General features: G+C 70.6%; 79 protein-coding genes, 1 rRNA gene and 2 pseudogenes (1 of these 82 cut by a window edge). 56 read left to right on the top strand and 26 right to left on the bottom strand.

What is annotated here, in order from left to right; genetic code table 11:
- The first annotated feature begins 150 nt into the window (after nt 1–150).
- From rrf to ABZV77_RS09075, 10 genes are all read left to right on the top strand, one after another.
- A 5S ribosomal RNA gene (gene rrf / locus ABZV77_RS09120) occupies nt 151–267 on the top strand.
- Nucleotides 268–368: 101 nt separating this feature from the next.
- Nucleotides 369–1,013 (top strand): HAD family hydrolase, encoded by a 645-nt coding sequence (locus ABZV77_RS09115; protein ID WP_356252273.1) that lies wholly within the window; start codon nt 369–371, stop codon nt 1,011–1,013.
- 144 nt (nt 1,014–1,157) lie between these two features.
- Nucleotides 1,158–1,901 (top strand): VC0807 family protein, encoded by a 744-nt coding sequence (locus tag ABZV77_RS09110; protein ID WP_356252270.1) that lies wholly within the window; start codon nt 1,158–1,160, stop codon nt 1,899–1,901.
- A 66-nt stretch (nt 1,902–1,967) separates the two neighbouring features.
- The gene (locus ABZV77_RS09105) at nt 1,968–3,179 is read left to right on the top strand and encodes an MFS transporter (protein ID WP_356252267.1); all 1,212 of its coding nucleotides are present in this window, start codon (nt 1,968–1,970) and stop codon (nt 3,177–3,179) included.
- A complete protein-coding gene (locus ABZV77_RS09100; protein ID WP_356252264.1) occupies nt 3,130–4,305 on the top strand; it encodes an acetoin utilization protein AcuC in 1,176 nt (391 codons plus the stop codon). The genes ABZV77_RS09105 and ABZV77_RS09100 overlap by 50 nt, the downstream gene beginning before the upstream one ends.
- A gap of 128 nt (nt 4,306–4,433) precedes the next feature.
- Entirely contained in the window at nt 4,434–5,249 is an 816-nt protein-coding gene (locus ABZV77_RS09095) for a phosphatase (protein WP_356252261.1), read from the top strand.
- 132 nt (nt 5,250–5,381) lie between these two features.
- On the top strand, nt 5,382–5,591 hold the full coding sequence (locus ABZV77_RS09090; RefSeq protein WP_157869005.1) for a helix-turn-helix domain-containing protein: 210 nt from the start codon (nt 5,382–5,384) through the stop codon (nt 5,589–5,591).
- Nucleotides 5,592–5,739: 148 nt separating this feature from the next.
- Nucleotides 5,740–5,838, top strand: a complete 99-nt coding sequence (locus ABZV77_RS09085; protein ID WP_003948845.1) for an AURKAIP1/COX24 domain-containing protein — start codon at nt 5,740–5,742, stop codon at nt 5,836–5,838.
- Nucleotides 5,839–6,014: 176 nt separating this feature from the next.
- On the top strand, nt 6,015–7,076 hold the full coding sequence (locus tag ABZV77_RS09080) for an NAD-dependent epimerase/dehydratase family protein (protein WP_356252257.1): 1,062 nt from the start codon (nt 6,015–6,017) through the stop codon (nt 7,074–7,076).
- A 14-nt stretch (nt 7,077–7,090) separates the two neighbouring features.
- Nucleotides 7,091–8,155: a lysophospholipid acyltransferase family protein gene (locus ABZV77_RS09075; RefSeq protein WP_356252254.1), complete on the top strand. Its 1,065-nt coding sequence runs from the start codon at nt 7,091–7,093 to the stop codon at nt 8,153–8,155.
- Nucleotides 8,156–8,222: 67 nt separating this feature from the next.
- On the opposite strand, the gene ABZV77_RS09070 is transcribed toward ABZV77_RS09075, so the two are convergent.
- The 3 genes from ABZV77_RS09070 to ABZV77_RS09060 all read right to left on the bottom strand — a co-directional run bounded on the left by ABZV77_RS09070 (nt 8,223) and on the right by ABZV77_RS09060 (nt 11,804).
- Entirely contained in the window at nt 8,223–9,479 is a 1,257-nt protein-coding gene (locus tag ABZV77_RS09070; protein ID WP_356252251.1) for a DUF5667 domain-containing protein, read from the bottom strand.
- Between the two features lie 238 nt (nt 9,480–9,717).
- A complete protein-coding gene (locus tag ABZV77_RS09065) occupies nt 9,718–10,512 on the bottom strand; it encodes an ECF subfamily RNA polymerase sigma factor, BldN family (protein WP_055566626.1) in 795 nt (264 codons plus the stop codon).
- Between the two features lie 338 nt (nt 10,513–10,850).
- On the bottom strand, nt 10,851–11,804 hold the full coding sequence (locus tag ABZV77_RS09060; protein ID WP_356252247.1) for an HAD-IB family hydrolase: 954 nt from the start codon (nt 11,802–11,804) through the stop codon (nt 10,851–10,853).
- A 104-nt stretch (nt 11,805–11,908) separates the two neighbouring features.
- On the opposite strand from ABZV77_RS09060, the gene ABZV77_RS09055 reads away from it, so the two are divergent.
- The 7 genes from ABZV77_RS09055 to ABZV77_RS09025 all read left to right on the top strand — a co-directional run bounded on the left by ABZV77_RS09055 (nt 11,909) and on the right by ABZV77_RS09025 (nt 19,626).
- Nucleotides 11,909–12,184 (top strand): glutaredoxin family protein, encoded by a 276-nt coding sequence (locus ABZV77_RS09055; protein WP_356252244.1) that lies wholly within the window; start codon nt 11,909–11,911, stop codon nt 12,182–12,184.
- A gap of 305 nt (nt 12,185–12,489) precedes the next feature.
- The gene (locus tag ABZV77_RS09050) at nt 12,490–13,245 is read left to right on the top strand and encodes a redox-sensing transcriptional repressor Rex (protein WP_356252241.1); all 756 of its coding nucleotides are present in this window, start codon (nt 12,490–12,492) and stop codon (nt 13,243–13,245) included.
- Nucleotides 13,242–14,804, top strand: a complete 1,563-nt coding sequence (locus tag ABZV77_RS09045) for a glutamyl-tRNA reductase (RefSeq protein WP_356252238.1) — start codon at nt 13,242–13,244, stop codon at nt 14,802–14,804. Before ABZV77_RS09050 ends, ABZV77_RS09045 begins: the two co-directional genes overlap by 4 nt.
- Entirely contained in the window at nt 14,801–15,760 is a 960-nt protein-coding gene (hemC, locus tag ABZV77_RS09040) for a hydroxymethylbilane synthase (RefSeq protein WP_356252235.1), read from the top strand. The genes ABZV77_RS09045 and hemC overlap by 4 nt, the downstream gene beginning before the upstream one ends.
- The gene (locus ABZV77_RS09035) at nt 15,757–17,412 is read left to right on the top strand and encodes a uroporphyrinogen-III synthase (RefSeq protein ID WP_356252232.1); all 1,656 of its coding nucleotides are present in this window, start codon (nt 15,757–15,759) and stop codon (nt 17,410–17,412) included. The genes hemC and ABZV77_RS09035 overlap by 4 nt, the downstream gene beginning before the upstream one ends.
- Nucleotides 17,413–17,565: 153 nt before the next feature.
- Complete coding sequence (gene hemB / locus ABZV77_RS09030) at nt 17,566–18,555, top strand: porphobilinogen synthase (protein WP_356252229.1); 990 nt, start codon at nt 17,566–17,568, stop codon at nt 18,553–18,555.
- Nucleotides 18,556–18,645: 90 nt separating this feature from the next.
- On the top strand, nt 18,646–19,626 hold the full coding sequence (locus ABZV77_RS09025) for a zinc-binding dehydrogenase (RefSeq protein ID WP_356252226.1): 981 nt from the start codon (nt 18,646–18,648) through the stop codon (nt 19,624–19,626).
- Here ABZV77_RS09025 and ABZV77_RS09020 read toward each other — a convergent pair.
- From ABZV77_RS09020 to ABZV77_RS09010, 3 genes are all read right to left on the bottom strand, one after another.
- The gene (locus ABZV77_RS09020) at nt 19,623–20,525 is read right to left on the bottom strand and encodes an NAD(P)-binding domain-containing protein (RefSeq protein WP_356252223.1); all 903 of its coding nucleotides are present in this window, start codon (nt 20,523–20,525) and stop codon (nt 19,623–19,625) included. The two genes, ABZV77_RS09025 and ABZV77_RS09020, sit on opposite strands and share 4 nt — an antisense overlap.
- A gap of 153 nt (nt 20,526–20,678) precedes the next feature.
- A complete protein-coding gene (locus ABZV77_RS09015; RefSeq protein WP_356252220.1) occupies nt 20,679–21,152 on the bottom strand; it encodes a carboxymuconolactone decarboxylase family protein in 474 nt (157 codons plus the stop codon).
- A gap of 101 nt (nt 21,153–21,253) precedes the next feature.
- Complete coding sequence (locus tag ABZV77_RS09010; protein WP_356252217.1) at nt 21,254–21,916, bottom strand: DUF4232 domain-containing protein; 663 nt, start codon at nt 21,914–21,916, stop codon at nt 21,254–21,256.
- A 186-nt stretch (nt 21,917–22,102) separates the two neighbouring features.
- Between ABZV77_RS09010 and ABZV77_RS09005 the strand changes: the two genes are divergently transcribed.
- From ABZV77_RS09005 to ABZV77_RS08995, 3 genes are all read left to right on the top strand, one after another.
- Nucleotides 22,103–23,461 (top strand): helix-turn-helix transcriptional regulator, encoded by a 1,359-nt coding sequence (locus ABZV77_RS09005; RefSeq protein WP_356252214.1) that lies wholly within the window; start codon nt 22,103–22,105, stop codon nt 23,459–23,461.
- A 99-nt stretch (nt 23,462–23,560) separates the two neighbouring features.
- Nucleotides 23,561–24,784: a PLP-dependent aminotransferase family protein gene (locus ABZV77_RS09000; RefSeq protein WP_356252211.1), complete on the top strand. Its 1,224-nt coding sequence runs from the start codon at nt 23,561–23,563 to the stop codon at nt 24,782–24,784.
- Nucleotides 24,785–24,895: 111 nt separating this feature from the next.
- Nucleotides 24,896–25,849: a hypothetical protein gene (locus ABZV77_RS08995; protein WP_356252208.1), complete on the top strand. Its 954-nt coding sequence runs from the start codon at nt 24,896–24,898 to the stop codon at nt 25,847–25,849.
- Nucleotides 25,850–25,873: 24 nt separating this feature from the next.
- Here the strand turns inward: ABZV77_RS08995 and argS are convergent, their stop codons facing one another.
- A complete protein-coding gene (argS, locus tag ABZV77_RS08990) occupies nt 25,874–27,640 on the bottom strand; it encodes an arginine--tRNA ligase (RefSeq protein ID WP_356252205.1) in 1,767 nt (588 codons plus the stop codon).
- 145 nt (nt 27,641–27,785) lie between these two features.
- Here argS and lysS point away from each other — a divergent pair, with 145 nt between their 5' ends.
- Complete coding sequence (gene lysS, locus ABZV77_RS08985; protein ID WP_356252202.1) at nt 27,786–29,546, top strand: lysine--tRNA ligase; 1,761 nt, start codon at nt 27,786–27,788, stop codon at nt 29,544–29,546.
- Between the two features lie 162 nt (nt 29,547–29,708).
- Nucleotides 29,709–29,918, top strand: a complete 210-nt coding sequence (locus ABZV77_RS08980; protein WP_356252199.1) for a hypothetical protein — start codon at nt 29,709–29,711, stop codon at nt 29,916–29,918.
- 34 nt (nt 29,919–29,952) lie between these two features.
- Here ABZV77_RS08980 and ABZV77_RS08975 read toward each other — a convergent pair whose 3' ends face one another.
- The 3 genes from ABZV77_RS08975 to ABZV77_RS08965 all read right to left on the bottom strand — a co-directional run bounded on the left by ABZV77_RS08975 (nt 29,953) and on the right by ABZV77_RS08965 (nt 33,569).
- Entirely contained in the window at nt 29,953–31,335 is a 1,383-nt protein-coding gene (locus ABZV77_RS08975; protein WP_356252196.1) for a DUF2637 domain-containing protein, read from the bottom strand.
- A 220-nt stretch (nt 31,336–31,555) separates the two neighbouring features.
- A complete protein-coding gene (locus ABZV77_RS08970) occupies nt 31,556–32,467 on the bottom strand; it encodes a DUF3558 family protein (RefSeq protein WP_356252193.1) in 912 nt (303 codons plus the stop codon).
- Nucleotides 32,468–32,615: 148 nt separating this feature from the next.
- A complete protein-coding gene (locus tag ABZV77_RS08965; protein ID WP_356252428.1) occupies nt 32,616–33,569 on the bottom strand; it encodes a DUF3558 domain-containing protein in 954 nt (317 codons plus the stop codon).
- A gap of 187 nt (nt 33,570–33,756) precedes the next feature.
- On the opposite strand from ABZV77_RS08965, the gene ABZV77_RS08960 reads away from it, so the two are divergent.
- Nucleotides 33,757–34,950 (top strand): RtcB family protein, encoded by a 1,194-nt coding sequence (locus ABZV77_RS08960; RefSeq protein ID WP_356252190.1) that lies wholly within the window; start codon nt 33,757–33,759, stop codon nt 34,948–34,950.
- 9 nt (nt 34,951–34,959) lie between these two features.
- Here ABZV77_RS08960 and ABZV77_RS08955 read toward each other — a convergent pair whose 3' ends face one another.
- From ABZV77_RS08955 to ABZV77_RS08945, 3 genes are all read right to left on the bottom strand, one after another.
- Nucleotides 34,960–35,169, bottom strand: coding sequence for a hypothetical protein (locus tag ABZV77_RS08955; RefSeq protein ID WP_356252426.1), 210 nt, complete (start codon nt 35,167–35,169; stop codon nt 34,960–34,962).
- 2 nt (nt 35,170–35,171) lie between these two features.
- Nucleotides 35,172–35,939, bottom strand: coding sequence for an SDR family NAD(P)-dependent oxidoreductase (locus ABZV77_RS08950; RefSeq protein ID WP_356252187.1), 768 nt, complete (start codon nt 35,937–35,939; stop codon nt 35,172–35,174).
- A 68-nt stretch (nt 35,940–36,007) separates the two neighbouring features.
- Nucleotides 36,008–36,343 carry a YnfA family protein gene (locus tag ABZV77_RS08945; protein ID WP_356252184.1) on the bottom strand — a complete coding sequence of 112 codons (336 nt, stop codon included), beginning with the start codon at nt 36,341–36,343 and terminating at the stop codon, nt 36,008–36,010.
- Nucleotides 36,344–36,605: 262 nt separating this feature from the next.
- Here ABZV77_RS08945 and ABZV77_RS08940 point away from each other — a divergent pair, with 262 nt between their 5' ends.
- Nucleotides 36,606–36,959 carry a hypothetical protein gene (locus ABZV77_RS08940; RefSeq protein ID WP_356252181.1) on the top strand — a complete coding sequence of 118 codons (354 nt, stop codon included), beginning with the start codon at nt 36,606–36,608 and terminating at the stop codon, nt 36,957–36,959.
- A 107-nt stretch (nt 36,960–37,066) separates the two neighbouring features.
- Nucleotides 37,067–37,579, top strand: coding sequence for a MarR family winged helix-turn-helix transcriptional regulator (locus ABZV77_RS08935; RefSeq protein WP_356252178.1), 513 nt, complete (start codon nt 37,067–37,069; stop codon nt 37,577–37,579).
- Nucleotides 37,580–37,659: 80 nt separating this feature from the next.
- On the opposite strand, the gene ABZV77_RS08930 is transcribed toward ABZV77_RS08935, so the two are convergent.
- Nucleotides 37,660–39,084: an MFS transporter gene (locus tag ABZV77_RS08930; RefSeq protein ID WP_356252175.1), complete on the bottom strand. Its 1,425-nt coding sequence runs from the start codon at nt 39,082–39,084 to the stop codon at nt 37,660–37,662.
- 135 nt (nt 39,085–39,219) lie between these two features.
- On the bottom strand, nt 39,220–39,708 hold the full coding sequence (locus ABZV77_RS08925; RefSeq protein WP_356252172.1) for a GNAT family N-acetyltransferase: 489 nt from the start codon (nt 39,706–39,708) through the stop codon (nt 39,220–39,222).
- 173 nt (nt 39,709–39,881) lie between these two features.
- Here ABZV77_RS08925 and ABZV77_RS08920 point away from each other — a divergent pair, with 173 nt between their 5' ends.
- Nucleotides 39,882–40,988, top strand: coding sequence for an LLM class flavin-dependent oxidoreductase (locus ABZV77_RS08920; protein WP_356252169.1), 1,107 nt, complete (start codon nt 39,882–39,884; stop codon nt 40,986–40,988).
- Nucleotides 40,985–41,605: a CE1759 family FMN reductase gene (locus tag ABZV77_RS08915; protein ID WP_356252166.1), complete on the top strand. Its 621-nt coding sequence runs from the start codon at nt 40,985–40,987 to the stop codon at nt 41,603–41,605. The genes ABZV77_RS08920 and ABZV77_RS08915 overlap by 4 nt, the downstream gene beginning before the upstream one ends.
- 40 nt (nt 41,606–41,645) lie before the next feature.
- Here ABZV77_RS08915 and ABZV77_RS08910 read toward each other — a convergent pair whose 3' ends face one another.
- Entirely contained in the window at nt 41,646–42,263 is a 618-nt protein-coding gene (locus ABZV77_RS08910) for a hypothetical protein (RefSeq protein ID WP_356252163.1), read from the bottom strand.
- Between the two features lie 164 nt (nt 42,264–42,427).
- On the opposite strand from ABZV77_RS08910, the gene hemL reads away from it, so the two are divergent.
- The 10 genes from hemL to ABZV77_RS08860 all read left to right on the top strand — a co-directional run bounded on the left by hemL (nt 42,428) and on the right by ABZV77_RS08860 (nt 52,489).
- A complete protein-coding gene (hemL, locus tag ABZV77_RS08905) occupies nt 42,428–43,753 on the top strand; it encodes a glutamate-1-semialdehyde 2,1-aminomutase (RefSeq protein ID WP_356252160.1) in 1,326 nt (441 codons plus the stop codon).
- Entirely contained in the window at nt 43,750–44,442 is a 693-nt protein-coding gene (locus ABZV77_RS08900) for a histidine phosphatase family protein (RefSeq protein WP_356252157.1), read from the top strand. The genes hemL and ABZV77_RS08900 overlap by 4 nt, the downstream gene beginning before the upstream one ends.
- Before the next feature lie 201 nt (nt 44,443–44,643).
- Nucleotides 44,644–45,864, top strand: a complete 1,221-nt coding sequence (locus ABZV77_RS08895; RefSeq protein WP_356252154.1) for a hypothetical protein — start codon at nt 44,644–44,646, stop codon at nt 45,862–45,864.
- A gap of 87 nt (nt 45,865–45,951) precedes the next feature.
- Entirely contained in the window at nt 45,952–46,587 is a 636-nt protein-coding gene (locus ABZV77_RS08890) for a TlpA disulfide reductase family protein (RefSeq protein ID WP_356252151.1), read from the top strand.
- On the top strand, nt 46,587–47,351 hold the full coding sequence (locus ABZV77_RS08885; RefSeq protein ID WP_356252148.1) for a cytochrome c biogenesis protein CcdA: 765 nt from the start codon (nt 46,587–46,589) through the stop codon (nt 47,349–47,351). The genes ABZV77_RS08890 and ABZV77_RS08885 overlap by 1 nt, the downstream gene beginning before the upstream one ends.
- 3 nt (nt 47,352–47,354) lie before the next feature.
- Nucleotides 47,355–49,130 carry a cytochrome c biogenesis protein ResB gene (locus ABZV77_RS08880; RefSeq protein WP_356252145.1) on the top strand — a complete coding sequence of 592 codons (1,776 nt, stop codon included), beginning with the start codon at nt 47,355–47,357 and terminating at the stop codon, nt 49,128–49,130.
- Nucleotides 49,127–50,224 (top strand): c-type cytochrome biogenesis protein CcsB, encoded by a 1,098-nt coding sequence (gene ccsB / locus ABZV77_RS08875; RefSeq protein WP_356252142.1) that lies wholly within the window; start codon nt 49,127–49,129, stop codon nt 50,222–50,224. Before ABZV77_RS08880 ends, ccsB begins: the two co-directional genes overlap by 4 nt.
- 88 nt (nt 50,225–50,312) lie before the next feature.
- Entirely contained in the window at nt 50,313–50,957 is a 645-nt protein-coding gene (locus tag ABZV77_RS08870; RefSeq protein WP_356252139.1) for an RNA polymerase sigma factor, read from the top strand.
- Entirely contained in the window at nt 50,954–51,877 is a 924-nt protein-coding gene (locus tag ABZV77_RS08865; protein ID WP_356252136.1) for a CU044_5270 family protein, read from the top strand. The genes ABZV77_RS08870 and ABZV77_RS08865 overlap by 4 nt, the downstream gene beginning before the upstream one ends.
- A gap of 99 nt (nt 51,878–51,976) precedes the next feature.
- Nucleotides 51,977–52,489, top strand: coding sequence for an SRPBCC domain-containing protein (locus ABZV77_RS08860; RefSeq protein ID WP_356252133.1), 513 nt, complete (start codon nt 51,977–51,979; stop codon nt 52,487–52,489).
- On the opposite strand, the gene ABZV77_RS08855 is transcribed toward ABZV77_RS08860, so the two are convergent.
- Nucleotides 52,479–53,453, bottom strand: a complete 975-nt coding sequence (locus ABZV77_RS08855) for a zinc-binding dehydrogenase (RefSeq protein WP_356252130.1) — start codon at nt 53,451–53,453, stop codon at nt 52,479–52,481. The genes ABZV77_RS08860 and ABZV77_RS08855 overlap by 11 nt on opposite strands.
- Nucleotides 53,454–53,574: 121 nt before the next feature.
- On the opposite strand from ABZV77_RS08855, the gene ABZV77_RS08850 reads away from it, so the two are divergent.
- Nucleotides 53,575–53,892: a transcriptional regulator gene (locus tag ABZV77_RS08850; protein ID WP_356252127.1), complete on the top strand. Its 318-nt coding sequence runs from the start codon at nt 53,575–53,577 to the stop codon at nt 53,890–53,892.
- Here the strand turns inward: ABZV77_RS08850 and ABZV77_RS08845 are convergent.
- Nucleotides 53,889–54,848 (bottom strand): 2-oxoglutarate and iron-dependent oxygenase domain-containing protein, encoded by a 960-nt coding sequence (locus tag ABZV77_RS08845; RefSeq protein WP_356252124.1) that lies wholly within the window; start codon nt 54,846–54,848, stop codon nt 53,889–53,891. The genes ABZV77_RS08850 and ABZV77_RS08845 overlap by 4 nt on opposite strands.
- Nucleotides 54,849–54,970: 122 nt before the next feature.
- Between ABZV77_RS08845 and ABZV77_RS08840 the strand changes: the two genes are divergently transcribed.
- Nucleotides 54,971–55,936 carry a DMT family transporter gene (locus ABZV77_RS08840; protein ID WP_356252121.1) on the top strand — a complete coding sequence of 322 codons (966 nt, stop codon included), beginning with the start codon at nt 54,971–54,973 and terminating at the stop codon, nt 55,934–55,936.
- Here ABZV77_RS08840 and ABZV77_RS08835 read toward each other — a convergent pair.
- Together ABZV77_RS08835 and ABZV77_RS08830 are read right to left on the bottom strand one after the other, a co-directional pair.
- A pseudogene (locus ABZV77_RS08835) lies at nt 55,839–56,729 on the bottom strand (LysR family transcriptional regulator); the annotation flags it as partial. The gene ABZV77_RS08840 and the pseudogene ABZV77_RS08835 overlap by 98 nt on opposite strands.
- A gap of 6 nt (nt 56,730–56,735) precedes the next feature.
- Nucleotides 56,736–57,053 (bottom strand): PLD nuclease N-terminal domain-containing protein, encoded by a 318-nt coding sequence (locus tag ABZV77_RS08830; RefSeq protein ID WP_356252118.1) that lies wholly within the window; start codon nt 57,051–57,053, stop codon nt 56,736–56,738.
- An 89-nt stretch (nt 57,054–57,142) separates the two neighbouring features.
- On the opposite strand from ABZV77_RS08830, the gene ABZV77_RS08825 reads away from it, so the two are divergent.
- Genes ABZV77_RS08825 through ABZV77_RS08815 form a run of 3 tightly spaced genes read left to right on the top strand, consistent with a single transcriptional unit; the run spans nt 57,143 to nt 60,202 of the window.
- The gene (locus ABZV77_RS08825) at nt 57,143–58,603 is read left to right on the top strand and encodes a menaquinone biosynthesis decarboxylase (protein ID WP_356252115.1); all 1,461 of its coding nucleotides are present in this window, start codon (nt 57,143–57,145) and stop codon (nt 58,601–58,603) included.
- Nucleotides 58,600–59,502 carry a menaquinone biosynthesis prenyltransferase MqnP gene (gene mqnP, locus ABZV77_RS08820; RefSeq protein WP_356252112.1) on the top strand — a complete coding sequence of 301 codons (903 nt, stop codon included), beginning with the start codon at nt 58,600–58,602 and terminating at the stop codon, nt 59,500–59,502. Before ABZV77_RS08825 ends, mqnP begins: the two co-directional genes overlap by 4 nt.
- Before the next feature lie 25 nt (nt 59,503–59,527).
- Nucleotides 59,528–60,202 carry a UbiX family flavin prenyltransferase gene (locus ABZV77_RS08815; RefSeq protein WP_356252108.1) on the top strand — a complete coding sequence of 225 codons (675 nt, stop codon included), beginning with the start codon at nt 59,528–59,530 and terminating at the stop codon, nt 60,200–60,202.
- On the opposite strand, the gene ABZV77_RS08810 is transcribed toward ABZV77_RS08815, so the two are convergent.
- Complete coding sequence (locus ABZV77_RS08810; RefSeq protein WP_356252105.1) at nt 60,199–60,321, bottom strand: hypothetical protein; 123 nt, start codon at nt 60,319–60,321, stop codon at nt 60,199–60,201. The two genes, ABZV77_RS08815 and ABZV77_RS08810, sit on opposite strands and share 4 nt — an antisense overlap.
- A 133-nt stretch (nt 60,322–60,454) precedes the next feature.
- Between ABZV77_RS08810 and ABZV77_RS08805 the strand changes: the two genes are divergently transcribed.
- The 8 genes from ABZV77_RS08805 to ABZV77_RS08770 all read left to right on the top strand — a co-directional run bounded on the left by ABZV77_RS08805 (nt 60,455) and on the right by ABZV77_RS08770 (nt 67,578).
- Nucleotides 60,455–60,910 (top strand): Lrp/AsnC family transcriptional regulator, encoded by a 456-nt coding sequence (locus ABZV77_RS08805; protein WP_030791839.1) that lies wholly within the window; start codon nt 60,455–60,457, stop codon nt 60,908–60,910.
- A gap of 63 nt (nt 60,911–60,973) precedes the next feature.
- Nucleotides 60,974–62,137, top strand: coding sequence for an aminofutalosine synthase MqnE (mqnE, locus tag ABZV77_RS08800; RefSeq protein ID WP_356252102.1), 1,164 nt, complete (start codon nt 60,974–60,976; stop codon nt 62,135–62,137).
- A gap of 13 nt (nt 62,138–62,150) precedes the next feature.
- Complete coding sequence (locus ABZV77_RS08795) at nt 62,151–62,675, top strand: GNAT family N-acetyltransferase (RefSeq protein ID WP_356252099.1); 525 nt, start codon at nt 62,151–62,153, stop codon at nt 62,673–62,675.
- A 106-nt stretch (nt 62,676–62,781) separates the two neighbouring features.
- Nucleotides 62,782–63,117, top strand: coding sequence for a DUF4229 domain-containing protein (locus ABZV77_RS08790; RefSeq protein WP_356252096.1), 336 nt, complete (start codon nt 62,782–62,784; stop codon nt 63,115–63,117).
- 404 nt (nt 63,118–63,521) lie between these two features.
- Entirely contained in the window at nt 63,522–64,901 is a 1,380-nt protein-coding gene (locus tag ABZV77_RS08785) for a dicarboxylate/amino acid:cation symporter (RefSeq protein ID WP_356252093.1), read from the top strand.
- 272 nt (nt 64,902–65,173) lie between these two features.
- A complete protein-coding gene (locus ABZV77_RS08780) occupies nt 65,174–65,947 on the top strand; it encodes a hypothetical protein (protein WP_356252090.1) in 774 nt (257 codons plus the stop codon).
- Between the two features lie 59 nt (nt 65,948–66,006).
- Entirely contained in the window at nt 66,007–66,792 is a 786-nt protein-coding gene (locus tag ABZV77_RS08775) for a hypothetical protein (protein WP_356252087.1), read from the top strand.
- Nucleotides 66,793–66,942: 150 nt separating this feature from the next.
- Nucleotides 66,943–67,578: a TetR/AcrR family transcriptional regulator gene (locus ABZV77_RS08770; protein WP_356252423.1), complete on the top strand. Its 636-nt coding sequence runs from the start codon at nt 66,943–66,945 to the stop codon at nt 67,576–67,578.
- On the opposite strand, the gene ABZV77_RS08765 is transcribed toward ABZV77_RS08770, so the two are convergent.
- Both ABZV77_RS08765 and ABZV77_RS08760 read right to left on the bottom strand, forming a co-directional pair.
- Nucleotides 67,538–68,365: a MaoC/PaaZ C-terminal domain-containing protein gene (locus ABZV77_RS08765; RefSeq protein ID WP_356252084.1), complete on the bottom strand. Its 828-nt coding sequence runs from the start codon at nt 68,363–68,365 to the stop codon at nt 67,538–67,540. The genes ABZV77_RS08770 and ABZV77_RS08765 overlap by 41 nt on opposite strands.
- Nucleotides 68,366–68,583: 218 nt before the next feature.
- On the bottom strand, nt 68,584–69,897 hold the full coding sequence (locus ABZV77_RS08760; protein WP_356252081.1) for a 3-oxoacyl-ACP reductase: 1,314 nt from the start codon (nt 69,895–69,897) through the stop codon (nt 68,584–68,586).
- 72 nt (nt 69,898–69,969) lie between these two features.
- Here ABZV77_RS08760 and ABZV77_RS08755 point away from each other — a divergent pair, with 72 nt between their 5' ends.
- Nucleotides 69,970–71,247, top strand: coding sequence for an acetyl-CoA C-acetyltransferase (locus ABZV77_RS08755; RefSeq protein ID WP_356252078.1), 1,278 nt, complete (start codon nt 69,970–69,972; stop codon nt 71,245–71,247).
- A gap of 157 nt (nt 71,248–71,404) precedes the next feature.
- Complete coding sequence (locus tag ABZV77_RS08750; protein ID WP_356252075.1) at nt 71,405–72,904, top strand: alpha/beta hydrolase; 1,500 nt, start codon at nt 71,405–71,407, stop codon at nt 72,902–72,904.
- A 16-nt stretch (nt 72,905–72,920) separates the two neighbouring features.
- Here ABZV77_RS08750 and ABZV77_RS08745 read toward each other — a convergent pair whose 3' ends face one another.
- Nucleotides 72,921–73,820 (bottom strand): helix-turn-helix transcriptional regulator, encoded by a 900-nt coding sequence (locus tag ABZV77_RS08745; RefSeq protein ID WP_356252072.1) that lies wholly within the window; start codon nt 73,818–73,820, stop codon nt 72,921–72,923.
- Between the two features lie 561 nt (nt 73,821–74,381).
- Between ABZV77_RS08745 and ABZV77_RS08740 the strand changes: the two genes are divergently transcribed.
- The 3 genes and pseudogenes from ABZV77_RS08740 to ABZV77_RS08730 form a co-directional block, all read left to right on the top strand.
- Complete coding sequence (locus ABZV77_RS08740) at nt 74,382–75,839, top strand: MFS transporter (RefSeq protein ID WP_356252070.1); 1,458 nt, start codon at nt 74,382–74,384, stop codon at nt 75,837–75,839.
- Nucleotides 75,840–75,941: 102 nt separating this feature from the next.
- Entirely contained in the window at nt 75,942–76,415 is a 474-nt protein-coding gene (locus ABZV77_RS08735) for a hypothetical protein (RefSeq protein ID WP_356252067.1), read from the top strand.
- Nucleotides 76,412–79,993: pseudogene (locus tag ABZV77_RS08730) on the top strand (HEAT repeat domain-containing protein); the annotation flags it as partial. The gene ABZV77_RS08735 and the pseudogene ABZV77_RS08730, both read left to right, overlap by 4 nt.
- A gap of 151 nt (nt 79,994–80,144) precedes the next feature.
- Here the strand turns inward: ABZV77_RS08730 and ABZV77_RS08725 are convergent.
- Nucleotides 80,145–81,296: a molybdopterin-dependent oxidoreductase gene (locus ABZV77_RS08725; protein ID WP_356252064.1), complete on the bottom strand. Its 1,152-nt coding sequence runs from the start codon at nt 81,294–81,296 to the stop codon at nt 80,145–80,147.
- A gap of 368 nt (nt 81,297–81,664) precedes the next feature.
- Nucleotides 81,665–82,897 (bottom strand): lipase family protein, encoded by a 1,233-nt coding sequence (locus tag ABZV77_RS08720; RefSeq protein WP_356252061.1) that lies wholly within the window; start codon nt 82,895–82,897, stop codon nt 81,665–81,667.
- Nucleotides 82,898–83,095: 198 nt separating this feature from the next.
- Between ABZV77_RS08720 and ABZV77_RS08715 the strand changes: the two genes are divergently transcribed.
- Nucleotides 83,096–83,157 carry the 5' portion of a hypothetical protein gene (locus ABZV77_RS08715; protein WP_356252058.1) on the top strand. Its footprint extends 436 nt past the window's final position, so 62 of the gene's 498 nt are visible here — the first part of the coding sequence; its start codon is at nt 83,096–83,098; its stop codon lies beyond the right edge, outside the window.

Genomic DNA, 83,157 nt, shown 5'->3' with positions numbered 1-83,157 from the left:
AGATCTGGAAGCCCGGTAACGGGTGGAGGTGACTGGTACTAATAGGCCGAGGGCTTGTCCTCAGTTGCTCGCGTCCACTGTGTTGGTTCTGAAACCACGAACAACCGTCGTAGCCATGTGCCACGGCTCCGGTTGACAGTTTCATATTGTTTCGGTGGTCATAGCGTGAGGGAAACGCCCGGTTACATTCCGAACCCGGAAGCTAAGCCTCACAGCGCCGATGGTACTGCAGGGGGGACCCTGTGGGAGAGTAGGACGCCGCCGAACTCATTGTAGAGAAAACCCCCGCACCGTATGGTGCGGGGGTTTTCTGCGTTCCAGACCCTTTCTGCATTCCGGGGGCTTTTGGTAACGCTTAGGGTCGGGACATGCGATACGACCTGGTCATCTTCGACAATGACGGCGTTCTGGTGGACAGCGAGCCGATCTCCAACACGATCCTGGCCGGTTATCTGACCGAGCTCGGGCACCCCACCTCGTACGAGGACTCCCTGCGCGACTACATGGGGGCCGCCATGCACCGCGTACACGATGTGATCCTTGAGCGGAGCGGGCAGCGGCTTCCCGAGGATTTCGACGACGTCTTTCACGGACGGGTGTTCGCTGCCTTCGAGCGGGAGCTGCAGCCCGTGGACGGGGCCGTGGAAGTGCTGGAGAAGCTCGCCGGGGACGGGGTGGCCTACTGTCTGGCCTCTTCCGGGAGCCATGAGCGGATTCGGGTCGGGCATCGGAAGACCGGGCTTGATCAGTGGTTCGGGGAGGGGCTGGTCTTCAGCTCGCAGGATGTCGGGCGGGGCAAGCCGGCGCCCGATCTCTTCCTGCACGCCGCCGAGCGCATGGGAGTGGCGCCCGAGAAGTGCGTCGTGGTGGAGGACAGTCCGCTCGGAGTGCAGGCCGCGGTCGCCGCAGGGATGGATGTCCTCGGGTTCACCGCCATGACGCCCGCCGAGCGGCTCGTGGGGGCCAATGAACTCTTCGGTGATCTGCGGGACTTGGTTGACCTGCTCGTATGACGTCGACCGGGTGGTCGGGCTGACATTTGTCATGGCCAGGTGCGGACGATCGTTTCTGTCGGCGGGTGGGCCCCGGAGGCGAAGCTGAGGTTGTCGCGGAGGAAGTGAAGCCGGACGTACGCAGCCCGACGGAGGAAACCGATCATGAGTCAGCTCGCCACCGACGCCCTCGTAGAGGTCCGCCCCGTCGCCGCCACCACGGCCGAGGCCCCCGACGACGCACGCAAGGCCCGCATCGAGTCCCTGAAGCCGCTGGTGCTGGACGCGCTGGTGCCGACCGCCTCGTACTACCTGCTCAGCAAGGGGTTCGGGATGGGCACCATGGCCGCGCTGGCCTGGAGCAGTGTGGTGCCGGCCGCGCGGACGCTGTGGAGCCTGGTCAAGGAGCGGCGGGTCAACGGGCTCGCGGCGCTCATCCTGACCGCCAACGTCGTCGGGCTGCTGGCGAGCCTCGTCGCCGGGGACCCGCGGCTGATGCTCGCCAAGGACAGCGCCATCACGGCGACCGTGGGGATCGCGATCCTGCTGTCGGTGGTGGCCGGGCGGCCGCTGATGACCGCCGGTCTCAAGCCCTGGGTGACCAAGGGGAACGCGGCGAGGACCGCGGCCTGGGAACGGTTGAGCGCCGAGCGCGGGCGGTTCGCGCGGCTGGAGCGGATGTTCTCGGTCGTATGGGGTCTGGCGCTCTTCGGGGAGGCGCTGCTGCGGGTCGTGGGGGCCTACACGCTGCCCGTCGACACCATGGTGTGGCTGGGCGGGGCGATCGCGGCCGGCACGATCACGCTGACCATGTTCGTCAGTGGCGGCCTGGTCGTCGGGCCGATGGAGAAGATGGTCGAGGCGGACGTGGTGGGTGTGGCTCGTGGGGCGGACGCGTCGGGGCGCTGAAGGCGCCGAAATTGGTTGAGTGATCCATCTACCCACTGGTAGCCGTGGGCCCTACGCTCTGCAGCCATGACCGAAGTGCTGCGGCGCGGCAGGGCCTCGCTGGCGTTCGCCTTCCTGGTGCAGGGAGTGACCTTCGCCCTGCTCGTGACGCGGATCCCGGCGATCCAGGACCGGTACGGGATATCCGACGGGCTGCTGCCCGTCTTCCTCGCGGCGGTGCCGATCCTGGCGGGAGTCGGGAGCGTGGGCACCGAGCAGCTCGTCAAGAAGGTGCCGCCGAGCGCGGTGCTGAGGTGGTCGCAGCCCGCCGTGCTGCTTGCGCTGCTGGGGGTGGGCGCGGGCGACGCGCTGTGGCAGGTCGCCGTGGCGCTCGGGGGGTTCGGGCTGGCGGTGGGTGCGCTCGACGCGTCCATGAACATGCTCGGGGTCAGTCTCCAACGGGCGTACGGGCGCAGCATCATGCTCGGGTTTCACGCCGCGTACAGCCTGGGCGGGATCGTGGGGGCGTCGCTGGCCTGGGCCGGGGCGCACTGGGATCTGTCGCTCTTCGTCTCCTATCTGCCGGTCGTGGCCGTGCTGTTGCCTGCCGCGCTGGTCGGGAGCCGGTGGTACGTCGATGCCGCGAAGGCCGGGAGCGGGAGTGCGGAGGACGGCGGGGGTGCCGTCGTCTTCAAGGTGCTGCTTCCGCTCTGTCTGGTGATGACGTTCGCTTACATCGGCGACTCGACCGTCTCCAACTGGAGTGCCAAGTACCTGCAGGACGTGCTGGGGAGTTCGGAGGAGGTCTCGACCGTCCCCTACAACGTCTACATGGTCATGACGCTGGTGGGGCGCGGGCTCGGGGATCTGGGGGTGCGGCGCTTCGGGGCCGTGGCGGTGGTGCGGGCCGGGTCGGTGGTGGCGGCGCTGGGGTTCGCGGTCGTGGCGGTGGCGCCGGGGGCGTGGGTCGGGATCGCCGGATTCACGGTGCTCGGACTGGGGTTGTGCGTGATTGTTCCGCAGACGTTCGCCGCGGCGGGGAGGCTGTTCCCGGGGGCTTCGGATGCGGCCGTCGCGCGACTGAACATCTTCAACTATGTGGGGTTCCTGATCGGTTCGCCGCTGGTGGGCGGGCTCGGGGACGCCTGGAACTACCGGGGGGCGATGGTCGTTCCCATGGTGTTGGTGCTCTTGACCCTGCTGTACGCCCGTTCCTTCGCCCCAGGACCGGACCGGTACGGTGACGGACATGAGCGGCCGCGCACAGCTGATGTGGGACGAGGCAGTAACGGGCTATGACTTCGGCCCGGGCCACCCGATGGACCCGGTCAGGCTCGGGCTGACCCGAAGCCTGGTCGACGCCTTCGGGCTCGACCGGGAGCTGGACGTGGTCGCGGCCAAGCGTGCCGGTGATTCGACGCTGCGTCTCGTGCACCGCGGGGACTACGTGGACGCGGTGAAGGCCGCCTCCCTCGACCCCGCGTCCGCGCGGGGGGAGTACGGCCTCGGCACGGAGGACGACCCGGCCTTCGCCGGGATGCACGACGCTTCGGCGCTGATCGCCGGTCAGTCCGTCGGCGCGGCCGAGGCCGTGTGGCGCGGGGACGCGCTGCACGCGGTGAACTTCGCGGGCGGGCTGCACCACGCGATGCCCGGGGGCGCCTCCGGGTTCTGTATCTACAACGACGCCGCGCTGGCCATCGCCCGGCTCCTGGAGCTGGGCGCGGAGCGCGTGGCGTACGTGGATGTCGACGTGCACCACGGCGACGGCGTCCAGGCCGCCTTCTGGGAGGACCCGCGGGTCCTCACGATCTCGCTCCACGAACATCCGCGGACGCTGTTCCCGCAGACCGGCTGGCCCGAGGAGACGGGTGCGGACGGCGCCGCGGAGGGGACCGCCGCGAACATCGCGCTGCCCGCAGGGACCGGGGACGCCGGGTGGCTGCGGGCCTTCCACGCCGTGGTGCCCGAGCTGCTCGCCGAGTTCCGGCCGCAGGTCCTCGTGACGCAGCACGGCGCGGACACGCACTTCGAGGATCCGCTGGCGCACCTCGCCGTTTCGCTGGACGCCCAGCGGTCCGTGCAGGTCGCCTGCCACGAGCTGGCCCACGAGTACGCCGACGGGCGATGGGTCTCACTGGGCGGCGGGGGATATGCGGTGGTGGACGTGGTGCCGCGGTCCTGGACGCATCTCGTCGCCATCGCGGCGGGGCGGCCGGTCGAGCCCACGGCGCAGATCCCCGAAGCGTGGCGGCAGGAAGTCTTCGCGCGGACCCGGCAGTTGGCGCCCGGGCGGATGACGGACGGGCGGTGGCCGGTGGAGTGGAAGGGCTGGGAGTCGGGATACGACCCCGCCGACCGGCTCGACCAGGCCGTGCTCGCGGCCCGGCGGGCGGTGTTCCCGCTGCGGGGGCTGCTCGCGTAGCAGTGCCGAGGGGTCCGGGAGGCCGCGGTCCGGCCGATCGGATTGGATTATGCCCGCGTTAGCCCAACTGTGCGTGGTTTCCGGGGTTTTGTGGTCCGGGCGCGCGCGGATGCGCCAGCATCGGCAGCGTGTTGAGCACCGGCGCCCTGCGTGCGCATCTGTTGGCGGCTCGGTTGGCCGGGCCCGTGGCCACCTCACGGGAAGAGAGCCTGCGGAGCTATCGGCTCTTCGCGGCCCGGGACCCGCGGATACTTCTCGGGCTCGACCCCGAATGGAGCTGGGGCTCCGGTGATCTGCTGCGCCTGATGTCTGACAAGTGCGGAGTGTCCGCCGACCCTGGGCACACCTCGGGGACCGACGTCATCGATCCGGAGCGGACACTGGCGGCGCTCGACGCGTTCGCGGAACGGCTCGCGGTCGCGGCCCGGTGGCGGGTCCCCGTGCTCTTCGGGACCGGTCATCCGCACCGGCTGCTCGGGTTCTACGCCGCCTTGGCGGACGCCTTGTCGGCGGCCGGATGCACCGTCCTCACCCCCGCGCAGGGCAACAGTGTCGACATAACGACCCGGTTTGGCCTACGTACGTACAACCTTGACTACGTACAAGGAGTCGCGCTGGTGCGCGAACCCGGCGCGCGTCTCACCGGGAGTGAGACCGGCGCACACACCCACTCACCCCTCCCGGTTCGAGCCGTCCTGGATGCCGCAGCGGAGGCCGGCGGACCGCTTCCAGGGTTGGTCATCGGGGACCACGGATGGGTCTGCGGAGCAGGTCAGCTGGGGTTTGAGGCGATCGGTCTGGCGGATACGGACGATCCGGCGCTATTCGTCGGGGAGGCCGAGGGGCAGGTGTCCGTCGTCGTTCCGCTTGATGACGCTGTGCGGTCTGATTACTACCGACCGCTTACTCGCTATGTACTCAATCGAGCGTGTCTGTCACAGTAGGCGGCCGATGGCTGCTCCTCTTCCCCACTCGCATCATCCGCCCCTAGTCTGGGGAGTGAGCGCGCAGCGACGAAGAGTCACCGGAAGGGGAAGCCGGTGCCCGTCATGTGCGGAAGGTTCAGGTGGGGTGTCATGGCTGCAGACCAGAGGCCGCTGAACGAGGTTCAGTTTCTGACCGTGGCGGAAGTCGCCTCGGTGATGCGAGTGTCCAAGATGACCGTGTACCGGCTGGTGCACAGCGGTCATCTGCCCGCCATCCGGGTCGGAAGGTCCTTCCGGGTTCCGGAGCAGGCGGTTCACGAGTACCTCCGCGAGTCCTATGTGGGGGTCGAAGCAGGTTGAGCGAGGGGTCCCCCGGGGCCCTTCGGGCAGGGGTCATTGCCCCTCGATTACGTCCCTCACGCGGGGACGGGTAGGCTAGGCCGACGTAGGTCGTGTGGGCCCAGTCTGCTGCCCCGCACCGAGTGAAGAGAAGTGAGCGAGGGTAGTCGTGGGCTCTGTTATCAAGAAGCGGCGTAAGCGGATGGCCAAGAAGAAGCACCGCAAGCTGCTGAAGCGCACTCGCGTTCAGCGTCGCAACAAGAAGTAAGCGACCGCTGCAACAGCGTGTTCCGAAGCCCTCCCGTCATCCGACGGGAGGGCTTCGGTGTTTTCGGCCGTCTCTGGGCTCACGGACATCACACCGCAACGTCCACCAGATAGCGTGGTCCGGGACACCGCCGACGGTGGCGCGGCGAGGGGTTTGGGGAAAGGCAGGCGCTGATCTTGGGCAAGGTCGTGCTCGTGACCGGAGTGGCCCGACAGCTGGGCGGACGGTTCGTCCGGCGCATCCAGCGTGACCCCGACGTCGACCGGGTGGTCGCCGTCGACGCGGTCCCACCGGAGCACCATCTGGGCGGCGCCGACTTCGTCAGGGCCGACATCCGGCAGCCCGCCATCGCCAGGGTGCTCGCCGAGCACAGCGTGGACACGGTCGTGCACATGGACGTCACGGCGACCGCGCTCGGCGGCCGCGGGGGCAGGGGCGGCCGGGGCTCGGTCAAGGAGACCAACGTCATCGGCACCATGCAGCTGCTCGGCGCCTGCCAGAAGTCGCCGACGGTCCAGCGGCTCGTGGTGAAGTCGAGCACCAGCGTGTACGGGTCGGCGCCCAAGGACCCCGCGGTCTTCACGGAGACGACGCCGCCCAAATCGCTGCCCAGCGGTGGCTTCGCCAAGGACGCCGTCGAGGTCGAGGGCTATGTACGCGGCTTCGCGCGGCGCCGCCCGGACGTCGCGGTGTGCGTGCTGCGCTTCGCGAACATCCTCGGGCCCGCCGCGGACTCCCCGCTCGCCGAGTACTTCTCGCTGCCGGTCCTGCCGACCGTGTTCGGCTACGACCCGCGCCTGCAGTTCGTCCACGAGGACGACGCGGTCGAGGTGCTGCGGCTCGCCTCGCACGACCCGCAGCGCGGCACGCTCAACAGCGGCACGTTCAACGTCGCGGGCGACGGCCAGCTGCTCCTGTCCCAGTGCTCGCGGCGGCTCGGCCGCCCCACGGTGCCGGTGCTGCTGCCCGCCGTCACCTGGGTCGGCTCGGCGCTGCGCACGGTCGGCATGTCGGACTTCTCGCCCGAGCAGATCAGGCTGCTCACCCACGGCCGGGTCGTGGCCACCCGGCAGATGCGCGAGACACTGGGGTTCAGGCCGAAGTACACGACCGCGGAGACCTTCGCGGACTTCGTACGCAGCCGGGGCCCCGGGCTGCTGCCACCAGGTGCCCTCGCGGGGGCAGTCGACCGGATCGCCGCGCTGCCCCTCGCGGGTGGCCACCAGAGCGCCAACTGAGGAGAGCGTCAACGATGGCGGACGCCAAGGTCATTCCGTTCGACGACGACCGGTCGCGCGGGAGCGCGCAGCGCACCTCGCGCCGCAGGTCCGCGCCCCGGCGCAAGGGCGACCCCGTGGCCGGGGTCAAGGCGCTGCCCGGGCAGCAGGAGGGGCAGCAGCAGGACGTGCAGCAGCTCGCGGAGCCGCAGCCGGCGCCCGCGGGGCCGCAGGGGAAGGTGCCGGAGCCGCGGGGCGGTGGTGGCTGGGACCGGCGCATCGCGGGCGGCCTCTCGTTCCTGCGGCGGCGGCTCACGGGTGAGTACGAGGTCGACGACTTCGGCTACGACGAGGAGCTCACCGACCAGGTCCTGATGTCGATGCTCCGGCCGTTCTACGACAAGTACTTCCGGGTGGAGGTGAAGGGCATCGAGAACATCCCCGCCGACGGCGGGGCGCTGATCGTCGCCAACCACTCCGGGACGCTGCCGCTGGACGGCCTGATGATGCAGGTCGCGGTGCACGACAACCATCCCCAGGGTCGCCATCTGCGGCTGCTCGCCGCCGACCTCGTCTTCATGCTGCCGGTGATCAACGAACTGGCCCGCAAGGCCGGGCACACGCTGGCCTGCGCGGAGGATGCGGAGCGCCTCCTTGAGCGGGGCGAGCTGGTGGGTGTGATGCCGGAGGGCTTCAAGGGCATCGGGAAGCCGTTCAGCGACCGCTACAAGCTGCAGCGGTTCGGCCGCGGCGGCTTCGTCTCGACGGCGTTGCGCACGGGCTCACCGATCGTGCCGTGCTCGATCGTCGGGGCGGAGGAGATCTACCCCATGATCGGCAACGCCAAGACCTTGGCGCGGGTCCTCGGCATCCCGTACTTCCCGGTCACGCCGACGTTCCCGTGGCTCGGTCCGCTGGGTGCGGTGCCGTTGCCGACGAAGTGGACGATCCAGTTCGGTGAGCCGATCCCGACGGACGGGTATCCGCCGGAGGCGGCGGAGGATCCGATGCTGATGTTCAACCTGACGGATCAGGTGCGGGAGCAGATCCAGCATTCGCTGTACAAGCTGCTGGTGCAGCGGCGGTCGGTTTTCTTCTAGGTGCGTGTACGCGGCCGGGGGCGCCCTCCTGGTGAGGAGAGCGCCCCCGACCCCGTACGGGCAGGGACTAGTTCGCGTCCTCGCCCTTGATGCCGAGCTCCGGGAGCTGCAGGCCGGGCAGGAGCGGGGGCAGCGTGACGTCCGGCTTGGCCGGGGAGCTGTGCTGGCCGGGTTTGCTCTTGCCGTCCGAGGGCTGCGGGCTGGTCTCCTTCTCGTCCGGTGGGTCGAGCAGGCCGCCGGTGGCGCCGCCGAGGAGGCCGTCGTCGTGGCGGTCCGACGTGGAGGGCTTCGGCTTGCTGTCGCTGCCCGTCCCGCCGCCGTGCGAGCTGCCGCCGCCCGAGGGATGGGAGGGGCGACCGTCGGAGCCCTCGGAGCCGCTGGGGCTCTGGGACGTCCGGCCGCCTGAGCCGCCCTTCTCCGGCGCGCGGGGCAGCAGGGAGCGCAGCGGGTCGACCTCTTCGTCTATGGCGTCGAAGACGGAGTTCACCTGCTCTCCCACGTCGCCCAGCTGGACGGGGAGGCGGCCCTGGAGGTCGCTCCACGCTTCCCGGTGCGACTGGGAGAACGCGGACAGCGCCTGGATGGGGCCCAGGGAGCCGTCGCGCTCGTACGCCTCGAGGAGCAGGCGGTGGCCTTCCGTGGCGTCGTGCCGCATGCCGGAGAGGGCTCGCCTGACCTCGCCGAGCGACTCGTGGTCCAGGGCGCCGGAGCGGCCCCGCTCCATGAGCCTGCGGGCCTCGTTCAGCCGCGTCGAGGCATGGTCGAGATAGATCTGGCCACGGTCGGTGTCGCCGTTGGCCAGGCCCAGCTTGAAGTCCTCCATGCCGCGCTTGAGGCCGTACAACGAATCGCCGGGCAGGGCGTCGGAGCTGGCCGCGGCCACTCCGCCGAACGCGCCCGCGGCGACGCCGACGGTGAGGCCGCCCGCCGCGATGCCCTTGGACAGACGGGAACGCGGCCGCAACTTCCCCAGGGCACCCGCGCGGTGGGCACCCTTGCGGGACCGCTGCTCGGGCACCGAGGGACTGCCGCCCTCGAGGAACATGGCTTCCATCGCGGCCACGAGCTGGGCGCGCTGGACGACCTTGACCTCGGGGTCCAGGACGGGCTTGGGCAGCGCGTCGAGACCGTCCGTCAGGGCCAGCATGTGGCTCTGTTCGGTCGGTTCGGCGCGGCCGGTGGTTTCGGGGGACTCCACGGATGCGGCCGCTGGCACGGGCGCTGAGTCCTCGGACTGCTCGGCCGCCGGACCCTGGTCGGAATGCTCCTCCAGGGCCTGGGCGAAGGCGTTCGCCCGCCGGTGGGCCGATACGTTCGCGATCACTGGCGGCACCTCCTCTCGTCAAGACGGTCGACTCCCCAGGGGGTCCTGAGGGTTGCATGTCCTGACCATTTCCACACGATCGAGTGAGCGGAGCCAGCCAGGTAGCGACCACAGGGAGCCTGCATCCCGCACAACGAGCGTCGCGGCACTTGGGTTACGGACGAAAGATGATCGGACCGCGACAATTCCGTGGCGCCCATCCACCCGCCACGGAAGGTGAGTTGGGCGCCACGGAGCGCTATCGGACGTCGTCGGGCAGGAGCCGTGCGAGCGTGCGCACCGCGCGGTACTGGAGGGTCTTGATCGCGCCCTCGTTCTTCCCCATGACCCGCGCGGTCTCGGCGACGGAGAGTCCCTGGAGGAAGCGCAGGGTCACGCACTCCTGCTGCTGGGGGTTGAGGCGGCGGACGGCTTCGAGGAGGGCCGCGTTCGAGAGGGACTCCAGGACGGAGTCCTCGGGGCTGCGCTCGACCTCATTGGCGTCGAGCATCTCGCCGGTGGTCACTTCGAGGCGGAATCGGCTTGATTTGAAGTGGTCGGCGACCAGGTTGCGCGCGATCGTGACCAGCCAGGCGCCGAAGTCGCGGCCCTGCCAGGTGAACGTGCCGATGCGGCGGAGGGCGCGCAGAAAGGTCTCACTGGTGAGATCCTCGGCGGTCGCCTTGCCGCCCACGCGGTAGTAGATGTAGCGGTAGACCGTGTCGCTGTACTGGTCGTAGAGGCGTCCGAAGGCGTCGGACTCGCCGGCCTGAGCGCGTTCGACGAGATCCATCATGCGCGCGCTGTCGCTGTCCGCTGCGGGACGGCGAGGGGTGGGGGCCGAGGTGGCGGCAGCGGAGCCGGAACGGGCCCGTCTGCTGACAGCCGCCCCGCTGTTGGCCAGGGCATAGCAGGGCCCGGCGGGTGCGGGGACGGCGAGTGCGGGGACGGCGGGGACGGCGTACGCGGTGGGGACGAAGCCGCGCAAGCGGTCGATGACCGTTGCGCGCAGCGTAGCCAGGCCCGAGGCGTCAACCCCGACGTGTGGGTACACGGGACTCCCAGAGGCAGAGCTTCCATCACGTGCAGTGCGGGACCGTTCACCCGTCGTAGCGACGTGTGGGGTCCCTTATGCGTCTGAGGAGAATAACGCTTCGTACAGGCAGCGCTACACCCAGTTGCTCAAATCATCGATTACGTCGCTTCTGTAACCGATTGACGCCCGTTCAAGCACCGGAGAGTGAGCACTTGTTGATCGAATCAGTTCACATTCCGTGTCGGCCTGAGGCGTGTTGTGGCCGAGTGCTACCGGCGTGACTGGCGGGAGGCGTGGCGGGGTAGGACCGACGGAATGCTCGGGGCGGGGTGCACGGGCAGGGCCGGAACGTGCCTTCAGTGACGACGGCGGTGCAGGGCCACGGCCGCGGCGGCGCCGCCCGCGAGCGCGCCGACACCGGCGGCGGCCGGGATCCCGACCTTCGCGGCCTTGCGGCCCGTGCGGTAGTCCCGCAGCCGCCAGTCCCGCTCGCGTGCGTGCTTGCGCAGCTTGGCGTCGGGGTTGATCGCGTACGGATGCCCGACGAGGGAGAGCATCGGGATGTCGTTGTGCGAGTCGCTGTACGCGGCGCAGCGGCCCAGGTCCAGGCCCTCGGCGGCGGCCAGGGCGCGGACGGCCTCGGCCTTCGCGGGGCCGTGCAGGGGTTCGCCGACGAGCTTGCCGGTGTAGACGCCGCCGATGGACTCGGCGACGGTGCCCAGGGCCCCGGTCAGGCCGAGGCGACGGGTGATCACCGTGGCGATCTCCACCGGGGCCGCCGTGACCAGCCAGACCTTCTGGCCCGCGTCGAGGTGGGCCTGGGCGAGGGCGCGGGTGCCCGGCCAGATGCGCTCGGCCATGTACTCGTCGTAGATCTCCTCGCCGATGGACATCAGCTCGGCGACCCGGTGGCCCTTGACGATGGACAGGGCGCTGTCGCGGGCGTCCTGCATGTGCTCGGGGTCCTCGACGCCCGCGAGCCTGAACCAGGCCTGCTGCCAGGCGAATCGGAACAGTTCCTGGCGCTCGAAGAACTTCCGCTTGTAGAGCCCGCGGCCGAAGTGGAAGATCGCGGCGCCCTGCATCACGGTGTTGTCGAGGTCGAAGAAGGCGGCGGCCTTGTCGTCGCCGACGACGGGGAACTCCGGTTCCTGCGGTCCTTCGTCGGGCGTGGTCTGTGCGGCGAGGGCGTCGAGTTCCTCCAGCTCCTGGGAGGACTTGCGCGCTGCCTCAGCCGAGGCCTCGCCTGCCAACACGCTCCGCGCCGTGGCGGAGCGCCTACGGGGGGTGAGCCATCCGAGAGCGGCCATGTCGTGAGCATAGCCAGTTTGTTCGGAGGTTCCGGAGTCGGGAGGATTCGGGCCTGTGAACTCTCCGTGTCCTTGCGGTTGGGCGACCGGGCGAGAATGGCGGTATGAGCCCGATTTTTCGACGTACGAAGCGGAAACCGCAGGAGCGGCTGGTCACCCTGATCGGGAAGCCGGGGTGTCATTTGTGCGATGACGCACAGTCGGTGATCGAGAAGGTCTGCGGGGAGCTCGGCACTCCCTGGGAGAAGAAGGACATCACCCAGGACGAGGAGCTGCACCGGGCCTACTGGGAACAGATCCCGGTCGTCCTGGTGGACGGGGAGCAGCACACCTTCTGGCGCGTGGACGAGACGCGGCTGCGGCGCGAGCTCGACGGGTAGGGCCGTCCGGCACTGACCGGTCAGTCCAAAGTGCCCGCAAAGTCGATTACGCTTTGGGGCGGTTTTGGTCTCGGGGGCGACGATCGTGAGGAGAGTGTGCGGTTTTGCCCCCATCAAATGAGCGACGATGTCGTCCGTGCGCCGGTTCCACGGTCGTGCGCCAGGAGTGCGTGACCCCGGTCACGTTGGCCGGGCAAATCGGACACCATCTTTGTGCACGCGTTCACAAAGACATAGCCTGCATTCGACGGGGCGGTCTGGGGACGAGTGACCGCCTGCAGCCCCGCTCTACCCGCAGGAGCACCGTGGCAACTGGCCGAACTCACCGACCGGCGACCCGCAGCCGAGGAATTCCCGAGGCCACCGTCGCCAGGCTTCCGCTGTACCTCCGAGCCCTCACCGCACTGTCGGAGCGCTCGGTACCCACGGTCTCCTCCGAGGAGCTCGCGGCCGCCGCGGGGGTCAACTCCGCGAAGCTGCGCAAGGACTTCTCGTATCTGGGCTCCTACGGGACGCGCGGCGTGGGCTACGACGTCGAGTATCTCGTCTACCAGATCTCCCGTGAACTCGGGCTGACCCAGGACTGGCCGGTTGTCATCGTCGGCATCGGTAACCTCGGCGCCGCGCTCGCCAATTACGGCGGGTTCGCCTCGCGCGGGTTCCGGGTCGCCGCGCTGATCGACGCCGATCCCGCGATGGCGGGCACCCCCGTCGCGGGCATGCCGGTGCAGCACACGGACGAGCTCGAAAAGATCATCAGCGACAACGGCGTCTCCATCGGCGTGATCTCGACCCCCGCCGGGGCGGCCCAGCAGGTCTGCGAGCGGCTCGTCGCCGCCGGTGTGACCTCCATCCTGAACTTCGCGCCGACGGTCCTCTCCGTGCCGGAGGGCGTCGACGTGCGCAAGGTCGACCTCTCCATCGAGCTGCAGATCCTCGCCTTCCACGAGCAGCGCAAGGCCGGCGAGGACGCCGCCCACGAGGGCCCCGTCCCGCCCGTCTCCGCCAAGCAGCAGCGCAAGGGACCCGACGGGGACGTCCCCGCCGTGATGCCGGCATGAGTCTCCTGGTCGTGGGGCTGAGTCACCGCAGCGCCCCGGTGAGCGTCCTGGAGCGCGCCGCGCTGTCCGTGGACGCGCAGGCCAAGCTCCTGCAGGACACCCTGGCCGCCGAGCCCGCCGCCGAGGCGGCCGTGCTCGCCACCTGCAACCGCATCGAGCTCTACGCCGACGTGGACAAGTTCCACGCGGGCGTGGCCGAGCTGTCCACGCTGCTCGCGCAGCACAGCGGCGTCGGCCTGGAGGAGCTCACTCCTTATCTCTACGTCCACTACGAGGACCGCGCCGTCCACCACTTCTTCTCGGTGGCGTGCGGGCTCGACTCGATGGTCGTCGGCGAGGGGCAGATCCTCGGGCAGATCAAGGACGCCCTGGCGCGCTCGCAGGAGCTGCACACCGCGGGCAAGCTCCTCAACGACCTCTTCCAGCAGGCCCTGCGGGTCGGCAAGCGCGCGCACTCCGAGACCGGCATCGACCGGGCCGGACAGTCGCTCGTGACCTTCGGTCTCGAACAGCTCGCCGCGGGCGGGTCCGTGGAGACCTGGGCCGAGGGCAAGCGCGCCCTGGTGATCGGCGCGGGCTCGATGTCCTCGCTGGCCGCGGCGACGCTCGCACGCGCCGGTGTCCGGGAGCTCGTCGTCGCCAACCGCACGCTGGAGCGGGCCCGCCGCCTCGCGGAGATCCTCGCGGACTCCGGCACCGAAGCGACCGCGCGCGCCGTCCCCATGGCCGACGTGGCCGACGAACTGACACGTGCCGACGTGGTGGTCTCGTGCACCGGTGCGACCGGTCTGGTCCTGACGGCCGAGGCTGTCGCCGCCGCCGTGGGCCGCACGACCCCGCCGCCCGCCGTGCGCGACACCCTCGCGCCGTCCGCGGACCCGGCCGGGACCGAGGGGACCGACGGGACTGCCGGGGCTGCCGGGACTGCCGGAGGCGACGCCACCGGCTTCGAACAGCACGCCGCATGGCTGGAGAAGGCACAGGGCGAAGGCCCGGCGCCGGTGGCCGCGCGGGACGGCGACGCCCCCGACGGGCGTACGACGTCGCTCGCACTCCTCGACCTCGCCATGCCGCGCGACATCGACGCGGCCGTGCACCGCATCGACGGGGTGCGCCTCGTCGACATCGAGTCGCTCGCCGAGGCGTCCGCGGACGCCCCGATGGCCGACGACGTGGAGAAGGTCCGCGGCATCGTCTCCGACGAGGTCGCCGCCTTCGGCGCCGCCCAGCGGGCCGCGCACATCACGCCGACCGTGGTCGCGCTGCGCACCATGGCCGCCGACGTGGTGGCCGGTGAAATGGCCCGCCTCGAAGGACGTCTGCCGGGCCTGGAGGACAAGCAGCGCGCGGAGATCACGCAGACCGTGCGCCGCGTCGTCGACAAGCTGCTGCACGCGCCGACGGTGCGGATCAAGCAGCTGGCGAGCGAGCCCGGCGGCGCCGGATACGCGGACGCGCTGCGCACGCTCTTCGACCTCGACCCGCAGACGGTCGCGGCGGTCAGCAGGGCTGACCACATGAACAACGAGAACGACGACCCGAATAGAGGCCGGGCATGACGGAGAGGGCTCTCAGGCTCGGGACCAGGCGCAGCAGGCTGGCCATGGCCCAGTCCGGCCAAGTGGCCGAGGCAGTCAAGGAGTTGACGGGGCGTCCCGTCGAGCTGGTGGAGATCACGACGTACGGCGACACCTCGCGCGAGCACCTCGCGCAGATCGGTGGCACCGGCGTCTTCGTCGCCGCGCTGCGCGAGGCGCTGGCCCGCGACGAGGTCGACTTCGCCGTGCACTCGCTCAAGGACCTGCCCACCGCACAGCCCGCCGAGCTCACCCTCGCCGCCGTGCCGGTGCGCGAGGACCCGCGCGACGCCCTGGTGGCGCGCGACGGCCTGACCTTCGCGGAGCTGCCCGACGGCGCCCGCGTGGGCACCGGTTCGCCGCGCCGCATGGCGCAGCTGAACGCCTACGCGCGCAGCCACGGCATGACCATCGAGACCGTGCCGATCCGCGGGAACGTCGACACCCGCATCGGATACGTGCACAAGGGAGAGCTCGACGCCGTCGTGCTCGCCGCCGCCGGACTCAACCGCGTCGGCAGGGCCGACGCGGTGACCGACCTCCTGTCGGTCGACACGATTCTGCCCGCCCCCGGCCAGGGGGCACTGGCGATCGAATGTGCCGCGCACAACGCGTCACTCGCCGCCACGCTCGCCGAGCTCGACGACCCGCACACCCGGGCCGCCGTGACCGCCGAGCGATCCCTGCTCGCCGCCCTGGAAGCCGGCTGCAGCGCCCCCGTGGGCGCGCTGGCCGATTTGCTGGCCGACGGGCAGATTGTCAAGGAGATGCGCCTGCGCGGCGTCGTCGGTACGACCGACGGCTCGTCGCTGGTGCAGCTGTCCACCACCGGTCCCGTGCCCGAGACGGAGACCCAGGCCATGGCGCTGGGCCGCGAACTCGCAGCCGAGATGCTCGCCAAGGGCGCGGCCGGTCTGATGGGGGAGCGAGCACTTTGAGCCCCACCTCGAACCTTCCAGGCCTTCCCGCACACGGGCACGTCACCTTCCTCGGTGCCGGTCCCGGAGATCCGGGACTGCTGACCCTGCGCGCCGTCGAGGCGCTGGCCCGAGCGGATGTGCTGATCGCCGAGCCGGATGTGCTCGACGTCGTCCGCGTGCATGCCAGGGGAGGTGTGGACACACCCCAGCCGACAGCTGACGACACGTCAATGACCGCCGACGCGACGCCGTTCCGAGCTGCCGCCAATCTTGTCATGGAGGCGGCCAAGGGCGGCAGGCGGGTCGTGCGTGCGGTGAGCGGCGACCCGGGTCTCGACACCAACGCGGCCGACGAGATGCTGGCCTGCGCCGCCGCGGGCATCCCCTTCGAAGTGGTGCCCGGCATCGCGGCCGCCGTCGGTGTGCCCGCGTACGCGGGTGTGCCGCTGCGGGACGCACAGGGTGCGGACGTCCGCTTCGTCGACGCCCGTACCGCGTCCGACCGCTGCTGGAGCGAGGTCGGCGCGTCCGACGGGACCGTCGTCGTCTCGACGGCCCTCGACTCGGTGGCCGCGGCCGCCGGTGAGCTGGTGGCCGCGGGCCGCAAGCCCGACACCCCGATGACCGTGACCGTCGCCGGTACGACGACGCGCCAGCGCACCTGGACCGCGACGCTCGGCACCGTCGCGCAGGTGCTCAAGCAGGCGAAGGTGCTGCCCTCGCCCGACGGCGGCCGGCCCGTCATAGCCGTGGTCGGCGAGTGTTCGGCCCCCGCCCAGCGCGACCAGCTGTCGTGGTTCGAGTCGAAGCCGCTCTTCGGGTGGCGCGTCCTCGTGCCGCGCACGAAGGAGCAGGCGGCCTCGCTCTCCGACCAGCTGCGCTCCTACGGCGCCGTGCCGCACGAGGTCCCGACCATCGCGGTCGAGCCGCCGCGCACGCCCCAGCAGATGGAGCGCGCGGTCAAGGGCCTGGTCACCGGCCGGTACGAGTGGATCGCCTTCACCTCGGTCAACGCCGTCAAGGCGGTGCGGGAGAAGTTCGAGGAGTACGGGCTCGACGCGCGTGCCTTCGCCGGGATCAAGGTCGCGGCCGTCGGCGAGCAGACCGCCGCCGCGCTGGTCGCCTTCGGCGTCAAGCCGGACCTGGTGCCGAGCGGTGAGCAGTCGGCCGCCGGTCTCCTGGAGGACTGGCCGCCGTACGACCCGGTCTTCGACCCGATCGACCGGGTGTTCCTGCCGCGGGCGGACATCGCCACGGAGACGCTGGTCGCCGGGCTCATCGACCTCGGGTGGGAGGTCGACGACGTCACCGCCTACCGGACGGTGCGCGCGTCGCCGCCCCCGGCGGACACCCGCGAGGCGATCAAGGGCGGCGGCTTCGACGCGGTCCTCTTCACCTCGTCGTCCACGGTGCGCAACCTCGTCGGCATCGCGGGCAAGCCGCACAACGTGACCGTGATCGCGTGCATCGGTCCCGCCACCGCGAAGACCGCGGAGGAGCACGGGCTTCGGGTGGACGTGATGGCTCCGGAGCCTTCGGTGCACAAGCTCGCCGAGGCGCTGGCGGAGTTCGGTTCCCGGCGGCGGGCCGCGGCCCTGGAGGCGGGCGACCCCGTCACCCGGCCCAGCGAGCGTCGGCCGGGGTCCCGTCGGCGACGTACCGCCCCGTAGGTACCTTTGGGTGGGCGCCTCCCCATTTGGTGCTCTGCACCGGGGGTTGTGCCCACCCGTGCCGCCCTGCGGCACGTCTGCCCACAACGGAAACGGCTGAGCGCACCCTGCGGGACCGTCAGTGGTAGCGGTCGGCAAAAGGTGAGGGTTTCAGTGACCAAGTACGGATCGTTCCCCGGCGCGCGGCCGCGGCGGCTGCGGACCACCCCGGCCATGCGGCGCATGGTCGCCGAGACGCGTCTGCATCCCGCCGATCTGATCCTGCCCGCGTTCGTGCGCGAGGGGATCAGCGACCCCGTGGAGATCGGGGCCATGCCCGGCGTCTTCCAGCACACCCGCGACAGCCTGAAGAAGGCCGCCGTCGAGGCGATGGAGGCCGGGGTCGCCGGGATCATGCTCTTCGGCGTCCCCGAGGAGTCGAAGAAGGACGCCGTCGGCACGGCGGGCACGGACCCGGACGGGATCCTCCAGGTCGCGCTCCGCGACGTGCGCGCCGAGGTCGGCGACGACCTCATCGTCATGTCGGACCTGTGCCTCGACGAGACCACCGACCACGGGCACTGCGGTGTGCTGGACGCTCAGGGCCGGGTCGACAACGACGCGACGCTTGAGCGGTACGCCGAGATGGCGCAGGTGCAGGCCGACGCGGGCGCCCACGTGGTGGGCCCGAGCGGCATGATGGACGGTCAGATCGGGGTCATCCGCGACGCGTTGGACCAGGTCGGCCACGAGGACGTGTCCATCCTCGCGTACACCGTGAAGTATTCGTCGGCCTTCTTCGGCCCGTTCCGCGAGGCCGTCGGCTCGTCGCTCAAGGGCGACCGCAAGACGTACCAGCAGGACCCCGCCAACAGCCGTGAGTCCCTGCGGGAGCTCGCCCTGGACCTGGAGGAGGGCGCCGACATGGTCATGGTCAAGCCCGCGGGTCCCTACCTCGACATCCTGGCGAAGGTCGCCGACGCGGTGGACGTGCCGGTGGCGGCGTACCAGATCAGTGGCGAGTACTCGATGATCGAGGCCGCCGCCGCGCGGGGCTGGATCGACCGGGACGCGGCGATCATGGAGTCCCTGACGGGGATCAGGCGCGCGGGCGCGAACATGATCCTGACGTACTGGGCGACCGAGGTCGCGCGGCAGCTCTGACGCCCTCGCGGGCGGCCCTTGACCTCAACCTTGGTTGAAGTTGGAGGGTGGTGTGCATCGACGTTCTTTCCACGTTCCGAGGAGCACACCATGCGCGCTGTCGTCCTGTACGAGTTCGGTCCCGCCGAGAACCTCCGCAACGAGACCCTGCCCGACCCCGTCGCGGGGCCGGGCCAGGTGCGGATCGCCGTACGGGCGGCGGGAGTTCACTTCGTCGAGACCGTGATGCGGCGGGGTGAGGCGTCCGACATGGCGCCACCCCTGCCCGAACTGCCCGCGGTCTTCGGCGGTGAGGTCGCGGGGACCGTGGAGGCCGTGGGCCCCGGTGTCGACGCCGCGTGGCTCGGGCGTTCCGTGGTGGTCCCGCGCTCGGTCCCCGGCGGGTACGCCGAACTGGCGGTCGCCGAGGTCGCGGAGGTGCACGTCGTCCCCGAAGGACTCGGCTTCGAGGCCGCGGTGACCATGGTGATGACCGGGGCCACCACCATGGGGCTGCTCGGTGTGGCCCGGCTCCGTGCCGACGACGTGGTCCTTGTGACCTCCGCGGCCGGTGGCGTGGGGCGGCTCGTCGTCCAGTACGCACACGCCCTCGGGGCGACGGTGATCGGCGCGGCCGGTGGCCCGGCCAAGGCCGACGCCGTGCGCGCGCTCGGCGCCGACATCGCCGTCGACTACAACCGGCCCGGCTGGGAGCGCGAGGTCGCCGAGCGGCTCGGCGGCGGGCGGCGCGTCACCGCCGTACTCGACGGGGTGAGCGGCGAGAAGGGCGCGGCGGCCTTCGAACTGCTCGCCGACGGCGGACGGTACGTCGTCATCGGCTGGTCGTCGCAGGACGCCTTCGAGCCCGGCCCCGAGGTGCTCGCGGAGCGGGACATCACCTTCACCAACGCGCTGCTGCACCTGATCGAGAACCCCGGCGACGGCCCCGCGCGCGAACGCGAGGCCCTGGAGGCCGCCGCCAAGGGGCAGTTGGTGCCCGACGTCCAGACGTTCCCGCTGGAGCGGGCGGCCGAGGCGCACACCGCCATCGAGCGGCGGGAGACCACCGGGAAGGTGGTGCTGGTGCCCTAGCCCTGCTTGAGCAGGGTCGCCAGGCGGGAGAAGCCGTCGGCGCCGTGGCCCTGCTCGACCGCGCGGTCCAGGAGGTCCTGGAAGGGGTCGAACAGGTCGGTGCGCAGGCCCTGTTCGGCGAACGCGGCGGTGAAGTTGGGGAACGCCTCCCGGTTCATGGCGAGGTTCGAGACGTCCGTGACGTGCTGGCCGGTGGCGAGGCCCTCGGCCATGCCGGAGACGTTGCCGTGCACCATCGCGATCACCCAGTCCGTGAGCAGCGGCGCGAAGTCGCGGGGATCGAGGCCCTCGCTGCCGGTCAGCGCGAAGGCCTGCGCCACGCCCATGGCCATGCCGTACATGCCGGTGAGCAGGGAGAGGTCGTAGAGCGCCGCGAGGCCGGGGTCGGTGCCGACCCACTTGGTGTCGGCGAGCGCGGACAGGGTCTCGCGGTGCGTGGCGAAGGCCGCCTCGTCCGTACCGCTGTAGAGGATGTACGCGCCGGGGGTCGCGATCATCTGCGGGACGGCCATGATGCCGCCGTCGATGTACGTGATGCCGTGCGCCGCCGCCCAGTCGGCCAGCTCCCGTGCCTGGCCCGGTGTGCCGTTGGTGAGGTTGACGACGGTGCGACCCGCGAGGGCCTCGGCCTCCGGCTCCAGGAGGGCGCGTACGTTGTCGTTGGTCGTGAGGCAGACGATGACCGGGCCGCCCGGGCCGCCCGGGCCGCCCGCGGTGACGGCGTCCCGTGCGGTGGCGGCGGGGGTGGCGCCCTGGGCCACCAGCGGGCCGGTCTTCGACTCCGTCCTGTTCCATACGGTCGTCGGGTGCCCCGCCTTGATCAGGGCCGAGGCGAGGGCGGTGCCCATCAGGCCGAGACCGAGGACGGAAACGGGGGAGTGGGCAGGGGTGTTGGGCACGGGGAAGCTCCTTCGAGGCGTCCCGTCGGACCGTTCCTTCGGGTACGTGTTCGATCCTCGTTGGGCTCCGTGGGGCGGACAAGTACCGACTTTTTTGTGCGGTACTCACCAAAAGGTGCGTGAGCCGGTCGGAGCTCCCCGTGCCGGGCCGGGTCAGCCGAACTGGCCGGGCTGGTAGTCGCCCGCGGGCTGCTGCAGGATGACGTTCAGGCGGTTGTAGCTGTTGATCAGGGCGATCAGCATCGTCAGGCCGGTGAGCTGCTCCTCGTCGAAGTGCTTGGCGGCGTTGCCCCAGACCTCGTCCGACACCCCGCCCGCCGCGTCGGCGATGCGGGTGCCCTCCTCCGTCAGCTCCAGGGCGGCACGCTCCGCGTCGGTGAAGACCGTGGCCTCGCGCCACGCGGCGACCAGGTGGAGGCGGGTGCTGTTCTCACCGGCGGCGATCGCTTCCTTGGTGTGCATGTCGAGGCAGAAGCCGCAGCCGTTGATCTGGCTCGCGCGGATCTTCACCAGTTCCTGCGTGGCGGCGGGCAGCCCCGTGTCCGAGACGACCTTGCCGACCGCGGTCAGGTGCTTCATGGCCTTGCCTGCGGACGGGCTTGCGAAGACGTTCAAACGGGCTTCCATGGTGTGCTCCTGTGCCGTTGGCTGGTGGTTCACAGGTAGGACGGACGGACCTCGCGAGATGTGACACCAACGGATGTGACCTGCGTCTCCTGGTCATCGCGTCACCGGATGAGGGCGTCCTGCGGTGACTGCTGCCAGTAGGTGGTGCGCGCCGAGCCGTCCACGTACACACCGCTCGAAGGCAGCTGGACGGCCGCCTCTGGGCCGACGCCGCCGTCCATGGCCCGGTTGGCGAACAGGAGGCCGAGGCGGTGGGCGGTGTGCCCGCCCTCCGCACCGTCCTCCCCGGCGCCGTCCCCGTCCCCGTCTGCGTCGCCGTCCGTCGTCGAAAGCGCCACGCCCGCGTACGCCGACTCGCCGGGCTCCAGGGTGACGACCGCCTGCGGTACGGAGTCCGGGTCGGTGTCGGCGGGGGCCTGGGCGTCGTCGAAGCGGAGATAGGGGGCGTTGTACGCGTCGCACGGCCTGGTGCCGATGTTGGTGGCGGTGATGAGGAGGTGGTGCAGGGGGCGGGAGACCTCGGTGACGGCCACCTCGGTGTTCGCGCCGGTGCAGGGGACCGACTTCCGTGCGGTGCGCCGGTTGGAAGCGGGTTGCGGAACCGTGCTGTGCTTGTCCGTCGCCTGCACGACGAGCGTCGCCGCGCCCTCGTCCCGAGTGCCGGTTCCGCTGGCGCAGCCCGTCAGGGAGAGGGTGCCGAGTGCGATGGCGGTGGCCGCAGAGATACGGACTGCGGCGGTCGTCCGGGAACCGGTGCGGGGCATGGCTGGTCCTTAATGTGTGCCGGAGGCGGCGTGCTTGGATGGCCTGGATGGGCACAGCTTGTGCCGAGACGGGTCCCAGTCGCCACGGGTGCCGGGGAGTTGGGGACGCTGGAATGGTCGCACCGGCTCTGAACTGGGGGAATGATCTCCCCTTGGAACGCGTGAATGGAATGGTGGAGGGTGGAGATGGCGACTCTCGCGGAGCTGCTGCGGGAGCTCAAGGAGCGGTCGGGACTCAGTTATGGAGTGCTGGCCAAGAGGCTCCACATGAGCACGTCGACGTTGCACCGGTACTGCAACGGGGACGCGGTTCCCACCGAGTTCGCTCCAGTGGAGCGGTTCGCCCGCCTCTGCAAGGCGTCGCCGGAGGAACTCGTCGAAGTCCACCGGAGGTGGATCCTGGCGGACGCGACGCGGGGCAAGAAGGCGGATCCGGAACGCGCCGCCCCTGAACCGGAACGCGTCGCCCCGGCCCCGGAACGCCCCGCCCCCGCCGCGGACCAGGCCGCCCCCGAACCGGCACGCTCCGGCGCCGAGCCGGAAAACCCCGACCCCGAAAACCCCGACCCCGAGCCCGAGTTGGTCACCAACCGCCCGCAGGGCACGTTGTCGCGCAGGCGGCGCCCCCTCATCCTCGCGGCCGCCGTCGTCGCCGCGGTCGTCGGGATCGGTTCCGTCGCCCTCGCCATGAACGGCAACGGCGGCGACGGGCACAAGAAGGACACGGGCGCGGCATCCTCGCCCCGCCCCGGCGACTCGCCCGACGACGCCCCCACCGGCAAGGGCAAGGCCAAGAGCGACGACGACAAGAAGAAGGCCGACGGCAAGAAGAAGGACGGCGCCTCCGCGTCGCCCTCCGAGAGCGACGGCCCCGGGTCCAAGGCCTCCCGAGGCCCCGGCAAGGGCCCGGCCTCCGCAGGCGGCAACGGCGGCGGCACCTTCGACGTACCGGTGACGGTGCGCACCAGGCCGTACGCCATGGACGACCCCTGCCTCCAGGACTTCCTCGTCAACCGCAAGGCCTCCGAGGTGCCGGAGCAGCCCGCGGTGCAGGACGCGGCGGGCTGGGTCGGCGACCTAGGCGCCGTCCCTGCGGGCCGACAGCTCATCGAGGTCACCGTGCAGGGCACGGGCGACGAAACCGTCGTCCTGCAGGACATGAACGTCCGGGTGCAGAGCACCAGCGCGCCGCTGGCCTGGAACAACTTCCAGATGGCGACCGGCTGCGGCGGCGACGTCGCCCCCAAGTCCTTCTCCATCGACCTCGACGACGGGTCGCCGCACGTCAAACCCCAGTCGGGCCAGCGCGACTTCCCGTACAAGGTCAGCGAGAACGACCCCGAGGTCTTCTTCATCATCGCCAACACCGATCTGCACGACGTGCGGTGGTACCTGGAGCTGGAGTGGTCCAGCGGCAAGCGGCACGACTCCCTGCGCATCGACGACCAGAGCAAGCCGTTCCGCACCAGCGGCAAGCAGGGGCGCCCCACATACGGCTGGCCGCCCGGCTACGACAAATGGATCAAGCAGCCGCAGAACAGCTGACCCGGTACCTCCGCGTCCGCATCCCGGAATGACGAGTGTGGCCCGCACCTGCGTGCTTAGGGTGCGGGCACAGCCGCCAGAGCCGAAGGAGCCGTCGCCGTGACCGTCACCGAGCCTTCCCCAGCAGCCGCCCCCCTGCCGCCGCTCGCCGCGCGCGCCGCGGCCGTCGGGGGTTCGCCGGTACGGGACATCCTCGCGGTCACCGCGCGGCCCGAGGTCATCAACTTCGCGGGCGGGCTGCCCGCCCCCGGCCTCTTCGACGGCGACGGCATCGCGGCCGCCTTCCGCGCGGTGCTGGCGGAGATGCCCGAGCGCGCCCTGCAGTACTCGACGACCGAGGGCGAGCCCGCCCTGCGTACCGCCATAGCGGCCCGCGCGACCGTCCGCGGACTGCCGACCGACCCCGACGACGTGCTCGTCACCACCGGCTCGCAGCAGGCCCTCTCGCTCCTCGCCACCGCGCTCATCGAGCCCGGCGACACCGTCCTCGTCGAGAACCCCTGCTACCTCGCGGCCCTCCAGGCCTTCGCCTTCGCGGGCGCCCGCGTGGTGCCCGTGCCCTGCGACGAGTCCGGCATCGACCCGGCCGCCCTCGACACCCTCGTCGCCCTGCACCGCCCCAAGCTGCTGTACACCGTCCCCACCTTCCAGAACCCGACCGGACGCACCCTGCCCGCCGACCGGCGCGCGGCGATCGCCCGGGTCGCCCAGCGGCTCGGACTGTGGATCATCGAGGACGACCCGTACGGCGAACTGCGCTTCGAGGGCGAGCGCGCGCCCTGGATCGCCACGTACCCCGGAGCCGAGGACCGGACCGTCCTCCTCTCCAGCTTCTCCAAGGTCATGGCGCCCGGCCTGCGGCTCGGCTGGCTGCGCGCGCCCGCCGCGCTGCTGCGCGCCTGCGCCGTCGCCAAGCAGGCCGCCGACCTGCACACGCCCACCGTCAACCAGCTCGCCGCGGCACGCTACTTGGCCGACCGGGACCTGGACGCGCACGTCGCCCATGTCGCGGGCGTCTACCGCGAGCGGCGGGACGCGATGCTCGCGGGCCTCCCGGACGCCCTCCCCGAAGGGTCCGTCTGGATCCGTCCGGAGGGCGGCATGTTCGTGTGGGCCAGGCTCCCCGAAGGACACGACACGACGGAGCTGCTGCGAACCGTGATCGCGCACCAGGTGGCGTACGTCCCCGGGGCCCCGTTCTTCGCGGGCGAGCCGGACCGGGCGACCCTGCGGATGTGCTTCGTGACGCAGACGCCGGAGGAGATCGCGGAAGGGCTGCGGCGGCTCGGCCGGGCGTTCGCGGTTGCTTCCGGTGAAAGCTGAGCGAACTCGCGTTATTTCGGAGGTAGTTGTCGGTTCCTGCGCCTAGGGTGACCGCTGTTGAGAGTTCATCCGCCTGGGGAGTGCGGATGCTTCACACAGAGGGGATCAACCATGCGCAGTACAGCTCTGCCTGCCAAGCGGCCTGCCAAGAGATTCGGACAGGCCCTCGTCGGCGTCGCGGTGGCCGGCGGCCTGATCGCCGTCGCCGCGCCCGCGCAGGCCGCCGCAGGCGACCCGGTCGCCGTCAGCTCGTACACGTACACGAGCGCCGAGGGCGACTCCATCGGCCAGGGCAAGTCCGGCACGTACAAGGACCCGCAGAGCCCGGTGCGGATCAGCGGCACCGCGGAGTCCCTGACGGTGTCGCTGCCCGACGCGGAGTGGAGCATCGACATCGCGGCGCCCAGGGGTGAAAAGCTGCGCCCCGGTGTCTACCGCGGCGCCGAGCGCGCGGCGTTCCGCACCGGCCGCTCGCCCGGCCTCGACGTCAGCGGCGGCAGCCGCGGCTGCAACGAGGTGTACGGATCGTTCGCGGTCAACCAGATCGAGACGGACGCGGACGGCAACGTCACCCTCCTGGACGCGTCGTTCACCCAGAACTGCGAGAACGCCACGGCCCCCGCACTCAAGGGCGCCGTCAAATTCCACGCCTACCCGCTCTCGTACCGCTTCCAGAGCGACCCCGAGGACTACATCGGCGCCGGACGCACCGTCGGCTACACCGGCTCCACCAGCACTTTCAAGGCGTCCGGCGACGCGTCCCGGGTGCACTACTCGGCCTCCGGCAAGCGCGACGACTGGTCCGCCGACATCGGCGCGCCCAAGGGCCGGACCCTGGAGGTCGGCAAGACCTACCAGGCCAACCGGTTCGGCGACGACGGCCTCGGCGAGCTCGATGTCTACGGCAACGGCCGCGGCTGCAACACCACGTCGGGGGAGTTCAAGGTGACCAAGCTCGCCCTGGACGAAGCCGGTGAACTGAAGGCGTTCGCCGCGACGTTCAAGCAGATCTGCGGCAGTGGTGGCACCGCCGCACTGAACGGCACCATCCACTACTACGCCTGACCCACTGTCAGGACCGCCCGGGCGTCAGAGGCGCTCGGGCGTCCTGATGCCGAGCAGCGCCATGCCCTGGTGCAGCGTCCGCGCCGTGATGTCGCACAGGAAGAGGCGGTTCTCGACCTGGGCCGGGCTTTCGGCCTTCAGGACCGGGCACTGGTCGTAGAACGTCGTGTACAGCGACGCCAGCTGGTACAGGTACGCGGCCAGCTTGTGCGGCGCGTACTCCGCCGTCGCGTCCGCGATCAGCTCGCCGAACGCGTCCAGGTGCAGGCCGAGGGCCCGCTCCGCCGGGGCGAGTTCGAGCTCCGGGTGCGCGGTGGGGCGCGCGCTGTCGCCCGCCCTGCGCAGGATCGACTTGATGCGCGCGTACGCGTACTGGAGGTAGACCGACGTGTCGCCGTTCAGGGAGACCATCTGGTCGAGGTCGAACTTGTAGTCACGGTTCGCCGACGTCGACAGGTCCGCGTACTTCACGGCGCCGATGCCCACGTACCGACCGTTCTCGACGATCTCCTCTTCCGTCAGGCCGATCTTCTCGGCCTTCTCACGGACGACCGCCGTGGCCCGCTCGACGGCCTCGTCGAGGAGGTCCTCCAGCTTGACCGTCTCGCCCTCACGCGTCTTGAACGGCTTGCCGTCCGCGCCGAGCACCGTGCCGTAGCCCATGTTGTGCGCGGTGACGTCGTCGCTCAGCCAGCCCATCCTGCGGGCCGCCTCGAAGACCATCTTGAAGTGCAGCGACTGCCGCACGTCCACGACGTACAGCAACGTCGACGCGTGCAGGTCCAGGACGCGGTCGCGGATCGCGGAGAGGTCGGAGGCCGCGTACCCGAAGCCGCCGTCCGCCTTCTGCACGATCAGCGGGACCGGCTGGTCGTCCTTGCCGCGGATCTCGTCGAAGAAGACGACGAGGGCCCCCTCGGAGCGGACGGCCACGCCCGACTCCTCCAGCAGACGGGCGGTCTCCGGCATCATGTCGTTGTACGCGGACTCGCCGACGATCTCGTCGTCGCGGACCTCCATGTCCAGCTTCTCGAAGACCGAGTAGAAGTAGACCTTCGACTCGTCGACGAAGCGCTGCCACAGGTCGAGCGTCTCCTTGTCGCCGGACTGCAGGGCGACGACCCGCTTGCGGGCCCGCTCCTTGAAGTCCTCGTCCGTGTCGAAGACGGCACGCGACGCCTTGTAGACCCGGTTCAGATTGCTCATCGCCTGCTCGCCGTCGACGTCCGTGGCCGGGGCCAGCTGGTCGGGGTTCTCGATCAGGTACTGGATGAGCATGCCGAACTGGGTGCCCCAGTCGCCGATGTGGTGGCGGCCGATCGTCTTCTCGCCGGTGAAGTCCAGCATGTGGCGCAGCGCGTCGCCGATCACGGCGGAGCGCAGGTGACCGACGTGCATTTCCTTTGCCACGTTCGGCTGCGCGTAGTCGATGACCGTCGTGCCCGCGGCCGGGTTCAGCGGCACGCCGAGCCGGTCGCCGTCGGCGGCGCGCGCCGCGAGCGTCTCCACGATCGCCTGGTCGGTGACCGTGACGTTCAGGAACCCGGGGCCCGACACCTCGACGTCGGCCAGCAGATCGCCCTTGGTGATCCGCTCGACGACCTGGGTGGCCAGCTCGCGCGGGTTGGCCTTGGCCTTCTTCGCGAGCGCCAGGATGCCGTTGGCCTGGAAATCGGCCCTGTCGCTTCGTCGCAGCAGCGGGTCGGCGGAGCCGGCCTCCGGCAGGGCAGCCGAGAGGGCGTCCGCGAGGCGCTGGTGGACGGAGGCGGTGAGGGACGTGACCGAGGCCATGAATGGGTGCCGTTCTGCTCGGGTGCCTGGGCGTGCTGTAGCTACGAAAACCGAGTATCCCACGCGGTGAAAAGCGGTTTTCGCGGTTAGGGGCCGACCTGGGAGAATGGCTCCGTCAAGCCGTACTCACGTAGAGAAGAAAGGCGTGTCGATCGTGGCTCAGAGCACCGATACCACCGACTGGGTCTCCCGCTATGCGGACGAGGTCATCGCCGAGTCGGAGCGTCGTGCCCCGGGCAAACCGGTCGTCGTCGCCTCCGGACTCTCCCCCTCGGGCCCCATCCACCTGGGCAACCTCCGCGAGGTCATGACCCCGCACCTGGTCGCGGACGAGGTCCGCCGCCGTGGGTACGAGGTCCGCCACCTGATCTCCTGGGACGACTACGACCGGTACCGCAAGGTCCCGGCCGGTGTCCCCGGCATCGACGAGTCCTGGGCCGAGCACATCGGCAAGCCGCTGACCTCCGTCCCGGCCCCGGCCGGTTCCGCGTACGCGAACTGGGCCGAGCACTTCAAGGCCGCGATGACCGCGTCCCTGGACGAGCTCGGCGTCGAGTACGACGGGATCAGCCAGACCGAGCAGTACACCTCCGGTGTCTACCGCGAGCAGGTCCTGCACGCGATGAAGCACCGCGGCGACATCGACGCGATCCTCGACCAGTACCGCACCAAGAAGGACCCCGCCAAGGGCGGCAAGGGCGGGAAGCAGCAGCAGAAGCCCGTCGACGAGGCCGAGCTGGAGGCCGCCGAAGGATCGGGCGCGGCCGCCGAGGACGACGGCAGCGGCGGCACCGGCGGGTACTTCCCGTACAAGCCGTACTGCGGGCAGTGCGAGAAGGACCTGACGACCGTCGTCTCCTACGACGACGAGACCACCGAGCTCGTCTACACCTGCACGGCGTGCGGCTTCGGCGAGACCGTCCGGCTCAGCGAGTTCAACCGCGGCAAGCTGGTCTGGAAGGTCGACTGGCCGATGCGCTGGGCGTACGAGGGCGTGATCTTCGAGCCGTCCGGCGTCGACCACTCCTCGCCCGGCTCGTCCTTCGTCGTCGGCGGCCAGATCGTGCGCCAGATCTTCGACGGCGTACAGCCGATCGGCCCCATGTACGCCTTCGTGGGCATCTCCGGCATGGCGAAGATGTCGTCCTCCAAGGGCGGCGTGCCCACCCCGGCCGACGCCCTGAAGATCATGGAGGCGCCGCTCCTGCGCTGGCTGTACGCGCGCCGCAGGCCCAACCAGTCCTTCAAGATCGCCTTCGACCAGGAGATCCAGCGGCTCTACGACGAGTGGGACAAGCTGGAGTCCAAGGTGGCCGACGGCTCGGCGCTGCCCGCGGACGTCGCCGCCCACTCCCGGGCGGTCCGCACGGCAGCGGGTGAGCTGCCGCGCACCCCGCGTCCGCTGCCGTACCGCACGCTGGCCTCCGTCGCCGACATCACCGCGGGCGCCGAGGACCAGACGCTGCGGATCCTGCGCGACCTGGACCCGTCCGACCCGATCACGTCCCTCGACGTGGCCCGTCCGCGCCTCGACCGCGCCGAGAACTGGATCACCACCCAGGTCCCGGCCGAGGCCCGCACCATCGTCCGCGCCGAGCCGGACACGGAACTCCTGTCCTCGCTGGACGACGCGGGCCGCGAGTCGCTGCGGCTGCTCCTGGAGGGCCTCGACTCGCACTGGTCCCTGGACGGCCTCACCCACCTCGTGTACGGCGTGCCGAAGGTGCAGGCGGGCTTCTCCGCGGACGCGACGGCGAAGGAACTGCCCGCGGAGATCAAGGTGGCCCAGCGCTCGTTCTTCGCGCTGCTCTACCGCCTCCTGGTCACCCGGGAGACCGGCCCGCGGCTGCCCACGCTGCTCCTCGCAGTCGGTGCGGACCGGGTGCGCAAGCTCCTGGCGGCCTAGTACCGCAGGGCCCCAGTGCACACGGGCCGGTCCGGGTCGGTTCGCCGGTCAGGACCGGCCCGTGTGCCCGTGTGCCCGTGTGCATGTGTGCATCCTTCGGACTACCGCTGATTCGGCCGGAGGCAGGACGAGACCGGCCGATCCGGGGCCGATGGTGGACGCATGAGAGAAATCATCGGCATCGTCGGTTGGATCGTCGGCATTCAGGGCGCGCTCGGGATCGTCGGACGCATGTTCGGCGACGAGCCTTGGGGCGCACTGAAGATCTGGTGGGACGTGCCCACGCCCCTCTACGCCGCGCTCGCCGTGGTGGGCGCGGCGCTCGCGGCCTATGGAGAGGCCGCCAAGAAGCGCCGGAAGGCACACGCCTGACCCCGGCAGCCATGGAGACGGCTGCGGGAGGCGGCTACGCGATGTGGTCTTCCATGAGCTCGTTGTCCAGGCGGGCCGTGAACCGGTCCATGTAGTTGTTCAGCTCGCGGGACTGGAGGCGCAGCCCGAAGGCCGCCTCCGCGTTCGCCGCGAACGCACCCGGGGTCGGCATGCCCTCTCCCTCTATCGAGTGCCGGAACACCTGGTACAGGTCCTCGTCGGAGGGGGCGGGGGCGTGTGCGGGGCCCGGAGCGGGGGCGGACTCCTGCTGGGGGGTGCCCTCTATGCCGTCGCCGAGCGGGCGGGTGCCGCCTGCGCCGTTCGGCACGGGGAACTGTTCCTGGTGCGGCTGCGGCTGCGGCTGTTGTTCCTGCTGCGCGTACGGCTGCTGCATCTGCTGCGGCTGCTGCGGCTGCTGTTCCTGCGGGTACTGGCCGCCGTCGGGTGCCTGCTGCCGTTCCTGTTCCGCGTACCACTCGTCGTACGGGGCCACCGGTTCGTACGACGCGTTGTGCGCCGAGAACCAGGGGCTCGCGTGGTTGTCCACCGGGAGGGTTTCTTCCGGGGCCGGGGCCGGGGCCTGGGCCGGAGCAGGCGCCGCAGCCGTGGGGGCCGGGTCCTGGGCGGGTGCGGGTGAGGGCTCGGGCTCAGGCTCGGGCCCCGCCGTCAGCTGCGGCTGGGGCGGCTGGTCGACCGTCTTCGTCATGGGGATCGCCGGGGCGGGCGGGAGCAGGACCGGCTCGATGCCCGCGGCCGCGAGGCCCGCCGGGGCGGTCTCGGCGAGCGGGACGCCGAAGCGGGCCAGGCGCAGCGGCATCAGCGACTCGACGGGTGCCTTGCGGCGCCAGCCGCGGCCGAAGCGGGCCTGCAGGCGGGCCTGGTAGACGAGGCGTTCCTGTTCGAGCTTGATGACCTGCTCGTAGGAGCGCAGCTCCCACAGCTTCATGCGGCGCCACAGCTTGAACGTCGGGATGGGGGAGAGCAGCCAGCGGGTGAGGCGCACGCCCTCCATGTGCTTGTCGGCGGTGATGTCCGCGATCCGGCCGACCGCGTGCCGGGCCGCCTCGACGGCGACGACGAAGAGCACCGGGATCACCGCGTGCATGCCCACGCCCAGCGGGTCGGGCCAGGCCGCCGCGGCGTTGAACGCGATGGTCGCCGCCGTGAGCAGCCACGCCGTCTGGCGCAGCAGCGGGAAGGGGATGCGGAGCCAGGTCAGCAGGAGGTCCAGGGCGAGCAGGACGCAGATGCCCGCGTCGACGCCGATGGGGAAGACCACCGAGAAGCCGCCGAACCCCTTCTCCTCGGCGAGTTCGCGCACGGCCGCGTACGACCCGGCGAAGCCGATCCCGGCGATGACGACCGCTCCGGCGACGACCACTCCGATGAGTATCCGGTGCGTGCGTGTCAGCTGCATCGCGGCCACCCGCGAACCCCTCCCTGTGCAAGGCCTGTGTCGGCTTGTAGCGGCTTGTGACGACTTGCGGTGGCTTGTGATGCCGACCTGACGCCGTATTGCGAGCGACAGCCTGGCACATGCGTGCGGAAGGCTGTGTGCCGGTACGCCAGGAGCCCGGCCCGTGAGGGGCCGGGCTCCTTCAACTTGCCTGGTGAGGGCGCGAGTTGACCGACGAGCGTCAGGACTTGCTGCTGTCGCTCTTCTTCTTGTCGTCGGACTTGGCGTCGTCCGACTTGGTGTCAGCCGCCTTCTTGTCCTCGGACTTGGCGCCGTCGGACTTCTTGTCGTCGGCCTTCTCGTCGGGCTTCGGCTTGTCGCTCGCGTCGGACGGGGCCTTGCCGCCGCCCTTGTTGGCCGCGACGACCGCGTCGGCGGCCTCCTTCGCGGCCTTCTGCGCGTCCTTGCCCAGCTTGCCCGCGTCCGGAGCCTTGTCGCCCGCGAGGCCCGCGCCGTTGAGGTCGACGGTGATGACGGCGTTCTCCACGCGCGTCACGAACGTCTGCTGCTTGAAGGTGTCCTTGTCCTTCTTCAGGTCGTACCGCACGAGCGTCGCCTGCTGGCCGACGCCCTGCACCGGCTCCACCTTGACGCTCTTCGCGTCCTTCGTCGCCTGGGCGTCGGCGACCTGCTTGGCGAAGCTGTCCTGTGCGCGCTTGGCACCGCTGCCGAGCGAGGCGTCCGACTCGAAGCGCATCAGCGAGACGCGCAGCCAGCGGAACTGCGAGCCGTCCACGCCGTTGTTGTCGAGGCTGTCCCAGGAGCAGCTGCCGCGCAGCGTCGTGTCGCTGGACGTGCCGGCCTTGCCGGACTTGTCCTTCGCCTTCGGCACGAGCTCATCGAGCGTCTTCTTCGACAGGACGTCGCAGGGCTCGGGAAGCTTGGCGTACGCGGCCTTCTCCACGCTCGCGGCCTTGTCGCCGGACTTGGCCGAGGCGGAGGCCTTGGCGCCCGAGTCCTTCTTCGCGCCGTCGGATCCGGAGTCGGAGCCGGAGTCGGAGGAGCAGCCGGCGACGAGGATCACCGGTACGGCGGCCGCGCAGACGAGGAGGCGGCTGCGGAGCTGTCGCTTTCGCTGTGCAGGTCGGTGCATGGTTCCTTCACTCACTCTGTTCGTCTCGTGACGTCCAGTACGTCTCGTGACGTCGTCGGGTCCGGGGGGCCACGGTACGCGCATGGGACGGCGGACGACTCCGCTTCACGGGACCGGGGCCCCCGCCCGAGTCCGCTCCGGCCACCCGCTACTCGTTGAACTCCCCGGCCAGCATGTCGGCCAGTTCCTGCGCTTTGTCCTGCATTTCCTTGCTGTCGGGGACGTCCGTGCGACGGCCGGGCTGCTCGTCGTACTCGATGGTCACGATGACGTTCGACGTGCGGAACACCACAGTCACGGTGCGGTGACGGGAGGCCGATGCGGCGGTGGTGAGGGCGTCGTCGAGGAAGGCCTCGTCGCCGAGGTCGGGGAGGGTGCGGGGCTCCAGGCCGGGGGGCGGGGTGACGGGCTCGTCGTCGGCGCCGTCCTGCCCCGCCCCGGCGCCCTTCGTCCCTTCCGTCCCCTTCTCGTCCTGGTCGCTGCCCTTGTCGCTGCTCTTGCGGCTGCCCTTGTCGTCGTCGGCCCTGGCGTTCTTGCCGCCCTGAGGCTTGTCCCCGGCCTGGGAGGCGCCGCCCTTGCCGTCGCCACCCTTGTCCGTGCCCTTGTCCTCACCCTCGCCCTCGTCCTCGCTCTCCGTGGGTGAGCCGGACGGGCGGGAGAGGCCCGCTTCCCGCAGCTTCGTCGCGTAGACCTCCGCGGCGCGGGCGTCGTCGCTGACCGTGCCGTCGTACGACACGACGCGCTCGAAGTCGACGAGCAGGTGGTGGGAGGCGCCGGTCGACTCGACCTTCCAGTTGCAGCCCACGCGGCGGTCGGTGTCGTACGTCACCGTGGGCGTGCCCTCGTACGCCTTCTCGCGCTGCTCGACGTCCTCCATCTCCGGGATGCCGGGCAGCATGGCGTCGAGGGTGTCCTCGTCGACCTCGCCGCAGGGCTCCGGGAGCGTGCGGTACTTGCCGGGCTCCGCGGGAGCGTTCGAACTGCCGCTGCCGCCCGGCTTGGAGTCGTCGCTCTCGTCGCCGATGCCCGACGCGCCGGAGCAGCCGGTCAGCAGCGCCGCGAGGAGTGCGGCGACGCCCGGTACGCAGGCCTTGGCCCTCAGCTGCACCGTGATGGCTCCTCTCGCCTGGCTCTGCCTGGATATTGGGTTGCCGCTGGTGGGCGGCCGGTGGACACAATGTGTATCGCACGCGCTGCCGTGGACGCCGGTCCGTCACCCCTTTCGTTGACCTTGGCGCCGGTATTTGCGCTTCTAGGCTTGTAGTTGATTACGGGGGAATGAGGACGATATGTCGTATGTAGAGGTTCCCGGTGCAAAGGTACCGATCCGGATGTGGGCGGACCCTGCCTCGGTCGAGGAAGCGGCGATGCGCCAGCTCCAGAACGTGGCGACGCTGCCGTGGGTGGAGGGCCTGGCCGTCATGCCGGACGTCCACTTCGGCAAGGGCGCGACGGTCGGCTCGGTGATCGCCATGCGCGGCGCGGTCTGCCCGGCCGCGGTCGGCGTCGACATCGGCTGCGGCATGTCGGCGGTCAAGACGTCACTGACCGCAAATGACCTTCCGGGTGACCTCTCCCGGCTGCGGTCGCGGATCGAGCAGGTGATTCCGGTGGGGCGGGGCATGCATGACGACCCCGTCGAGCCGGGGCGCTTCCATGGGATGGCGACGGCGGGGTGGGACGACTTCTGGGGGCGGTTCGAGGGGATCGCCGAAACGGTCAAATTCCGTCATGAGCGTGCCTCGAAGCAGATGGGAACGCTCGGAGGGGGGAATCACTTCGTCGAGTTCTGTCTCGACGAGTCGGGTTCGGTCTGGCTGATGCTGCACTCCGGCTCCCGCAACATCGGCAAGGAACTGGCCGATCACCACATGGGCGTGGCCCAGCAGCTCGCGCACAACCAGGGCCTGGTCGATCGCGACCTCGCCGTCTTCATCGCGGACACCCCGCAGATGGCGGCGTACCGGAACGACCTCTTCTGGGCCCAGGAGTACGCGATGAAGAACCGCGCGATCATGATGGCGCTCTTCAAGGACGTGGTCCGCAAGGAGTTCAAGAAGGCCAAGCCGACGTTCGAGCAGGAGATCTCCTGCCACCACAACTACGTCAGTGAGGAGCGCTACGACGGGATGGACCTGCTGGTCACCCGGAAGGGCGCGATCCGTGCGGGCAGCGGTGACTACGGCATCATCCCGGGCTCGATGGGCACGGGATCGTACATCGTGAAGGGCCTCGGCAACGAGGCGTCCTTCAACTCGGCCTCGCACGGCGCCGGTCGGCGGATGAGCCGGGGTGCGGCGAAGCGTCGCTTCTCGACGAAGGACCTGGAGGAGCAGACGCGGGGCGTCGAGTGCCGCAAGGACTCGGGCGTCGTGGACGAGATCCCGGGCGCGTACAAGCCGATCGAGCAGGTCATCGACCAGCAGCGGGACCTCGTCCAGGTCGTGGCGAAGCTGAAGCAGGTCGTCTGCGTGAAGGGCTGACGGGCGTCCTCACTTCGCGTGCTTCACCGCGTAGATCATGATGAACGCGACGATGTGGATGCCGAAGAGGAAGTACGCCAGGTACCACCACACCAGGCGTTCGTTCTTTGCCTCTTCGGCCAGGGCGCGGGCCTCGTGTTCGTGGGTGAGGCGTTCCAGGGGGTCGGGGGAGTCGGCTGAGTACGCGGGGCGGCCGGGGTCGTCGCCGGGGAGTCTCATCGTCACGACTCCCTGTGGACCTTGCTGTTGGAGGCCTGGGCGCGCGGGCGGACCACCAGGAGGTCGATGTTGACGTGCGGCGGGCGCGTGACCGCCCAGGTGATCGTGTCCGCCACGTCGTCCGCGGTGAGCGGCTCGGCGACGCCCGCGTAGACCTTCGCGGCCTTGTCGGTGTCGCCGCCGAAGCGGGTCAGGGCGAACTCGTCCGTCTTGACCATGCCGGGGGCGACCTCGATGACGCGGACCGGGGTGCCGACGATCTCCAGGCGGAGGGTCTCGGCGAGGACGTGCTCGGCGTGCTTGGCGGCCACGTAACCGCCGCCGCCCTCGTACGTGCCGTGCCCGGCGGTCGAGGAGAGGACGACCACCGTGCCGTCGCCGCTCGCGGTGAGTGCGGGCAGCAGGGCCTGCGTGACGTTCAGCGTGCCGATGACGTTCGTCTCGTACATCTGGCGCCACTGGGTCGGGTCGCTGGTGGCGACGGGGTCCGCGCCCAGCGCGCCGCCCGCGTTGTTCACCAGGACGGCGATCTTGCGGAAGGCGGTGGCGAACTCGTCCACGGCCGCACGGTCGGTGACGTCCAGCGCGTACGCGACCGCGTCGTGCCCGGCGTCGGTGAGCTCGGCGGCGAGCGCCTCGATGCGGTCCTTGCGGCGCGCGGTGAGGACGACGCGGTAACCGGCGGCTGCGAGGCCGCGGGCGGTGGCGGCTCCGATGCCGCTGCTCGCGCCGGTGATGATCGCGATGCGGGTGGCGGCTGCGGCGGTCATGGGGCGCTCCTCGGGCAGGGGTTCGGTGGGCCTGTGGGCCGGTCCACCCGCCAGGATATGCGGGGCGTTCAGCGGCCTCGCGGCGCGTACATGATCACGGCCATTCCCATGAGACAGATCAGCGCTCCGGCGACGTCCCACCGGTCGGGCCGATAGCCGTCCGCGACCATGCCCCAGACGATCGACCCCGCCACGAAGATCCCGCCGTACGCGGCGAGGATGCGGCCGAACTCGGCGTCGGGCTGGAGCGTGGCCACGAAGCCGTAGATGCCGAGCGCGATCACGCCCGCGCCGATCCAGGCCCAGCCCTTGTGCTCGCGCACGCCCTGCCAGACGAGCCACGCGCCGCCGATCTCGAAGAGTGCGGCGAGGACGAAGAGTGCGGCGGAGCGGGCGATGAGCATGGTCAACAGGGTGGCATGCGGTGTTCTTGCGGGGGCGCAGTGGCATGTATCGGGGCAATAGGTGCGGTTTCGGTCGGTGTGGTGTGGCGTGGTGGAGGCTGGTGTGCGGGTTCCTCGGCTGACTGTGGTGGTGGCTGCTGTGGTGGCTGCTGTGGTGAGTGTGGTCGTTGGTGCGGGGGGCGCGGTGGGTGCGGGGGTCGGTGCGGGCGGCGTCGTTGCCGGGGGCGGTGGGCGTGAGGTCGACCTTGCCTTTCACGGGGACGTGACCCTGCGCGCGGGCGTCGTGCGGGTGCGGTTCGTGCCGCGGAACCACGGGCCTTCCGACCTGGCCGACGCCACCGTGCGGCTGCGCTGGTCGCTGCCGCTCGCGGACGTGCGGCGGCTGCCCGTGGGGTGTCTGCGGCCGGGCGGGGGCGGGGTGCTGTGCCGCACCGGTGCGCTGGACGCGGGGAGCGTGGGGGAGCCCGTCGAGATCGTGGCGCGGGTGGCGGGGAAGCCCTCCGAGGTGCGGGTGCTGATCGGTACGGAGTGGAGCGGCGGGGCCGTGGACCGCAATCCGCGGAACAACGAGCAGTCGGTGCTGGCCCTCGATACGGGGGACGTCTATTACTTCTGACGGTTTACGGCTGACGGCTTGCGGCCTCCTTCTGAACGCCGTGAATGTGTGCGTCGTACGCTTGCTGTTCGACGCAGATATCTGCCTCCTGGAGGAGCGTTTCCGTCATGGCGAAGAGCGAGAAGGCGGCGCGGGAGAACACGTCCGGGGGGCGGCGCGGGCTGCTGATGAGTGAGCTGTCCGTCGAGTCCCGGCGCTACATGGCCTCGTACGCCCTCTTCAACCAGGCCGTCGCCGACCATCTCGCACTGCACCCCACCGACGTGCAGTGTCTGAACCTGCTCGGCCTGGAGGGCGGCCCGGTCACCACCGGCCGGGTCGCGGAGCTGACCGGCCTGACGACGGGCTCGGCGACGCGGCTCGTCGACCGCCTGGAGAAGGCGGGCTACGTCGTACGCGAACGGGACACCGCCGACCGGCGGCGGGTGCTCGTCGCGACGGTGCCGGAGAAGGTCGCCGAGTTCGGGCGGATGTGGGGGAAGCTGAGCGGCGGCTGGTACGAGCTCTTCGAGGGGCTCGACGACGATGAACTGGCGCTGCTCATCGGCCATATGAGGCGCACGGTGGAGTTCAGCGGGGCGCAGGTGGAGCGGATCAGGGGCGGGGAGCTGGACGGCTGACCGCTGGTGGTGCGGTTGATCGTCGGTGGTGCCGGTGGCCGTCGCTGGCCGTCGGTGGCCGTCGGTGGTGCCGGTCGCCGTCAGTGATGCTGCGTGTCCGGCGCCTTGCGCGGCAGCAGCCCTACGAGGGGGCAGCAGAGCAGGGTGACGCCCGCGACCACGGCGAGGCTGACCGTCATGGCGTGGCCCGGGCCGCCGTCCGCGGTCTGGAAGAAGACGGTGGTGACCGTGGCCGCGCCGATGGCGTTGGCGAGCTGCTGCACCGCGCTCAGCGAACCGCTCGCGCTGCCCGCCTCCTCCTGGGCGATGTCGCCGATCGTGACGTCGTAGACGGTGCCGAAGCAGGTGCCCATGCCGAGGCCGATGACGAGCAGCGGCGGGACGAGGGCCCAGGTGCTGGTTCCCGTGCCGGTGGCGGCGGTCTGGGCGAGGAGCCAGCCGGTGCCGGTGAGGGTGATGAGCAGGCCCGCGAGGACGAGGGTGCGGCCGAATCTGCCGATGAGTCCGTAGCAGGCGATCGACGCGACGACGATGCCGACGGAGAGGGGGAGCAGGCCGAGCGCGGTGTCGGAGGGGGAGCGTTCGAGGCCCTGCTGCAGGAACAGCGAGATGACGTAGAGCAGTCCGGAGACTGCGGCGAAGAAGAAGACGCCGAGCACCAGGCCCGATGTGAAGCCGCGGTTGTGCAGCAACGAGGGCTGGATCAACGGGTTCCGGGCGGTGGTCTGGCGTCGGCAGAAGAGGGCGAAGGCGGCGAGACCGGCCGCGATGAGGAGGGCGGGGGCGGCGGTCCAGCCGTTGGCGGAGCCCTCGATGAGGCCGGAGAGCAGTCCGAGCATGGTGACGGCGAGGAGCGCGGAGCCGAGGCCGTCGATGGAGGTGGCGGGGTCGCCGTCGTCCTTGGGGAGGAGGCGCGCGGCGGCCAGCAGGGCCGCGCCGCCGAGCACGAGGTTGATCAGGAACATGGGGCGCCAGCCGAGGCCGCCGAGGTCCGCGTCGATGAGGAATCCGGCGAGTACGGGTCCTCCGACGGCGGAGAGTCCCATGACGGGGCCGAACAGGCTGAAGGCCTTGCCGATCTGTTCGCGGGGCCAGGTGGCGCCGAGGATGCCGAAGCCCTGCGGGATGACGAGGGCGCCGAACGCGCCCTGTGCGAGGCGGGCGGCGACGAGGGTCCCGGGGGTGGGGGCGAGGCCGCAGGCGAGCGAGGCGAGCGTGAAGCCGGTGAGGCCGACGAGGAAGAGCCGGCGGCGCCCGTACTTGTCGCCGAGGCGGCCGCCGAGGACGAGCAGGACGCCCAGGGCCAGCGCGTAGGAGGCGCCGAGCCACTGGATCAGGGCGGGGCCGCCGTCGAGGTCGTGCGCGATGGCGGGGGCGGCGATGTTGGTGATGGTGGCGTCGACGAGGTCGAGGACGTCGGCGGCCAGGACGACGGCGAGGATGGCCCAGCGGTTTCTGGCGGGGACGCCTGGGGCGGACTGGTGGGTGTGGCTTTCGGTGAGCACGGGGTCCTTCGTTCCGGAGTTGCCGGGATGGAGGCAATCTCTGCGTTGCGCAGACATTGCGTGACGCAGGTAAATGTGAAGGAGGAGCCCAGCGGCTGTCAAGGCGATTTGCATGCCCCGTCGGGGGTGGAAAGGTCAGCTCGGGTTCAGGGTGACGCGCCAGTCGTTGCAGGCGTGCCAGTTGCCCTTGGGGTACTCGACGGTCGACTCGCCGCGCAGCGTGAAGCCCGCCTTGCGGCACACCCCGTTCGACGCGCCGTGGTCCGTCGCGGGGAACGCGTGCAGGTGGGCGTGGCGTCCTGCCGCCCGCGCCTTCTCGATCACGAGCCGCGCCGCGCCCGCCGCGACGCCCAGGCCCTGGAACTCGGGCAGCACGCCCCAGCCGGTCTCCCAGACGGACTCGCCCTGCCAGGTCGTCTCCCAGAACCCGATCGAGCCCGCGGTGCGGCCGTCCATCGTGATGCGGAACATCTGGCCCTTGTCGTCGAGCGCGAGATAGCGGCGGTGGCGGTCCGCGACCTTCTCCTCGGTCTCGGGGCCGCCCAGGTGCGCGGTCATCTCGGGGGTGTTGAGCCGCAGGAGCAGCGCAAGGCCGTCGTCCTCGGACCAGGGTTCAAGACGCATTTCCGGTGCCTGTGATGCCTGTGATCGCTCCATGGCCCCACGGTAGGCGGGGGGTCTGACAACGGCCCCGCAGGTCCGTGCCGTACGGGCGGGAATAGGTCGCGCAGCGCCCTCGTTCTGCAGGTATAGTTGAACCGTAAACAACCTGCGGAACCGCGGAGAGTGAGCCAGTCATGCAGTTCGGGATCTTCAGCGTCGGCGACGTCACCGCCGACCCGACCACCGGCCGCACCCCCACGGAGCGCGAGCGCATCAAGGCGATGGTCGCCATCGCCCTCAAGGCCGAAGAGGTCGGCCTCGACGTCTTCGCGACCGGCGAGCACCACAATCCGCCCTTCGTGCCCTCGTCCCCGACCACGATGCTCGGCTACATCGCCGCCCGCACCGAACGGCTCGTCCTCTCCACCTCCACCACACTCATCACCACCAACGACCCGGTGAAGATCGCCGAGGACTTCGCGATGCTCCAGCACCTCGCGGACGGCCGCGTCGACCTGATGATGGGCCGCGGCAACACGGGGCCCGTCTATCCGTGGTTCGGCAAGGACATCCGCCAGGGCATCAACCTCGCCGTCGAGAACTACGCGCTCCTGCGCCGCCTCTGGGACGAGGACGTCGTCACCTGGGAGGGCAAGTTCCGTACGCCGCTGCAGTCGTTCACCTCGACGCCCCGGCCGCTCGACGGCGTCGCGCCCTTCGTCTGGCACGGGTCGATCAGGTCCCCGGAGATCGCCGAGCAGGCCGCGTACTACGGAGACGGCTTCTTCCACAACAACATCTTCTGGCCCGCCGACCACACCAGGAAGATGGTCGAGCTGTACCGGTCGCGGTACGCGCACTACGGGCACGGCACGCCGGAGCAGGCGATCGTCGGGCTCGGCGGGCAGGTGTTCATGCGCAAGAACTCCCAGGACGCGGTGCGCGAGTTCCGCCCCTACTTCGACAACGCGCCCGTCTACGGACACGGGCCCTCGCTGGAGGAGTTCACCTCGCAGACCCCGCTCACCGTGGGCTCCCCGCAGCAGGTCATCGAGCGGACCCTGTCCTTCCGTGACGGCGTCGGGGACTACCAGCGGCAGCTGTTCCTGATGGACCACGCCGGGCTGCCCCTGAAGACCGTCCTGGAGCAGCTCGACATCCTCGGCGAGGAGGTCGTCCCCGTGCTGCGCGAGGAGTTCGCGAAGAACCGCCCGGCCGACGTACCGGACGCGCCCACGCACGCGGCACGCACCGCCACCGCTACCGCCACCGCCACCGCCCAGGAAGGGGTCACGGCATGAAGCTCGTCGTCGTATCGGCAGGCCTGAGCGTCCCCTCGTCCACGCGGCTGCTCGCCGACCGGCTCGCGGCGGCGGCCGCCGGACACCATTCCGACATGACAGCCGCGACCGACGTGACCGTCGAAGTGGTGGAACTGCGCGACCTCGCCGTCGAGATAGCCCAGAGCCTCACCACCGGGTTCCCCGGCCCCGCTCTGAGCACCGCGATCGACGCGGTGTCCGGCGCCGACGGCCTGATCGCCGTCACACCCGTCTTCTCCGCCTCCTACAGCGGGCTGTTCAAGTCCTTCTTCGACGCGGTGAGCGGGTTCGACAAGGACGCGCTGGCGGGGACGCCGGTCCTCGTCGCGGCGACGGGCGGCACGGCGCGGCACTCCCTCGTCCTGGACCACGCGCTGCGGCCCCTGTTCGCGTATCTGCGCGCCGTCGTCGTACCCACCGGGGTGTACGCGGCGTCCGAGGACTGGGGCGCGGAAGGGCTCGCGGAGCGGGTGGAGCGGGCGGGCGCGGAGCTCGCGCGGCTCATGCGGCCGGTGCCGGGCGGCCGGACCGCCCCCGGCTCCCTCGGGCCCGTCGTCCCCTTCGCGGAGCAACTCGCCGCGCTCGGCAGGGGGTAGGCAGGAGGTAGGGAGGGGGCAGGGCGGCAGAGAGCGACGCTCAGGGCCACACCAGGCAGTACGCCTGGTGGCCCGCGTCGTGCAGGCGGTGGCTGAAGTCCTGCCACTCGTTCAGGAGTTGGTACACGTTGAAGGCGTCGCGCGGGCCGCCGCGGTCGGGGACCGTGGACCAGATGAAGGCCGCGGCGCCCACCGACTCCTCGCCGATGCCGCGCAGCGGGTCGACGACGGTCATGGGGAGCTTCACCACGGCGTAGTCCGGGTGGAGGACGACCAGTTCGAGCGGCGGGACCTTGTGCAGGGGTATGCCCTCGATGCCGGTCAGGACCATCGCGGCCACCGTCTCCGGCTTGATCTTCGTGAACATCCCGCCCATGCCGAGCTCGTCACCGCCGAGCTCCTCGGGCCGCATCGAGATCGGCACGCGGGCCGCGGTCGCGCCGTCCGGGGCACCGAAGTACTTGTAGGTCACCCCCACCCCGCCACTCCTGCTGCTCACCCGGTCCCGCCGTGACTCACCCATCCCGTCGGACCCGCCGCGCGCCTGGTCGGGCGCCTGTGCCGGTTCCGCTTCCGCCTCGCGTCGGTGCTTGCCCCGCCGGGCACGCCGGGGGCCCAGGCCGTCGGTCCCCTCGCCCACTCCGCCACCGCGATGCATATCTCCACCCGACTGCTTTGCCAGGGCGGCACGGCCCTGTCTTTTCTAGGCCTCGCGGCCCCCGCCACGCAACCCGATCATCGTGTCAGTGACCTCCCCCACGTTCACCCGCTAAAACGTGGAGTGAAACACCTGTCCGCAGGATGTCCGGACCCTCTGACACCATGGCTCGTGTGAGCTTCCCGTATAGCGCCCCAGTTTCGCAGACTCTTTTCGACCGTGCGGCGGCCGTGACGCCCGGCGGTGTGAACTCTCCCGTGCGCGCGTTCCGCGCTGTGGGTGGTACGCCCCGTTTCATGGTGTCCGGTGCCGGTCCGTACCTGACTGATGCCGACGGCCGTGAGTACGTCGACCTCGTGTGCTCGTGGGGTCCGATGATCCTCGGGCACAGCCACCCCGAGGTGACCGCCGCCGTGCAGGAGGCCGTCTCGCGCGGCACCTCCTTCGGCACGCCCGGTGAGGGCGAGGTCGCGCTCGCCGAGGAGATCGTGGCCCGCATCGAGCCCGTCGAGCAGGTGCGGCTCGTCTCCAGCGGCACCGAGGCGACCATGTCCGCCATCCGTCTTGCGCGCGGCTTCACCGGCCGCGCCAAGGTGATCAAGTTCGCCGGGTGCTACCACGGGCACGTCGACGCGCTCCTCGCCGCGGCGGGCTCGGGCGTGGCGACGTTCGGGCTTCCGGACACCCCGGGCGTCACCGGTGCCCAGGCGGGCGACACCATCGTCGTCCCGTACAACGACATCGAGGCCGTGCACGAGGCCTTCCACAAGTACCCCGGTGAAATCGCCTGCGTCATCACCGAGGCGTCGCCGGGCAACATGGGCGTGGTGCCGCCGCGCCCCGGCTTCAACGAGGGCCTCAAGGCCGCCTGTGCCAAGAACGGCGCGCTGTACATCTCGGACGAGGTGATGACCGGCTTCCGTACGTCGAAGGCGGGCTGGTTCGGCGTGGACGGTGTGACGCCCGACCTGATGACCTTCGGCAAGGTCATGGGCGGCGGCTTCCCGGCCGCGGCCTTCGGCGGCCGCGCGGACGTCATGGCGCACCTCGCCCCGGCGGGCCCCGTCTACCAGGCGGGCACGCTGTCCGGTAACCCGGTCGCGACGGCCGCGGGCCTCGCGCAGCTGCGGCTCCTGGACGACGCGGCGTACGAGAAGGTGGACGCGGTCTCCGCGGAGCTCCGTTCGCTCGTGACGGAGGCGCTGGCCAAGGAGGGCGTCGCCCACCGGGTGCAGAACGCGTCGAACATGTTCTCCGTCTTCTTCGCCGACCGCGAGGTCCGCAACTACGAGGACGCGAAGGCGCAGGAATCCTTCCGCTTCACCGCGTTCTTCCACTCGATGCTGTCGCAGGGCGTCTATCTGCCGCCGTCGGCCTTCGAGTCCTGGTTCGTGTCCACCGCTCACGACGAGCGGGCCATCGAGCGGATCGCCGCCGCCCTGCCGGGTGCCGCGCGCGCGGCCGCGGAAGCCACGGAGGTCTCCGCATGACCGCCACCCCGGTGGGCGACGAGCTGACCGTCGTCCACGTGATGCGCCACGGCGAGGTGCACAACCCGGAGGGGATCCTGTACGGGCGGCTGCCCGACTACCACCTCTCCGAGCTGGGCCGGCAGATGGCCGACCGCGTCGCCGAGCACCTCTCCCAGCGCGACATCACGCATGTCGTCGCCTCGCCGCTGGACCGCGCCCAGGAGACGGCCACGCCGATCGCCAAGGCGCACGGCCTGGACCTCGCCACCGACGGGCGCCTCATCGAGGCGGGCAACGTCTTCGAGGGCAAGACCTTCGGGGTGGGCGACGGCGCGCTGAAGAACCCCGACAACTGGAAGCACCTCGTCAACCCCTTCAAGCCGTCCTGGGGCGAGCCGTACATCGAGCAGGTCGTACGGATGATGGGCGCCCTGGACGCGGCGAAGGACGCGGCCCGCGGGCACGAGGCGGTGTGCGTCAGCCACCAGCTGCCGATCTGGATCGTGCGCAGCTTCGTGGAGAAGCGGCGGCTGTGGCACGACCCGCGCAAGCGGCAGTGCACGCTCGCCTCGCTGACGACGTTCACCTACCGCGGCGACAAGATCGTCTCGGTCGGATATACCGAGCCCGCAAGGGATCTCGTGCCCGCGCATCTGCTCGCGGGTGCCAAGCCGGTGAAGGGTAAGGGCAAGGCATTCGGCGCTTGAGGGCACCCGCTTTCCCTTTCGGCCCCCCGGATTATCGACGTCGCGTAATCGCGCAGCGACTGTATGTCCCGTTCCGGTAAAACAACATAAATAACTGCGACTTACCGGAACCCCCGTGATCGTCGCGCCCTCTAAGTAGTCGTCCGTCTTGCAGGCAGATAGAGCAGGGCCGGACCCAAGGGCGCGACGAATGGGGATGGAATGCGCGACATCAGCCGCAGGGGAATGCTCGGAATCGGAGCCGGCACGGCCGCCGCTTTCGGGCTCGCTGCATGCGGCTCCGGCGGCGGCAGCGATTCGTCGGGGCCCGCGGGAAAGGCCGGGGACGAGCAGGGCGGCGCGGGCAAGCAGGCCGCCAAGCCGATCGGTGACGGGTCGACCGCCTACACCGGCAAGCAGCCCCACCAGCCGGGCAAGCCCGTTCCGCTGAAGCCGGGCGAGACGCCGCCGCAGTTCGTGATCTTCTCCTGGGACGGTGCGGGCGAAGTGGGGAACGGTCTGTTCCCGCGCTTTCTGAAGCTCGCCAAGGAGCACGACGCGCACATGACGTTCTTCCTCTCCGGGCTTTATCTGCTCCCGGAATCGAAGAAGCGCATGTACCGTCCGCCGAACAACGGCGTCGGCGCATCCGACATCGGATATCTCACCGACGGTCACATCAAGGACACACTGAAGTACGTCCGCGAGGCCTGGCTCGACGGCCATGAAATCGGCACGCACTTCAACGGGCACTTCTGCGCGGGCTCGGGTTCGGTCGCCAACTGGACGTCCGCACAGTGGCAGGACGAGATCGACCAGGCCAAGTCCTTTGTGAAGAAGTGGCGTACGAACACGGGCTGGACCGACCTGCCTTCGCTGCCCTTCGACTACGACAAGGAACTCGTCGGCGGCCGCACGCCGTGTCTGCTCGGCCAGGACAACCTGCTGCCGACGGCGAAGAAGCTCGGCTGGCGCTACGACGCGTCCTCGCCCGGCGGCCGCCAGCGCTGGCCCCAGAAGAAGATGGGCATCTGGGACCTGCCGCTGCAGGCCATGCCCTTCCCCGGGCACTCCTTCGAGGTCCTGTCGATGGACTACAACATCCTCGCCAACCAGTCGAAGAACTCGACGAAGGCTCCCTCGTACAACTACCCGGGCTGGCGCAAGCAGGCCACGGAGGCGTACATATCCGGGTTCAAGCGGGCCTACGAGAGCAACCGGGCGCCGTTCTTCGTCGGCAACCACTTCGAGGAGTGGAACGGCGGCATCTACATGGATGCCGTGGAGGAGGCCCTGAAGCACATCGCGGGCAAGAAGGACGTGCGCCTCGTCTCGTTCCGCCAGTTCGTCGACTGGCTCGACGTGCAGGACCCGAAGGTCCTCGCCAAGCTCCAGGGCCTTGAGGTCGGCCAGCAGCCCGCGGGCGGCTGGAAGAGCCTCTGAGGCTGCTCCCGGCCGCTCTGAAGAGCGGACTTCGTTCGGTGGAGGGGGTGCGGAAGATCCGCGAAATGGACATGCGAAACTTTTCACATGAGTGTTGCCTGCCGTGCCCCACACCGCATCGATAGCAGCAGTCACCGTCGCAGTCGTGCCGCCCTGCTCACCGCAGGTGCCGCCGTCGCCGCGCTGACACTGTCCGCCTGCAGCTCCGGCGGCACGTCCGGCGGTTCCGGAAACACCAACTTCGTCGCCGGGTCCGACGGCATCGCGACCGTCAAGAAGGCGGACCGCAAGGCGAACCCGTCGCTCGACGGCGAGACCCTCGACGGCAAGAAGCTGAACATCGCCGAGGACTACAAGGGCAAGATCGTAGTCATCAACGTCTGGGGATCCTGGTGCGCGCCGTGCCGGGCCGAGGCGCCGAACTTCGTGAAGGTCGCCGCGGACACGAAGGCCAAGGGCGTCGAGTTCGTCGGGATCAACACGCGTGACCCCGAGCGGGGCCCCGCGATCCAGTTCGAGAAGGAACACAAGGTTCCGTACCCGAGCCTGCACGACCCGAGCGGGAAGCTGATGCTGCGCTTCCCCAAGGGCTCGCTCAACCCGAACTTCATCCCCTCCACGCTCGTCGTCGACCGGGACGGGAAGATCGCGGCCCGCTCGCAGCAGCCGCTGGACGAAGAGAAGCTGCGGAAGATGATCGACCCCGTGCTCGCGGAGAAGTGATGTCGACGCTCGCGGCCATCAGCGGCCCGAACCAGACCGTTCTGAGCGGGGCCCTGCTCCTCGCGATCCCGGTCGCGGTGCTCGGCGGGCTCGTCTCCTTCTTCTCACCGTGCGTCCTGCCGCTGGTGCCCGGCTATCTGTCGTACGTCACCGGGGTCAGCGGCCAGGACCTCGGCGAGGCGCGGCGGGGCCGGATGGTCGCGGGTGCCGGTCTCTTCGTGGCCGGGTTCACCGTGGTGTTCGTCTCGGCCACCGTCTTCTTCGGTGCCCTGGGGCGCACGCTCAGGGAGCACCAGAGCACCATCAACACGACGCTCGGCGTGGTGATGATCGCGCTCGGGCTCTTCTTCATGGGGCTCATGCCGTGGCTCACCCAGCGCGAGTTCCGCTTCCACAAGCGGCCCGCCGTCGGGCTGGCCGGAGCACCGATAGTGGGTGCCCTCTTCGCCGTCGGCTGGACGCCGTGCATCGGCCCGACCCTCGCCTCGGTGGTCGCCCTGTCCGCGGACGGCGGCAACGCGCAGCGGGGTGCCATCCTCGGTGTCGCGTACTCTCTGGGGCTCGGTATTCCGTTCATCCTCGCGGCGGTGGCCTTCCGCAAGACGCTCGGCGCGTTCGGCTGGGTGAAGCGGCACTACGTCTGGGTGATGCGCATCGGCGGCATCATGATGATCGCGACCGGCCTGCTCCTCGTCACCGGCGCATGGGACAGCATCGTGCAGGAGATGCAGGTCTGGACCAACGGCTACACGGTGGGGATCTGATCCATGAGCAAGACCGAAGCTCCCGAGGGAACGCCCGAAGCTCCCGAGGGCACGACCGAGACCAGTGAGGACAGCGACCTCGGTGCCGCGGGCGCCAAGCTGTCGACCGCCCCACGGGAGCGCGAAGAGCCGCCCAACATGCCACGCCTCGGCGTCATCGGCTGGGTGCGCTGGTTCTGGCGGCAGCTCACCTCGATGCGGGTCGCGCTGATCCTGCTCCTGATGCTCTCCCTCGGCGCCATCCCGGGCTCGCTGATCCCGCAGAACAACGTCGACGAGCTCAAGGTCCAGGACTTCATGGACCGGCACACCACGCTCGCTCCGCTCTACGACAAGCTGCAGCTCTTCGACGTCTACAGCTCGGTGTGGTTCTCCGCGATCTACATCCTGCTCTTCGTCTCCCTCATCGGCTGCATCGTGCCCCGCACCTGGCAGTTCGTCGGCCAGCTCCGCGGCCGCCCGCCGGGCGCCCCCAAGAAGCTGACCCGGCTGCCCGCGTACACGACGTGGCGCACCGACGCCGAGCCCGAGCAGGTGCACGAGACCGCGCTCGCGATGCTCAAGCAGCGCCGCTTCCGCGCCCACACCGCGGGCTCCGGCGCGGGCAGCTCCGTCGCCGCGGAGAAGGGCTACCTGCGCGAGGCGGGCAACCTGCTCTTCCACATCGCGCTGATCGTGATGCTGATCGCGTTCGCCGCCGGACAGCTCTTCAAGTCCGAGGGCGGCAAGCTGGTGATGGAGGGCGACGGCTTCGCCAACACCCTCAGCCAGTACGACGACTTCAAGTCCGGCAGCCTCTACGACACCGACGACCTGGCACCCTTCAGCTTCAAGCTCGACAAGTTCGTCGGTACGTACCAGGAGAAGGGCCCCAACCGCGGCACGGCCCGCACCTACCGCGCGGACGTCACCTACAGCGAGGGCCCCGACGGCGCCGAGAAGAAGAAGTCCATCGAGGTCAACGAGCCGCTGGACGTCGACGGCTCGAAGGTCTACCTGATCGGCCACGGCTTCGCCCCCGCCGTCACCGTCCGCGACGGCAAGGGCAAGGTCGTCTACCGGGCGTCCGTGCCGGTGCTGCCCATCGACCAGAACGGCACCGCGACCGGCGCCATCAAGGTCATGGACGGCTACCGCGACAAGAACGGCAAGTCCGACCAGCTCGGCTTCAACGCCTTCTTCGTGCCGACCTTCGCGGGCGTCGGCAAGGGCCAGATGTTCTCGCAGTTCCCCGCCGCGAAGTACCCGGTCCTCGCCCTGTCCGCGTACCACGGCAGCCTGGGCGTCAATTCCGGTGTCCCGCAGAACGTGTACCAGCTCGACACCCGCAAGATGACGAAGTTCAAGGACGCCAAGGGCGAGCTGCTCAAGCAGCGGCTGCGCCCCGGCGAGACCATGAAGCTCCCCAACGGGGCCGGCTCGATCACCTTCGAGAAGGACCTCAAGGAGTGGGCGACCTTCCAGATCTCCCAGCAGCCCGGCACCAAGTGGGCGCTGGCCGGTGCGATCGGCGCCGTCCTGGGTCTCGCGGGATCCCTGTTCATCCAGCGCCGCCGCGTGTGGGTGCGGGCGGTCAGGGGCGCCGACGGCGTCACCGTCGTCGAGATGGCGGGCCTCGGCCGCAGCGAGTCCGCGAAGGTTCCCGAGGAGCTCTCCCAGCTCGCCGCCCAGCTGCACGACACGGCGCCGACCGCATCCGGGCACGACCCGGACGCGGAAGCCGCATCCGATGCCGACCACGACTCCGACGTTGTACCTGCCGAAGGGGCTGAGAAGTGAATCTCGCCACCACCCTGGCCGCCGAGCCCAACGAGAACCTCGCGCACATCAGCAATGTGCTGATCTACTCCGCGATGGCCGTCTACCTCCTGGCGTTCTTCGCGCACATGGCGGAGTGGCTCTTCGGCAGCCGCAGCAAGGTCGCCCGCACGGCGGCCGCGCTCACCACGGGCAAGACCGCCGAGGCCGCGGCCGCACCCGCCGTCACCGCCCAGGCCAAGGGCGGCACGGCGACGCTGGAGCGGCCCAAGGTCGTCACCCGGTCCGTGGCCGGTACGCGTGACGTGCCGGACGGGCCCGGCGCTTCGGCGGGCGACGAGAAGGGGGACCTCTACGGCCGCATCGCCGTGTCCCTCACGGTCCTCGCCTTCCTGCTCGAATTCGGCGGCGTGCTCACCCGCGCCCTGTCGGTGCAGCGCGCGCCGTGGGGCAACATGTACGAATTCAACATCACCTTCTCCACCGTCGCCGTCGGTGTGTACCTGGTGCTGCTGACGCTGAAGAAGCCCATCGCCTGGCTCGGCCTCCCCCTGGTCACCTCGGTCCTCCTGGACCTCGGTCTCGCCGTCACCGTCCTGTACACCGACAGCGACCAGCTGGTGCCCGCCCTCCACTCGTACTGGCTGTGGATCCACGTCTCCACCGCGATCTTCTGCGGTGCGGTCTTCTACGTCGGGTTCGTCTCGACGATGCTCTACCTCTTCCGGGACAGCTACGAGTCGAAGCTGTCGAGCGGCGGACAGCCCGGCAAGTTCGCCACCTCCGTCCTGGAGCGGCTCCCCTCGGCGGCCTCGCTCGACAAGTTCTCGTACCGCCTGAACGCCGCGATCTTCCCGCTCTGGACGTTCACGATCATCGCGGGCGCGATCTGGGCGGGCGACGCGTGGGGCCGCTACTGGGGCTGGGACCCCAAGGAGGTCTGGTCCTTCATCACGTGGGTCGCGTACGCCGGTTACCTGCACGCCCGCGCCACCGCGGGGTGGAAGGGCCGCAAGGCCGCCTACCTGGCCCTGATCGCCTTCGGCTGCTGGCTGTTCAACTACTACGGCGTGAACATCTTCGTCACCGGCAAGCACTCGTACGCGGGGGTCTGACCCTCCCGTACCGCCGTTGCCGTTCGAAGCCGGTTCCCGTGACCCAGGTCACGGGAACCGGCTTCTTTCGTACGGACAGGTAGGGGGCGTGGAGACGAATCAGGGGGAACTTCAGGAACAGCGGGAGCGGCACCGGGCCCTGCGCACGCGGATCAGGGACGGTGACGCGGACGCCTTCGGCGAGCTCTTCGACGCCTGCGCCCGCTCCGTCTACAACCACGCCTACCGCCTCACCGGGGACTGGGCGCAGGCCGAGGACATCGTGTCCCTGACCTTCCTCGACGCCTGGCGGCTGCGCGGCAGGATCGACGCGGACGGCGGCTCGCTGCGGCCCTGGCTGCTCGGCGTCGCCACCAACGTCACCCGCAACACGCGCAGGGCCGCACGCAGGCACGCCGCCGCCGTCGCGCGGCTGCCGCGGGACGAGGTGGTCGGCGACTTCGCGGACGAGCTCGCCGGGCGCATCGACGACGAGGAGCAGCTCGCCCTCGTCCGCACGGCACTGGCCGAACTGCGCCGCGCCGAGCGCGAGGTGCTCGCGCTGTGCGTCTGGTCGGGGCTCGACTACGTCTCCGCGGCGGCCGCGCTCGGCATCCCGGTCGGCACGGTGCGCTCCCGGCTCTCCCGGGCCCGGGCAAAACTCGCAAAAGCCTTGGAACCATCCAAGAGACGCGGACAGGTAAGAGGTGACCGCACCACCGCGGTCGGGCCCATCGAGGAGGGAAACCGATGACCGATTTTCCCGAGCGCGACCTTCCGCCGGGCCGTCATCACCTGCTCAAGGAGCACCTGTTGACCGAGATCCGGCAGAACGCGGCCACTGCGGCCGTGCCGAAGAGGAACGCCAAGATCTGGTTCCGGCCCGCGCTGGCCGCGGGAGCGGTCGCCGCGGCCGTCGCGGCGGGCGTCCTGGTCGCCTCGCCGTTCGGCGACCAGGCGGCGCAGGCGGGACCGCCGTCCAAGGAGACCGTGCGGATGCTGGAGCAGATCGCCGCGGCGGCGGAGAAGCAGCCCGCGCCCAAGGGGCTGCGCGACGACCAGTTCGTCTACATCAGGACCAAGGAGCGGTACATGGAGACGGGCAGCGACGAGACGGCCCGCATCCAGCCCCTGCACGTCCGGGAGTACTGGGAGTCCGTGGATGGCAGGCACACGGAGGTGGTGGACGACCGCGTCGACGGCTTCGACCACGAGCGCATGCCTCCGGACCTGCCCCTGGTGGAGGGCGACTCGCACTACCGCAGCCTGCAGAAGCTGCCGACCGACCCGGTCAACATGCGGGACTGGCTGTACCGGGTGGCCTCGGGCGGCGAGAGCAAGGACCAGAACGCGTTCGTGCTCGTCGGCGACCTCGTCGGCGGTCTGATGCCCCCGAAGCAGGCCGCGGCGCTCTACCTCGCCGCGTCGAAGATCCCCGGCGTCGAGGTGCGCCAGGACGCGGTGGACGCGGCGGGCCGCCACGGTGTGGCCATCACCAGGGAGAACGACGGCGAGCGGCAGGAGCTGATCTTCGACAAGGAGACCAAGCAGTTCCTGGGCGAGCGGCAGGTGGCGGCCGAGGACCTGCCGACGGGCTTCAAGGAGGGCACGGTCACCGGTCACAGCGCCGTCCTGGAGCGCGTCGTGGTCGACAAGGCGGGCCGACGACCGTAAGGACGCCCGTAAGGGCGCCTGTGGGTACTACGCGGGTACGTACGCGAGTACGCACGTGTCACGCGTGCGGAACCGCCCCCGCCGGGCCAGGCTTGTGCCATGACCGCGACGATCGGACAGGGCACGAGCCGGACCGGGGCCGGGGGCGCCACCCAGCACCTGCACTTCGAGCTGCACCTTCCCCACCCTGTGGACAAGGTCTGGGCGGCGGTGGCCACCCCCGGCGGACTGCCGGGCTGGCTCGCCGCCGCCGACGTGTTCGAGCCCCGGCTCGGCGGCGCGGTCACGCTGCGCTGGCTCAACGGAGAGGCGGACGCCACCCACTCCGGGCACGTCACGGCGTGGGACCCGAGCGTGGTCGCCGAGTACACGATCGACCTGCACGGCCGGTGCCGGTTCCACCTCGAACCCGCGGGGGAGTCCGGCACCACGCTGCGCTTCACCAACGAGTTCGACGGCGACGACGCGCTGCGCCTCGACTGCCTCGCCGGATGGCACGACCACTTCGAGCTCCTCGTGGCGGCGCTGGAGGGCCGTCCCGAGGACTGGTCGACGTGGCGCCCGGACCGCTGGCGTGCGCTGCGGGAGTCGTACGCGGAGGTCAGGCGCTGACCCGCAGGAGCAGCTTGCCGGTCGTCGTGCGCCCGCCCATGAGGCGGTGCGCCTCCGCGGCCTCCGACAGCGGGAACTCCGCGGTGACCGGCAGGTCGAGCGTGCCGTCGGCGACCAGGCCGAAGGCGCGTCCGGCGATCGCGCGCAGCTCCTCGGGGGCGGTCCGCGCCAGCGTCAGGATCGAGAACGCCGAGACCGTGGTGGCCCCGGGGAAGAGCTCGGTCTGGCCGACGCGCCACGGCTCGGCGGCGCTCGCGTTGCCGAAGGAGACCAGACGGCCGAAGACGGCGAGCGCGGCGAGCCCGTCGCGGAACGTGTCGCCGCCGACCGGGTCGAGCACGAGGTCGACGCCGCGGCCGCCGGTGGCGCGGCGGGCGTCGTCGGCGAAGGCGTCGCCCACGAAGACCTCGTCGTAACCGTGCTTCAGGGCGTACTCGGCCTTGGCCGCGCTCGACACGACGCCGAACACCCTGGCCCCCGCCGCCTTCGCCAACTGGCCGACGACGGTGCCCACGCCGCCCGCCGCGCCCTGCACGAGCACGGTCTCGCCGGACCGGAGGCGGCCCACCTCGTGGACCAGGGCGTGCGCCGTCGGCAGCACGGTGGGGAGGGTGGCTGCGGTCCGCAGGCCGACGCCGTCGGGGAGCGGGAAGACGGTGTCGGCGGCCGCGACGGCAACCTCCGCGTAGGCGCCGCCCGCGGTGAGGGCGGCGACCTCCTGGCCGGGCCGGAGCCCCTGGACGCCCGCGCCGACAGCGCGGACGCGGCCGGAGACCTCAAGGCCCGGCACGAAGGGCAGAGCGGGCACGCGGTACCCCTCGGCGCGGGCCTTCAGGTCGGCGAAGTTCACTCCCGTGTAGGCGACGTCGACGGTGATCTGGCCGGGGCCGGGCTCCGGCACGGCAGTGTCCACGACGTGGAGGACCTCGGGTCCGCCGGTCCGCTCGAACTGGACTGCGCGCATGGCTGTGCCGCCTCTCCCACAACTGTTCAACGAAAAGCGAACACTCCGGAGTGTATGGTTTTCATCGAACACCAGGCAAGGCGGTCCGCCAGGACGGCAAGGACCGGAGCGAGGAGCAGGCATGACGAGCCATCGCGCGGCGCCGGTGCATACGCACCCCGACGACGTCTCCGTGCAGACCGCGCTCGCCGCGCTGGCCGATCCCGTACGCCTTTACCTGGTCAGGGAGTTGGCGTCCAGCGACGACTGGACGCGGGCCTGCGGCAGCTTCGACGTCGCCGTCGGGAAGGCCGCGCTGAGCCACCACTTCACGGCGTTGCGCGCCGCGGGCCTGGTCGAGCAGCGCGACGAGGGGGCCCGCCGCGTCAACCGCCTGCGCCGCCCGGAGTTCGAGACCCGCTTCCCCGGCCTCCTCGCTCTGGTGCTGCGCGGCGACTAGAGCTTGTCAGAAGGGCCCTGGCCCTCCGCCACCGTGATCGCGTCCAACTGCCCCCGCAGATACACGTGCGAGTCGATGCCCCGGACGTCCGTACCCGGATCGCACTCGTAGAAGTACACCAGCGACATCAGTTCCTCCGCGGGCAGCTCCGCGGGCGGCGGCAGGACACGATGGCGGCCCGACTGCCAGCGGCCGCCGGTCCAACGCGCCATCAGATCACCGATGTTGACCGTGAACGCCGCCGGGTCGAACGGCGCGTCCTGCCAGCCGTCCTCCTCCGTGAACACCTGCAGCCCGCCCCGCCCCGCCTGCCGGTCGAGGACCGTGACCGTGCCGAAGTCGGTGTGCGGGCCGATGCGGAACTGGCCCGGCTCCGGTTCGCCCACGGTCTCCCGCCCCGGATACCAGTTGATGTTGAAGCCCCAGGTGGGGTGCGCGGTGTGCCGGGTGAAGAAGTCCTCGCCCTCGCCGAGCGCCACGCCGAGGAGTTCGAGGAGGCGGTCCGAGAGCGACCGCATCTCCCGCAGATACGTCTGCACGAGGGCCCGCAGCTCCGGCGCCTCCTCCGGCCAGGTGTTCGCCGCGAACCACTCCGCGTCCACGGCCGCGTCCCCGGTCGGCTCGTCCGCCGCGAAGGACAGCGACTCCTTGAGGTCGGGGGGAGCGGCCGTGCCCTCCGCGTAGCTGTTGGCCTCGGCGCCGGGCCCCAGCCAGCCGCGGTCGCCGACCTTCACCGCATACGGCCGCTTCGCCTGCTCCGGGAGCCGGAAGAAGCCGCGTGCCGAGGACCGGATCGCCGTGCGCAGCGCCGGATCGACGCCGTGCCCGGTCACCAGGAGGAACCCGGCGGTCCGCAGGGCCCCGTCGACGGTCCGCGCCGTCCGCGCACGGGCCTCGGGGTCGCCGGAGAGCCACGGCCGCAGGTCGACCGTCGGGATGCGCGATGCGTTGCTCATGCCTGCCATCGTGCCCACCAGGGCCCCCGGTCAGGCCTCATCGACAGCACCGATGGACCCATCGGGAGGACGCCCCACTGGCGCGTGGACCAGCACATACGCCCGCTCGTAGCTTCATCGGCATGACAACAACCAAGCCTTCGGAGCGCACGGGCACAGCCCAGCTCACCGCCGCCATGATGCTGTCGGGCACCCTCGGGATCTTCGTCGTCGAGTCCGGCGCGTCCGCCTTCAACGTCGTCTTCTTCCGCGTCCTGTTCGGCGCCCTCGCCCTCGGCACGTACGCCTTCGCCCGCGGCTACTTCCGCAACCACGGCCTCACCCTCAAGAAGTTCGGACTCGCCGCGCTCGGCGGGGTGTTCATCGTCTTCAACTGGGTGTTCCTCTTCAAGGCGTACGAGGCCACCTCGATCTCACTGGCCACCGTCGTCTACCACACCCAGCCGTTCTTCCTCGTGCTGCTCAGCGCCCTCGTCCTGCGCGAGCGCCTGACCCGCGCCCAACTGGGCTGGCTGACGGCCGCGTTCGCGGGACTCGTGCTGGTCTCCGGGGTGCGTCCGGGCGACGCGGGCTCACTCGCCGGGATCGGCCTTGCGCTCCTCGCGGCCGTCCTCTACGCCCTGTCGACGCTCGTCACCAAGCGCGTCACCGGCGTCCGGCCGCACCTGATCGCCCTGGTCCAGGTCGTCATCGGCATCCCGCTGCTGCTGCCCTTCACCGACTTCGGCGCGATGAGCGGCACCGGCGCGGGCTGGGCCTGGCTCGCCGGACTCGGCGTGATCCACACCGGCCTGATGTACGTCCTGATGTACGCGGCGTACGCCAAGCTGCCCACCGCCAAGATCGCCGTGCTCGCCTTCACCTACCCGGCGGTCGCGATGGTCGCCGACTGGGCGGTCTACGGCCACCACATCGGGCTCGTCCAGGCGCTCGGCGTCCCGCTGATCGTGCTGGCCAGCCTCAAGGTGACGCTGGGCCGGGGGACGAACTCTGCTCCCGCACGAGCCGCACGGCCTGCTCCACGAACAGCCGCACCTGCGGAGCGAGACGCTTCCCCGACCGCCACGCGAGCTGCGTCCACAGCGTGAACGGCGGCTCCCAGTCCAGCCGGACCAGCGTGCCGTCCGCAAGCTCCCGGGCCACCGCCACGGCAGGCAGCAGCGCGACACCCAGACCGCCCGCCACCCCCTGCTTCGTCGCCTCGATGGTGCCGAACTCCATGAAGGGGGGTGGCGCGCCGGTCCGTTCGCGCAGCTCGTCCTCGAAGAGGTCCCGGTACGGGCAGCCGGGCTCGGTCCCGACGAGCTGCGCCGACGCCAGGTCGCCGGTCGTGAGGGAGTCCGCGCCGCGCGCCGCCAGCGGATGGCCGGGGGCGCAGACCAGGACCAGCGGCTCCCGGGCAAGGACCTCGGTCTCCAGGCCCTGGTGCTCGGTCTCCGGCTCCATCAGGAAGCCCACGTCGTACGTCCCCTGCCGCAGCGCCTGCCGGGTCTCGTCGCCCAGCGTGGGGCGCAGCGAGAGCCGCACCTTCGGGTAGCGGTGGTGGAAGAGCTCCAGGAGCGGCGGCAGCCGGTAGGACGTCAGCGACTCCATCGTGCCCACCGCGATCGCGCCGGAGGGTTCCTCCGCGCCGACGACGGCGGCCCGCGCCTCGTCGGAGAGCTCGATGAGCTGCCGGGCGTAGGGCAGCAGCCGCTCGCCCGCCTCGGTGAGCCGGATGCGGCTGCCCAGCCGGTCGAAGAGCTCCGTGCCGAGTGAGGTCTCCAGGGCGCGGATCTGGCTGGTGACGCTGGACTGCGCGTACTTCAGCTCGGTGGCGGCCCGGGTGAAGCTGAGGACGGTGGCGACCTTCTCGAAGGTCACGAGCAGCCGCAGTTCCACGGCCCGTCAGCCCTCGTTGCCCTTGTCGCGCCGGTTCTCGTCCGGGTCCTCTTCCTTTTCCTTCAGGGACTTCAGGAACTCCGGGTTGTCGTCGGGGGCCACCCAGCCGCCCCGGCCACGCCCGCCGCTGCCGGGGGAGTGGCGCTTCTTGCCGGTGACGAACCAGGCGATGGGGCCGAGGAGGACCTCTCCGAAGAGCAGCACGATGATGACCCACACCACCTTGGGCAGATGCCTGACCTCCTTCTCCGGAGTGTTCAGGACATCGATGAAGGCATAGATCCACACCGCCAGGACCAGCAGGAACGGCAGATACCTGAGCATGGTGGCGCGATCCCCCAAGCGGTTGCGGCGGGCGGCGTGCGAGCCCCCGGTGACGGGGCCAGGGTAACCGGTGCCGGATACTGGAACGCATGGCTTACGACGATCTTCGCTCCCTGCTCCGGGCACTGGACCGCGAGGGCGATCTCAAGCGCATCAAGGCCGAGGTCGACCCGTACCTGGAGGTCGGCGAGATCACCGACCGCGTCCAGAAGGCCGGTGGCCCAGCGCTCCTCTTCGAGAACGTCAAGGGCTCCGCGATGCCCCTGGCGATGAACGTGTACGGAACGGACCGCCGCCTCCTGAAGGCGCTCGGCCTGAAGTCGTACGGCGAGATCAGCGAGAAGATCGGCGGCCTGCTCAAGCCGGAGCTGCCGCACGGCTTCGTCGGTGTGCGCGAGGCCTTCGGGAAGCTCGGCGCGATGACGCACGTACCTCCGAAGAAGGTGAAGGCGGACAGCGCGCCCGTCCAGGAAGTCGTCCTCACGGGCGACGACGTGGACCTTGAGCAGCTGCCCGCGCTCTTCACCTGGCCCGAGGACGGCGGCTCCTTCTTCAACCTCGGCCTGACCCACACCAAGGACCCGGACACCGGGGTGCGCAACCTCGGTCTGTACCGGCTGCAGCGCCACGACAAGCGCACCATCGGCATGCACTGGCAGATCCACAAGGACAGCCGCAACCACTACCAGGTGGCCGCGCGGCGCGGCGAGAAGCTGCCCGTCGCCATCGCCTTCGGCTGCCCGCCCGCCGTGACGTACGCCTCCACCGCGCCGCTGCCCGGTGACATGGACGAGTACATGCTGGCCGGGTTCATCCAGGGCAAGCGCGTCGAGATGGTCGACTGCAAGACGGTCCCGCTCCAGGTCCCCGCGCACGCCGAGGTCGTCATCGAGGGCTGGCTGGAGCCGGGCGAGATGCTGCCGGAGGGCCCCTTCGGGGACCACACGGGCTTCTACACGCCGCAGGAGCCCTTCCCCGCGCTGAAGATCGACTGCGTGACGATGCGGAAGCGTCCGCTGCTCCAGTCGATCGTGGTCGGCCGCCCGCCGACGGAGGACGGCCCGCTCGGCCGCGCGACGGAGCGCTTCTTCCTCCCTCTCCTCAAGGTGATCGTCCCGGACATCGTGGACTACCACCTGCCGGAGTCGGGCGGCTTCCACAACTGCGCGATCGTCTCGATCGACAAGAAGTACCCGAAGCACGCGCAGAAGGTGATGCACGCCATCTGGGGCGCGCACATGATGTCCCTGACGAAGCTGATCGTCGTCGTGGACAAGGACTGTGACGTGCACGATCTGCACGAGGTGTCCTGGCGTGCGCTCGGCAACACGGACTACGCCCGTGACCTCACCATCGTCGAGGGCCCCGTCGACCACCTCGACCACGCCTCGTACCAGCAGTTCTGGGGCGGCAAGGCGGGCATCGACGCGACGAAGAAGCTGCCCGAAGAGGGCTACGTACGGGACGGGGGCTGGCCGAACATGGTCGAGTCCGACCCGTCCATCGCGGCGAAGGTCGACCGCCGCTGGAAGGAGTACGGACTCTCGTGAGTTCAGCATCAGCCGCGATCCCGCAGCCGGGGCGCACCAAGGCATTTCTTCGGCTCGTGATGATCGAGCACTCGGTGTTCGCGCTGCCGTTCGCCTACATCGCCGCGCTGACCGCGATGTTCCAGCTGGACGAGAACATCCACTGGGGGCGGCTGCTCCTGGTGACCGTGTGCATGGTGGGGCTGCGGACGTTCGCCATGGCGGCGAACCGGATCATCGACCGCGAGATCGACGCCCGGAACCCGCGCACCGCCCACCGCGAGCTCGTCACGGGCGCGGTGTCGGTGAAGTCGGCGTGGACGGGCGCGCTGATCGCGCTCGTCGTGTTCCTGGCGTCGGCGGCGCTGCTCAACCCGCTGTGCCTGGCGCTCGCGCCCGTCGCGGTGATCCCGATGGTCGTCTATCCGTACGGGAAGCGGTTCACGAACTTCCCGCAGGCGATCCTCGGCCTCGCCCAGGCGATGGGCCCGGTCGGCGCCTGGATCGCGATCACCGGTGAGTGGTCGGGCCAGGCGGTGATCCTCGGGCTCGCGGTCGGCATCTGGATCGGCGGCTTCGACCTGATCTACGCCTGCCAGGACGTGGAGACGGACCGCGAGGTCGGCGTGAAGTCGGTGCCCGCGAGGTTCGGCATCCCGGCCGCGATCTGGGGCGCGCGCGCCTGTCACCTGGTGACCACGGCGCTCTTCGTCTGGTACGCGGCGTCCACCGACGCGGGCGTGTTCTTCTGGCTGGGTCTCGCGGTCGTGGCCGGTGCCTTCGTCTACGAGCACTCGATCGTGAAGCCGCACGACCTGTCCCGGCTGAACCGTGCCTTCTTCCAGGTGAACGGGTTCATCGGAATCGCCCTGTTCGCGTGCGCGCTGCTCGATCTGCTCGTACGCGGGCTCACCGTCTGAACAGCCCGGGGATAGGCTTCACAGCGTGAACCCAGGAGATACGCAGCGTAGGCCTTGGATCGTGGGGGTGTCGGGTGCCTCGGGTACGCCGTACGCCGCCGCTGTGCTGCGTGCGCTGCTCGCGGCGGGGGAGAGCGTCGACCTCGTCGTGTCGCGCGCCTCGCGGCTGACGCTGCTCGACGAGACGGGCATCGCCTTCCGGGACGCGCACTGGCGCGACGACCTGTGGCACTGGCTGGGGCGCGGCGCGGACGGCAAGCCGGGGGTGTTCGACCCCGATGTGTCCGACGTGCGGTACTGGGCCGCCGGTGACCTGGCGGCGGGGCCGTCCTCGGGTTCGTACGCGACGAAGGGGATGCTGATCGTCCCGGCGTCCACGGCGTGCGTGGCCGGGGTGTCGCTCGGGCTCTCGAAGGACCTGCTGCAGCGGTCGGCGAGCGTGACGCTCAAGGAAGGCCGACGGCTCGTGGTCTGTGTGCGCGAGACGCCGCTGAACGGACAGACGTTGAAGCACTTGGTGAGCCTGGACGAGGCGGGCGCGATCGTGCTGCCCGCCTCTCCGGCGTTCTACGCGGGGGCGACGCACATCCAGGATCTGGTGGACTTCGTCGCCGGGCGGGTGCTGGACGCGGCACGGGTGCCGCACAGCTTGTACCGCCGGTGGGAGGGAGAGCTGGGCTCCGGCTCCCAGGGGGGTTAGCGCTTCTTGGCGGCGCGCTTCGCGCGGGCCTTGGGCGCGGCGGTCTGGTGGGCACGCGAGCGGTTGGCCATGTCCTGGAGCTCGCGCATGCGGGCGTAGGCCATCTCGATCGAGTACACGGGTGACTCACTCCTGAAGGATCGTCGTTGATCGGCTGAGATTGAGAAAGATTCACAGGGGCTAGACCCTGTTACGCCTTAGATTCTACACATAGACTCGCCGTATCGCTGAATAATGAAAGGCATCGGACCTATGGACGCCGTGGACAGGCAGCTCATCCAGGCTTTGCGCGAGAACGGCCGTGCTTCGTACGCCGAACTCGGGCGGCTCGTCGGCCTCTCCGGGCCCAGCGTCACGGACCGGATCAACCGCCTCGAGGCGGCCGGTGTCATCACGGGCTACCGCGCCACCGTCGACTCCGCCTCGCTCGGGCTCGGCGTCATCGCCCTCATCGGCATCTCGCTCTCCGACGCGGCCGACCACGAGGACGTGGCGCGGCGGCTGAAGGACCTGCACGAGATCGAGGACTGCTGGTTCATCGCGGGCGACGACTCGTACATGCTCAAGGTCAGGGCCAGTGACGTGGACGGCCTGGAGAAGACGATCCGCAGGCTCAGCGGCACGCGGGGCGTGTCCCGGACGCGGACGACCATCGTGCTCTCCACCAAGTGGGAGAACCGGGTCGGAGAGCTGCCCGAAGAGGAGTGACCCCCGGGGCGTACCGTTGGCGTGAGTTTGTGGCAGGTCGTAGGGAGAGGTAAGGGCGAGGGCATGGACGCAGGTCTCAAGCGCGATCTTGAGCAGAAGGTCCGGGACGGCGAGCGGTTGTCCCGCGAGGACGGCATCGCGCTCTACGAGTCGGACGACCTGGCCTGGCTCGGCGGGCTCGCCCACGAGGTGCGCACCCGCAAGAACGGCGACGTCGTGCACTTCAACGTCAACCGCCACCTCAACATGACGAACGTGTGCACCGCGTCCTGCGCGTACTGCTCGTTCCAGCGCAAGCCGGGCGAGAAGGACGCGTACACGATGCGCATCGAGGAGGCCGTCCGCCTCGCCAAGGCGATGGAGGGCGAGAACCTCACCGAGCTGCACATCGTCAACGGCCTGCACCCGAACCTGCCGTGGCGCTACTACCCGCGTTCGCTGAGCGAGCTCAAGAAGGCGCTCCCGAACGTCTCCCTGAAGGCCTTCACCGCCACGGAGATCCACCACTTCGAGACGATCTCCGGCATGTCGGCCTCCGACATCCTGGACGAGCTCATCGAGGCGGGCCTGGAGTCGCTGACCGGCGGCGGCGCGGAGATCTTCGACTGGGAAGTGCGACAGCACATCGTCGACCACCGCACCCACTGGGAGGACTGGTCGCGCATCCACCGCCTCGCGCACGAGAAGGGTCTGAAGACCCCGAGCACGATGCTGTACGGCCACATCGAGGAGCGGCGCCACCGCGTCGACCACGTCCTTCGCCTGCGTGAGCTGCAGGACGAGACCGGTGGCTTCCAGGTCTTCATCCCGCTGCGCTACCAGCACGACTTCGTGGACATGAAGGACGGCAAGGTCCGTAACCGCCTCCAGGCGCGCACGACCATGGCGTCGGGTGCCGAGGCCCTGAAGACCTTCGCGGTCTCGCGGCTCCTCTTCGACAACGTGCCGCACGTCAAGGTCTTCTGGGTCATGCACGGCCTGCAGACCACGCAGCTCGCCCTGCAGCACGGCGCGGACGACATGGACGGCTCGGTCGTCGAGTACAAGATCACGCACGACGCGGACAACTTCGGTACGCCGAACAAGCTGACCCGCGAGGACCTCCTCGACCTGATCCGCGAGGCGGGCTTCCGCCCGGTCGAGCGGAACACGCGCTACGAGGCCATCCGGGAGTACGAGGGGGCCGACCCGCTGCTGCGGGAGACGCCCCAGGCGATGCGGGTCTGAGAGCGCGCCGCCCATGTCGCTCACCTTCCGCCTCGACCCGCCGGTCGACCCCGCGCTGCGCGACGGCGTCCTCGCCCTGTGGGCCGACGTCACCAACGCCGGCGGGGCCGTCGGCTTCGTGCCGCCCACGACGGCCGAGGAGATACGCCCCGAGTTCGTCCGGCACCTCGCCGCGATGGCCGAGGGGCGCACGCGGCTCCTCGTGGGGTACGACGAGGAGGGCGCCGTCGCCGCGACGGCGTTCCTCACCCACAACACCCACCGCCTCATGAAGCACTGGGTGTGGCTCTACACGGTCATGGTCCATCCCCGGCACCAGGGCAAGGGCTATGGCCGCGGTCTGATGACGGCCGTCGAGGACGCGGCCCGCTCGCTGGAGGGCACGGACGCGGTCCGGCTCACCTGCCGCGGCGGTACCGGCCTCGAACACTTCTACGCGTCCTGCGGATACAAGGAGGTCGGGCGGGTGCCCGGCGCCATACGCGTCGCGCCGGGCGACGACCGCGACGACATCGTGCTCCTGCTGCAGCTGCGGTAGGGCCCGCCTTTGCCCTGCCCCCCCTTGCCGGGGGCGGAGTTCTCCGTGCTTCACTGGAGAGGCTCGTCCTACTCGGGCCCATTTCGGAACGGAAGAGTGGATTGACATGCTCCGCTACACGCTGATGCGCCTCGGGATCTTCGTGGGTTGCTTCTTGGTCGTCTGGGGCCTGGTCTACTCCGAGATCCTGCCGCGCGGCCTCGGCGAATCGAACATGCTCTGGGTGCTGCTGCTGGCGATGGTCATCTCCGCGCCGATCAGCTTCGTGGTCCTCCGCAAGGAGCGGGACCGCGCCTCGGTCGACGTCGTGGCGCGCGTGGACCGCGCCAAGGCCAACCTGGAGGCGAACCGCACCCAGGAGGACGAGGCGGACGACGCGGCACGCGCGCAGTCGAAGGACGGCGTGCGGGCGAGCGGTGGCGCGCAGGCGCAGGGCTCGTAAGCTTCGTCACACACTTCTTGGGACCCCGGTTCCGGAGCGCAATGCTCCGGGGCCGGGGTTCCGTGCGTTGTGGGGCCCGGGTTCCGTGCGTCGCGGGGGAGTTGGGGGAGTTGGGGCGAGTGGGGCGCGCCCCATGCGGGGGTAACCCTTCCGTTTACCTCAAACAAGACCTTTGATGTTCTCAAAGCATGAGTGTTAACGTGTTCGACATGAAGACAGCAGCAGCGCACCGCCACGCCATGAGCGTCCCGCTCGTGGCGCGCCTGCATGTCGACCTCTGCCGCTGCATGTCCGCGGCCTGTCACATCTGAACGTGACCCCCGCCGCAGCGGCCCTGCTGACCCTTCGCGGTCGCCGCTCCCGTACGTCCCCCTCCCCCTGACTTTCCTCACCGGAGTGTGTCCGTGTCCGCGAATTCCGCGACGTCCGCCGACAAGGCCGACCAGCCCGAGAAGCCCCAGTCCGGCTTCCGGATACCCAAGTTCCTCAAGATCCCCTTCTGGGCGCAGATACTCGGCGGCCTGGTGCTGGGCGTCCTGCTCGGCTGGCTCGCCCGCAGCCAGGACATCTCCTGGCTCGTCACCACCCTCTCCAAGGTCGGCGACACCTTCATCGGACTGCTGAAGCTCGCGGTCGCCCCGCTCGTCTTCTTCGCGATCCTGGTGTCCATCACCAACCTGCGGAAGGTCAACAACGCCGCCCGGCTGGCCACCCGCACGCTGCTGTGGTTCATGATCACGTCGCTGATCGCGGTGGCCATCGGCCTCGCCATCGGCCTGCTCACCAACCCCGGCTCCGGCACCGGCCTCACCCCGAAGGACGGCAAGGCCCCCGACCACGCGGGCTCCTGGATCGACTTCCTGACCGGGATCATCCCGACGGACGTCATCACGCCCTTCACCGAGCTCAACGTCCTGCAGATCGTCTTCATGGCCGCCGTCGCCGGTATCGCCGTGCTGAAGATCGGCGACAAGGCCCAGCCGATCCTGGAACTGAGCGAGTCCGTCCTCGCCCTCCTCCAGAAGGCCCTGTGGTGGGTCATCAAGCTCTCCCCGATCGGCACCGTCGGCCTCATCGGCTTCGCCATCGCGGACTACGGCTGGAACCTCATCAGCAAGTACGCGACGTTCACCGCCGACATCTACATCGGCTGCGCCCTGGTGATGTTCGGCGTCTACCCGCTGCTGCTCGCGTTCGTCGCCAAGGTCAACCCGCTCCAGTTCTTCAAGGGCGCCTGGCCCGCGATCCAGCTGGCCTTCGTCTCCCGCTCCTCGGTCGGCACCATGCCGATCACCCAGAAGGTCACCGAGCGCCTCGGCGTCCCGAAGGAGTACACGTCCTTCGCGGTGCCCTTCGGCGCCACGACCAAGATGGACGGCTGCGCCGCGATCTACCCGTCGATCGCCGCGATCTTCGTCGCGCAGATCTTCGACGTGAACCTGGGCATCAAGGAGTACCTGCTCATCGCGTTCGTGTCGGTCGTCGGCTCGGCTGCGACGGCGGGTCTCACCGGCGCCACGGTCATGCTGACCCTGACCCTGTCGACGCTCGGCCTCCCGATGGAGGGCGTGGGCCTGCTCCTCGCCATCGACCCGGTCCTCGACATGATGCGCACCGCGACGAACGTCGCCGGACAGGCGCTGGTCCCCGTGATCGTCGCGGCCCGCGAGAAGATCCTCGACCGCGAGGCGTACGAGAGTGCGTCGGCGTCTCCGCTCGACGACTTCGGCTTCGACTCGGTCGAGGACGCGCCGTCGTCGCGTGGGGTGCCTGCGGCCGCTTGAGGTTGTCTGAAGGCGCTTGAGGGTGCCTGAGGTTGCCTGAGGGTGCTTGAGTCCGGGTTTTACTTCTGGCCTCCCGAGCCCCGTTCCGGAACTGTTCCGGGACGGGGCTCGGTCGTTTCTGTGCGCGGCCTTGACGGTTTCATGGGCAGTCTTAATATGACCCTCACCAGAGCCCGATGGGGGAACTGTTCCTGATTCCCAGGAACACCAGCGAGGTCGTCCCGAGCGGGGTTCGTCTCGCCCTTTACCCGGCACGTGACAGAGGGGGCGTCATGACGTCTTCCGACATTGAGGTCGAGGCAAAACAGAAGGCCGCGGATGCGCTGCAGTTCATCGAGAGCCTTGAACTCGATCAGCCCGAAATGCGCTATGTGCCACCCGGATTGGCGCTCCAGGAAGAAGAGTCCGCCGCGGTCGTCGCGGGCAGCATCATCGCATTCACCGACGGCCTGAACGGACAGCAGAAGTCCGACGTGCTCAACGCGACGCTGCTGGCCCAGCTCGCGGCCAACAAGAAGTTCGACCGCGACGAGAACACGAAGAAGTGGTACGACTACTACCGCTCCGTCCTGGAGCAGGTCGGCTGGGTCGTCCCGTCCTTCAGCTTCGCCAAACTCACGGTGGCGGGGTCCCGGTTCACCGTCGACCGCGCCGTCATCGCGCTCCTCCAGGCCATCGCGTCGCCCGGCGAGATCTCCGTGGCCAAGGCCGCGATCGAATCGCTGAAGTCCTTGCAGGACAAGGACCGCCGCGTCGTCCTCTTCGAGAGCAACGCGCACAGCGACAAGCTGGGCAACTTCCAGATCGCGGCGTGCGGCGTCTCCTCGGGGGACACCGTGGTCATGAAGATCGGCATGTTCTACTTCACCACCACGGAACGCGTCACCCGGGTGCTGTTCTTCAGCTTCCCGCGCTCCAGCACGACGATGCAGCAGGCCCGGCAGACGATGACGCTCAACGAGGACGTGTACGCGCAGGTCCGCGACGCCGTCATCAAGAAGCTCGGCGACAAGGCGAGCCAGTTCATCGACGACCTGGAGATCTAGGGCCACGGCAGGCGTGGTGGTGGCGTGGTGGTGGCGTGGTGGTGGGTGACGGGTCTGCGATGGGCGAGTCCGAACAGGAGCGTCGGCTTGCGGCGCTCGATGCGATGACGGACTGGGATCTGGGGGGCGGCGAGGCCGCGGCGGTGGTCGACTGCGGCAGCCTTGTCGCCCTTGCTCCCGGAGTTTCCGATCAGCACAGAAAAGACGTCCTGCTTTCCTTTCTGCTCGCCCAGCTCGTGGCCAACAAGAAGTACAACCGGCATACGGACCCGGTGCGTTGGTACGAGTTCTATGGGGAAACCCTCGAAAGGGTCGGCTGGGTCGTCAAGGAACACGAGGGATTCTCGCGGCACCGTCCCCGCAAGGTTCCTTACAGGGCTGGCCCTTTGGTGCTGAGAACCCTCGGTCGCGTCTCCGACGGCAACACGGTGAATCTGGCGGGGGCGGCGGTGCGGGCGCTCGCGGAACTCGATCCGGGCGATCGTGCGGCGGAACTCTTCGAGGACCAGGCGCACTTCGAACGTGCCGGGAATTTTCAGCTGGCTGTGGCGGAGGAAGTGGCGGAGCAAGTGGCGGAGCAAGGGGAGGGAACGGTCGGTGCGGACGTTGGCGGGGCCGGTCTCGTCGTCCTGCGGCTCGGGCGCTTCCGGTGCCGGGCCGTGGACGAAGCCACGGAGCTCGGGCGGCTGTTCCACACGGATTTCCGCGCCGCGGACGAGTTCATCGGAGGTGCGCAGGTGCTGCACCTCAACGAGGACGTGTACGGGCCGCTTCGGGATGGGATCGCCGAGAAGCTCGGGGCCAGGGTGGAGGTGCTGATCGCCCCGGTGGGCGGGGTGCGGTGAGGGAAGCGGTGAGGGAAGCCGGGGGTGGTGGTCGGTCCCCTTCCGGTAATCGTGACCCGGTCTCCGTTGACCGTACGCTGACGTGTGAACGGACAGCGTGGGAAGGCGGGGGCCGGGGTGGGCGAGAAGCGGCGGCAGAAGCAGACGAGGATGCCGCGGGCCGTACGTGAGCGGCAGATGCTGGACGCGGCGGTGCAGACTTTTGGGCAGCGGGGGTATCGGGCCGCGTCCATGGACGAGATCGCGGAGCTCGCCGGTGTCTCCAAGCCGCTCGTGTACCTGTATCTGAACTCCAAGGAAGAGCTCTTCAGCGCGTGCATCCGGCGGGAGGCGGCGGCGCTGGTTGCCGCGGTGCGGGACGGGGCGAGCGGTGGGGACCCTGCTGTGTCGACCGCGGACCGTCAACTGTGGGACGGGCTGCGGGCGTTCTTCACGCACACCGCTGAGCGGCCCGACGGGTGGGCCGTGCTGCACAGCCAGGCGCGGACCCAGGGGGAGCCGTTCGCGGCCGAGGTCGCCGCGATGCGGGAGGAGATCGTCTCCTTCGTCACGTCGCTGATCGCGGAGGCGGCGCGGTCCGCGCACGGTGACCCTTCCCTTCCCGAGCGGGAGGTGGCGGGGCTCGCCCAGGCGCTGGTGGGTGCGGCGGAGTCGCTGGCCGGGTGGGCCAACGTGGAGGGGACGGTCTCCGCGAAGGAGGCTGCGGCGACGCTCATGAACTTTGCTTGGGCGGGGCTCGGGGGGCTTATGGAAGGGCGTCGCTGGGTGCCGTCGTCGCCCCTGTGAGGTGCAGTCTCCCTTGTGCGCTGTGCAGTTCGAAGGTCGTCGGTCGGTTGTTGCCGCTCTGAGGTGCGCTGGAGTACGTCACCGTGGAGGGGAGCAGTACGGGTGCCCTGAACTCCACGCGGGCGTGGGTGGGGGTTCCTTGCTCTGCCAGGCAGCGGGCCGCGGTCCACATGCCGTGGGCGATGGCTCGGGGGAAGCCGAAGGGGCGGGCCGTGAGGGCGTGCAGGTGGATGGGGTTGCGGTCGCCGCTGATGGCGGCGTAGCGGCGGCCGAGGTCGGCGGGGAGCTGCCAGGTCTTGCCGGGGGCAGGGGCGGGGGCGGGTGTGTGGTTGGTGGCTGTTGGGGTTTTGTGGCGGGCCAGATAGGTGCTGTGGGACTGCCAGAGGAGTTCGCCGTCGGGGGTGGTGGCCTCGGTGAGGAGGGTTGCTTCGGTGCCGCGGCGGTGGGGGGCTAGTTGGGTCGTGCGGACGGAGAGGTGGAGCTCCTGGGTGGGGCTCAGGGGCTGGTGCTGGGTGATCTCGATGGAGGTGTGCACCAGGCCCAGCAGGGGGAGCGGGAAGTCTCGTGCGGTCATGAGGCGCATGGCGAGCGGGAAGGCCAGGACGTGGGGGTACGTGAGGGGGAGGGCGTCACCGGGGTCCGTGCCGAAGCCGCAGATGCGGTTGTAGGCGGCGAGGTGGGCGGGGTCCGGGGTCCTGGTGGTGGAGAGACGGGTGGCTGGGGCGACGTCGGGCCGGTGGTGGCTGGGGCGCTTGAAGGCGGCTCGGAGGAGGGCTAGGGCGGGCATTGCGTCCTCTCGTGGGCGGGTGCTTACGCCTGGGGTTCGGTTGTGGGTGCGGGGCCGTGGGGGTATGTACGTACTCGCCATCCCTGCGCCGCGCCTGATGAGCTTCTGGCTGTCAGGGTGTGCTCGGTGCTCCGTGCGCACATACCCCCACGTCCCCTCCCGTCTCGTACGCGGCTGCGGCCCGGCGGGGTCGGAGGACCTCCCCGGGCCCGCTGCGGTTACGCGCCCAGGAGGCTTTGGGCGCAGACTCGGATGGTTTGGGCGTTGAGGCCTCCCTGGGACAGCCAGGAGGTCGTCTCCGCTACGTCGACGGGGAGCCCTCCCTGGGAGAGGGAGTTCATGCGGCGGCCCGCTTCGCGGATGAGGAGAGGCACCGCTGCTGTCATCTTCGTCTCGATGAAGCCGGGGGCCACCGCGTTCACGGTGACGCCGTGCTCCGCGAGCGCCCGGGGACCGAGCGAGCGGACGAGCCCGATGATGCCCGCCTTGCTCGCCGCGTAGTTCGTCTGGCCCGCGTTGCCCGCGATCCCCGCGATCGACGCCGTGGCGACGACGCGTCCGCCGCGGTGGATCGTGCCGGTCTTGAGGAGCGTGTCGGTGACGGTCAGGACCGAGGTGAGGTTGACGTCGAGGACCGAGGTCCAGCGGTCCCGCGCCATGTTGGCCAGCTTGCGGTCCCGGGTGATGCCCGCGTTGTGGACGAGGATGTCGAGGCCGTCGGGCAGCGCCGCGGCGATCTGTTCGCCCGCGTCGGGCGCCGTGATGTCGAGGGGCAGCGCCGTGCCGCCGAGGCGGTCGGCGAGGTGGGTCAGGTCCGGGAGGGCGGAGGGTACGTCGAGGACCGTGACGTGGGCGCCGTCGCGGGTGAGGACCTCCGCGACCGCCGCGCCGATGCCGCGGGCCGCGCCCGTGACGAGGGCGGTGCGGCCCGCCAGGGGGCGGTCCCGGTCGGCGGGGGCCGCCAGCGTTTCGGCGGGGCCGGTCTCGATCAGCTGGCCGGTGACGTAGGCGGACTTGGGGGAGAGCAGGAAGCGCAGGGTCGATTCCGCGGTGGCGATCGGGCCGGAGACGCGGACGAGGTTGGCGGTGCGGCCGCGGCCCAGTTCCTTCGCCAGGGAACGTATGAACCCTTCAAGGGCCTGTTGTGCCGCCGCCTGGTGGTGGTCCGCCGGGTCGGGCGGGGAGCCGAGGACCAGGACGCGGCCGTTGGGCGCCACGGTGCGCACCACGGGGTGCAGCGCCTCGTACACCTCTGTGAGGGTCCGGGTGTCGGTCACCGCTGTGGCGTCCAGGACAACGGCCGTGGGGTGGGGAGTGGTTGGGGTGAGATTGAGGGGGGTTGCGGTCAGGAGGGCCTGGAGGTCCTGCGCGTAGGGGGACGTTGCGGGGGTGGTGAGCAGGAGCAAGTCGCCTGTCAGGGACGGGTGTTCCGGGGTCCAGCGGCGCAGGGGCGTCGGCTGGGGGAGGCCCAGACGGCGGGTGAGGAAGCGGCCGGGGCCCGTGGCGGTGAAGGTCAGGTAGCGGTCGGCCATTGTCCAACTCCCAGCTCGGTCGTAAATTTACTTCGGAGTAAGGTTACTCAAGGGTCAGGAGCTGGTCGAGACATGAGTCTTCCTTCCGTGCGCCGCGTTGCCGTTCTTGGTGGCAGCCGCACTCCGTTCGCCCGTTCCGACGGGCCGTACGCCACCTCGTCGAACCAGGACATGCTGACCGCTGTCGTCGATGGGCTCGTCGAGGCGTACGGGCTCCGAGGGGAGGGAGTGGTCGGGGAGTTCGTCGCGGGGGCCGTGCTCAAGCACAGTCGGGACTTCAACCTCGCCCGCGAGGTCGCCCTCGGATCCGCTCTCGACTCCCGTACGCCCGCCTATGACCTGCAACAGGCCTGCGGGACCGGGTTGCAGGCCGTCGTCGCCGTGGCGAACAAGGTCATGCTCGGGCAGGTGGAGTCGGGGATCGCCGGTGGGTCCGACACGGCGAGCGACGCGCCGCTGGGGGTGAACGACGAGCTCAGGAGGGTGCTGTTGGCCGCTCGGCGGGCCCGGTCCGTGAGCGGGCGGCTGCGGGCTCTGGGGCGGGTTCGGCCCCGGCACCTCGTGCCCGACATTCCGCGCAACGCCGAGCCCCGGACCGGCCTCTCGATGGGCGAGCACGCCGCCGTGACCGCGCGCGAGTGGGAGATCACGCGTGCGGCGCAGGACGAGTTGGCGGCGATCAGTCATCAGCGGCTCGCCGCCGCGTACGAGCGGGGGTTCCTGGCGGATCTCGTCGTGCCGTACGCGGGGCTCTCGCGGGATCAAAATCTGCGGCCCGGGTCGACGGTGGAGCAACTGGCCCGGCTCAAGCCCGTGTTCGGGGTGGAGGGGGGTGGGGCGACCATGACCGCGGGGAACTCCACACCGTTGACCGATGGCGCGGCCGTCGTGCTGCTCGGGAGCGACGAGTGGGCCGCAGGGCGGGGGATCGAGCCGTTGGCGCACCTCGTCGCCTGCGAGACCGCCGCGGTCGACTTCGTCCACGGGGATGTCGCAGGGGGCGAGGACGGACTCCTGATGGCACCCGCGTACGCCGTGCCCCGGATGCTGGAGCGCGCCGGACTCGAACTGGGGGACTTCGACTTCGTGGAGGTGCACGAGGCCTTCGCCTCGCAGGTGCTCGCCACGCTCGCCGCCTGGGAGAAGCGGGGCCTCGGCACCGTGGACCGGGCGCGGCTCAACGTCGCCGGGTCCTCGCTCGCCACGGGGCACCCCTTCGCGGCCACCGGGGCGCGGATCGTCGCCACCCTCGCCAAGCTGCTCGCCGAGCGGGGGCGGCCGGGGAGGGGGCTCATCTCCATCTGTGCGGCGGGCGGGCAGGGCGTCACCGCGATCCTGGAGCGGCAGTGACGGAGGGTGAGGGGTGTTGCGGAGGGTGAGCGTGCGCTGAACGGGCGGGGGGAGTGACCCCCGCTTAGGGTGAGCGAGGGGCACACCCTGGGAGGTTGCCGTGCGCGGAGCTTGTGCAGTCGCCGGCGTCACCGTGCTGGTCGTCGTGGGAGCGGGCATGGCAGCCGCCGACGACGGCAGCGGGCGGCCCGATCTGGCGCGCTATTACACGCAGAAGATCAAATGGGGCACCTGCAAGGGCGACACCGAGGCCGTGGCGGAGGCCGCGGGCGGCACCAAGGACATCCGCTGCGGGCAGGTGAGCGTTCCGCTCGACTACGCGGACCCCGCCGCCGGGGACGCCGACGTCGCGATGATCCGGATGAAGTCCAGCACGAGCGGCAAGCCGCGCGGCTCCCTGCTGCTGAACTTCGGCGGGCCAGGCGGCCCCGGCGTCTCCGCGCTCGCGGGGGCGCAGAAGGACTTCGGCTTCCTCAGCAAGGACTACGACGTCGTCTCCTTCGACCCGCGCGGGGTCGGCCAGAGCGAGCCGGTCAGCTGCGGCGACGCCGAGGAGAGCACCGATCCCTCGTCCGGCGGAACGGACGACGCGGCCGCCGTGCTCACGGAGATGCGCAAGGTCGCCGCGGAGTGCGCGAAGAAGTCGGGGCCCGTCCTGCCGCACATGGGGACCGTCAACGTCTCCCGCGACCTGGACGTCATGCGCCAGGCCCTCGGCGACAAGAAGCTCAACTACCTGGGGTTCTCCTACGGCACGCGGCTGGGCGCGGTGTACGCCGCCCAGTTCCCCAAGAACGTCGGGCGGATGGTGCTCGACGGCGTCGACACGCTGACCGAACCCGTCGCCGAGCAGTCCCTCGCGACGGCCGAGGGCCGCCAGACCGCCCTCGACAACTTCCTCACCTGGTGCACCAAGAACGCCGGATGCGTCTTCGGCACGGACTCGCGCAGCGCACGGCAGGGCATGGTCAGGCTCATCAAGGACATGGACCGGATGCCCCTGCAGTCCATGGACGGCGGCCAGTTCACCGGGCAGGACGTCGTCGGCGTACTCAGTCAGGCCCTCTACAGCAGGGCGGCGTGGCCCGCGCTCTCGCAGGCCTTGGGGGCGCTGCTCGCGGACGGCGATCCGCGGGCGCTGATCCGGATGAGCGGAGGGCTCGGGCATGCGGGTGTCCGGGGCCGGGCGTCGGCGGTGGGAGAGGACATGCCCGCCGACAACATGGCTGCCGCTCTCATGGCCGTGAACTGCGCCGACGACCCCGACCGGCCCGATGCCGCCCGCATAGAGAAGGAAGTCGGCAGGCTCCAGGAGGAGTTCGACGCGGCATCGCCTGTGTTCGGCAAGTCGATGCTGATGCCCGTCCTGCTGTGCTTCGGGCGACCGGCCGGGACCAGCTACATCCGTGAGGACGTACGCGACGTGAAGACGCCCAAGCTGCTGCTCGTCGGCACGCGCGGCGACCCGGCGACTCCCTACCGGTGGACGGAGGAGACCGCGCGGCGGCTCGGCTCGCAGGCCGTCGTCCTCGACAACAAGGGCGACGGGCACACCGGCTACCTGGGCTCCACGTGCGTGCAGGACAAGGTGAACGGGTTCCTGCTGTACGGGGAGACGCCGAAGACCGGGAGCTCGTGCGCGGCCGACGCCGAGTGAGGCGAGTAGGAGGTGCTCAGGCCGACGGGGTCAGCTGCAGCATCGCCTTCTCGTCCGGGGTGTCCCGCGGGGCCTGGTAGACCACCATGCGCTGGCCGCCCGTCCTCGCCAGCGTCATCACCTCGTACGTGAGCGTCATCAGGCCGACCTTCGGGTGGTCGAACGACTTCGTGCCGCCGCCGCGCTCGCACACGTCGTACCGCTCCCAGATGCGGGCGAAGTCCGGTGACTTGAGGAGCAGTTCACCGACCAGGTTGGTCAGCTGGGGCGAGTCGGTGTCGGTGCCGCCGATCGCGCGCAGGTGCGACACCGACTTCGCGACCGTCTCCTCCCACGGCTGGTACAGCACGCGGCCCACGGGGTGCAGGAACAGATAGCGGAGTACGTTGCGCTGCTCGGCAGGCCACTCCCACAGGCCCGGCATCAGGGCCTTGCCGGGGGCGTTGGCGGCCAGCATGTAGCTGTGCCTGCTCACCACGTACGCGGGCAGCGGGGCCAGCGCGTCCAGTGTGCGCAGCGTTGAGTCGCGGACCGTGTGGTCCGCGGTGGGGTGCGGCTCCGTGAGGCGGCCCGAGGCCAGCTCCGCCAGGTCGCGCAGCCGGTCGTGGCTGTCGCCCGCGAGGCGCAGGGCGCGGGCCAGGGCGTCGATCACGGCGGGGGAGGGGTTCGTCTCGCGGCCGCGCTCCAGGCGCGTGTAGTAGTCGACGCTCACCCCTGCGAGGGTCGCCAGCTCCTCGCGGCGCAGGCCCGGTGTGCGGCGGATCCCCGCGCCTGCGGGGAGGCCCGCCTCGGCCGGGGTGACCCTGGCGCGGCGGGCCCGGAGGTAGCGGCCCAGTTCCGTGCCTGGGCCGGGGGCGGCGGGGGCGCCGGGGGTGCCGGGGGCGGCTGCGGTGCCGGGCTCTGTGCTGTCCTTCATTCGGCCATTGTCCCTGGCGGTGATCGGGTCTGGGGGGCCGTGTCAGGGCCAGGAACGTGGCGCCCCCGGTTGAGCGCGGCCTGCCACTGTGCGGGGGAGGGGCGCAGAGTGGGTGTTGTTGCGGAGGGCCTGGTCTTCCTCGGCCCAGGGGGTGCGTGGCGCCGGGCCGCGGCCTTGGGGGGCTTTGCCTTCCGCACGCTGCCGTTGCACTTGGCCTGAACCGTTGTGCCCTGCCGCTCCGCGGCGGTCTCCCGTCGCTCCGCGACGTGTCTCCGTCGCTCCGCGACGGGCCTTCCCACCCGCCCACCCGTTGCCCCGCGATCCGCCGGGCTGGAACTCTCCGTCGCTCCGCGACGGAAGCCTGGCCCCCGTCCACCCGTTGCCCTGCGATCCGCCGGGGCGGAACTCTCCGTCGCTCCGCGACGGGCTTTCCCACCCGCCCGCCCGTTGCTCTGCGACACACCCACGTCGCCCACCCCGTCGCTCCGCGACGGAAGCCCGACCCCGCTTACCCGTTGCTCCGTCGCGACGGGGCCGCTCTCGTCCCAGCGTAGGAGCCTCATGTCCGCCGCCACCGCCGTCACCAGCACCGCTGTCCGCGAGGGCAGTCCCGTGCAGTCCGGGTCTCGTCCCTCCCGTTCCTCTTCCTCCTCTTCTTCCTCTCCCTCTCTCGCCCTTGTCGCCGCCCTCCTCGGGTTCACCGTCATCACCATCGACGTCACCGCCGTGAACATCGCGCTGCCCGACATCCGTGCCGGCCTGCACGGGGGCATGGCGGGGCTGCAGTGGGTCGTGGATGCGTACACGTTGATGTTCGCCGCGCTGATGCTGTCCGCCGGGGCGCTCGCCGACCGGGCGGGGGCGCGGCGGGCCTACGTCCTGGGTGTGGGGCTCTTCACCGTCGCCTCGCTGGCCTGCGCCCTCGCGCCCGGCATCGGCACGCTGATCGCGGCCCGCGTCGCGCAGGGCGCGGGTGCCGCCGTCGTGATGCCCGCCTCGCTCGCGCTGATCCGGCAGGCCTACGACGACCCGCGTCGCCGGGCCCGTGCCATCGCGCTGTGGACGGTGGGCGGTTCCGTGTCCGTCGCGGTGGGGCCCGTCCTCGGCGGCGTGCTGACGGAGGCCGCCGGGTGGCGCTCCGTCTTCCTCCTCAACCTGCCCGTCGGCGCCGTCATCCTGTTCCTGCTCGCCCGCGTCGCCCGCTCCCCGCGTCGGCCCGCGCCGCTCGACCTCGCCGGGCAGGCGACCGCCGTACTCGCCCTGGCCGGGCTCGCGTTCGCGGTCATCGAGGGCGGACACCTGGGGTGGACGAGCGTGCCCGTGCTCGCCGCCTTCGCCGTCGCCCTCGCCGCCGGAGCCGCCTTCCACCGCGCCGAGAAGCGGCACTCCGCGCCCATGGTCCCGCTCGCACTGCTGCGCCAGCGGCAGGTCGGTGTCGCCCTCGCGGTCGGCTTCGCGGTGAACGCCGGGTTCTACGGCGTGACCTTCCTCCTCGGCCTCTACTACCAGCAGTTGCGCGGCATGTCGGGCGTCGAGGCCGGGCTCATGTTCGTGCCCCTCGCGGCGATCATCACCAGCACCAACCTCATCTCGCCCCGCGCCGCCGAACGGCTCGGGCGGCGGACGGTCATCGTGCTCGGGCAGGCCATCCTCGCCCTCGCCATGTTCGCGCTCGTCCCGCTCGGCGCGGACACGCCCCTGTGGCTCGTCCTCGTGCTGCTCGTCCCCACCGGCCTCGGCGGTGCCTTCGCCGTTCCCGCGCTGACCGCCCAGCTCCTCGACAGCGTCCCCGGCGAACGTGCCGGTACCGCGTCCGGTCTCCTCAACTCCCTTCGCCAGACGGGCGGCGCGATGTCCGTGGCCCTGTTCGGGGCGCTGCTCGCGGGTGGGGGTGAAGGGGGTGACGGTGGTGCGGCCTCCGGCTTCTCGCTCTCCGGGATGCACACGGGGCTCGTCGTCGCGGGCCTGACGCTCTGCGCGACGACCGCTCTCGCGGCGTGGCTCCTTCCGCGGGACTGACCTCGCCCCTGCCCCGGGCGCGTTAACTTCGATGCGTCGGGCAGGGCAGGGCAGGGCACGACATGGCAGGGCGTTGTAGGGCACGGGAGCTAGGGGTGTGGCGTGGCGGTACTGGGTGGGGGGCGTCGGCGGGGCCTGGTGTGGGGCGTCGCGGTGGTCGGTGCCGTTGCCGCGGTGGGGCTGACGCTGGTGGCCGTTCTGGTGGATCTGGACACGGCCGACCGCGTGGCGAGCCTGGTGGGGGCGGTCGCCGGTCTTGCCGGTCTCGGGTTCTCCGCCTATGCGTTGGCGCAGCCGGGCGGTGGGAGTGGGAGTGCCTCCCATGGTGTCGTGCGGGCTCGGGGGCGCGGTGCCGTCGCGGCCGGTGGGGACGTGACGGGGAACGCGTTCGGCGCGGACAGCAAGACGTTCAACGGGCGGGCGGGGACGAGGGCGCGGACACAGCCGCAGTCGCCGACGCCGGGGACCAGCAACTCCGGAGGACACGTCTCCGCCCGCGGTGACGGCGCCGTCACCGCCGAAGGCGACGTACGCGGGAACGCCTTCGGGGACGGGAGCGAGGCCGATTCGCGGTGAGTTCCACGGAGAGCGGGAGCGGGAGCGGGAGCGGCAGCGGGAGCGAGGGAGAGGGCGCGGGCCGGAAGCCGTTCCGGCAGCGCGTCGGCGTGCGCGGCGACGGGGCCATCGGCGCCGGGGGCGCCATCACCGGCAACGCCATCGGCGAGAACAGCAGCGTCACACACACGCACACCCATACGTACACCCACATCGAGCAGCAGCTCGTCGTGCAGCAGACCGCCCCACCACACGCCTCCCCCGAAGAGGTCGACGCCGCCCTGTGCCAGTACGCCACACGCGTCCGCGAGTGCTACGGCCGCCTCGACCTGGACGTCCTCATCCCCACGGAAGAGGGCGACCATCCGCCGGTCGAGCTCGACGCGGTGTTCGTGCCGCCGCTCGTCCGTGCCGATCCGCCCCCGGTCGAGCTGCCGCGCGATCTCCTCAACCGGCTCCTGGAATCCGGCGATTGGCCCGACGATCTGCTGCCGCCGGACCTGGAGCTCGATCCGCAGGTGCTGGAGCGGGCGCGCCGGGTCTACCTGGAGCGGCCCGTGCGGGAGGTGCTCGAGGTCCTCGCCGATCCCGGTCCCGGGGCGGACCGGACGGTGCTGCTCGGGGATCCGGGCGCGGGCAAGTCGACGCTGGCGCACCACGTGGCGCTGGCCCTGACGGGCTCCGTGCCGCCCGGTCCGCTGGAGGCCCTTTCGGGCCGCGTGCCGCTCGTCGTGGAGCTCCGCGAGTACGCCGCCGCGCCCTGGCGGGACCGTACCTTCGAGGACTTCTTCGACCACCTGCACACCACGAAGGGCCTGGCACCGCCCCGTCCGGTGCTCGACCGGCTCCTCGCCGAGGGGCGCGTGGTCGTCGTCTTCGACGGGCTCGACGAGCTCTTCGACCCCGCGGCGCGCGAGCAGGTCGGCCACCGCATCGCCGACTTCGCGAGCCGTCACGGGGCGGCCGGGACGCGGGTGGTCGTCACCTCCCGCGTCATCGGCTACCAGCGCGGCGTGCTCGAACGCGCCGACTTCGCCCACCACATGATCCAGGACCTGAGCGTCGAGCAGATCGGCCGCTTCACGCGCCAGTGGTACGCGACTGCGTGCCCGCACGACACCGAGCGTGCCGGACGCCTGTCCCGCCGCCTCCAGGACGCGGTGAGCGACTCCCGACCCATACGTGAACTCGCGGGCAATCCGCTCCTGTTGACCATCCTGGCCGTCATCGGCCGCCGCCGTGAGCTGCCCCGCGACCGGCAGGGCGTCTACCGCCACGCGGTCGCGGTCCTGGTCGCCCACTGGGACGAGCACGCCAAGCACCTGCGGGACCCGGCAGGGGCCGACGCCATGGCGTACCTGGGCGACGAGGACCGGCACGAGCTGCTCCGCCTCGTGGCGCGCCGCATGCAGGACGGCCGCGGCGGCATCGCGGGCAACCACATCCACGCCGACGAACTCCTCGCCACGTTCAAGCAGTACCTGTGCGAGCAGTACGAACTGCCCGTCGTACAGGCGGTGGCGGCGGCCCGGACGATGGTCCGGCAGTTCCGGGAGCGGAACTTCATCCTGAGCCACTACGGGGGCGGGGTGTACGGGTTCGTGCACCGGGCGTTCCTGGAGTATCTGGCGGCGGAGGACATCGACCGGCGGTACACGCGCTACCGGGAGTGGAGCCGGGCGGAGCTCGTCGAGGAGGTCTTCGCCGGGCACGCGGCGGACCCCGCCTGGCACGAGGTGCTGCTGCTCCTGGTCGGGCAGATCGGGGAGCCGGAGGCCGCGGCGGCGATCGACCGGCTGCTGGCGCTGCACCGGTCGCGGACCGGCGAGTACGACACGCGGTTCGTCCTGCTGGCCGTCCGTGCGCTGGCGGAGGTGCGCAGGGTCGGGCCGCTGGCGGCGCAGAGCCGGGCGGTCGTCGACGCGGTGATCGTGCTGTTGGAGTCGGTGGACCCCGACAGTCACGTCATCCCCGAACTCGCCGATGCGCTCCCCGCGTTCGGGGCCTTCGCGCCACACTGGAGCGGCCGGGCCCGGCTGCTGCGCTGGTTCCATCTGCGGGGGCAGTACGCGCGTGCGGCGGGGGTGTCCGTACGGATCGCCTGCGCGCTGTATCAGGGGGCGGCGCCGCACCGGGTCCTGGCGGTGCACGGCCATACCCCGGAGTTGCAGGGCGAGGCCATGGAGCAGCTGGCCCGCAGGTGGGGCGACGAGGGTGCGACCTGGGACGTGATCCGCGAGCGCATGGTCGCCGACCGGGCCTCCGACGCCCGCAAGGCCGCCCTGTTGCTCCTGCGCAAGCACCGGTGGGACGAGGCGGCCACGCGGGAGCTGGTGAGGGAGCGGGCGGTCGCCGACCCGAGCGAATGGGTGCGCAAGGAAGCGCTGCACGCGCTCGCCACGGCTCCGTCGCAGGAGGAGGCGGACGTCGTCGACCTGGCCTGGGACCGTGCGACCGCCGATCCTCATCAGCTGGTCCGCGGGGAGGCGTTGCGGGCCTTGGCCCGGTTGCGGGGCGGCGAGGAGGAGACGCTGCGGCTGATCAGGACCGCGGTGACGTCCGCCGCGGAGCCGGGCGTGCGCGCCGCAGCTCTGGAGGTCATGTATCTGCAGTGGAAGTCCGACCCCGGCACGCGCGACCTGGTCGCCGAGGTCGCTGTCCGGGATTCCGCGGTCCATGTCCGGCATTTGGCATTGGCTGTGCTGCCGCACGGTTGGCGGGAAGAGGCCGCCACCCTGCGTCTCCTCTGCGAGCGCGTCGTCGACGACCCCGACGAGATCGTCCGGGGTGCCGTGGTGGATTCGATGATGACCGGTTGGCCGGAGCACAGCCGGGTCCGGGAGCTGGCGGGCGACCGCTTGTGTCACGACCCCTCCGAGTACGTCCGCTACCGCGCTCTGGATGCGTGGCGCCGGGGGCCGGACGACGATGACGCCGCGTGGGAACCGCTGCGTCATTGCGCACGGCACGACGAGCGGTTCACGATGCGGAGTCTCGCTCTGGGAAAGCTGAGTGACCTCGCCGGGGACGACGCCGCGACCGCGGAACTGCTGCGCGACCGCCTGTTCGGCGACCCCGACGGTGACACCCGCGCCAACGCCCTGCACTGGCTCACGAAGCTGCGCCCCGCCGACGACGCCGTCTGGCGAATGGCCCGGGAACTGGCGGTCGACGCTCCGCACGGGAGAACCCGTGCGGCTGCCCTGGAGCGGCTGGCCGCGTGCCGGGGCGAGGATCCCGGTACGTGGCAAATCGTCCGGGGCCGCGCCATCACCGACCCCGACCAGCGCGTCCGGCTGGAGGCCGCCCAGCAGTTGGGCGCCCGGGACGACACGGGGGACTTCCTCCGCTCCCTGGCGGTCGGCGACCCCGCCCCGTCGGTCCGCCGCGCCGCCTTGCAGGCCCTGGGACGGCGTCCGGACGGCGTGGCCGGTGGCTGGCGGGCCATCACCGGTCTCGCCGCCACTGACCCCGACGACCGCACCCGCCTCGTCGCCCTCCAACTGCTCGGCGCCCTGCGTGCGTCGGACCCGGATAGGGGTGGCGTCCTGCGTGAGTGTGCGCGCTCCGACGTCGACCCCAAGGTCCGCCGCTCCGCGCTGCGTTGGCTGGCCGTCGTCGACCCGGGCGACTCCGGCGCCGAGGCGGCCCGCGACCGCGCCGTCGCCGACCCGGCCGCCGACGTGCGCATCGCCGCCCTCCGCGTCCTGGCGTTCGGCTGGCCGGCGCGTCCGGACACGCTGCCGCTGCTCAGGGAGCGGACCGGCGCCGACGCCGACGCGGAGGTCCGTGAGGAGGCCGTACGCGCCCTCGCCGCGGCGGAGGCGATGGCGCCGCGCGACGGGGAGGCGCAGCCCGACCGGGAGCTGCCGTGACGTCAGGCGGCCCCGCACCTCCGGCCGACCGTGAAGCCGACCTCGTGGACGGAGTTCCGGGAGCCCGGGGGCGGCTGGACGCGGCCCGCCGCGTCCGTCGCGCGTGAGCGGACCGTGTGTGCGGGCCGGGCGCGAGCGTGCGGCGCAGGGAGAAGCCCTGCCAGGCCGGGTCGGCGCCGAGGACGTCGAGGGTGGCCGGTTCCCACGGGCCGCCGTCGAAGGAGAGGTCGAGGCGGGTGACCTCCGTCGTGCTCCAGGTGCGGCCTCTGAACGCCCAGGTTCCGTAAGGGAGTTCGGCGCCGACCGCCGGGGAGAGGATCTTGCTGTTGACGTCCACCGCGCGCACCGGCTGCGGGGTGTCGTGACCCGGGAGCGTCCGCGTGTAGAAGGTCGTCGTGAACATGAGCTCCGGGCGTTCGTCCGTCAGGACGATCCGGGTCAGCCACTTCACCGAGTTGGTGCCGAACATGCGCGGGACCACGGCCCGCAGCGGGGCCCCGTGCCGGGCGGGCAGGGGCTCGCCGTTCATGCCGTGGGCGAGGAACACGTCGCGGCGGGCGGTCTCCAGGGGGAGGTCCTTCACGTACGCGACGCCGTCCTCGCCGTGGAAGGAGCCGGTGTCCGCGCCCTCGAAGAGCACGTGCCGGGCGGCGGGCAGCGGGCCCGCGCGGTCCAGGAGCGCGGCCAGCGGCAGGCCCGTCCACTCGACGTTCGTCACCGCGCGCGTGGGCGTGTCGGGCCGCAGCGGGCTGCCGAAGCACTCGTGGACGGCGATGAGCTGGTCGGACGGCAGGGCGCGGAGCGCCGCCAGGTCCAGGCGCAGGGGGCGCTCCACCAGGCCCTCGACCGTCAGCGTCCAGGCCGCCGGGTCGATGTCGGGGAAGCCGAGGTGGGCGCGTACGAAGACGTTGTCCACCGGGGTGACGAAGTCGGGGCCCGGTGCGGGGTCCGCGTGCGAGGGGTCTTCCGGCGGGGGCGTGCGGGGCGGCGTGAGCGGCGTGACGGGCGGCGTGGTGGGTGCGGTCATCTGGCGGCTCCCTTTCCGGGGCTGCGCGGGCTGCGGGGGCTGCCGGGGCTTCCCGGGCCCTCCGGTTCCGCGCCCGGCTCCGTTCCGCCGCGGTGCGGTGCCGCGTCCGATCCCTTCATCGCCAGGACGAACAGGGCCAGCATGGCCAGGGACAGAGCTGTGGGCGCTATGAGCATGACGAGAAATCCCCCCGGTTCCCGAAGTCGTGCAAACCTCAAGATCCTAGGGGGACGACGCGCCGCGGCCCACTCCTTTTTGACGTGCATCGCCGTGCATCGCCGTACACCGCCGTGCACCGCCGCCGTGCACCGGCCTGCACCGGAGTGCGGCCCCGCCTCGGAGCCGCACCCCAACACCTGCCTCCCCGCTCAGCAGTTGCCCCGCGCCCCCTTCCCCGCGAACCGCTCCGCCAGCCACTGCGCGGCGAACGGCGACTGGGTGATCACTCCGCTGACGTGCTCGCCGACCGGCACCGTGTGCCACTCCACGTTCGCGCCCCGCGCGCACCAGTCCGCGCGGACCTGCTTGCCCACGGCGTACGGAATGAGCTCGTCCGCGAGCGCGTGGTACTGGTACACGGGCGCGTCCGGCTTGACCGTGCCGACCCGCGACTCGTTCAGGCGCTGCTTCCAGTCGGGCTGTTCCAGGGGGTTCTTCGTCGTCATCGACGCGATCGTCTTGAACGAGCCGAGCACCGAGCCGTCCGCGACGCAGGAGTTCCGCAGCGCGCCGATCAGCTTCTTGCCCTCCGGGTTGAGGTAGGAGTCGAGCTTCAGCTCGGGGAAGGCCGCGTTCTGGCCGATCGCCGCCATGAAGATCAGGCCCGACCCGTACAGGCCGTCGTTGAACTTCGCGACCTTCAGCAGGTCCCCGGGGATGCCGCCGGTCGCCGTGCCCTTGACGTCGAGGTCGGGTGCGTACGAACCGTGCAGCTCCGCCGCCCACGACGAGGCCTGGCCGCCCTGCGAGTAGCCCATGATGCCGACCGGCGTGTCCTTGCCGAGGCCCGCCCCGGGCAGGCGGATCGCGGCGCGGGCCGCGTCCAGCATGGCCTGGCCCTCGGCGCGGCCCACCGTGTACGTGTGGTCCCCGGGGGTGCCGAGGCCCTCGTAGTCGGTGACGGCCACCGCCCAGCCGCGCAGGGTGAGCTGCTGGATGAGGTTGGCCTCCAGCGTGGTGCCCTTGGGGAAGCCCGCGCTGGGCGCGCAGTGGTCGCCGACGCCGACGGTCCCCACGGCGTACGTGATCAGCGGGCGGGGGCCCTTCCTGCCGTCCTGCGGCACGATGACCGTCCCCGAGACGGTGTTCGGCTCGCCCTTGGCCGTGGTCGAGCGGTAGTGGATCTTCCAGGCCCTGGTGTTCGTCGGCTGGCCCGGCAGCGGGTGGAAGCTGCTGGGCTCGGAGGCCACGATGTCGCCGGGGGAATCGGCGGCCGAGGCTGCTCCGACGGGGGCGCCGGTGGGCCTTTCGGTGGGCCGTTCGGTGGGGGTTCCGGCGGTGGGTCCGGTGCCTTCCGCGTGTGCCGTGGTGAGCGGGGTGACGGCCGACAGGCCGAGCGCGGCCACCACGGCCCACGCTCTGACGCTGGTACGTGTGTGCATGCGGCTCTCCCAACTGTCCTCAGGGGCGGGGGTGTTCGGGGGTGTTCTGGCAACGACCGTAGTGACCTGCGGGTAATCGCCGGGATGACCGGGACGCTCACCTTCGTTGACTCCGGCTCGCAGGTATCCAGGGGGCCGTCACGGCGCTACGTTCCCAGAGGGGGAGCCGCGGGGCTCGGAACGACTGGGGGTGTGGCGATGCTCGACGACGCCATGACAGCGCTGGCGGCCGAGGGGTCGGCCGCCGTCGTGCAGGCCGC

Source organism: Streptomyces sp. NPDC004732 (assembly GCF_040609235.1).
Lineage (GTDB): Bacteria > Actinomycetota > Actinomycetes > Streptomycetales > Streptomycetaceae > Streptomyces.
The sequence above is the reverse complement of the archived record's forward strand: the minus strand, read 5'-3'. Positions and strand labels throughout refer to the sequence as shown.

What these genes read in the sequence shown, in the direction of transcription:
- ABZV77_RS08915 (WP_356252166.1), top strand. Translation starts at nt 40,985, where the DNA reads ATGAAGCTCGTCGTCGTATCGGCAGGCCTGAGCGTCCCCTCGTCCACG.
- ABZV77_RS09005 (WP_356252214.1), top strand. Translation starts at nt 22,103, where the DNA reads ATGGCGACTCTCGCGGAGCTGCTGCGGGAGCTCAAGGAGCGGTCGGGA.
- ABZV77_RS08765 (WP_356252084.1), bottom strand. Translation starts at nt 68,365, where the DNA reads ATGCCCGCCCTAGCCCTCCTCCGAGCCGCCTTCAAGCGCCCCAGCCAC.
- ABZV77_RS08850 (WP_356252127.1), top strand. Translation starts at nt 53,575, where the DNA reads ATGACGAGCCATCGCGCGGCGCCGGTGCATACGCACCCCGACGACGTC.
- ABZV77_RS09105 (WP_356252267.1), top strand. Translation starts at nt 1,968, where the DNA reads ATGACCGAAGTGCTGCGGCGCGGCAGGGCCTCGCTGGCGTTCGCCTTC.
- ABZV77_RS08960 (WP_356252190.1), top strand. Translation starts at nt 33,757, where the DNA reads ATGTCGTATGTAGAGGTTCCCGGTGCAAAGGTACCGATCCGGATGTGG.
- ABZV77_RS09045 (WP_356252238.1), top strand. Translation starts at nt 13,242, where the DNA reads ATGAGTCTCCTGGTCGTGGGGCTGAGTCACCGCAGCGCCCCGGTGAGC.
- ABZV77_RS08970 (WP_356252193.1), bottom strand. Translation starts at nt 32,467, where the DNA reads ATGCACCGACCTGCACAGCGAAAGCGACAGCTCCGCAGCCGCCTCCTC.
- ABZV77_RS08780 (WP_356252090.1), top strand. Translation starts at nt 65,174, where the DNA reads ATGACGTCTTCCGACATTGAGGTCGAGGCAAAACAGAAGGCCGCGGAT.
- ABZV77_RS08720 (WP_356252061.1), bottom strand. Translation starts at nt 82,897, where the DNA reads ATGCACACACGTACCAGCGTCAGAGCGTGGGCCGTGGTGGCCGCGCTC.
- ABZV77_RS08880 (WP_356252145.1), top strand. Translation starts at nt 47,355, where the DNA reads ATGAGCAAGACCGAAGCTCCCGAGGGAACGCCCGAAGCTCCCGAGGGC.
- ABZV77_RS08950 (WP_356252187.1), bottom strand. Translation starts at nt 35,939, where the DNA reads ATGACCGCCGCAGCCGCCACCCGCATCGCGATCATCACCGGCGCGAGC.
- ABZV77_RS08910 (WP_356252163.1), bottom strand. Translation starts at nt 42,263, where the DNA reads ATGCATCGCGGTGGCGGAGTGGGCGAGGGGACCGACGGCCTGGGCCCC.
- argS (WP_356252205.1), bottom strand. Translation starts at nt 27,640, where the DNA reads ATGGCCTCGGTCACGTCCCTCACCGCCTCCGTCCACCAGCGCCTCGCG.
- ABZV77_RS08740 (WP_356252070.1), top strand. Translation starts at nt 74,382, where the DNA reads ATGTCCGCCGCCACCGCCGTCACCAGCACCGCTGTCCGCGAGGGCAGT.
- ABZV77_RS08855 (WP_356252130.1), bottom strand. Translation starts at nt 53,453, where the DNA reads ATGCGCGCAGTCCAGTTCGAGCGGACCGGCGGACCCGAGGTCCTCCAC.
- ABZV77_RS08865 (WP_356252136.1), top strand. Translation starts at nt 50,954, where the DNA reads ATGACCGATTTTCCCGAGCGCGACCTTCCGCCGGGCCGTCATCACCTG.
- ABZV77_RS08725 (WP_356252064.1), bottom strand. Translation starts at nt 81,296, where the DNA reads ATGACCGCACCCACCACGCCGCCCGTCACGCCGCTCACGCCGCCCCGC.
- ABZV77_RS09015 (WP_356252220.1), bottom strand. Translation starts at nt 21,152, where the DNA reads ATGGAAGCCCGTTTGAACGTCTTCGCAAGCCCGTCCGCAGGCAAGGCC.
- mqnE (WP_356252102.1), top strand. Translation starts at nt 60,974, where the DNA reads ATGGACGCAGGTCTCAAGCGCGATCTTGAGCAGAAGGTCCGGGACGGC.
- ABZV77_RS08860 (WP_356252133.1), top strand. Translation starts at nt 51,977, where the DNA reads ATGACCGCGACGATCGGACAGGGCACGAGCCGGACCGGGGCCGGGGGC.
- ABZV77_RS08995 (WP_356252208.1), top strand. Translation starts at nt 24,896, where the DNA reads ATGCGCAGTACAGCTCTGCCTGCCAAGCGGCCTGCCAAGAGATTCGGA.
- ABZV77_RS09115 (WP_356252273.1), top strand. Translation starts at nt 369, where the DNA reads ATGCGATACGACCTGGTCATCTTCGACAATGACGGCGTTCTGGTGGAC.
- ABZV77_RS08955 (WP_356252426.1), bottom strand. Translation starts at nt 35,169, where the DNA reads ATGAGACTCCCCGGCGACGACCCCGGCCGCCCCGCGTACTCAGCCGAC.
- ABZV77_RS08770 (WP_356252423.1), top strand. Translation starts at nt 66,943, where the DNA reads ATGCCGCGGGCCGTACGTGAGCGGCAGATGCTGGACGCGGCGGTGCAG.
- ABZV77_RS08920 (WP_356252169.1), top strand. Translation starts at nt 39,882, where the DNA reads ATGCAGTTCGGGATCTTCAGCGTCGGCGACGTCACCGCCGACCCGACC.
- ABZV77_RS08975 (WP_356252196.1), bottom strand. Translation starts at nt 31,335, where the DNA reads ATGCAGCTGACACGCACGCACCGGATACTCATCGGAGTGGTCGTCGCC.
- ABZV77_RS08925 (WP_356252172.1), bottom strand. Translation starts at nt 39,708, where the DNA reads ATGCGTCTTGAACCCTGGTCCGAGGACGACGGCCTTGCGCTGCTCCTG.
- ABZV77_RS09025 (WP_356252226.1), top strand. Translation starts at nt 18,646, where the DNA reads ATGCGCGCTGTCGTCCTGTACGAGTTCGGTCCCGCCGAGAACCTCCGC.
- ABZV77_RS08795 (WP_356252099.1), top strand. Translation starts at nt 62,151, where the DNA reads ATGTCGCTCACCTTCCGCCTCGACCCGCCGGTCGACCCCGCGCTGCGC.
- ABZV77_RS09100 (WP_356252264.1), top strand. Translation starts at nt 3,130, where the DNA reads ATGAGCGGCCGCGCACAGCTGATGTGGGACGAGGCAGTAACGGGCTAT.
- ABZV77_RS08895 (WP_356252154.1), top strand. Translation starts at nt 44,644, where the DNA reads ATGCGCGACATCAGCCGCAGGGGAATGCTCGGAATCGGAGCCGGCACG.
- ABZV77_RS08750 (WP_356252075.1), top strand. Translation starts at nt 71,405, where the DNA reads ATGGCAGCCGCCGACGACGGCAGCGGGCGGCCCGATCTGGCGCGCTAT.
- ABZV77_RS08775 (WP_356252087.1), top strand. Translation starts at nt 66,007, where the DNA reads ATGGGCGAGTCCGAACAGGAGCGTCGGCTTGCGGCGCTCGATGCGATG.
- ABZV77_RS08755 (WP_356252078.1), top strand. Translation starts at nt 69,970, where the DNA reads ATGAGTCTTCCTTCCGTGCGCCGCGTTGCCGTTCTTGGTGGCAGCCGC.
- ABZV77_RS08830 (WP_356252118.1), bottom strand. Translation starts at nt 57,053, where the DNA reads ATGCTCAGGTATCTGCCGTTCCTGCTGGTCCTGGCGGTGTGGATCTAT.
- hemC (WP_356252235.1), top strand. Translation starts at nt 14,801, where the DNA reads ATGACGGAGAGGGCTCTCAGGCTCGGGACCAGGCGCAGCAGGCTGGCC.
- ABZV77_RS08840 (WP_356252121.1), top strand. Translation starts at nt 54,971, where the DNA reads ATGACAACAACCAAGCCTTCGGAGCGCACGGGCACAGCCCAGCTCACC.
- hemL (WP_356252160.1), top strand. Translation starts at nt 42,428, where the DNA reads ATGGCTCGTGTGAGCTTCCCGTATAGCGCCCCAGTTTCGCAGACTCTT.
- ABZV77_RS09055 (WP_356252244.1), top strand. Translation starts at nt 11,909, where the DNA reads ATGAGCCCGATTTTTCGACGTACGAAGCGGAAACCGCAGGAGCGGCTG.
- ABZV77_RS08805 (WP_030791839.1), top strand. Translation starts at nt 60,455, where the DNA reads ATGGACGCCGTGGACAGGCAGCTCATCCAGGCTTTGCGCGAGAACGGC.
- ABZV77_RS08845 (WP_356252124.1), bottom strand. Translation starts at nt 54,848, where the DNA reads ATGAGCAACGCATCGCGCATCCCGACGGTCGACCTGCGGCCGTGGCTC.
- ABZV77_RS08745 (WP_356252072.1), bottom strand. Translation starts at nt 73,820, where the DNA reads ATGAAGGACAGCACAGAGCCCGGCACCGCAGCCGCCCCCGGCACCCCC.
- ABZV77_RS08900 (WP_356252157.1), top strand. Translation starts at nt 43,750, where the DNA reads ATGACCGCCACCCCGGTGGGCGACGAGCTGACCGTCGTCCACGTGATG.
- ABZV77_RS09075 (WP_356252254.1), top strand. Translation starts at nt 7,091, where the DNA reads ATGGCGGACGCCAAGGTCATTCCGTTCGACGACGACCGGTCGCGCGGG.
- ABZV77_RS08760 (WP_356252081.1), bottom strand. Translation starts at nt 69,897, where the DNA reads ATGGCCGACCGCTACCTGACCTTCACCGCCACGGGCCCCGGCCGCTTC.
- ABZV77_RS08945 (WP_356252184.1), bottom strand. Translation starts at nt 36,343, where the DNA reads ATGCTCATCGCCCGCTCCGCCGCACTCTTCGTCCTCGCCGCACTCTTC.
- ABZV77_RS09090 (WP_157869005.1), top strand. Translation starts at nt 5,382, where the DNA reads ATGGCTGCAGACCAGAGGCCGCTGAACGAGGTTCAGTTTCTGACCGTG.
- ABZV77_RS08885 (WP_356252148.1), top strand. Translation starts at nt 46,587, where the DNA reads ATGTCGACGCTCGCGGCCATCAGCGGCCCGAACCAGACCGTTCTGAGC.
- ABZV77_RS08790 (WP_356252096.1), top strand. Translation starts at nt 62,782, where the DNA reads ATGCTCCGCTACACGCTGATGCGCCTCGGGATCTTCGTGGGTTGCTTC.
- ABZV77_RS08890 (WP_356252151.1), top strand. Translation starts at nt 45,952, where the DNA reads ATGAGTGTTGCCTGCCGTGCCCCACACCGCATCGATAGCAGCAGTCAC.
- ABZV77_RS09110 (WP_356252270.1), top strand. Translation starts at nt 1,158, where the DNA reads ATGAGTCAGCTCGCCACCGACGCCCTCGTAGAGGTCCGCCCCGTCGCC.
- ABZV77_RS08825 (WP_356252115.1), top strand. Translation starts at nt 57,143, where the DNA reads ATGGCTTACGACGATCTTCGCTCCCTGCTCCGGGCACTGGACCGCGAG.
- ABZV77_RS09010 (WP_356252217.1), bottom strand. Translation starts at nt 21,916, where the DNA reads ATGCCCCGCACCGGTTCCCGGACGACCGCCGCAGTCCGTATCTCTGCG.
- ABZV77_RS09060 (WP_356252247.1), bottom strand. Translation starts at nt 11,804, where the DNA reads ATGGCCGCTCTCGGATGGCTCACCCCCCGTAGGCGCTCCGCCACGGCG.
- ABZV77_RS08935 (WP_356252178.1), top strand. Translation starts at nt 37,067, where the DNA reads ATGGCGAAGAGCGAGAAGGCGGCGCGGGAGAACACGTCCGGGGGGCGG.
- ABZV77_RS08980 (WP_356252199.1), top strand. Translation starts at nt 29,709, where the DNA reads ATGAGAGAAATCATCGGCATCGTCGGTTGGATCGTCGGCATTCAGGGC.